The 112,171-nt window shown below is 72.0% G+C and carries 106 protein-coding genes, 12 tRNA genes, 1 other RNA gene and 3 pseudogenes (2 of these 122 only partly in view); 62 read left to right on the top strand and 60 right to left on the bottom strand.

Annotation, left to right across the window (positions count from 1 at the left end; genetic code table 11):
- From OHA99_RS19790 to OHA99_RS19765, 6 genes are all read right to left on the bottom strand, one after another.
- A protein-coding gene (locus OHA99_RS19790; protein ID WP_405696990.1) for a hypothetical protein crosses the window boundary here: on the bottom strand, window positions 1–444 show its 5' portion. Its footprint begins 429 nt before the window's first position; 444 of the gene's 873 nt are visible here — the first part of the coding sequence; the start codon lies at window positions 442–444; its stop codon lies off the left edge, out of view.
- A gap of 243 nt (window positions 445–687) precedes the next feature.
- Window positions 688–760: transfer RNA gene (locus tag OHA99_RS19785), tRNA-Lys, on the bottom strand.
- Window positions 761–880: 120 nt separating this feature from the next.
- Window positions 881–2,416, bottom strand: coding sequence for an amino acid permease (locus OHA99_RS19780; protein ID WP_087790392.1), 1,536 nt, complete (start codon window positions 2,414–2,416; stop codon window positions 881–883).
- A gap of 138 nt (window positions 2,417–2,554) precedes the next feature.
- The gene (locus OHA99_RS19775) at window positions 2,555–4,780 is read right to left on the bottom strand and encodes a DEAD/DEAH box helicase (protein WP_405696986.1); all 2,226 of its coding nucleotides are present in this window, start codon (window positions 4,778–4,780) and stop codon (window positions 2,555–2,557) included.
- Window positions 4,781–5,033: 253 nt separating this feature from the next.
- Window positions 5,034–5,600 carry a hypothetical protein gene (locus OHA99_RS19770; RefSeq protein WP_381499414.1) on the bottom strand — a complete coding sequence of 189 codons (567 nt, stop codon included), beginning with the start codon at window positions 5,598–5,600 and terminating at the stop codon, window positions 5,034–5,036.
- A 139-nt stretch (window positions 5,601–5,739) separates the two neighbouring features.
- Window positions 5,740–6,090, bottom strand: a complete 351-nt coding sequence (locus OHA99_RS19765; RefSeq protein WP_030404836.1) for a metallopeptidase family protein — start codon at window positions 6,088–6,090, stop codon at window positions 5,740–5,742.
- Between the two features lie 71 nt (window positions 6,091–6,161).
- Here OHA99_RS19765 and OHA99_RS19760 point away from each other — a divergent pair, with 71 nt between their 5' ends.
- The 7 genes from OHA99_RS19760 (at window position 6,162) to OHA99_RS19730 (ending at window position 13,142) form a co-directional block, all read left to right on the top strand.
- Window positions 6,162–7,835: a metallophosphoesterase gene (locus OHA99_RS19760; RefSeq protein ID WP_405696984.1), complete on the top strand. Its 1,674-nt coding sequence runs from the start codon at window positions 6,162–6,164 to the stop codon at window positions 7,833–7,835.
- A gap of 80 nt (window positions 7,836–7,915) precedes the next feature.
- Window positions 7,916–7,988, top strand: a tRNA-Glu gene (locus OHA99_RS19755).
- Between the two features lie 34 nt (window positions 7,989–8,022).
- A tRNA-Asp gene (locus OHA99_RS19750) sits at window positions 8,023–8,097 on the top strand.
- Between the two features lie 24 nt (window positions 8,098–8,121).
- A tRNA-Phe gene (locus tag OHA99_RS19745) sits at window positions 8,122–8,195 on the top strand.
- A gap of 127 nt (window positions 8,196–8,322) precedes the next feature.
- Window positions 8,323–12,330, top strand: coding sequence for an ATP-dependent RNA helicase HrpA (gene hrpA / locus OHA99_RS19740; protein WP_153179076.1), 4,008 nt, complete (start codon window positions 8,323–8,325; stop codon window positions 12,328–12,330).
- A gap of 93 nt (window positions 12,331–12,423) precedes the next feature.
- Window positions 12,424–12,498, top strand: a tRNA-Asp gene (locus OHA99_RS19735).
- 449 nt (window positions 12,499–12,947) lie between these two features.
- Window positions 12,948–13,142, top strand: coding sequence for a DUF6274 family protein (locus OHA99_RS19730; protein ID WP_042826498.1), 195 nt, complete (start codon window positions 12,948–12,950; stop codon window positions 13,140–13,142).
- A 494-nt stretch (window positions 13,143–13,636) separates the two neighbouring features.
- Here the strand turns inward: OHA99_RS19730 and bldC are convergent, their stop codons facing one another.
- Together bldC and OHA99_RS19720 are read right to left on the bottom strand one after the other, a co-directional pair.
- Window positions 13,637–13,843 carry a developmental transcriptional regulator BldC gene (bldC, locus tag OHA99_RS19725; RefSeq protein WP_003949541.1) on the bottom strand — a complete coding sequence of 69 codons (207 nt, stop codon included), beginning with the start codon at window positions 13,841–13,843 and terminating at the stop codon, window positions 13,637–13,639.
- Window positions 13,844–14,410: 567 nt separating this feature from the next.
- Window positions 14,411–15,262 carry a hypothetical protein gene (locus OHA99_RS19720; protein ID WP_164384136.1) on the bottom strand — a complete coding sequence of 284 codons (852 nt, stop codon included), beginning with the start codon at window positions 15,260–15,262 and terminating at the stop codon, window positions 14,411–14,413.
- Window positions 15,263–15,491: 229 nt separating this feature from the next.
- Between OHA99_RS19720 and OHA99_RS19715 the strand changes: the two genes are divergently transcribed.
- Window positions 15,492–16,586 carry a Glu/Leu/Phe/Val dehydrogenase gene (locus OHA99_RS19715; RefSeq protein WP_165685507.1) on the top strand — a complete coding sequence of 365 codons (1,095 nt, stop codon included), beginning with the start codon at window positions 15,492–15,494 and terminating at the stop codon, window positions 16,584–16,586.
- Between the two features lie 332 nt (window positions 16,587–16,918).
- Window positions 16,919–17,173: a DUF3073 domain-containing protein gene (locus OHA99_RS19710; protein ID WP_153179072.1), complete on the top strand. Its 255-nt coding sequence runs from the start codon at window positions 16,919–16,921 to the stop codon at window positions 17,171–17,173.
- A gap of 87 nt (window positions 17,174–17,260) precedes the next feature.
- Here the strand turns inward: OHA99_RS19710 and purM are convergent, their stop codons facing one another.
- The 7 genes from purM to OHA99_RS19675 all read right to left on the bottom strand — a co-directional run bounded on the left by purM (window position 17,261) and on the right by OHA99_RS19675 (window position 24,423).
- Entirely contained in the window at window positions 17,261–18,328 is a 1,068-nt protein-coding gene (gene purM / locus OHA99_RS19705; RefSeq protein ID WP_366472942.1) for a phosphoribosylformylglycinamidine cyclo-ligase, read from the bottom strand.
- 78 nt (window positions 18,329–18,406) lie between these two features.
- The gene (gene purF / locus OHA99_RS19700) at window positions 18,407–19,933 is read right to left on the bottom strand and encodes an amidophosphoribosyltransferase (protein WP_153179070.1); all 1,527 of its coding nucleotides are present in this window, start codon (window positions 19,931–19,933) and stop codon (window positions 18,407–18,409) included.
- Window positions 19,934–19,995: 62 nt separating this feature from the next.
- Window positions 19,996–20,847, bottom strand: coding sequence for an META domain-containing protein (locus OHA99_RS19695; RefSeq protein WP_405696980.1), 852 nt, complete (start codon window positions 20,845–20,847; stop codon window positions 19,996–19,998).
- Between the two features lie 77 nt (window positions 20,848–20,924).
- Window positions 20,925–21,722 carry a sterol carrier family protein gene (locus tag OHA99_RS19690; RefSeq protein WP_405696977.1) on the bottom strand — a complete coding sequence of 266 codons (798 nt, stop codon included), beginning with the start codon at window positions 21,720–21,722 and terminating at the stop codon, window positions 20,925–20,927.
- Window positions 21,723–21,748: 26 nt separating this feature from the next.
- On the bottom strand, window positions 21,749–22,984 hold the full coding sequence (locus tag OHA99_RS19685) for a hypothetical protein (protein ID WP_366472941.1): 1,236 nt from the start codon (window positions 22,982–22,984) through the stop codon (window positions 21,749–21,751).
- A 63-nt stretch (window positions 22,985–23,047) separates the two neighbouring features.
- Window positions 23,048–23,896 carry a M23 family metallopeptidase gene (locus OHA99_RS19680; protein WP_405696975.1) on the bottom strand — a complete coding sequence of 283 codons (849 nt, stop codon included), beginning with the start codon at window positions 23,894–23,896 and terminating at the stop codon, window positions 23,048–23,050.
- A gap of 41 nt (window positions 23,897–23,937) precedes the next feature.
- Window positions 23,938–24,423 (bottom strand): helix-turn-helix transcriptional regulator, encoded by a 486-nt coding sequence (locus OHA99_RS19675; RefSeq protein WP_153179065.1) that lies wholly within the window; start codon window positions 24,421–24,423, stop codon window positions 23,938–23,940.
- A 137-nt stretch (window positions 24,424–24,560) separates the two neighbouring features.
- On the opposite strand from OHA99_RS19675, the gene OHA99_RS19670 reads away from it, so the two are divergent.
- Window positions 24,561–25,136: a Uma2 family endonuclease gene (locus OHA99_RS19670; RefSeq protein WP_405696973.1), complete on the top strand. Its 576-nt coding sequence runs from the start codon at window positions 24,561–24,563 to the stop codon at window positions 25,134–25,136.
- Between the two features lie 63 nt (window positions 25,137–25,199).
- Here the strand turns inward: OHA99_RS19670 and purL are convergent, their stop codons facing one another.
- The 3 genes from purL to purS are packed head-to-tail and all read right to left on the bottom strand — an operon-like array spanning window position 25,200 to window position 28,404.
- Window positions 25,200–27,458 (bottom strand): phosphoribosylformylglycinamidine synthase subunit PurL, encoded by a 2,259-nt coding sequence (purL, locus tag OHA99_RS19665; RefSeq protein WP_405696971.1) that lies wholly within the window; start codon window positions 27,456–27,458, stop codon window positions 25,200–25,202.
- Entirely contained in the window at window positions 27,455–28,135 is a 681-nt protein-coding gene (gene purQ, locus OHA99_RS19660; RefSeq protein WP_007451317.1) for a phosphoribosylformylglycinamidine synthase subunit PurQ, read from the bottom strand. The genes purL and purQ overlap by 4 nt, the downstream gene beginning before the upstream one ends.
- Window positions 28,132–28,404, bottom strand: a complete 273-nt coding sequence (purS, locus tag OHA99_RS19655) for a phosphoribosylformylglycinamidine synthase subunit PurS (RefSeq protein ID WP_003974895.1) — start codon at window positions 28,402–28,404, stop codon at window positions 28,132–28,134. The genes purQ and purS overlap by 4 nt, the downstream gene beginning before the upstream one ends.
- Window positions 28,405–28,754: 350 nt before the next feature.
- Between purS and OHA99_RS19650 the strand changes: the two genes are divergently transcribed.
- From OHA99_RS19650 to OHA99_RS19615, 8 genes are all read left to right on the top strand, one after another.
- Window positions 28,755–29,072 (top strand): Lsr2 family protein, encoded by a 318-nt coding sequence (locus tag OHA99_RS19650; RefSeq protein WP_164384126.1) that lies wholly within the window; start codon window positions 28,755–28,757, stop codon window positions 29,070–29,072.
- Between the two features lie 152 nt (window positions 29,073–29,224).
- A tRNA-Gly gene (locus OHA99_RS19645) sits at window positions 29,225–29,296 on the top strand.
- An 80-nt stretch (window positions 29,297–29,376) separates the two neighbouring features.
- A tRNA-Gly gene (locus tag OHA99_RS19640) sits at window positions 29,377–29,449 on the top strand.
- 140 nt (window positions 29,450–29,589) lie between these two features.
- Window positions 29,590–30,561 carry an ABC transporter ATP-binding protein gene (locus OHA99_RS19635; protein ID WP_153179060.1) on the top strand — a complete coding sequence of 324 codons (972 nt, stop codon included), beginning with the start codon at window positions 29,590–29,592 and terminating at the stop codon, window positions 30,559–30,561.
- Window positions 30,558–31,373, top strand: a complete 816-nt coding sequence (locus OHA99_RS19630) for an ABC transporter permease (protein WP_164384124.1) — start codon at window positions 30,558–30,560, stop codon at window positions 31,371–31,373. Before OHA99_RS19635 ends, OHA99_RS19630 begins: the two co-directional genes overlap by 4 nt.
- Window positions 31,374–31,420: 47 nt before the next feature.
- A complete protein-coding gene (locus OHA99_RS19625; RefSeq protein WP_405698980.1) occupies window positions 31,421–32,686 on the top strand; it encodes a sensor histidine kinase in 1,266 nt (421 codons plus the stop codon).
- Entirely contained in the window at window positions 32,683–33,297 is a 615-nt protein-coding gene (locus tag OHA99_RS19620; RefSeq protein ID WP_153179058.1) for a response regulator transcription factor, read from the top strand. The genes OHA99_RS19625 and OHA99_RS19620 overlap by 4 nt, the downstream gene beginning before the upstream one ends.
- Window positions 33,298–33,358: 61 nt before the next feature.
- Window positions 33,359–33,434 (top strand) — tRNA-Gly (locus OHA99_RS19615).
- A gap of 54 nt (window positions 33,435–33,488) precedes the next feature.
- Here the strand turns inward: OHA99_RS19615 and OHA99_RS19610 are convergent.
- The 6 genes from OHA99_RS19610 to ffs form a co-directional block, all read right to left on the bottom strand.
- A complete protein-coding gene (locus OHA99_RS19610; RefSeq protein ID WP_153179057.1) occupies window positions 33,489–34,388 on the bottom strand; it encodes a phosphoribosylaminoimidazolesuccinocarboxamide synthase in 900 nt (299 codons plus the stop codon).
- Window positions 34,389–34,506: 118 nt separating this feature from the next.
- The gene (locus OHA99_RS19605) at window positions 34,507–35,976 is read right to left on the bottom strand and encodes a N,N-dimethylformamidase beta subunit family domain-containing protein (RefSeq protein WP_153179056.1); all 1,470 of its coding nucleotides are present in this window, start codon (window positions 35,974–35,976) and stop codon (window positions 34,507–34,509) included.
- Window positions 35,977–36,218: 242 nt separating this feature from the next.
- On the bottom strand, window positions 36,219–38,249 hold the full coding sequence (locus tag OHA99_RS19600; protein ID WP_366472936.1) for a hypothetical protein: 2,031 nt from the start codon (window positions 38,247–38,249) through the stop codon (window positions 36,219–36,221).
- 336 nt (window positions 38,250–38,585) lie between these two features.
- Window positions 38,586–39,836: a phosphoribosylamine--glycine ligase gene (gene purD, locus OHA99_RS19595; protein ID WP_153179054.1), complete on the bottom strand. Its 1,251-nt coding sequence runs from the start codon at window positions 39,834–39,836 to the stop codon at window positions 38,586–38,588.
- 188 nt (window positions 39,837–40,024) lie between these two features.
- A complete protein-coding gene (locus tag OHA99_RS19590) occupies window positions 40,025–42,433 on the bottom strand; it encodes a DNA polymerase III subunit gamma and tau (protein WP_153179053.1) in 2,409 nt (802 codons plus the stop codon).
- Between the two features lie 46 nt (window positions 42,434–42,479).
- An RNA gene (gene ffs / locus OHA99_RS19585) (signal recognition particle sRNA small type) lies at window positions 42,480–42,574 on the bottom strand.
- Window positions 42,575–42,648: 74 nt separating this feature from the next.
- Here ffs and OHA99_RS19580 point away from each other — a divergent pair.
- The 3 genes and pseudogenes from OHA99_RS19580 to OHA99_RS19570 all read left to right on the top strand — a co-directional run.
- Window positions 42,649–42,736: transfer RNA gene (locus OHA99_RS19580), tRNA-Ser, on the top strand.
- A 140-nt stretch (window positions 42,737–42,876) separates the two neighbouring features.
- A pseudogene (mobC, locus tag OHA99_RS19575) lies at window positions 42,877–43,008 on the top strand (plasmid mobilization relaxosome protein MobC); the annotation flags it as partial.
- Window positions 42,989–44,128: pseudogene (locus tag OHA99_RS19570) on the top strand (mobilization protein); the annotation flags it as partial. The pseudogenes mobC and OHA99_RS19570, both read left to right, overlap by 20 nt.
- Window positions 44,129–44,156: 28 nt before the next feature.
- Here the strand turns inward: OHA99_RS19570 and OHA99_RS19565 are convergent.
- Genes OHA99_RS19565 through OHA99_RS19555 form a run of 3 tightly spaced genes read right to left on the bottom strand, consistent with a single transcriptional unit; the run spans window position 44,157 to window position 46,676 of the window.
- Complete coding sequence (locus OHA99_RS19565; protein ID WP_405696963.1) at window positions 44,157–44,927, bottom strand: WbqC family protein; 771 nt, start codon at window positions 44,925–44,927, stop codon at window positions 44,157–44,159.
- Window positions 44,893–45,561, bottom strand: coding sequence for a YdcF family protein (locus tag OHA99_RS19560; RefSeq protein ID WP_355287974.1), 669 nt, complete (start codon window positions 45,559–45,561; stop codon window positions 44,893–44,895). Before OHA99_RS19560 ends, OHA99_RS19565 begins: the two co-directional genes overlap by 35 nt.
- A 14-nt stretch (window positions 45,562–45,575) precedes the next feature.
- Complete coding sequence (locus OHA99_RS19555) at window positions 45,576–46,676, bottom strand: helix-turn-helix domain-containing protein (RefSeq protein ID WP_405698978.1); 1,101 nt, start codon at window positions 46,674–46,676, stop codon at window positions 45,576–45,578.
- Window positions 46,677–46,829: 153 nt separating this feature from the next.
- Here OHA99_RS19555 and OHA99_RS19550 point away from each other — a divergent pair, with 153 nt between their 5' ends.
- The 6 genes from OHA99_RS19550 to OHA99_RS19525 all read left to right on the top strand — a co-directional run bounded on the left by OHA99_RS19550 (window position 46,830) and on the right by OHA99_RS19525 (window position 50,510).
- Window positions 46,830–47,258 (top strand): hypothetical protein, encoded by a 429-nt coding sequence (locus OHA99_RS19550; RefSeq protein WP_405696961.1) that lies wholly within the window; start codon window positions 46,830–46,832, stop codon window positions 47,256–47,258.
- Between the two features lie 8 nt (window positions 47,259–47,266).
- Complete coding sequence (locus OHA99_RS19545; protein ID WP_355287976.1) at window positions 47,267–47,668, top strand: ATP-binding protein; 402 nt, start codon at window positions 47,267–47,269, stop codon at window positions 47,666–47,668.
- Window positions 47,665–48,135: a hypothetical protein gene (locus OHA99_RS19540; protein WP_405696959.1), complete on the top strand. Its 471-nt coding sequence runs from the start codon at window positions 47,665–47,667 to the stop codon at window positions 48,133–48,135. The genes OHA99_RS19545 and OHA99_RS19540 overlap by 4 nt, the downstream gene beginning before the upstream one ends.
- A gap of 49 nt (window positions 48,136–48,184) precedes the next feature.
- Entirely contained in the window at window positions 48,185–49,306 is a 1,122-nt protein-coding gene (locus tag OHA99_RS19535) for an adenosylhomocysteinase (RefSeq protein ID WP_405696956.1), read from the top strand.
- 5 nt (window positions 49,307–49,311) lie between these two features.
- Window positions 49,312–49,854: an NUDIX hydrolase gene (locus OHA99_RS19530; RefSeq protein ID WP_405696954.1), complete on the top strand. Its 543-nt coding sequence runs from the start codon at window positions 49,312–49,314 to the stop codon at window positions 49,852–49,854.
- A gap of 215 nt (window positions 49,855–50,069) precedes the next feature.
- A complete protein-coding gene (locus tag OHA99_RS19525; protein WP_355287982.1) occupies window positions 50,070–50,510 on the top strand; it encodes a hypothetical protein in 441 nt (146 codons plus the stop codon).
- A gap of 355 nt (window positions 50,511–50,865) precedes the next feature.
- Here OHA99_RS19525 and OHA99_RS19520 read toward each other — a convergent pair whose 3' ends face one another.
- From OHA99_RS19520 to OHA99_RS19490, 7 genes are all read right to left on the bottom strand, one after another.
- Window positions 50,866–51,306, bottom strand: a complete 441-nt coding sequence (locus tag OHA99_RS19520) for a site-specific integrase (protein ID WP_366506527.1) — start codon at window positions 51,304–51,306, stop codon at window positions 50,866–50,868.
- Window positions 51,307–51,368: 62 nt separating this feature from the next.
- Window positions 51,369–51,731 carry a hypothetical protein gene (locus OHA99_RS19515; RefSeq protein WP_405696952.1) on the bottom strand — a complete coding sequence of 121 codons (363 nt, stop codon included), beginning with the start codon at window positions 51,729–51,731 and terminating at the stop codon, window positions 51,369–51,371.
- 221 nt (window positions 51,732–51,952) lie between these two features.
- Window positions 51,953–52,765, bottom strand: coding sequence for a hypothetical protein (locus OHA99_RS19510; RefSeq protein ID WP_405696950.1), 813 nt, complete (start codon window positions 52,763–52,765; stop codon window positions 51,953–51,955).
- 487 nt (window positions 52,766–53,252) lie between these two features.
- Window positions 53,253–53,480 carry a DnaB-like helicase C-terminal domain-containing protein gene (locus tag OHA99_RS19505; protein ID WP_405696948.1) on the bottom strand — a complete coding sequence of 76 codons (228 nt, stop codon included), beginning with the start codon at window positions 53,478–53,480 and terminating at the stop codon, window positions 53,253–53,255.
- Between the two features lie 129 nt (window positions 53,481–53,609).
- A complete protein-coding gene (locus OHA99_RS19500) occupies window positions 53,610–53,990 on the bottom strand; it encodes a DnaB-like helicase N-terminal domain-containing protein (protein ID WP_405698977.1) in 381 nt (126 codons plus the stop codon).
- A gap of 844 nt (window positions 53,991–54,834) precedes the next feature.
- Window positions 54,835–55,380 (bottom strand): Pycsar system effector family protein, encoded by a 546-nt coding sequence (locus OHA99_RS19495; protein WP_405696946.1) that lies wholly within the window; start codon window positions 55,378–55,380, stop codon window positions 54,835–54,837.
- Between the two features lie 110 nt (window positions 55,381–55,490).
- Entirely contained in the window at window positions 55,491–56,423 is a 933-nt protein-coding gene (locus tag OHA99_RS19490) for a hypothetical protein (RefSeq protein ID WP_355287990.1), read from the bottom strand.
- A gap of 776 nt (window positions 56,424–57,199) precedes the next feature.
- On the opposite strand from OHA99_RS19490, the gene OHA99_RS19485 reads away from it, so the two are divergent.
- The 6 genes from OHA99_RS19485 to OHA99_RS19460 all read left to right on the top strand — a co-directional run bounded on the left by OHA99_RS19485 (window position 57,200) and on the right by OHA99_RS19460 (window position 61,501).
- Entirely contained in the window at window positions 57,200–57,475 is a 276-nt protein-coding gene (locus OHA99_RS19485) for a plasmid pRiA4b ORF-3 family protein (protein WP_405696944.1), read from the top strand.
- Window positions 57,476–57,579: 104 nt separating this feature from the next.
- Entirely contained in the window at window positions 57,580–57,861 is a 282-nt protein-coding gene (locus OHA99_RS19480) for a CopG family transcriptional regulator (protein ID WP_405696942.1), read from the top strand.
- The gene (locus OHA99_RS19475; protein WP_405696940.1) at window positions 57,858–58,283 is read left to right on the top strand and encodes a PIN domain-containing protein; all 426 of its coding nucleotides are present in this window, start codon (window positions 57,858–57,860) and stop codon (window positions 58,281–58,283) included. The genes OHA99_RS19480 and OHA99_RS19475 overlap by 4 nt, the downstream gene beginning before the upstream one ends.
- Window positions 58,284–58,956: 673 nt before the next feature.
- Complete coding sequence (locus tag OHA99_RS19470; protein WP_405696938.1) at window positions 58,957–59,325, top strand: hypothetical protein; 369 nt, start codon at window positions 58,957–58,959, stop codon at window positions 59,323–59,325.
- A 122-nt stretch (window positions 59,326–59,447) separates the two neighbouring features.
- Window positions 59,448–60,281, top strand: a complete 834-nt coding sequence (locus OHA99_RS19465; protein ID WP_194280298.1) for an MIP/aquaporin family protein — start codon at window positions 59,448–59,450, stop codon at window positions 60,279–60,281.
- A gap of 86 nt (window positions 60,282–60,367) precedes the next feature.
- Window positions 60,368–61,501, top strand: a complete 1,134-nt coding sequence (locus tag OHA99_RS19460) for a glutathione-independent formaldehyde dehydrogenase (protein ID WP_054103098.1) — start codon at window positions 60,368–60,370, stop codon at window positions 61,499–61,501.
- On the opposite strand, the gene OHA99_RS19455 is transcribed toward OHA99_RS19460, so the two are convergent.
- The 6 genes from OHA99_RS19455 to OHA99_RS19430 form a co-directional block, all read right to left on the bottom strand.
- A complete protein-coding gene (locus OHA99_RS19455; RefSeq protein WP_405696936.1) occupies window positions 61,492–62,304 on the bottom strand; it encodes a hypothetical protein in 813 nt (270 codons plus the stop codon). The genes OHA99_RS19460 and OHA99_RS19455 overlap by 10 nt on opposite strands.
- 129 nt (window positions 62,305–62,433) lie before the next feature.
- The gene (locus OHA99_RS19450) at window positions 62,434–64,257 is read right to left on the bottom strand and encodes a copper resistance protein CopC (protein ID WP_405696934.1); all 1,824 of its coding nucleotides are present in this window, start codon (window positions 64,255–64,257) and stop codon (window positions 62,434–62,436) included.
- 207 nt (window positions 64,258–64,464) lie between these two features.
- Window positions 64,465–65,253: an SDR family NAD(P)-dependent oxidoreductase gene (locus OHA99_RS19445; protein ID WP_282879598.1), complete on the bottom strand. Its 789-nt coding sequence runs from the start codon at window positions 65,251–65,253 to the stop codon at window positions 64,465–64,467.
- A complete protein-coding gene (locus OHA99_RS19440; protein ID WP_405696931.1) occupies window positions 65,250–65,741 on the bottom strand; it encodes a cupin domain-containing protein in 492 nt (163 codons plus the stop codon). Before OHA99_RS19440 ends, OHA99_RS19445 begins: the two co-directional genes overlap by 4 nt.
- A complete protein-coding gene (locus OHA99_RS19435; protein ID WP_282879597.1) occupies window positions 65,738–66,346 on the bottom strand; it encodes a GNAT family N-acetyltransferase in 609 nt (202 codons plus the stop codon). The genes OHA99_RS19440 and OHA99_RS19435 overlap by 4 nt, the downstream gene beginning before the upstream one ends.
- Window positions 66,339–68,462: a penicillin acylase family protein gene (locus tag OHA99_RS19430; RefSeq protein WP_405696928.1), complete on the bottom strand. Its 2,124-nt coding sequence runs from the start codon at window positions 68,460–68,462 to the stop codon at window positions 66,339–66,341. The genes OHA99_RS19435 and OHA99_RS19430 overlap by 8 nt, the downstream gene beginning before the upstream one ends.
- 93 nt (window positions 68,463–68,555) lie before the next feature.
- Between OHA99_RS19430 and OHA99_RS19425 the strand changes: the two genes are divergently transcribed.
- The 7 genes from OHA99_RS19425 to OHA99_RS19395 all read left to right on the top strand — a co-directional run bounded on the left by OHA99_RS19425 (window position 68,556) and on the right by OHA99_RS19395 (window position 72,719).
- Window positions 68,556–69,281 (top strand): siderophore-interacting protein, encoded by a 726-nt coding sequence (locus OHA99_RS19425; RefSeq protein ID WP_405696926.1) that lies wholly within the window; start codon window positions 68,556–68,558, stop codon window positions 69,279–69,281.
- Between the two features lie 25 nt (window positions 69,282–69,306).
- Window positions 69,307–69,900 carry an HhH-GPD-type base excision DNA repair protein gene (locus OHA99_RS19420; protein WP_153179017.1) on the top strand — a complete coding sequence of 198 codons (594 nt, stop codon included), beginning with the start codon at window positions 69,307–69,309 and terminating at the stop codon, window positions 69,898–69,900.
- A 206-nt stretch (window positions 69,901–70,106) separates the two neighbouring features.
- Window positions 70,107–70,799 (top strand): HdeD family acid-resistance protein, encoded by a 693-nt coding sequence (locus OHA99_RS19415; protein ID WP_153179016.1) that lies wholly within the window; start codon window positions 70,107–70,109, stop codon window positions 70,797–70,799.
- Between the two features lie 99 nt (window positions 70,800–70,898).
- Entirely contained in the window at window positions 70,899–71,258 is a 360-nt protein-coding gene (locus OHA99_RS19410; RefSeq protein WP_405696924.1) for a hypothetical protein, read from the top strand.
- Window positions 71,259–71,335: 77 nt separating this feature from the next.
- Window positions 71,336–71,470 (top strand): hypothetical protein, encoded by a 135-nt coding sequence (locus OHA99_RS19405; protein WP_265592409.1) that lies wholly within the window; start codon window positions 71,336–71,338, stop codon window positions 71,468–71,470.
- Between the two features lie 190 nt (window positions 71,471–71,660).
- Complete coding sequence (locus OHA99_RS19400) at window positions 71,661–71,957, top strand: type II toxin-antitoxin system VapB family antitoxin (RefSeq protein WP_003955420.1); 297 nt, start codon at window positions 71,661–71,663, stop codon at window positions 71,955–71,957.
- A 147-nt stretch (window positions 71,958–72,104) separates the two neighbouring features.
- Window positions 72,105–72,719 (top strand): LytR C-terminal domain-containing protein, encoded by a 615-nt coding sequence (locus OHA99_RS19395; RefSeq protein ID WP_405698976.1) that lies wholly within the window; start codon window positions 72,105–72,107, stop codon window positions 72,717–72,719.
- Window positions 72,720–72,735: 16 nt separating this feature from the next.
- Here the strand turns inward: OHA99_RS19395 and upp are convergent, their stop codons facing one another.
- On the bottom strand, window positions 72,736–73,371 hold the full coding sequence (gene upp / locus OHA99_RS19390; protein ID WP_007451175.1) for a uracil phosphoribosyltransferase: 636 nt from the start codon (window positions 73,369–73,371) through the stop codon (window positions 72,736–72,738).
- A 139-nt stretch (window positions 73,372–73,510) separates the two neighbouring features.
- On the opposite strand from upp, the gene OHA99_RS19385 reads away from it, so the two are divergent.
- The 4 genes from OHA99_RS19385 (at window position 73,511) to OHA99_RS19370 (ending at window position 75,380) form a co-directional block, all read left to right on the top strand.
- Window positions 73,511–73,783, top strand: coding sequence for a hypothetical protein (locus OHA99_RS19385; protein ID WP_381506708.1), 273 nt, complete (start codon window positions 73,511–73,513; stop codon window positions 73,781–73,783).
- Between the two features lie 352 nt (window positions 73,784–74,135).
- Window positions 74,136–74,681 carry a hypothetical protein gene (locus OHA99_RS19380; RefSeq protein WP_366472926.1) on the top strand — a complete coding sequence of 182 codons (546 nt, stop codon included), beginning with the start codon at window positions 74,136–74,138 and terminating at the stop codon, window positions 74,679–74,681.
- A 71-nt stretch (window positions 74,682–74,752) separates the two neighbouring features.
- Window positions 74,753–75,184: a tRNA adenosine(34) deaminase TadA gene (tadA, locus tag OHA99_RS19375; RefSeq protein ID WP_153179013.1), complete on the top strand. Its 432-nt coding sequence runs from the start codon at window positions 74,753–74,755 to the stop codon at window positions 75,182–75,184.
- A gap of 111 nt (window positions 75,185–75,295) precedes the next feature.
- Window positions 75,296–75,380 (top strand) — tRNA-Ser (locus tag OHA99_RS19370).
- A gap of 41 nt (window positions 75,381–75,421) precedes the next feature.
- Here OHA99_RS19370 and OHA99_RS19365 read toward each other — a convergent pair.
- Window positions 75,422–75,886, bottom strand: coding sequence for a hypothetical protein (locus tag OHA99_RS19365; RefSeq protein ID WP_153179012.1), 465 nt, complete (start codon window positions 75,884–75,886; stop codon window positions 75,422–75,424).
- 339 nt (window positions 75,887–76,225) lie between these two features.
- Between OHA99_RS19365 and OHA99_RS19360 the strand changes: the two genes are divergently transcribed.
- The 6 genes from OHA99_RS19360 (at window position 76,226) to OHA99_RS19335 (ending at window position 80,914) form a co-directional block, all read left to right on the top strand.
- The gene (locus tag OHA99_RS19360) at window positions 76,226–77,023 is read left to right on the top strand and encodes a peptidoglycan-binding protein (RefSeq protein ID WP_194280007.1); all 798 of its coding nucleotides are present in this window, start codon (window positions 76,226–76,228) and stop codon (window positions 77,021–77,023) included.
- Complete coding sequence (locus OHA99_RS19355) at window positions 77,020–77,919, top strand: XRE family transcriptional regulator (RefSeq protein WP_153179010.1); 900 nt, start codon at window positions 77,020–77,022, stop codon at window positions 77,917–77,919. Before OHA99_RS19360 ends, OHA99_RS19355 begins: the two co-directional genes overlap by 4 nt.
- A gap of 168 nt (window positions 77,920–78,087) precedes the next feature.
- On the top strand, window positions 78,088–78,309 hold the full coding sequence (locus tag OHA99_RS19350) for a hypothetical protein (protein ID WP_003974925.1): 222 nt from the start codon (window positions 78,088–78,090) through the stop codon (window positions 78,307–78,309).
- A complete protein-coding gene (locus OHA99_RS19345; protein WP_007451196.1) occupies window positions 78,309–78,602 on the top strand; it encodes a Dabb family protein in 294 nt (97 codons plus the stop codon). Before OHA99_RS19350 ends, OHA99_RS19345 begins: the two co-directional genes overlap by 1 nt.
- A gap of 193 nt (window positions 78,603–78,795) precedes the next feature.
- The gene (locus OHA99_RS19340) at window positions 78,796–79,647 is read left to right on the top strand and encodes an RNA polymerase sigma factor SigF (RefSeq protein WP_153179009.1); all 852 of its coding nucleotides are present in this window, start codon (window positions 78,796–78,798) and stop codon (window positions 79,645–79,647) included.
- A 292-nt stretch (window positions 79,648–79,939) separates the two neighbouring features.
- The gene (locus OHA99_RS19335) at window positions 79,940–80,914 is read left to right on the top strand and encodes an RNA polymerase sigma factor SigF (RefSeq protein WP_153179008.1); all 975 of its coding nucleotides are present in this window, start codon (window positions 79,940–79,942) and stop codon (window positions 80,912–80,914) included.
- A 180-nt stretch (window positions 80,915–81,094) separates the two neighbouring features.
- Here OHA99_RS19335 and OHA99_RS19330 read toward each other — a convergent pair whose 3' ends face one another.
- Window positions 81,095–81,295 (bottom strand): hypothetical protein, encoded by a 201-nt coding sequence (locus tag OHA99_RS19330; RefSeq protein WP_054102922.1) that lies wholly within the window; start codon window positions 81,293–81,295, stop codon window positions 81,095–81,097.
- Between the two features lie 205 nt (window positions 81,296–81,500).
- On the opposite strand from OHA99_RS19330, the gene OHA99_RS19325 reads away from it, so the two are divergent.
- The 3 genes from OHA99_RS19325 to OHA99_RS19315 all read left to right on the top strand — a co-directional run bounded on the left by OHA99_RS19325 (window position 81,501) and on the right by OHA99_RS19315 (window position 85,536).
- Window positions 81,501–82,004 (top strand): MarR family winged helix-turn-helix transcriptional regulator, encoded by a 504-nt coding sequence (locus OHA99_RS19325; RefSeq protein ID WP_153179006.1) that lies wholly within the window; start codon window positions 81,501–81,503, stop codon window positions 82,002–82,004.
- Window positions 82,005–82,013: 9 nt separating this feature from the next.
- On the top strand, window positions 82,014–84,605 hold the full coding sequence (locus tag OHA99_RS19320; RefSeq protein WP_153179005.1) for an MFS transporter: 2,592 nt from the start codon (window positions 82,014–82,016) through the stop codon (window positions 84,603–84,605).
- 109 nt (window positions 84,606–84,714) lie between these two features.
- A complete protein-coding gene (locus OHA99_RS19315) occupies window positions 84,715–85,536 on the top strand; it encodes a YceI family protein (RefSeq protein WP_153179004.1) in 822 nt (273 codons plus the stop codon).
- On the opposite strand, the gene OHA99_RS19310 is transcribed toward OHA99_RS19315, so the two are convergent.
- Window positions 85,519–86,280 (bottom strand): GAF and ANTAR domain-containing protein, encoded by a 762-nt coding sequence (locus tag OHA99_RS19310; RefSeq protein WP_153179003.1) that lies wholly within the window; start codon window positions 86,278–86,280, stop codon window positions 85,519–85,521. The two genes, OHA99_RS19315 and OHA99_RS19310, sit on opposite strands and share 18 nt — an antisense overlap.
- An 18-nt stretch (window positions 86,281–86,298) precedes the next feature.
- The gene (locus OHA99_RS19305; protein WP_194280006.1) at window positions 86,299–87,066 is read right to left on the bottom strand and encodes an ANTAR domain-containing protein; all 768 of its coding nucleotides are present in this window, start codon (window positions 87,064–87,066) and stop codon (window positions 86,299–86,301) included.
- A 219-nt stretch (window positions 87,067–87,285) separates the two neighbouring features.
- Between OHA99_RS19305 and OHA99_RS19300 the strand changes: the two genes are divergently transcribed.
- Together OHA99_RS19300 and OHA99_RS19295 are read left to right on the top strand one after the other, a co-directional pair.
- Window positions 87,286–87,672 (top strand): STAS domain-containing protein, encoded by a 387-nt coding sequence (locus OHA99_RS19300; protein ID WP_405696917.1) that lies wholly within the window; start codon window positions 87,286–87,288, stop codon window positions 87,670–87,672.
- Window positions 87,673–87,681: 9 nt separating this feature from the next.
- Window positions 87,682–88,152 (top strand): PPOX class F420-dependent oxidoreductase, encoded by a 471-nt coding sequence (locus tag OHA99_RS19295; protein ID WP_007451368.1) that lies wholly within the window; start codon window positions 87,682–87,684, stop codon window positions 88,150–88,152.
- A 61-nt stretch (window positions 88,153–88,213) separates the two neighbouring features.
- Here the strand turns inward: OHA99_RS19295 and OHA99_RS19290 are convergent, their stop codons facing one another.
- The 7 genes and pseudogenes from OHA99_RS19290 to OHA99_RS19260 form a co-directional block, all read right to left on the bottom strand.
- The gene (locus OHA99_RS19290) at window positions 88,214–88,972 is read right to left on the bottom strand and encodes a TetR/AcrR family transcriptional regulator (RefSeq protein ID WP_153178999.1); all 759 of its coding nucleotides are present in this window, start codon (window positions 88,970–88,972) and stop codon (window positions 88,214–88,216) included.
- Between the two features lie 145 nt (window positions 88,973–89,117).
- Window positions 89,118–89,486 (bottom strand): annotated as a pseudogene (locus OHA99_RS19285) (MFS transporter); the annotation flags it as partial.
- A 117-nt stretch (window positions 89,487–89,603) separates the two neighbouring features.
- Complete coding sequence (locus OHA99_RS19280) at window positions 89,604–91,811, bottom strand: ArnT family glycosyltransferase (protein ID WP_405696914.1); 2,208 nt, start codon at window positions 91,809–91,811, stop codon at window positions 89,604–89,606.
- A complete protein-coding gene (locus OHA99_RS19275) occupies window positions 91,808–93,157 on the bottom strand; it encodes a glycosyltransferase (RefSeq protein WP_405696912.1) in 1,350 nt (449 codons plus the stop codon). Before OHA99_RS19275 ends, OHA99_RS19280 begins: the two co-directional genes overlap by 4 nt.
- Before the next feature lie 14 nt (window positions 93,158–93,171).
- Window positions 93,172–94,737, bottom strand: a complete 1,566-nt coding sequence (locus tag OHA99_RS19270) for an ATP-binding protein (RefSeq protein ID WP_405696910.1) — start codon at window positions 94,735–94,737, stop codon at window positions 93,172–93,174.
- Complete coding sequence (locus OHA99_RS19265) at window positions 94,734–95,471, bottom strand: response regulator transcription factor (RefSeq protein WP_153178995.1); 738 nt, start codon at window positions 95,469–95,471, stop codon at window positions 94,734–94,736. Before OHA99_RS19265 ends, OHA99_RS19270 begins: the two co-directional genes overlap by 4 nt.
- Before the next feature lie 108 nt (window positions 95,472–95,579).
- On the bottom strand, window positions 95,580–96,263 hold the full coding sequence (locus OHA99_RS19260) for a GntR family transcriptional regulator (RefSeq protein ID WP_153178994.1): 684 nt from the start codon (window positions 96,261–96,263) through the stop codon (window positions 95,580–95,582).
- Window positions 96,264–96,397: 134 nt separating this feature from the next.
- Between OHA99_RS19260 and OHA99_RS19255 the strand changes: the two genes are divergently transcribed.
- Together OHA99_RS19255 and OHA99_RS19250 are read left to right on the top strand one after the other, a co-directional pair.
- Window positions 96,398–96,955, top strand: a complete 558-nt coding sequence (locus tag OHA99_RS19255) for a YbhB/YbcL family Raf kinase inhibitor-like protein (protein ID WP_153178993.1) — start codon at window positions 96,398–96,400, stop codon at window positions 96,953–96,955.
- 8 nt (window positions 96,956–96,963) lie between these two features.
- Window positions 96,964–97,662, top strand: coding sequence for a metal-dependent transcriptional regulator (locus OHA99_RS19250; RefSeq protein ID WP_366472916.1), 699 nt, complete (start codon window positions 96,964–96,966; stop codon window positions 97,660–97,662).
- A 66-nt stretch (window positions 97,663–97,728) separates the two neighbouring features.
- Here the strand turns inward: OHA99_RS19250 and OHA99_RS19245 are convergent, their stop codons facing one another.
- Window positions 97,729–98,628: an amidohydrolase family protein gene (locus OHA99_RS19245; RefSeq protein WP_153178991.1), complete on the bottom strand. Its 900-nt coding sequence runs from the start codon at window positions 98,626–98,628 to the stop codon at window positions 97,729–97,731.
- Between the two features lie 82 nt (window positions 98,629–98,710).
- Window positions 98,711–99,601: a DUF2797 domain-containing protein gene (locus tag OHA99_RS19240; protein WP_366472915.1), complete on the bottom strand. Its 891-nt coding sequence runs from the start codon at window positions 99,599–99,601 to the stop codon at window positions 98,711–98,713.
- Between the two features lie 103 nt (window positions 99,602–99,704).
- On the opposite strand from OHA99_RS19240, the gene OHA99_RS19235 reads away from it, so the two are divergent.
- Window positions 99,705–100,064, top strand: coding sequence for a helix-turn-helix domain-containing protein (locus OHA99_RS19235; protein ID WP_153178989.1), 360 nt, complete (start codon window positions 99,705–99,707; stop codon window positions 100,062–100,064).
- 34 nt (window positions 100,065–100,098) lie between these two features.
- Here the strand turns inward: OHA99_RS19235 and OHA99_RS19230 are convergent, their stop codons facing one another.
- Window positions 100,099–101,586, bottom strand: a complete 1,488-nt coding sequence (locus OHA99_RS19230; protein WP_153178988.1) for a penicillin-binding protein 2 — start codon at window positions 101,584–101,586, stop codon at window positions 100,099–100,101.
- Window positions 101,587–101,813: 227 nt separating this feature from the next.
- Here OHA99_RS19230 and OHA99_RS19225 point away from each other — a divergent pair, with 227 nt between their 5' ends.
- Complete coding sequence (locus OHA99_RS19225) at window positions 101,814–102,236, top strand: DUF6010 family protein (RefSeq protein WP_405696904.1); 423 nt, start codon at window positions 101,814–101,816, stop codon at window positions 102,234–102,236.
- Between the two features lie 75 nt (window positions 102,237–102,311).
- On the opposite strand, the gene OHA99_RS19220 is transcribed toward OHA99_RS19225, so the two are convergent.
- Both OHA99_RS19220 and OHA99_RS19215 read right to left on the bottom strand, forming a co-directional pair.
- Window positions 102,312–102,384: transfer RNA gene (locus OHA99_RS19220), tRNA-Arg, on the bottom strand.
- 192 nt (window positions 102,385–102,576) lie between these two features.
- Window positions 102,577–102,667, bottom strand: a tRNA-Ser gene (locus OHA99_RS19215).
- Window positions 102,668–102,878: 211 nt separating this feature from the next.
- Between OHA99_RS19215 and OHA99_RS19210 the strand changes: the two genes are divergently transcribed.
- The gene (locus OHA99_RS19210; protein WP_345962940.1) at window positions 102,879–103,340 is read left to right on the top strand and encodes an SSI family serine proteinase inhibitor; all 462 of its coding nucleotides are present in this window, start codon (window positions 102,879–102,881) and stop codon (window positions 103,338–103,340) included.
- A gap of 186 nt (window positions 103,341–103,526) precedes the next feature.
- The gene (locus OHA99_RS19205; protein WP_405696900.1) at window positions 103,527–107,885 is read left to right on the top strand and encodes a PAS domain-containing protein; all 4,359 of its coding nucleotides are present in this window, start codon (window positions 103,527–103,529) and stop codon (window positions 107,883–107,885) included.
- A 16-nt stretch (window positions 107,886–107,901) separates the two neighbouring features.
- On the opposite strand, the gene OHA99_RS19200 is transcribed toward OHA99_RS19205, so the two are convergent.
- Entirely contained in the window at window positions 107,902–108,480 is a 579-nt protein-coding gene (locus OHA99_RS19200) for a TetR family transcriptional regulator (RefSeq protein WP_153178984.1), read from the bottom strand.
- Between the two features lie 135 nt (window positions 108,481–108,615).
- Between OHA99_RS19200 and OHA99_RS19195 the strand changes: the two genes are divergently transcribed.
- Entirely contained in the window at window positions 108,616–109,854 is a 1,239-nt protein-coding gene (locus OHA99_RS19195; protein ID WP_153178983.1) for an MFS transporter, read from the top strand.
- Between the two features lie 75 nt (window positions 109,855–109,929).
- Here OHA99_RS19195 and OHA99_RS19190 read toward each other — a convergent pair whose 3' ends face one another.
- The gene (locus tag OHA99_RS19190; RefSeq protein WP_153178982.1) at window positions 109,930–111,606 is read right to left on the bottom strand and encodes a long-chain fatty acid--CoA ligase; all 1,677 of its coding nucleotides are present in this window, start codon (window positions 111,604–111,606) and stop codon (window positions 109,930–109,932) included.
- A 125-nt stretch (window positions 111,607–111,731) separates the two neighbouring features.
- Window positions 111,732–112,171 carry the 3' portion of a SigE family RNA polymerase sigma factor gene (locus OHA99_RS19185; RefSeq protein WP_164384073.1) on the bottom strand. 187 nt of this gene lie beyond the right edge of the window, so only the last 440 of its 627 coding nucleotides appear in the window; the start codon falls outside the window, past its right edge; it ends in the stop codon at window positions 111,732–111,734.

Genomic DNA, 112,171 nt, shown 5'->3' with positions numbered 1-112,171 from the left:
CCGCTCGCCTATCTCTTCGTCCGCGCCGCCCATGCTCCGGTGGTCCGGGGCCGTGGTCGCCTGCGCCCGGTCGCCGGACTGCCGGTCCATCGTGGCGAGGGAGAGGCCGCCACCGACGAGCGCCACGGCACTCGCGATCACCGCCCGGCGCTTGTTCTTCTTCCAGCGGGTCAACTGGCGCCGGCGCGCTGCCCGCCCCTGCTGCCGCGCGGGCGGCAGATCCCCGACCTCGGCTGCCGGGGCGTACGGGGCCGTGTCCGAGCCGGTGCTCGAGTCCGCATCGTCCGCCGCGAAGTCCGTCCTCACCAGGGCCGGGCCCGAGGGCGGGGCCGTGCCACGGTCGCCGACGGTGACGCGCGGGGCGATGTCCGGGGCGTAGGCGCCGCACCCGGGGCACACCAGGGCACCGTTGAGATGCCGACGGCACGAGGAGCAGTAATCCATCTGCTGGCTTCCGGTCTTCCTGGTTCGGCTGTGCCGCCGGCCCGCCCGGGCCGCGGCCTGATCACATGCACACAGGGGATCGAACGGCCAGTCAGGCTAACGGGGCCTTCGCAAGACGGTGCGCAGCCCGTGTGACGTTCCTGCGTGGATTCCGGGAGACCGGCGTGCACACCACCGCGGACGGCGGCAGGGGCCACTGACAGGACCCCAGCTCAGTCGTGCTCAGAACTGGGGTCCAACGGGTAGGCCCTGTGGGACTCGAACCCACAACCAATGGATTAAAAGTCCACTGCTCTGCCAATTGAGCTAAGGGCCCAGGCGGTGTGTCGCGCGGTGCTGCGTGATGTTGCCACACCGAGCATAGCCCGCCGCGGCCGGGACGCCGATCGGGTATCGGGGTCACGGCCGCGTCGGAGGGCGGCGGGAACAGGCCGGACTACGGGTCCACCGGCTCCGGCGCGTTCGCCCGGGAGGCCGCGCGGGCGCGGGTGCGTTCGTGGTCGGGGTTGAGGAACCAGTGCCGGGCCGAGGCGAGCCACCAGGTGGCCGCGAAACCCAGGACGACCAGGACGGCGATCGGCGCGTAGTTGAAGGTCTCCCAGGTGACCGGGGAGACCTGGGGCAGCATGAACAGGACCGTGATGACGCCGACCCACGTCACCGCGATCACGCCGATCACCTGCGACCAGCGGCCCAGATGCCACGGCCCGCGTTCGAAGGCGGCGCCCTTGCGGACGCGGAGGAGGGTCGGGATGACGTACGCGATGTAGAGGCCGATGACCGCGATGGACGTCACGGCGGCGTACGCGGTGACGTTGATGAGGTACGGGAGGCCGAGGACCAGTGCGGCCAGTGCCGCCAGCCAGACCGCCGCCACCGGCGTGCGCGTGCGCGGGTTCACCGAGTGCCAGATGTGGGAGTACGGGAGGGCGCCGTCCCGGGAGAAGGCGTAGATCATGCGGCTGTTGGCCGTCACCGACGCCATGCCGCAGAAGAGCTGGGCCCCGATGACGACGAGGAGCAGCAGCTTGCCCGCCGTCGCGCCGAGGGCGTCGAGGAGGATCTGCGCGGGCGGCGCGCCGGTGGGGGACGTCAGGGCGCCCTCGTAGGACTGGATGGCGAAGGTGAAGCCGAGCAGGAGGACGAAGCCGGCGATCCAGGAGGTCCAGATGGAGCGGACGATGCCCTTCGGACCGGCCGTGGACGCGTCGTGGGTCTCCTCCGTCATGTGGGCGGAGGCGTCGTAGCCGGTGAAGGTGTACTGGGCCATCAGGAGGCCGATGAGGACGACGTACACCCCGCTGCCCCAGCCCGTGTTGTTCACGAACTCGCCGAAGACGAAGGACGCCGACTGGTGCCGGTCCGGCGCGAAGGTCAGCGCGCCGACGATGACCGCGACGCCGAGAACGTGCCACCACACGCTCACGCTGTTCAGCAGGCCGACGATGCGGACGCCGAAGGTGTTCAGCAGGCCGTGCAGGATCAGGATCGCGGCGAAGAGCAGGATCGTGCGGCCCGGGGTCACCTCGAAGTCGAACTGGAGGTTCAGGTACGCGCCCAGGAAGGACGCGGCGCCGAAGTCGATGCCGGCGGTGACCGCGACCTGGCCCAGCACGTTGAACCAGCCGGTGAACCACGCCCAGGCCGCCGCCGTGCGCGGGGGCGCCAGGCGGTGCGCCCAGAAGTACAGGCCCGCCGAGGTCGGGTACGCCGAGCAGATCTCGGCCATCGCCAGGCCGACGAAGAGCGTCATCAGGCCGACGGCGACCCAGCCCCAGGTGATGACTGCGGGGCCGCCCGTGTTCATGCCGAAGAGGTAGAGGGTCAGGCAGCCCGACAGGACCGAGATGATCGTGAAGGAGACCGCGTAGTTGGAGAACGCCGACATGCGGCGGGCCAGAACCTGGGTGTAGCCGAGCTGGGCCAGCCGTTCCTCGTCCGACAGTCCACTCGCCTTGGCGTCATCTGTCATGCCCCCAGCAATTCCCTTGCGCCGAGCGTGACATGCGTCACTCCGTGGACTTCGTGGCCGGAACCGGACCGCAACGCGAAACGCCGTGGCCTCCACCCGGTGGGGCGGAGGCCACGGCGCTTATCGGTTGTTCAGGCGTCAGCCGTTGCGCTTCCAGCGCGGCTTGTCGTCACGGCGGCCGAAGGACGAACCACGGTGGTCACCGCGGTGGTCGTCGCGGCGGCCGGACGGACGGTCGTGGCCGCCGGAGCGGAAGCCGGGACGGTCGCCCTGGCGGTCGCGGTTGAACGGGCGGTCGCTGCCACGGTGTCCGCCGCGGTCGTCACGGCGGTCGAACGAGCGGCCACCACGGTCGCCCCGGTCGTCACGGCGGTCGAAGGAACGGCCACCACGGTCGCCCCGGTCGTCACGACGCTCGAAGGAACGCCCACCGCGGTCGTCACGGCGGTCGTCACGGCGGAAGCCACCACGGTCACCCCGGTCGTCACGACGCTCGAAGGAACGCCCACCGCGGTCGTCACGGCGGTCGTCACGGCGGAAGCCACCACGGTCACCCCGGTCGTCACGACGGTCGAACGAGCGGCCACCGCGGTCACCGCGGTCGTCACGACGCTCGAAGGAACGCCCACCGCGGTCGTCACGGCGGTCGTCGCGGCGGAAGCCACCACGGTCACCCCGGTCGTCACGACGCTCGAAGGAACGCCCACCGCGGTCACCCCGGTCGCCCCGGTCGTACGAGCGCTCGCCCCGGTCGCCCCGGTCGGCGAAGCGGTCGCGGCCGTGGCCGCCGGTGCGCTCCGCGCGCTCCGTCTTCTCGACGTCCCGGGCACCGGACTGCTGGGGCAGCGAGACCTCGGCCTCGGTCGTGGCGGCGGCCACCTCGGCCAGGACCGTCTCCGGGTCCTCGCCACGCTCCCGCGCGGACCTGGCGACCAGGCGGTCGGCCTCCTCGCGCAGCTCGGTGGCGCGGCGCTGGGCCCGCTCCAGCTCCTTGGTGAGCTGGCCGACCTCGCGCTCGGCCTGCTGCGCCGCGTTGCCCGCCGACTCGGCCTGGACCTCGGTCATCGACCGGGCGCCGGTGATCTCGGCGACCTCGGGGTCGAAGGCGGCGCCGCCCTGGATGATGTGGCGCGTGGCGTCGACGCCCGCGTCCTCCATCAGCCGGAAGATCTGGCGGCGCTGGTGCGGCAGGGAGAGGGAGACGACGGTGCCGGTGCGGCCCGCGCGCGCCGTACGGCCGGCGCGGTGCAGGTAGTCCTTGTGGTCGCCGGCCGGGTCCACGTTCAGGACCAGGTCGATGCCGTCGACGTGGATGCCGCGGGCGGCGACGTCGGTGGCGACCAGGACGTTGACGTAGCCGTCCTTGAAGTCGGCCAGCGTGCGGGTGCGCGCGCCCTGGGTCATGCCGCCGTGCAGCGCGTCGGCCTTGGCACCGGCGTCGCGCAGCTGCTCGGCGACCCGGTCGGCGCCCAGCTGGGTGCGGACGAAGATGATGGTGCGGCCCTTGCGGGAGGCGATGGCCGCGGTGACCGGCGCCTTGTCCTTGGGCTTCACGACCAGGATGTGGTGCGACATGGTCGTCACCGCGCCCTGGGCGGCGTCCACCTCGTGGAGGGCCGGGTCCTTCAGGTACCGGTCGACGAGGGTCTTGATCTCGTTCTCCATGGTGGCGGAGAACAGCATCCGCTGGCCGCCGGCCGGGACCTGGTCGAGCAGCTCGGTGACCTCGGGCAGGAAGCCCAGGTCGGACATCTGGTCGGCCTCGTCGAGGACCGCGATCTGCACGTTCTCCAGGGAGCAGGCGCCGCGGTTGATGATGTCGCGCAGGCGGCCCGGGGTGGCGACCAGGATGTCGACGCCGCGCTCGAGGGCGTAGATCTGGTTGCCCATCGAGGTGCCGCCGCAGACGACCTTCATCTTCAGGCCCATGACGTCGCCGTACGGCTGGAGCGCGTCGGCGACCTGCATGGCCAGCTCGCGGGTCGGGGTGAGGATGACGGCGCGGGGCTTGTGCTTCTCGGTGCGGCCGCCGGCCAGCGTGGCCAGGGTCGGCAGACCGAAGGAGAGGGTCTTGCCGGAGCCGGTGCGGCCACGGCCGAGGATGTCCTTGCCGGCCAGGGCGTCCGGGATGGTCGCGGCCTGGATCGGGAAGGGGGTGGTCACGCCGTTCTGCGCGAGCTTGCGGACGACGCCCTCGGGCAGACCGAGGTCGGCGAACGTGGGCTCGGGAGCCGCCTCGGGAGCCTCGACGGCCTCCGGGGACTCGGTGACCGCGGAGGCGGCCACGGCCTCGACGGCCTCCGGCGCCTCGGCGCCCTCGGCGTTTCCGGGCACGACGACGTGGTCAGTACTGGTCATGGACATGCGAATGCGAAACCTTCCGGAGTCTCTCGTCGGCACGCGCCCGTCAACTCCGTGAATCGCGATTCGCAATACGACCGCCTCGATGCGGTCCACCACGGCAAGGGGAGAGTACGCGCCACACGGCGCGCTCTGCGGTGGCGCCGGGCAAATGGGATCAAACGATCTACCACCATACGCACCCTCCACCCCCGAAGGCAAACCGGCAGCACATGCCCAGCTCAGCGGCCTGTCACCGCCCGGCCAGCCGCCCGTCCTACACCGGCGCGCCCGCCGCCGGCGCCGGTTCCCGTTGCTCGAGTTGGGTCCCCGGCGGCTCGTGCGCCGACGAGGACGGCTCGGCCACCGTCGGTTCCGGCGTCGGGGAGGCGGGCGGCTCCTCCGGAGGCGTCGGCTCCGGCTCGGCCGGCCGGGTGGGCTCCGCCGGGGGCGTCCGGGTCGGCCCAGGGTCGTGGTCCCCGCCGTTCGGCGGCTGCTCCCCGGTCGGGCGTGCGGCCGGGGGCAGCGAGGCGGACGTGTCCTTCCCCTCGCCCTCCTCGCCGCCCTTCCCCTCGCCCTTGTCGTCGCCCTCGTCCGCGTCCTTCCCCTTGCCCTTGGCCTTCTCGCCCTTGCCGTGCTTCCCGTCGGCGGCCGCGTCGTACCCGGCGTTCCCGCCGGAGACCGCGGGGCCGCCCTCCGGCACCTCGCCGCCCCGCTCCCCGGCGGAGTGCGACGGCCCGACGCTCCCGCCGGGCTCGTCGTCGCCGACGCTCATGCAGCCGGCGGCGGCGGCGACGGCCAGGGCCGTGGCGGCCAGACGGACGGGTACGAACAAGGGGCGCACGGGCGGCCACCTCCGGGGGTCAAGGAGTCGCCGTGCCCAACTCCCGTCACCCACAAGAGGACACGCGTCCGGCGAGGCGTACTTGACCCGAGCGCGTCACCCGTACCCGAGGACGGGCCCCCCGCGTCAGCCGCCCGCGTCACCCGTACCCGAGGGAGTGCAGTCGCGCGTCGTCGATCCCGAAGTGGTGGGCGATCTCGTGAACGACCGTCACCTCCGTCTCCGCGACGACGTCTTCACGGGTCTCGCAGTACCGCAGGGTGGGACCCCGGTAGATCGTGATCCGGTCCGGCAGCACGCCCGCGTACCACTCCCCGCGTTCCGTCAGCGGCGTCCCCTCGTACAGCCCGAGCAGCTCCGGATCGTCCGCCGGCGGTTCGTCCTCGACGAACACCGCGACGTTGTCCATCAGCCGCGTCAACTCCGGCGGGATCCGGTCCAGGGCCTCGGCGACCAGTTCCTCGAACTCCTCGCGCGTCATCTCCAGCACAGGCCCATTGTCGGGTACGACCGTGGGATACGACCCGCATATCCGCGACGGGCCACGGGCATACGGGACCAATGGTCCGCGTCCCCGTCGCAGCCCTGCACGCCCTGGCCGAGGTGATGAACCCCATCCGCACCCTCCCGCGCGCCCTCACCCGCCGCTACCGCGACCACCGCGATCGCCGCGACCACCGCGGCCGCCGCATGTCCGCGACCCCGGAACTGGCCGCCCGCCCCCGCCCCTGGGCCCGCGCCGCCGGCCTCGTCGCCGTCGTCCTGCTCGGCGCCTGGCTGGGACTGCTGGTCGTCGGCAACGTCCGGGTCCCGGTCGGGCCCATGGACACGACGATGACCCTGCGCCCGTCGCTCGCCGGCGGCACGAAGATCAACGTCTCACCCCTGGGCGCCCTCCAGCTCGACAGCCACGTCGCCCCCGTCCGCCTCGACGTCAACGTCGACCAGCTCGACCCCGCCCGAGCCCAGGCCCTCGTCGACCACCCCGAACGCCTCTCCGGCCTCCAGGACGAGGTCGCCCAGGACGTCGAGCACGGCACCCTCGACCTCGCCGTCCGCTCCTGCGTCGCCGTCGTCACCGGCGCCACCGCCCTCGGCCTGGCGGTCTACCGACGCCCCCGGCGCGCGCTCGCCGCGGGCGGACTGGCACTCACCCTCCTGGTCGCCTCCGGCGGCACCGCGTACGCGACCTGGAACCCGGACTCGGTCCTGGAGCCGAAGTTCTCCGGCCTGCTCTCCTCCGCACCCTCCCTGGTCGGCAACGCGCGCAGCATCGTCACCGAGTTCGACGTCTACCAGAAGGAACTGGCCCGCCTCGTCACCAACGTGACCAAGCTCTACGACGTCACCTCGACGCTCCCCGCCTACCAGCCCGACCCGACCACGATCCGCGTCCTGCACGTGTCGGACATCCACCTGAACCCGGCGAGCTGGAAGATCATCGGCTCGCTGGTGGAGCAGTACAAGGTGAACGTGATCGTCGACTCCGGCGACACGATGGATCACGGCACCGCCGCGGAGAACGGCTTCCTGGACCCGATCGAGGACCTCGGCGCGCCCTACGTCTGGGTCCGCGGCAACCACGACTCGCGCGGCACCCAGGAGTACCTGAAGCACCTGAAGAACGTGCACGTCCTGGACGACGGCCACGCCCGGACCGTCGCGGGCCTGCGCTTCGCCGGGATGGGCGACCCGCAGTACACCCCCGACCGCTCCAAGGCGGACGGCGCCGAGGCCTCCCAGGAACTGGCCGGCGCCCGGCTCGCCTCCGCCCTGCGCGACCAGAGCGCGGCAGGCACCCCCGTGGACGTCGCCGTCGCCCACGAGCCGTCGGCCGCCCGCGAGGTCGACGGGGACGTGCCGCTGGTGCTCGCCGGGCACCTCCACCACGAGGGCATGGAGGTCATGAAGTACGGCACCCGGCTGCGCATCGAGGGCTCCACCGGCGGCAGCGGCCTGCGCGCGGTCGAGGGCAAGTACCCCGACCCGATCCAGGCGTCGATCCTCTACTTCGACCGGGACTCCCGGCGCCTCCAGGCGTGGGACGAGATCAAGCTCGGCGGTCTGGGCCTGACGACGGCCGAGGTCAGCCGTCACCTGCCGAAGGAGAATCAGCCGGGCGCGACCCCGTCGTCCTCCCCCACCGGCCCGTCCCCCTCCACCTCTGGCCCCTCCCCCTCTGCCGACGGCCCCTCTCCCGCCACCCCGGGCCGCCCCGCCCCCAGCACTCCGTAAACCGTTTTGGCGATACCTCCCGCCATCCCATATGCTTCTCACGTCCCCGACGCGCTGAGAAGCGCCCAGGCGGGCCGATAGCCCTCATCGTCTAGCGGCCTAGGACGCCGCCCTTTCAAGGCGGTAGCACGGGTTCGAATCCCGTTGGGGGCACGCGGTACATGTGCGACACTGTCGTACGAAGCTTGGTCCTGTGGAGCAGTTTGGAGTGCTCGCCACCCTGTCAAGGTGGAGGCCGCGGGTTCAAATCCCGTCAGGACCGCTGAGGTTTCACGTGAAACCTCTCGGCTGGGTAGCTCAGTTGGTACGAGCGATCGCCTGAAAAGCGATAGGTCGCCGGTTCGACCCCGGCCCCAGCCACAGCAAAGGCCCCGATCCTCGGATCGGGGCCTTGTTGTAGTTACCTGCGTTACCTGCGTTGCCTGTGCGGGCGCCGCGGCAAAAGCGTTCGCCAGGTTTTTCCCGAGGATGAGATCCTGGAACCCGTATGTCTACGCATCCTGCCCCCGCCCTCGGCACCCTCGCCCCCCGGCTGACCGAGCTGTCGCTGCGCGACGCGCACCGGCTCGGCCGCAGGCTGGAGGGTGCGCGGAAGATCCGTAAGCCGGAGGCCCGCGCCGCCGTTCTCGCCGAGATCGAGACGGAGGTGGCCAAGGCCGAGCAGCGCATCGGTGAACGCCGGGCGCGGGTGCCGGCCGTCAGCTACCCCGAGCAGCTCCCGGTCAGCCAGAAGAAGGACGAGATCGCGGCGGCCATCCGTGATCACCAGGTCGTGATCGTCGCGGGTGAGACGGGGTCCGGGAAGACCACGCAGATCCCGAAGATCTGCGTCGAGCTGGGCCGTGGCGTCCGCGGCATGATCGGGCACACCCAGCCCCGCCGGATCGCCGCGCGCACCGTCGCCGAGCGGGTCGCGGACGAGCTGGACACCCCGCTCGGGGAAACGGTCGGCTGGAAGGTGCGGTTCACCGACCAGGTGAACCCGGAGTCCACCTTCATCAAGCTGATGACGGACGGCATCCTGCTCGCCGAGATCCAGACCGACCGCGAGCTGCGCGCCTACGACACGATCATCATCGACGAGGCGCACGAGCGGTCCCTCAACATCGACTTCCTGCTGGGCTACCTCGCCCAGCTGCTGCCCAAGCGGCCGGACCTGAAGGTCGTCATCACCTCGGCGACCATCGACCCCGAGCGCTTCTCGCGCCACTTCGGCGATGCGCCGATCGTCGAGGTCAGCGGGCGGACGTATCCGGTGGAGGTGCGCTACCGCCCACTCCTCGAGGAGGACGGCGACGACGCCGACCGGGACCAGATCACGGCGATCACCGACGCCGTCGAGGAGCTGATGGGCGAGGGCAAGGGCGACATCCTCGTCTTCCTCTCCGGTGAGCGGGAGATCCGGGACACGGCGGACGCGCTGGAGAAGAAGAAGTACACCCGCGCCGGAGGCGCTAATTGGCACAGCACGGAGGTGCTGCCGCTGTACGCGCGGCTGTCGCACGCCGAGCAGCACCGCGTCTTCCAGCAGCACACCGGGCGCCGGATCGTGCTGGCGACCAACGTCGCCGAGACCTCCCTCACCGTGCCGGGCATCAAGTACGTCATCGACCCCGGCTTCGCCCGCATCTCCCGCTACAGCCACCGCACCAAGGTCCAGCGGCTGCCCATCGAGGCGATCTCGCAGGCCAGCGCCAACCAGCGCAAGGGCCGCTGCGGCCGTACGTCGGACGGCATCTGCATCCGGCTGTACTCCGAGGACGACTTCACCGCGCGCCCGGAGTTCACGGACGCGGAGATCCTCCGGACCAACCTCGCCTCCGTCATCCTCCAGATGACCGCGGCCGGGCTCGGGGACATCGAGAAGTTCCCGTTCATCGACCCGCCGGACCACCGCAACATCCGCGACGGCGTGCAGCTGCTCCAGGAGCTGGGCGCGCTCGACCCGGCGCAGAAGGACGTGCGCAAGCGGCTGACCGACACCGGCCGCAAGCTCGCCCAGCTGCCCGTCGACCCGCGGCTGGCCCGGATGGTGCTGGAGGCGGACAAGAACGGCTGTGTCCGCGAGGTCATGGTCATAGCCGCCGCGCTGTCCATCCAGGACCCGCGCGAGCGCCCGGCGGAGAAGCAGGCGCAGGCGGACCAGCAGCACGCCCGGTTCAAGGACGAGACCAGCGACTTCCTCGCATTCCTGAACCTCTGGCGCTATGTGCGCGAGCAGCAGAAGGAGCGCGGCTCGTCGTCCTTCCGCCGGATGTGCAAGCAGGAGTACCTGAACTTCCTGCGCATCCGCGAGTGGCAGGACATCTACACGCAGTTGCGCACGGTCGCCAAGCAGATGGGCATCCACCTCAACGACGCCGACGACGCCGCGCCCGACGACCGGGTGCACGTGTCGCTGCTGGCCGGGCTGCTCTCCCACGTCGGCATGAAGGACGTCAAGGAGGCCGGAGGGGAAGGCGGGAGGAGCACGGCGAAGAACGAGTACGTGGGCGCGCGCAACGCCAAGTTCGCGATCTTCCCCGGCTCGGCGCTGTTCAAGAAGCCGCCGCGGTTCGTGATGTCGGCGGAACTGGTGGAGACCTCCCGGCTCTGGGCCCGCGTCAACGCGAAGATCGAGCCGGAGTGGGTGGAGCCGCTCGCCGGCCACCTCCTCAAGCGCACCTACAGCGAGCCGCACTGGGAGAAGGACCAGGCGGCGGTGATGGCGTACGAGAAGGTCACGCTGTACGGCGTACCGATCGTGGCGCAGCGCAAGGTGAACTACGGGCGGATCGATCCGGAGATCAGCCGCGAGCTGTTCATCCGCAACGCCCTGGTGGAGGGCGACTGGCGCACCCACCACAAGTTCTTCGCCGACAACCGCCGGCTGCTGACCGAGGTCGAGGAGCTGGAGCACCGGGCCAGGCGCCGGGACATCCTGGTCGACGACGAGACGCTGTACGACTTCTACGACCAGCGGGTGCCCGAACACGTCGTCTCCGGTGCGCACTTCGACTCGTGGTGGAAGCACAAGCGGCACGAGCAGCCCGACTTCCTCGACTTCGAGCGCGAGATGCTCATCAACGAGCGGGCTGGGGCGGTCACCAAGGACGACTACCCGGACTCCTGGCGGCAGGGGCCGCTGAAGTTCCGGGTGACGTACCAGTTCGAGCCGGGCGCGGACGCCGACGGCGTGACCGTGCACGTGCCGCTCCAGGTGCTCAACCAGGTGACGGACGAGGGCTTCGACTGGCAGATCCCGGGCCTGCGCGAGCAGGTCGTCACGGAGCTGATCCGCTCCCTGCCCAAGCCGGTCCGCCGCAACTACGTGCCCGCGCCGAACTACGCCCAGGCCTTCCTCGACCGTGCCGTGCCCCTTCAGGAGCCGCTGACGGTGACCATGGCGCGGGAGCTGAAGCGCATGGTGGGGGTGCCCTTCGACGCCGAGGACTTCGACTGGGCGAAGGTCCCCGACCATCTGAAGATCACGTTCCGGATCGTCGACGAGCGGCGCCGCAAGCTGGCCGAGGACAAGGACCTGGAGGCGCTGAAGCTCCGGCTGCGCCCGAAGGCGCGCAAGGCGCTGTCGCAGGCCGCGGCCGCCACCGCGGAGCGCAGCGGCGGCGAGTCCCTGGAGCGCTCCGGGCTGACGGACTGGACGATCGGCACGCTGACCCGGGTCTTCGAGACCCGCCGGGCCGGCCAGCCGGTGAAGGCGTACCCGGCGCTGGTGGACGACGGGCCGAAGGCGAACACCGTCTCCGTCCGGCTCTTCGACACCGAGGCCGAGCAGGCGCAGGCGATGTGGAAGGGCACGCGCCGGCTGATCCTGCGCAACATCCCGGTCAACCCGGCGAAGTTCGCGTCCGAAAAGCTGACCAACCAGCAGAAGCTGGGCCTGTCCGCGAACCCGCACGGTTCGATCCAGGCGCTGTTCGACGACTGCGCCATGGCGGCGGCGGACAAGCTGATCGCGGACTTCGGCGGCCCGGCGTGGGACGAGGAGTCGTACCGCAAGCTCTACGACAAGGTCCGCGCGGAGATCGTCGACACGACCGTCCGCACGGTGGGCCAGGTGCAGCAGGTGCTGGCGGCCTGGCAGGCGTGCGAGCGCCGCCTGAAGGCGGTACGCAGCCCGGCGCTGCTGGCCAACCTCCAGGACGTGCGGGGGCAGCTGGACGCGCTGGTGAAGCCGGGCTTCGTCACGGCGGCGGGGATCCGGCGGCTGCCGGACCTGATGCGCTACCTGGTCGCGGCGGACCGGCGGCTTCAGCAGATGCCGACCGGGGTCCAGCGCGACACCTCCCGCATGGAGAAGGTCCATGAGATGCGGGACGAGTACGCGTGGCTGCTCGAGCAGATGCCGCAGGGCCGGCCGGTGCCGCAGCAGGTCCTCGACGTCCGCTGGATGATCGAGGAGCTGCGGGTCAGCTACTTCGCGCACGCACTGGGCACGGCGTACCCCGTCTCCGACAAGCGGATCGTGAAGGCCATCGACGCCCTCGCGCCGTGACGGAGCCCGCACGAAGGGTGAGTTCGACCCCGGGCTCACCCTCCTGTACAGTCTCTTCTCGCAGCGCAACGCAGAAAAGGCGCCGCGAAACCTGGTCCTGTGGAGCAGTTTGGAGTGCTCGCCACCCTGTCAAGGTGGAGGCCGCGGGTTCAAATCCCGTCAGGACCGCAGTAGAGCCCCGCACCGAGCAATCGGCGCGGGGCTTCTTCGTGCAGCCCCGCTCCCATCCCTCCGCGACGCACTCGCCACCCTGTCAAGGTGGAGACCGCGCCCGCGGCGCAGCCGCAATCAGACGCAGCAAATCCCGTCAGGACCGCAGTAGAGCCCCGCACCGAGCAATCGGCGCGGGGCTTCTTCGTGTGCGCCCGCAGGAGTCCTCGGCGCGGGGCTTCCTCGTGCGGCCCCGCAGGAGTCACCCGTGCACGGCGTCTTCGTGCGGCCCCGCAGGAGCCCTCGGTGCGGGGCTTCTTCGTTGCTTTGCGGTTGCCTGGTGCCAACCGGAACCGCCGAACCCCCTCAGCGGCTCTCAGAGCCCCTCTCGCGGCCTTGACGGCGTCACATTCGCTCGGTACTCCAAAGACAGGGCACATCCCCCGTGCAGCCCCTGGAGGTGGCGTATGACGGCAGCGGTCAGGCACGAGACGCGGGCCCTGCTCCGCGCGCATCTGTCGGCCGCGTCGTCCTACGGTCACGTGACACGCCACTGCCCGATCTGCCACCGGCTGTTGCGGCTGGCGCTGGACTCGCCGGCGCCACAGTCTCCTACGGGCCGTCAAGAGGGCGTCGACGACGGGAGCGCGCCCACGGCCTGAAGCGCACGGGCCCCAACACCCTTGCGTCGCAGACCTCCTGGCGGCCGGGCCTCCAATAGCGCACGGATGCCGCACCCAACAACCGCCGCGCCGTGTGACGGGTGTCACCGTATGAGTTTTTGAAACAGTGGCACTTACGACTCCCCTACAACTGGTCAATTTAATATGTGCAATTGCACCACCTCCGCAGTGCTCGCACAGCCGATCCGACACCCCTCCCCAGACTCCGACAAGCCCGCTCACAGAACCGGCCCCCGCCCCGCCGTCCAACACAGGACCGGACACGGACGCGGACGTGGGCGTGGGCGTGGGCACGGACATGGACGTGGGCGTCGGTGTGGACGTGGGCACAAAAAAATCGCGCTGGACCCGGCGGAGTCCAGCGCGATCAACGACGCACCTCTGTTGGGGCAGGGACGGCGTCGCTTGGAGCTGTGGTTCCAGGCGCCTCGACAGGTTGGGGGACCTGCCGTTCTGCCCGGTTATTCAGTTGTTCAGGCCTCGCTGCGCTGCTGCGGAATGCCCGCGAGCAGGGCGCGGACCTCGGCTTCGCGGTAGCGGCGATGCCCGCCGAGCGTGCGGATCGACGTGAGCTTGCCGGCCTTCGCCCAGCGCGTGACCGTCTTCGGGTCGACGCGGAACATGGTGGCGACCTCAGCCGGGGTCAGCAGCGGCTCGGCATCAGGGGTGCGAGCGGTCATGAGCGGCCTCCTCGGGAGAACCGAACCTTCTCGGTTCATTCCTCTAAATTCTGCACCTTGACCCGCGTTGCCCGAAATGGCGGACGCGAGTCGAGTCGGTTATAGGACGAACGGCTTGTCCTCGGCACTACAACTACACCATCTGTCCAGCCGCGTCGGCCAAACCGATGGAATTGCCCTCCCAGGTGTTCATCAGCGACGGAAGCCGATGGACCATGCCATAGCGGACAGTCACGCCTCTGTGACGATCAGTCACAGGACGTTCAGGGGTCACCAGACCTGACATCAGACCCCCCAAAGCGTGCAATGCTGAGATTCCGCCCACAGTGCATCACAGCAGGACGGAAGGAGCCCTCCCCGGGCTCCTTGTCCTATTTTGGCATGAGGAGGGGGAAGCGGCGCAAGAGTGATGTACGTGCGGTCCGTCACGCTTGACGCATACGCCCGGATCGGGACCTACGTCCTTTGTCGGCAAGGGATCAGTCCACATCGAACGGGTGTCGGAGCGGAAGACGAAACCCCACATCGGGCGGTACGTCAAACGTCAGTTCGCGGAGGCCCGACCCGTCAGTTCGCCGACCGCCGGTCCCGGACCGCCCGCCAGCGCGCCACCAGCCGCCCGTACGCGGCCCCCGCCGCGTCCCCGTCCCCGTGCCGCAGCGCCTCGATCCCCTCGGCCACGTCCGCCGCGGAGTGGTCCGCCGCCAACTCGCCCGCCGGCAGGGCGTGCACCAGCCCGCCGTAGTCCAGCTCGACCAGGGAACGCGGGTGGAACTCCTCCAGCCAGCGCCCCACGTCCACCAGTCCGTCGATGAGCGGTCCCTCGTCCACTGCCTCCCGCAGGGCCCGCAGCCCCCGGGCCACCCGCCGGCGGGCCTGCACCATCGGCGTGCGGTAGCGCAGCACCGGTGCGGCGGCACCCTCCGCGCCGCCGCCCTCGTCGTACTCCCGCTCCGCGTCGGAGACCAGCACGAACCAGTTGATCGGCACCTGCCAGGTTGCCGTGCGGATCCAGGGCCGGGCGTCCGGGTTGCGCTCCAGCCAGCGCTCGTAGTCCTGCGCGCTCTGCCGGCGTACGACCGGGGGGATCAGGGCGTCCAGGACCGGCTCCGGGAAGTCCTCGGCCAGCTCGCCCAGCGCCTGCCAGCCGCGCAGCCGGGTCCGCCAGGGGCAGACGCAGACCACGCCGTCCACCTCGGTCACGAAGGCGTCGGCGCTCTCGTGCACCGGCACCGCCACGGGCGGGGTGGGCAGCAGGTCGGCCAGGGAGCGGCGCAGCTCGTCCTGGTAGGAGGGCCGGTCGGGGCGGCGGGCGTAGCGGGTCCAGTGGGCGCGTTCCTCATCGGGGAAGGCCGCCAGCGGCTCGTACACGCGCAGATACGCCGCGTACGGCACGATCACCGAGGACACCTTGGGCACGCCTGCTCCCTCCCCCGCGCACCGACGCGAAAACCTGCGGAAAGCCGTGGAAACGGATCACAAACGCGCGAGAATCTCTGCAAATCGTCGCACGCCCGTACTCCGTGCGGAGGTGATCCTGAGCACTGTGCGGCGGGCCGGCACCGCCAGGCTCTAATCTCGTGCCACAGTCCCCGCCACCTTCACGGGGCCTGCCACCGATCGCCGCACCTACACAGGAGTCACCACCGTGACCGACGTAAACGGCGCACCTGCTGATGTACTGCACACCCTGTTCCACTCGGACCAGGGGGGTCATGAGCAAGTCGTGCTCTGCCAGGACCGTGCCAGCGGTCTCAAGGCCGTCATCGCCCTCCACTCCACCGACCTGGGCCCCGCGCTCGGCGGTACCCGCTTCTACCCGTACGCGAACGAGGCGGAGGCCGTCGCCGACGCGCTGAACCTCGCCCGCGGGATGTCGTACAAGAACGCCATGGCCGGTCTCGACCACGGCGGCGGCAAGGCCGTGATCATCGGCGACCCGGAGCAGATCAAGAGCGAGGAACTGCTCCTCGCCTACGGCCGGTTCGTCGCCTCGCTCGGCGGCCGTTACGTCACCGCGTGCGACGTCGGCACCTACGTCGCCGACATGGACGTCGTGGCCCGCGAGTGCCGCTGGACCACCGGGCGCTCCCCCGAGAACGGCGGCGCGGGCGACTCCTCCGTGCTCACCTCCTACGGCGTCTACCAGGGCATGCGGGCCGCCGCCCAGCACCTGTGGGGCGACCCGACGCTGCGCGACCGCACCGTCGGCATCGCGGGCGTCGGCAAGGTCGGCCACCACCTGGTCGAGCACCTGCTCGCCGAGGGCGCGCACGTGGTCGTCACCGACGTGCGCAAGGACGTCGTGCGGGCCCTCACCGAGCGGCACCCGTCGGTGGTCGCCGTCGCCGACACCGACGCGCTGATCCGGGTGGAGAACCTGGACATCTACGCGCCCTGCGCGCTCGGCGGCGCGCTGAACGACGAGACCGTGCCGGTGCTGACCGCCAAGGTGGTGTGCGGCGCGGCCAACAACCAGCTCGCCCACCCGGGTGTCGAGAAGGACCTCGCCGACCGCGGGATCCTCTACGCCCCGGACTACGTGGTGAACGCCGGCGGTGTCATCCAGGTCGCCGACGAGCTGCACGGGTTCGACTTCGACCGGTGCAAGGCGAAGGCCTCGAAGATCTACGACACCACGCTGGCCATATTCGCACGTGCGAAGGAGGACGGCATTCCGCCGGCCGCCGCGGCCGACCGGATCGCCGAGCAGCGGATGGCGGAGGCACGCACCCGGCGGTGATCCGGGGGTGAGCCGGCCGTCGTACGGCGGTGGCCCGGCAGGGCCCTCGCAGGTTTGACGGGTACCCGTCGGGGGGCAGTTGGAGAGAACTCTCACTTATCCCGGCGGGTCGACCGCCGAAAGGTGGTTAAAATCGCGGTTGACCAGCGAGGACGGGGCGCCTCGACGGTCCTGGGCAGGGCCACGTGCTGCGGGCGACGTACCGTATGGGCGTGGGCTCAGGTACCGTGGAAGCCCTACGGACCGGTCTCTCTGCGGAGAGCCCGTTCCGGACCATGAACGCGTGTCAAGACTCTGGGGCCGTCGAGCCCCGTCGTTGAGGGGGTCGAGCCATGGGGCGCGGCCGGGCCAAGGCCAAGCAGACGAAGGTCGCCCGCCAGCTGAAGTACAACAGCGGTGGGACTGATCTCTCCCGCCTGGCCGAGGAGCTGGGCGCATCGCCGTCGAATGCACAACCGCCGAATGGCGAGCATTTCGAGGACGATGAGCAGGACGATGACGTGTACGCGAAGTACGCCGACCTCTATGAGGACGACGACGAGGACGAGGACGGCCAGTCCCCGTCCCAACAGCGACGCGGCGCTTGACCTTGCACTGAACACCTTCCCGGTCGGTGACTTCTGTCACCGACCGGGTTCTGTGCTACCCACGTCATCCGCCGCACCCGCGGTGCCTCAGGCGGCGTAGTCGCCGACGAGCTCGGCGCCCGTCGTGTGCTCGCCGCGGTCGGTGATCTCGCCGGCCACCCAGGCGTCCACGCCGCGGTCGGCGAGGGTCGTCAGGGCCACGTCCGCCGACTCCTCGGGCACGATCGCGATCATGCCCACGCCCATGTTGAGGGTCTTCTCCAGCTCCAGGCGCTCGACGTCGCCGGTCCGGCCGACGAGGTCGAAGATCGCGCCCGGGGCCCAGGTGGACCGGTCGACCACGGCGTGCAGACCGTCGGGGATCACCCGGGCCAGGTTGGCCGCGAGCCCGCCGCCGGTGACGTGGCTGAAGGCGTGGACCTCGGCGGTGCGCATGAGGGCCAGGCAGTCCAGGGAGTAGATCTTGGTCGGCTCGAGCAGCTCCTCGCCGAGGGTGCGGCCGAGACCGTCCAGGTGGGCGTCGAGCGCCAGGCCGCCCTCGTTCAGCAGGACGTGGCGGACCAGCGAGTACCCGTTCGAGTGAAGCCCGGAGGACGCCATGGCGATCACCGCGTCACCCGTACGGATGCGATCCGGGCCGAGCAGCCGGTCGGCCTCCACGACGCCCGTACCGGCGCCGGCGACGTCGAAGTCGTCCTCGCCCAGCAGGCCGGGGTGTTCGGCCGTCTCGCCGCCCACCAGGGCGCACCCGGCCAGCACGCAGCCTTCGGCGATGCCCTTGACGATGGCGGCGACCCGCTCGGGGTGGACCTTGCCGACGCAGATGTAGTCGGTCATGAAGAGCGGCTCGGCCCCGCACACCACGATGTCGTCCATGACCATCGCGACCAGGTCGTGGCCGATGCTGTCGTACACGCCGAGCCGGCGGGCGATGTCGACCTTGGTGCCGACGCCGTCGGTGGCGGAGGCGAGCAGCGGGCGCTCGTAGTTCTTGAGGGCGGAGGCGTCGAAGAGGCCGGCGAAGCCGCCGAGGCCGCCGAGGACCTCGGGGCGCCGCGTCTTCTTGACCCATTCCTTCATGAGCTCGACGGCGCGGTCGCCCGCCTCGATGTCGACGCCGGCGGCTGCGTAGCTGGCACCAGTTGTGTCAGGCATGACGATGAGAACCTTCGTGTCGTTCGGCGGGGAGGCCGGGGACCATGGGAAGCCGGCGGAAGCCGGGGATACGGACGGCTACGGGCGACGGATGGCGTCGGCGGCGGCCGTACCGGCGGGCCCGGCGGCCAGCTCGGTCTCCAGGAGCTGCTTGCCGAGCAGCTCGGGGTCGGGGAGCTCCATCGGGTACTCGCCGTCGAAGCAGGCGCGGCACAGGTTCGGCTTGGCGATGGTGGTCGCCTCGATCATGCCGTCGATGGAGATGTACGCCAGGGAGTCGGCTCCCATCGAGGTGCCGATCTCCTCGACGCTCATGCCGTTGGCGATGAGCTCGGCGCGGGTGGCGAAGTCGATGCCGAAGAAGCAGGGCCACTTCACGGGCGGGGACGAGATCCGGATGTGGATCTCGGCGGCGCCGGCCTCGCGGAGCATGCGGACCAGGGCCCGCTGCGTGTTGCCGCGGACGATGGAGTCGTCGACGACGACCAGCCGCTTGCCCTTGATGACTTCCTTCAAGGGGTTCAGCTTGAGGCGGATGCCCAGCTGTCGGATGGTCTGCGAGGGCTGGATGAAGGTCCGGCCGACGTAGGCGTTCTTCACCAGACCGTTGCCGAAGGGGATGCCGGAGGCCTCGGCGTACCCGATCGCGGCGGGGGTGCCGGATTCCGGGGTCGCTATGACGAGGTCGGCCTCGGCGGGGGCCTCCTTCGCCAGCCTGCGGCCCATCTCGACGCGCGAGAGGTAGACGTTCCGGCCGGCGATGTCGGTGTCCGGGCGGGCCAGGTAGACGTACTCGAAGACACAGCCCTTGGGCTTCGCTTCCGCGAATCGCGACGTTCGCAGGCCGTTCTCGTCGATGGCGACGAACTCGCCCGGCTCGATCTCCCGGACGAAGCTGGCACCGCAGATGTCGAGGGCGGCGGACTCGGACGCGACCACCCAGCCGCGCTCGAGACGGCCGAGGACCAGCGGGCGGATGCCCTGCGGGTCGCGAGCCGCGTAGAGGGTGTGCTCGTCCATGAAGACGAGGGAGAAGGCGCCGCGCACCTGGGGCAGCACCTGGCCGGCCGCCTCCTCGACGGTCAGCGGCTTGCCGTCCTCGTCGACCTGACCCGCGAGCAGGGCCGTGATCAGGTCGGTGTCGTTGGTCGCCGCGACGCGGGTGGAGCGGCCGTCCTGCTTGGGCAGGCCGGCGACCAGCTCGGCGAGCTGGGCGGTGTTGACCAGGTTGCCGTTGTGCCCGAGCGCGAGGGAACCCTGCGCGGTGGCACGGAACGTCGGCTGGGCGTTCTCCCACACGGAGGCACCGGTGGTCGAGTAGCGGGCGTGACCGACCGCGATGTGACCCTGGAGCGAACCGAGCGAGGTCTCGTCGAAGACCTGGGACACCAGGCCCATGTCCTTGAAGACGAGGATCTGGGAGCCGTTGCTGACCGCGATTCCCGCGGATTCCTGGCCCCGATGCTGGAGGGCGTACAGCCCGAAGTACGTGAGCTTTGCGACCTCTTCGCCCGGAGCCCAGACACCGAAGACGCCGCAAGCGTCCTGGGGGCCCTTCTCGCCGGGAAGCAGATCGTGATTGAGTCGACCGTCACCACGTGGCACGCCTCCGAGTGTAGGCGAGGTCGACCACTGGTCCGAATTGGGTACGAGGGCTCACGCATGGATCACTGTGCGGCGGCGGCCCGGACCGTGACGCCGTCTTCGCTGGTCAGCGTGAGGGTTTGCTGATCGATCCGATAGGTGACCTTGCTGTCGAAAAGGCCAAGGAGCCGCTTCTCGGCGTCCATGAGTGAGCCTTCGCACATCATTCGGGTGGTGGACGGGGCGCCGAGGGTGATACGTCCGTCGCTGACGGTGGCCGCCGCGTTGACGCGATTGCAGGGGAGCCGTCCGGAGACGGTCTCGGCGTCCTGGTCGAAGGTGAGGACGGCGCGGCCCTTCTCGCCCTTCTGCCCCGGGGTGTCCACGACCCACTCCGTCCCGTGCAGGGACACGTCCTCGGACCTGCTGAGCCGCACGGTGTCGCCGTCGGCGGTGGTGAGGGTGAGGCGTTCCCCCTCGCCCTTCGTGGTGAGCGGGCCGGTGGTGAGGGCGCGGCCGAGGGACTTCTCGAAGCCGGCGGGGGTCTTGGCGCAGGCCTTCTCGGTGAACATGGCGTCGCTGAGCCGGACACGCCGGCCGTCTCCGTCGCCGTCGCCCTCGTCCTGGACGTCGGCGCGGGCGCTGAAGCTGTTGCAGCCGGTGCTGCCCGCGGCCCGGCCGCCGTCGTCGATGCGTACGTGTGCCGTGTCCGGCGCCCGGTGGGTGGTGCCGTCGACGGTGACGCTGTCGATGCTCCACCGGACGCCGGTGACGCGCTGTCCGCCCGCGCCCACACGGTCGCTGCCGGCGTCGTCGGCCTGCTCACTGCCGCAGGCCGCGGCGAGCGGAACAAGCGCGGCGACGGCCGCCACGGTCAAGGTCATGCTGCGCTGCTGCTTCTTCCTGGACTCGTACTTCCTCTTCTGCCTGTACATGCCGATTCGACGGGGACGGGGAAGATCCGGTTCCGTCCGCTCTCCGCTCGGCTCGGTTCCTCGGCTCGGCTTCTCCCTCAGCGCAGCAGCGGCAGCAGGGCGTCGAGGTCGGCCCGCTCCCCGCTCGCGCTCACCTTCGCCCCGTCCAGGGCGTCCTTCCAGGCCAGTCGTCCGGTGGCCAGCCGGACCCAGGTCAGCGGGTCGGTCTCGACGACGTTGGGCGGGGTGCCGCGCGTGTGCCTGGGCCCCTCCACGCACTGCACGACGGCGTACGGCGGAATCCGCACCTCCGTCGAACCGCCGGGCGCCTTCACGGCGAGCGCGTCCGCCAGCAGCCGGGTCGCGGCGGCCAGCGCCTGCCGGTCGTACGGCACGTCGAGGCCGGGGACGGCGGCGTTCAGGTCGTCGGTGTGCACGACCAACTCGACGGTGCGGGTGACGACGTAGTCGGCCAGCGGCAGGGCGCCCGCGCTGGTGGCCAGCAGCCTGCTCCCGGGGTGGGTGTCGAGCCGCTCGGTGAAGCGCCGCTCGACCTCGGCGAGGTGGGCGTCGAGGTCGGGGTGCTCGGCGGCGAGCCGGCGGGCCGTCCCGGCGATGGCGTCCGCGTCGGCGGCGATGGCGAACGGCCAGTCGAGCAGCCGCCCGTCCTGCCGCGCGGGTTCGGGCTCGCCCAGCAGCCGGTCCACCGCGGTGAACGCCGTCCCGACGTGCGCGACCAGCTCCCGCACGGTCCAGTCCCCGAGCCGCGTGGGCAGCGCCAGCTGCTCGGGCGTGAGGGCGCGGACGGCCGCCCGTACGGTGCCGAACTGGGCGAGGACGGCGGTGCGGGTGCGGACGGGGTCGTAGGCGCGGGGGCGCTTTCTGGCGGGCGGCATGGCGGTGAGCCTAGCCAGTGCGTTCCCTAGGGGGTGCCCCAGTCGGCGCGGAACGTGGAGTGGCCGGGGAGGACGACGTCCGTGCAGTGGCGGCGGATGGTGACGTCGTCGACGTAGGCGCGGAAGAGGTCCTCCATCCGGGAGGCCACCAGCCTGGCGTAGCTGGGGCGGCCGACGGTCATGGTGTGGACCTGGGGGCGGCCGTCGCAGACGGAGGAGGCCCACCAGACCGGGTCCGTGGCGCTGCGGCCCGCCTTCCCGGGGACCGCCGGTTCCGAGATCTCGCCGTCGTCGGTGCTGGTGAGGCCGATGTTCTCGGCGACCGGGCCGGCGTAGGTGTGGAGGGAGACGAACCACTCGCCCGGTGTGTCCGGGCTGTTGAGCCAGTCGTGCGAGTCGGCCTCCTCCGCATACACCCTGTCGGCGCGGCCGAAGTCCAGCACGAGGCCGCAGCTCTCGTGCCACGCCAAGCCGTCCGTACGGCTCTCGACGACCTCGTCCGGGTACGGCGACCGGTCGGCGAGGCCCGTCTTCCCGTACCAGGCGCAGGTTCCCTCCGCCCGCTCCGCCGGGACGGGCCCCGCGGTCAGGGCGGGCACCTCGTCGGGGGCGTCCGGCAGGCGCTCGGCGCAGCCGAGCCGGTCGGCGAGGTTGTTGGCGGTTTCCACGGCCGTCTCGGCGAGGACGGCGCGGTCGTGGCCGCTCACCTGGCCGCCACGCCGTGGCATGAGCTCGGCCCGCGCCCACAGGGCCCGCACGGATTCGTCCTCCGCCGTTCCTTCCTCGCACGGCAGCTGCACGGTGACCGAGGAGTCGGTGACGCGGCCGGCGATGTCGCCGCCCAGGGGCTGCGGTGGGTAGGTGGTCCGGCTGCGGATGCCGAGCGGGCCCTTCATCGGTGCGTCCGCGATCAGGGGTTGGCCGTCCGGCAGGACGCCCATCTGGCCGGTGAAGAACCAGCGGATGCCGGTGCTGGTACCGGCCCGTTCACCCGCCTCCGTGCTGTAGAGCTCGCAGTCGTGCGGGATCCCGGTGTCCGGGTCGAAGCTGTCCTCGTCGAGGACGCGGTGTGTGATGGTGCCGCCCGCTTCGGAGAGGTCCAGCACCCGGCCCGCCGGGACGAGTCCCCCGCAGGCCGCGTCGATCTGCCGGTGGTTGTTCCACACCATCCAGATCTCCCGGCCGCTCCAGCCGATGGCCACCACTGCGGCCAGGCACAGCACGACGTTGACCGTCTTGCGCACCCCGTCCGGTATCCGCACCGCTCCCCCGTTCCCCCGGCGGCTCCCGTGGGCGCCGCGATCACGGACGAAGCTAACAGGTGCCTAGTCGGGAGAGCCGGGGGAGGCAGGCGCCGCTGCCACCACGTCGAACACCTCACCGTTGCGCGGGACGCCGATGCCGTGCCAGGTGAAGGGGACGCCCCGCGCGGTGTCCGGGTCGGGCCCGTCCATCAGCTGGAAGTGGACGTGCGGCTCGGTGGAGTTGCCGGTGTTGCCGCACCGGGCGAGGACCTGGCCGGCGCGGACGCGGTCGCCCTCGCGGACGGTGAAGGAACCGCGCTGGATGTGGGCGTACAGGGCGTGGGTGCCGTCGCCGAGGTCGAGGATCAGGTGGTTGCCGACGATGCGGCGGACGCCGGTCATCTCCCGCACCGAGCCCTCGACGACCATCAGGTACAGCAACGCGGGCAGCGACGTGCGGCTCAGGTGGTCTCGCTGGCCGTCGTCGGCCCGTACGACCGTGCCGTCGGCCACCGCGAGGAGCGGGGCGCCGAACGCCGGGAAGTCGCGTGGGCGCCGGGCGACCGGCCACAGGGCGCGGAAGCCGGGGCGGGCGCCGGGCTCCGGTTCGGCGACGAGGTCGATGGCGAAGGTCTGCCCGTAGGCGTGGAGGCCGTGGCTCGGGGTGCGGTCGGCCGGGCTGTTCAGCGCGGACCAGCGGCCGGTGACGGGCGGGGCGACCTCGACGGGCTCGCGGGACCTGCCGGGCGCGTCGGGGGCGCCGCCGTTCCACCGGTTGACCACGGTGATCAGGACGTAGGCGAGGACCAGCGGCAGGAAGACGCACCACCACGGAATCCCCGGGTCGAAGAGGACGCCGAGGGCCACCAGGGCCAGGAAGGCGAGTTGCAGCAGCCGGAAGGTGATCATGGCGAGCTTGCGTGCGGACATCGTTCGTTCCCCCTTGCCGGTGTGGGACCTGACGGTCCCTTTCAGTTCCGCGCGGTCGACAGCGCCACCAACAGCGGGACGACCCGCCCCGGGGGCACCTCGTGGCGGCCCCGGCCGGTGGTGTGCAGCCAGCCGGCGCCGGTGAGCTGGCGCAGGTGGTGGTAGATCTGCCCGGTCGTGCCCATCCCGTCCAGCTCGGCCAGCTCGGCCGCGGTGCGCCGACCGCCGATGACCTCCCGCAGCAGCCGCAGCCGCACGGGGTGCCCGAGCGCGGCGAACACCTCGGCGGACTCGGCCCAGTCGGCGTCCAGCAGTCCTTCGGTGAGCGCGCCGTGCTGCCAGGCGTAGTGCTCCCCGGTCGGCAGGCGTACCGAGCCGGTGAAGAGGACACCTCCGGCCTCCGCCCCCAGCTCGGTGAGTTGTTCCTTCAGGCCTTCCAAGGCCCAGAAGTCGCCCTCCCCTGGACCGCCGGGGGCGGGCCGGTCGGCGGCCTCCAGGGCGGCGAGGCGCCGCTCGAGGTCGGCCACGCGTTGTTCCAGTTGCTCCACCTCTTCAAATTACGTAAGTACGTAAATTCACGCAACCCTGGAGGTCGAGTCATCCGTACATGTCCACGTTCGAGCAAGTCGCTCGCGCGGCGCCGGTAGCCGAGCACCATGGCGGAATGGCCGAACACAAGCCTCAGATGTCGGTGGAAGACTTCGAAACGCTCGCCTCCGGAGCCCCCGAGACGGTCACCCTCGAGTTCATCCACGGACGCTTCGGGGTCAAAAAGGCGAGGCACGGGGATCACGGCACCGTCATGTCCTGGTTGACCAAACGCTGTATGCGGGCTCGTCCCGATCTGGATCTGTGCGGTAGCCAGGGCCTCCGGGTCGACGCGGGCGGGCACAGCAGGGCGCGCCCCGACGCCGTACTCACACCGGAGGCCCACTTCGCTGGACACGGGGCATGGGCCGACCCGGACGGCGCTCTCATGGTCGTCGAGGTCACCTCCTACGACCCGGACACCGACCGACGGAAACGGCACGAGAAGCCGGCCGCGTACGGGCAGGCGGGGATCCCGCTGTACCTGCTGATCGACCGGGACAGCTGCACAGTCACGGTGCACAGCGGACCGGACCGGCAGGTCGGCGGCTACCGGGACGCCCGCGTCACGAAGTTCGGCGAGACGTTGGTGCTCCCCGACCCCGTCGGCATCGAACTCGACACGGAGATCCTCAAGAACTACGTGCGTTGAAACGACGAGGTCCCGCCCGGAGCCAACCGGACGGGACCTCAGACGTTCAGGGAGCTGCGACCACTACGCCAGCAGCCCCGGGATCGTCTCCTCGTGGGCCTCGCGCAGGTCGGTCAGGGGGAGGGTGAACTCGCCCTGGACCTCGACCGCGTCGCCGTCGACCACGCCGATGCGGGTGACCGGCAGGCCGCGGGCGCCGCACATGTCGTTGAAGCGGACCTCCTCCGAGCGCGGGACGGCGACGACCGCACGGCCCGCCGACTCCGAGAAGAGGAAGGTGAAGGCGTCGAGCCCGTCCGGTACGACCAGACGCGCGCCCTTGCCGCCCAGCAGCGCCGACTCGACGACCGCCTGGACCAGACCGCCGTCGGACAGGTCGTGCGCGGAGTCGATCATGCCGTCGCGGGAGGCGGAGATCAGGATCTCGCCCAGCAGGCGCTCGCGCTCCAGGTCGACCTTCGGGGGCAGGCCGCCGAGGTGGTCGTGGATCACCTGGGACCAGGCCGAGCCGCCGAACTCCTCACGGGTGTCGCCCAGCAGGTACAGCAGCTGGCCGTCCTCCTGGAAGGCGACCGGCGTGCGGCGGGCCACGTCGTCGATGACGCCGAGGACCGCGACCACCGGGGTGGGGTGGATGGCGGCCTCGCCGGTCTGGTTGTAGAGCGAGACGTTGCCGCCGGTCACCGGGGTGCCGAGCTGCTGGCAGCCGTCGGCCAGGCCGCGCACGGCCTCCGCGAACTGCCACATGACCGCCGGGTCCTCCGGCGAGCCGAAGTTCAGGCAGTCGGAGACGGCGAGCGGCTTCGCGCCCGTCGTCGCCACGTTGCGGTAGGCCTCCGCCAGCGCCAGCTGCGCGCCCGTGTACGGGTCGAGCTTGGCGTAGCGGCCGTTGCCGTCGGTGGCGATGGCGACGCCGAGGCCGGACTCCTCGTCCACGCGGATCATGCCCGAGTCCTCGGGCTGCGCCAGGACGGTGTTGCCCTGCACGAAGTGGTCGTACTGCTGGGTGATCCACTGCTTGGACGCCTGGTTGGGCGAGCCGACCAGCTTGAGGACCTGGGCCTTCAGGTCGTCGGACGTTCCCGGCCGGGGCAGCTTGTTCGCGTCGTCGGCCTGGAGGGCGTCCTGCCAGTCGGGGCGGGCGTAGGGACGCTCGTAGACCGGGCCGTCGTGGGCGACGGTGCGCGGATCGACGTCGACGATCTTGCCGCCGTGCCAGAAGATCTCGAGGCGGTCGCCGTCGGTGACCTCACCGATCACCGTGGCGATGACGTCCCACTTCTCGCAGATCTCCAGGAAGCGGTCGACCTTCTCCGGCTCCACGACCGCGCACATGCGCTCCTGCGACTCGCTCATGAGGATTTCCTCGGGCGAGAGGGTCGAGTCGCGCAGCGGAACGTCGTCCAGGGTGACGCGCATGCCGCCCGAGCCGTTCGACGCCAGTTCGCTGGTCGCGCAGGACAGGCCCGCCGCTCCCAGGTCCTGGATGCCGACGACCAGCTTCTCGGCGAACGCCTCCAGGGTGCACTCGATGAGGAGCTTCTCCTGGAAGGGGTCGCCGACCTGGACGGCGGGGCGCTTGGAGGGCTTGGCGTCGTCGAAGGTCTCGCTCGCCAGGATCGACGCGCCGCCGATGCCGTCGCCGCCGGTGCGGGCGCCGTACAGGATGACCTTGTTGCCCGCGCCGGACGCCTTCGCGAGGTGGATGTCCTCGTGCCGCATGACGCCGATGGCACCGGCGTTGACCAGCGGGTTGCCCTGGTAGCAGGCGTCGAAGACGACCTCGCCGCCGATGTTGGGCAGGCCCAGGCAGTTGCCGTAGCCGCCGATGCCGGCGACGACGCCCGGGAGGACGCGCTTGGTGTCGGGGTGGTCGGCGGCGCCGAAGCGCAGGGGGTCCACGACGGCGACCGGCCGCGCGCCCATCGCGATGATGTCGCGGACGATGCCGCCGACGCCCGTGGCCGCGCCCTGGTAGGGCTCCACGTAGGAGGGGTGGTTGTGCGACTCGACCTTGAAGGTGACCGCGTAGCCCTGGCCGACGTCGACGACACCGGCGTTCTCGCCGATGCCGACGAGCATCGCGTCGGACTCCGGGGCCTTCTCGCCGAACTGGCGCAGGTGCACCTTGCTGCTCTTGTACGAGCAGTGCTCGGACCACATGACGGAGTACATGGCCAGCTCCGCCCCGGTGGGGCGGCGGCCGAGGATCTCCACGACCCTCTCGTACTCGTCCTTCTTCAGGCCCAGCTCGGCCCAGGGCAGCTCGACGTCGGGGGTCGCGGTCGCGTGCTCGACCGTGTCCAGAGGCGTCCGGCTCATGCGTTGACCAGCTTCTTGAGGATCGAGGTGAAGAACGGCAGGCCGTCGGTACGGCCCGTACCGATCAGCGACTCGACGGCGTGCTCGGGGTGCGGCATGAGGCCGACGACGTTCCCGGCGGCGTTGGTGATGCCGGCGATGTCGTTGAGCGAGCCGTTGGGGTTCACGTCCAGGTAGCGGAAGGCGACGCGGCCCTCCGCCTCCAGCTCGTCCAGCGTGCGCCGGTCGGCGACGTAGCGGCCGTCCATGTTCTTCAGCGGGATGTGGATCTCCTGGCCGGCGGTGTAGTCGCTGGTCCAGGCGGTGCCCGCGTTCTCCACCCGCAGCTTCTGGTCGCGGCAGATGAAGTGCAGGTGGTCGTTGCCCAGCATGCCGCCGGGCAGCAGGTGCGCCTCGGTGAGGATCTGGAAGCCGTTGCAGATGCCCAGCACCGGCAGGCCGGCCTTCGCCTGCTCGATGACGGTGTCCATCACCGGCGAGAAGCGCGCGATGGCGCCGGCGCGCAGATAATCGCCGTACGAGAATCCGCCGCACAGCACCACGGCGTCGACCTGCTTGAGGTCCTTGTCCTTGTGCCAGAGAGCGACGGGCTCGGCGCCGGCGACGCGGATCGCGCGCTGCGTGTCCCGGTCGTCGAGGCTGCCGGGGAAAGTGACGACGCCAATACGAGCGGTCACTTCGCGGCCCCCGCGACCACGTCTTCGGACTCGACCTTGACGGTGAAGTCCTCGATCACGGTGTTGGCGAGGAAGGATTCCGCAAGATCATGGATGCGGGCGAGGGCGGCGTCGTCGACCGGCCCGTCCACTTCCAGTTCGAATCGCTTTCCCTGACGGACGTCCGAGATCCCTTCGAAACCCAGTCGCGGCAGTGCGCGCTGCACCGCCTGGCCCTGGGGGTCGAGGATCTCCGGCTTGAGCATGACGTCGACTACGACGCGTGCCACTGGCACTCCCGGTGTGTGGTGCTGAGCAGGTTCCTTCAGACTACCCGTACAAAATTTCTACGCGCGTAGCCTTGGAGGAAACTACGTGAGCCCAGTCACGATTCGGCATCGGGAGGGGGCGGTCACGAAAAGCTTCGGGAAAGATCCCGGATCGGGCGCGGACACCTATTGCGCGAGGGACACGCGGGCAGATTTAGTCGGTCTTCCCATTGCAATGCCGGGCACTGTACAAATGAAATGTCATTAGCCGATACTTTGCCCAATTACAGGCGAACAGTCGGCATCATCGCGGCGTCTTGGCACGTTCGGGCACGTCATCGCGGAGATGCCGCACGAAGGGACCGATATTCGTGGCGCAGCGTGTCGTGGTCACTCTCTTTGACGACATCGACGGCTCGGAAGCGGCGGAGACGATCGCCTTCGGAGTCGACGGCCGGACGTACGAGATCGACCTGAACGAAGCCAATGCCCGGAAACTGCGCAAGGCGCTCGAGCCGTACGTCTCGGCCGGCCGCAAGCGCTCCCGGTCCGGCAAGACCTACCGGCAGACGGAGGTCGCCCCCGACCCGGCGGCGGTCCGCGCCTGGGCCCAGGCGAACAAGATGGACGTGCCCGCGCGGGGACGGATCCCGAAGAAGGTGTACGAGGCGTTCGCCGAGGCGCGGTGAGCCGTGTGTCCCGTGAGCCGGCGTCCGGCGGGAGCGGCCGACGGCCGCTCAGCCGCCCCTCGCGGCAACCGACTTGCGCGGCACCCCGGGTGATCAGCTAAAGTCTGGAGCACGCCGAGGGGCGAGGCCGAAAGGCCCAGCTCACGGAACATGCGGGTGTAGTTCAGTAGTAGAACATCCCCCTTCCAGGGGGAAGGCGCAGTGTGCAATTCCTGTCACCCGCTCTGCATCGTCGTACCGGCCACTCGATTGGATCAGGTAGGCTGGTGCTCGCACCGATCGGTGAAGGCCGGTCGGGGGCAATGCGGACGTAGCTCAGTTGGTAGAGCGCAACCTTGCCAAGGTTGAGGTCGCGAGTTCGAGCCTCGTCGTCCGCTCGGGAATCAGACCCCGGTCCTCCTGGACCGGGGTCTTTTCGTGTGCCCGGAGCCGGTGCCGGCCCGCCCCTGACATTTGTCATGCCGGGTGATGACGGGCCGCACTGTCGTCGGGGCCCGCGCGCCGGAATGCTCGAAGCATGCAAACCAACGGACACGAACACGTGATTGAGGTCACCGGCCTCCGGCGTGTGTACGGGGGCGGGTTCGAGGCCGTGCGCGGGATCGACTTCTCCGTGCGCCGCGGTGAGGTCTTCGCGCTGCTCGGCACCAACGGCGCCGGCAAGACGTCGACGGTCGAGCTGCTCGAAGGGCTCGCCGCCCCGGCCGGCGGACGCGTCCGCGTCCTCGGACACGACCCGTACACCGAGCGGGCCGCCGTACGCCCCCGCACCGGAGTCATGCTCCAGGAGGGCGGCTTCCCCTCCGAGCTGACCGTCGCCGAAACGGCGCGGATGTGGGCGGGATGCGTGAGCGGCGCCCGGCCGCCCGCCGAAGTGCTGGCGCTGGTCGGGCTCGGGGCCAAGACGGGCACCCGCGTCAAGCAGCTGTCCGGGGGCCAGCGGCGCCGCCTGGACCTGGCGCTCGCGCTGCTCGGCGACCCCGAGGTGCTCTTCCTCGACGAGCCCAGCACCGGACTGGACGCCGAAGGCCGCCGGGACACCTGGGAGTTGGTCGGCGCCCTGCGCGACCGGGGCACGACCGTGCTGCTGACCACGCACTACCTGGAGGAGGCCGAGCACCTCGCCGACCGGCTCGCGATCATGCACGAGGGCCGGATCGCCGCCACCGGCACCCCCGCCGAGGTGACCGCCGCACAGCCGTCCCGCATCTCCTTCGAACTGCCCGACGGCTACTTCGTGGGCGACCTGCCGCCGCTGGCCGGACTGGGCGTGGACGACCACGAGACCGACGGCCGGATCGTGAAGCTGCGCACCCGGGAGCTCCAACGGGCGGCCACCGGCCTGCTGGTGTGGGCCGGACAGGCCGGGGTGGAACTGCGCCGCCTCGACGTGCGCTCGGCGTCCCTGGAGGAGGCCTTCCTGAGCATCGCCAAGGAAGTGTCCGCGCAGGCGGCCGGCACCACGACCGAGAAGGAGTACGCGGCATGAGCGCCACGGACACACCGGCCCGCGCCAAGCGCGCCGCCGGGACCGCGACCACCACGCCGACGAGCCGCATGGCCGCGCTCGCCCGCGCCGAGATGACCCTGCTGGGGCGGAACAAGGGCACCGTCTTCGCCTCGCTGTTCGTCCCGTTCGTGCTGCCGTTCAGCGTGCGGGCGGGGGCCGAGGAGATGGACCTCGCCGGCGCCGGACTGACCGTCGGCACCCTCGTGCTGCCCGCCGCGATCGGCTTCTCCCTGCTGTTCGCCGTCTACTCGGCCCTCGTCGGCGTCTTCGTCGTCCGGCGCGAGGAACTGGTCCTCAAGCGGCTGCGCACCGGCGAGCTGCGGGACGTGGAGATCCTCGGCGGCTCCGCCCTGCCGGCCGTCCTCAGCGGGCTCGTGCAGTCCCTGCTGCTCGCGGTGGGCTGCGCCGTCCTGCTCGACCTGTCCGCGCCGTCGGCGCCCCACCTGGCCGTCGTCGGCCTGCTGCTGGGCCTGGTGCTGTGCGCCGCGCTCGCGGCGGTCACCGCGAGCTTCACCAGGACCGGGGAGAGCGCGCAGGTCACGCCGCTGCCGATCATGTTCGTCTCGATGGCCGGCTCCGGCCTGTTCTTCCCGCTGGACCTGCTCCCCGACCGGCTGGCCTCCGTGTGCGAGCTGCTGCCGCTGACGCCCGTGATCACCCTGGTGCGCGGCGGCTGGACCGGCGACCTGTCGGCGGCCGAGGCGCTGGGCGCGGTGGCGACGGCGGTGGCCTGGACCGTGCTCGCGGTGTTTGCTGTACGGCGATGGTTCCGCTGGGAGCCACGGCACTGACGTACGTGACGCAAGAGGCGTACGAGGCGAGCGGGAGTGGCGGACGGATGCGCAGGCCGGGTGGATGGTGGCGGGTCAAGAGCACGCCGCAGAAGGTGGAGACGTACACGCGGTGGTCGTTCCACTTCTTCGGGGTCATCGAGGTCCTCGCGCTGGGAGTGACCGCCTACGGCCGGACCGGCGCCGGACTCGCCACCGCGCTGTTCCTGCTGGTCACCGCGCACGCAGCCGTCTCCATGCTGGTCTCGTCCCGGGCGCTGGACTGGACGCTCGGCCGGCGCCCGCAGCCGGTGCGGCTGATGTGGACGCTCGTCGTCGTCAGCGCCGTGGTCTCGGCCACCGCGGTCGTGATCGCGGAGCGCGGCCCGGCCGGCGAGGTGGAGACGGCGGCGGGCTCGGTCTACGGCGGCGTCCTGTGCTTCGCCGCCGGTGTGATCACGCTCGGGGTGAGCGGCAGGCGGCGGATGGTCGCCGTCGTCGGCGGCTTCGCGGTGGGCGCGGGGATCCTGACGTTCCCCCTGGAGATGTCCCTGCTCGCGTCGGTCGTGCTGGCCGGCCTGGTGATGGTGACCGGCGGGTTCCTCGCCATCACCTCGATCTTCTCCCTCTGGCTGCTCAACGCGTTCTACGCGCTCGACGAGGCCAGGGAGACCCGGGCCAGGCTCGCGGTCGCCGAGGAACGGCTGCGGTTCGGCCGGGACCTGCACGACGTGATGGGCCGGAACCTCGCGGTGATCGCGCTCAAGAGCGAACTGGCCGTCCAGCTCTCCCGGCGCGGCAGGCCCGAGGCGGTGGAGCAGATGATCGAGGTGCAGCGCATCGCCCAGGAGTCGCAGCGCGAGGTCCGGGACGTCGTGCGCGGCTACCGGGAGGCCGCCCTGGAGGTCGAACTGGCCGGCGCCCGGGGTGTGCTCTCGGCGGCGGGCATCGTCTCGGAGATCGACGGCGAGACGGCCGGACTGCCCTCCGAGGTGCAGTCGGCGCTCGGCTGGGTGGTGCGGGAGGCGACCACGAACGTGCTGCGGCACGGGGACGCGAAGAAGGTCGCGGTGACGGTGCGGATGTCGGAAGGGCGTGTAGTGCTGACGGTGGAGAACGACGGCGTGGCGGAGAGGACGGGGGACGGCCCCCCGACGGGTCCGGGCGGCCCGGGCGGCCCGGGCGGCTCCGGGCTCTCGGGGCTGCGCGAGCGGCTCTCCGCGGTGGACGGGACCCTGGAGGCGGGGCCCGTCGGCAGGGGTGTCTTCCGGCTGACGGCCGAGGTGCCGCTGCCGGCCGCCGCTGCCGGGACCGCGCTGGAGGCCGCGTCGTGACGACGACCGTCCGCGTTCTGCTCGCCGACGACGAGCACCTCATCCGCGGGGCCCTGGCGGCCCTGCTGTCCCTGGAGGACGACCTGGTCGTCGTCGCCGAGGCGGCCACCGGCCCGGAAGCGCTGGCGATGGCGCGGGCGCACGCCCCGGACGTCGCCGTGCTGGACCTCCAGATGCCCGGCGCCGACGGTGTGAAGGTCGCCACATCGCTGCGGTCCGAGCTGCCCGGCTGCAAGGTGCTGATCGTGACCAGTCACGGGCGGCCCGGACATCTGAAGCGGGCGCTGGCGGCAGGGGTGCGCGGATTCGTCCCCAAGACGGTCAGCGCCCAGCGGCTCGCCGAACTGATCCGGACGGTGCACGCGGGAAACCGTTACGTCGACCCCGAGTTGGCCGCCGACGCGATCTCCGCCGGGGACTCCCCGCTGACCGTGCGCGAGGCCGAGGTTCTGGAGCACGCCGCCGACGGGGCCCCGGTCGCGGAGATCGCCGAGCGCGCCGCGCTCGCCGAGGGAACCGTGCGGAACTACCTGTCGTCGGCCGCGAGCAAGCTCGGGGCGGAGAACCGGCACGCGGCGGTGCGTCTCGCGAGGGAGCGCGGTTGGGTATAGTGGCTCTCGCGCCACGGCGAAGCCCGTGATTCCGGTCTAGGACTTCCACCCACGGCGCAGTGCGAACGTAGCTCAGTTGGTAGAGCGCAACCTTGCCAAGGTTGAGGTCGCGAGTTCGAACCTCGTCGTTCGCTCCAGATGAGAAGCCCCCGGTTTTCGGCCGGGGGCTTCTTCGTGTGCGGCCTCCGCCGCTACGACCAGCTCTGGCCGGTCAGCAGCTCGTAGGCCTCCACGTACTTGGCGCGGGTGGCGTCCACGACCTGCTGCGGCAGCGGCGGCGGGGGCTGCTCGCTCCCCCGGTCCCAGCCGGACTCGGCCGAGGTCAGCCAGTCCCGCACGAACTGCTTGTCGTACGACGGCTGCGCGCGGCCCGGCTGCCACCGGTCGGCCGGCCAGAAGCGGGAGGAGTCCGGGGTGAGGACCTCGTCGGCGAGGACCAGGTCGTCCCCGTCGAAGCCGAACTCGAACTTGGTGTCCGCGAGGACGATGCCGCGCTCGCGGGCGATGTCCCGGGCGCGGGAGTAGACGGCGAGGGTGGCCTGACGCAGGGCGGCCGCGGTGTCCGCGCCGACCTGGCGGGCGACCTCCTCGTAGGAGACGTTCTCGTCGTGCTCGCCGACCTCGGCCTTGGTGGCCGGGGTGAAGATCGGGGCGGGCAGCTCCGAGCCGTCGACCAGGCCCTCGGGGAGGGCGAGGCCGCAGACGGTGCGGGTCTGGTCGTACTCCACCAGGCCCGAGCCGGTGAGGTAGCCGCGGGCCACGCACTCCACGGGGACCATCCGCAGCGACTTGCACACCAGGGCGCGGCCCTCCCAGTCGGCGGGGGCACCGGGGGGCAGCTCGGTGCTCAGGACGTGGTTGGGGGCCAGGTCGGCGAGCTGCTCGAACCACCACAGGGAGAGCTGGGTGAGGACCCGGCCCTTGTCGGGGATCTCGGTCGGCAGCACCCAGTCGTAGGCGGAGATGCGGTCACTGGCGACCATCACGAGGTCGCCCGCCTCGTTCCGGTACAGCTCGCGCACCTTGCCGGTGTGCAGATGCACCAGGCCCGGAACCTGGATCGGCTCGGGCTTTTCAACGAATCCGGACACGGTTCCTCCCCGTGGTTCTGAACAATACGTCGATTGTCCCGTACGTCGCGGGGAGGGCGAGCGGCGGGGCGGTGGGGGTGCGCGGGGCGGTGGGGGTGCGCGGGACGGCCTGCGGGGCTCAGTCCCGTTTGCAGATGCGGTCCAGGAGGTTCGCGGTGGCGCGCTGGACGCGCGGGTCGACGTGGCCGGGGCGGTCCAGGGCCGGGGACCAGGCGAAGGTGCCGGACGCGAAGACCCAGGCGCCCGACGGGGCCCGGTAGAGCGAGGTCTCCTGGTGACGCCGGACGCCGTCCACGTCGGCGTACGGGGAGTGGGCGAGCAGGACCCGCTCGTCGTGCTCGGGGAGCGCGGTGCGCGGGAAGTAGCGGTCGGCCTCGCCCGCCACCAGGTCCTCGATCTCGTCGCCCTCGTGCGCCCCGGTGGCCTCCCAGAGCCAGTGACCGGCGTTGCGGACGATCATCGGGTGGGGTTCGGGGACGCGGCCGGCGTACTGGATGCCGAGCAGTTGCTGCTCGGGGCGGTCGATCTCCCGCCACAGCGCGGGCCGACCCGGACCCTTGCGTTTGCGGCAGGTCAGCAGGCGGTCGGGGGCACCGGAGGGGGAGGGAGCCAGCTCCACCTGCCAGTACATGGTGTTGGCGGAGAGGAAGACCAGGGACGTGCCCTGCTCCCGGGCGAGTTCGGTGGTGCGGCGCATGGCGCCGGACCAGTACTCGTCGTGGCCCGGGAAGACCAGGCCCCGGTAGCGGGCCGGGTCGACGCGGCCGGAGTGCAGATCGCGGGCGTCGGCGTAGGCGACGTCGTAGCCGTAGCGCTCGGCGAAGCGGATGAAGTCGTAGGCGTGGCCCACGTGGAGGGGGAGACCGGCCCCGGCGAACGGACGGTCGAAGGAGACGGTCGTCGCCGCGTCCGCCTCGCCGAGGAGCCGGCCCTCCTCGTCCCAGGCGTGGTAGAGGCTGGCGCCGGTGCGGCCGTCCTCCGGGTAGAGGTTGTACGCCTGCCAGGTGACGTCCGGCAGGAGGAGGAGCAGGTCGGCCGGGTGGTTGTCGCGGACCGTGAAGGGGACGTGGGAGCGGTAGCCGTCGGCGGTGGTGAGGACGGCCACGTACGCGCCGATGTTCCAGTACGAGGGGATCTGCAACCGCCAGGACAGCCACCAGTGGTGGCAGGAGACCGTGCGGTCGGCGGTGAGCGGCGGGGGCTGGACGATGCCGGACAGGCGGGGGCTGGTGGTGATCTTGGCGGCGCCGTCACCGCCGTAGTGGCCGATCCGGTAGACGTCGACGCTGAACTCCTGCGGCGGGTCGACGGTGATGTGGAAGTCGATGGCCTCACCGGGGGCGGCTGCTCCCGTCGCGGTGAAGCCCTTGATCTGGCGGCGGACGTCGTCGGCGGCGCGGGGGCCGCCACCGGTGCCGGAGCCGGTGCCGGTGCGTTCCTGGTCCGCGTACCAGGCGACCACCTGGCCGGTGTCGCCGAAGTACGTCTCACCACCGCGCAGCCAGGGGACGGGTCCCTGTCCGAAAGGGTCCGTCACGGCGTGCGCGAGTGCTCCCGACTCCCAGCGGCGGATCTGCTCGGGCCCCATGGGACAGCCCCCTCCCTCGTGCCCCCGCGGTCGTGCGTATGACGAACGCCTTTGCCATGTGCGCGATCGGTCCCAGCACATCACATTTCGCACGCGGGCTGTCACTGTTCGTCGCGAAGTGGCCGAAAGTGGAATGGAAGAGTCCGATTCCTCCGAGCCTGCGGCTTGCGGTCAGTGGTCTGTGGCCTGCGGTCTGCGGTCTGCGGTCTGCGGTCTGCGGGGCCAGGGGGACGGTGCGGGCGTCAGACCAGACGCACCGGCTTCTCCGGGCGTATCCCGAGGTCGGTCATCCAGGCGCGCAGCGGGCCCGGGTCGCCCGTCTCGACGAGGCTGAGCACGCTGGGCGCCAGATCCGCGGTGCGGGCGCCGTCGACCAGGAGCGACGGCCCGTCGAGCCAGTCGAGGCCGGGGGCCGCACCGGCGGTGTCCATCGCCGCGCAGCACACCATCGCGGTGATGTGCGCGGTGAGGATCTCGCGCCCGGTGCGCGGGGGCTGCAACGGCAGGAGGGGAAGCGCACGGCCGTCCCAGAGCGCGGCGTCCGGACCGGCTCCGGCTCCCGGGCCCGGGGGCGGGGACGGGACCCCGGCTCCGCCGGGCCGGGCCTGCGCCTCCTCCCGGGCCAGCTGCGCGCTGAGCCCGGCGGCGAGAGCGGCACCCCTGGCCGTGGTCCCGGCCAGGTCGTCCTCGTCGTCGTCCTCGTCGTCGGGGGCGTCGTGGTCGCCGTACCGGGGAGGCGGGGCGTCGTGGTCGCCGTACCCGGGAGGCGGGGCATCGAGGTCGTCGCCGTACCCGGGAGGCGGGGCGTCGAGGTCGTCGCCGTACCCCGCCTGCGTGCCGGCGTCGGGGGCCGGGGTCCCTGGACCGGCGGCGGTGCCGCTCGCGGTCTCCGTCGCGGCGTCGGCCTCGGGATGCGGTGCCCCCGGGCCGCCGTATCCGGCGTGCGGATCGGTGGGAGAGGGGGCGGGGGGCTCGGTGTCCGGGATCGTGAGGTGGTCCAGGACGCGGGCCAGGGTCGGGCCGTCCGTGCCCGGTGCGGTGCCCCCGGCGGCGCGGCGGACGCCCAGGGTGTCGAGCACCCGGTGCAGGCGGGCCGCGTCCGTGCGCCAGGTCCGGTCGACGACTTCCTCGGGATACTCGCCCCACCCGACCGGCGACCAGTCGGGACCGGTCTCGGCGGGCCCTCCGTGGAAAAGGCGCGCGGCGAGGAGCGAGACCGCCTCGTCCATCGTGCCGGGCTCCTCCAGCAGGTCGCAGGCGGGACGCTCGCCCAGGCGGGAGGCGAAGCCCTCGGCCAGACGGTCGCGCCGGGACAGCTCCGTGAGGGCGGCGACGACACCCACGTCCAGCCGGGAGGGCCAGCGGCCCATTCGCCAGGCGGGCAGCGCCACCCTGGTCAGCAGCCGGTCCCAGCCCGCATAGGCGAGCCCCACCTGCTCCTGCGCGACGATCCGCAGACCGTAGTCCACAGCCTGTGCACGCTCGGCGGCCGCGGCCGCGACCCCGCGCTCCATCCCGGTCGCGTGCTCCCGGCAACCGCGCAGCAGCAGCCGGGACACCCAGCCGAGGCCCGCGCACGCCACGCGGGACAGCGGGTCGCGCCGGCCCGCCGAGGCCACCGCCACGGCGGCGTCCAGACCCCGTATGAAGCGCCGGGCCGCGGCTATGTCGGGGTGCGCCGACGGCCCCGTACCGGCGACGACCGGGGCGAGGACGGCGCGCAGCTCGCCCACCCGCATCCACCACAGGAACGGTGAGCCGATGACCAGGACGGGCGCCGCGGCGGCACTCCGGCGGCGGGCGGGCTCGCCCAGGCCGGACAGGTCGTCGTCGTGCCGGTCCACGGGTGGCGGGCCGTGGCGGGGATGGGCGCGGTCCTCCAGCCAGCTGTCGCAGTCCGGGGTGAGCGCTATCGCCGAGGGGGCGGGGACGTCGAGCCGGTCGGCCAGGTCACGCACCATGCGGTAGAGGTCGGGCGCCGACTCCTCGGCGACCGTGACCGTGGGGGTCACGGCGGGCCTGGAGCGGGCCACGACCAGGGCGACTCCGGCGGCCGCCAGCAGGACGCACAGCGCGAGGACGGACACGACCCGGCGCAGGACGTCCCAGCCACCGCCCACGAGATGCCCGGTGGATCCGCCGACGAGGAGGATCACGGCCGCGGCGGCGGGCAGCAGGGCCACGGCCACCGCGCGGCTGCGGACCCGCAGCACCGCCAGCGCCCGGGTCCGCGCGGCCAGCGCGCCCATCTCCACACCACCGATACCGGTCACGGCCGGACCTCACCCCCTCATCGCTGTCCTGTCTGCCCTGTCTGTACTGGACCGTCCTGCTGCACTACCGCTCTTCCCGCTCTTCCGGCTTTGCTCACTCCACCCACTGTGGCACCCGGCACTGACATCGCAATGCCGGTGGGCCAAGTGCCGGAACGCTTGCGCGGCACCATAGTTGGGGCCCTCGCGCCCGTCAGCCGTATGGCCCATCGGTCACTCGATGGAATGGCTTTGGGGAAAGGTGGAGACGGACGGCAAAGGTCAGGCCCCGGTTCCTGGGAGGGAGCCGGGGCCTGTCGGGCCAGGTGTGGAACGGATGTTCCGGTCGGTCGGGAGCTACGCGCCCGCCGCCTTCGCCGCGATGTCGGTGCGGTGCTGCGAGCCGTCGAGGCCGATGCGGGCGACGGCGCGGTAGGCACGGTCGCGGGCCTCCGTGAGGTCGGTACCGGTGGCGGTGACGGACAGGACGCGGCCACCGGCGCTGACGACGGTGTCGCCCTCGGCGCGGGTGCCGGCGTGCAGGACGTAGGCGTGCGGGGCGTCCTGGGCGGCCACCGTGTCGAGGCCGGTGATCGGGTCGCCGGTGCGCGGGGTGCCGGGGTAGTTGTGCGAGGCGACGACCACGGTGACGGCCGCCTCGTCGCTCCAGCGCAGGGGCTCGAGGTCGGCGAGGTTGCCGGTGGCGGCGGCCATCAGCAGACCGGCGAGCGGGGTCTTCAGCCGGGCCAGCACGACCTGGGTCTCGGGGTCGCCGAAACGGGCGTTGAACTCGATCACGCGCACGCCGCGCGAGGTGATCGCGAGCCCGGCGTAGAGGAGCCCGGAGAACGGGGTGCCGCGCCGGCGCATCTCGTCGACGGTCGGCTGGAGGACGCTCTGCACGACCTCGTCGACCAGCTTCGGGTCGGCCCAGGGCAGCGGCGAGTAGGCGCCCATGCCGCCGGTGTTCGGGCCCTCGTCGCCGTCGAGGGCGCGCTTGAAGTCCTGGGCGGGCTGGAGGGGGCGTACGTTCTCGCCGTCGGTGACGGCGAACAGGGAGACCTCGGGTCCGTCCAGGAACTCCTCGACGACGACGCGGTCGCAGGCGTTGGCGTGGGCGCGGGCCGCCTCGACGTCGTCGGTGACGACGACGCCCTTGCCCGCGGCCAGCCCGTCGTCCTTGACGACGTAGGGGGCGCCGAAGGCGGCGAGGGCCGCGTCGACCTCGTCGGGGTTCGTGCACACGTAGGAGCGGGCCGTGGGCACGCCGGCGCCGGCCATCACGTCCTTGGCGAAGGCCTTGGAGCCCTCCAGCCGGGCCGCCTCCCCCGAGGGGCCGAAGACCGGGATGCCCGCCTCGCGCACGGCGTCGGCGACCCCGGCGACCAGCGGCGCCTCGGGCCCTACGACGACCAGCCCGGCGTCGAGCCGGGTGGCGAGGGCGGTGACGGCCGCGCCGTCGAGGGCGTCGACCTGGTGCAGTTCGGCGACCTCGGCGATACCGGCGTTGCCGGGTGCGCAGTGCAGCGCGGTGACGTCGGGGTCGAGGGACAGGGAACGGCACAGGGCGTGTTCGCGGGCGCCGCCGCCGATGACAAGGACCTTCACGGGGTGAAGCCTAATGGGCCCGGGCCGGTGCGGTTTGTGCGGGCTTCCGAAGGAACGGGGCGGGGGCGCTTGTGGCTTCCTCCAGGAACGCCGCCGTCCCGCTCGTACCCCTGACCCGGCCGGTCCTGCCCGGCCGGCCGGTCCTGCCCGCCCGGGCCGCCCTGTCCGCCCTGCCCGTCCTGTCGGTCCTACTCGTTGGCGATCTCCTCGACCACGGTGGCGCCCAGCTCACGCACCAGCAGCTCCTTGCCGGACAGCGCGGACTCGTCGAGGTCCGGGTCGTCGTCCTCGGGGATGTCGTCCTCGGGTGAGACCGGGGGCGGCTCGGGCGCCGGGGGCCGAGACGCGGGTGCGGGAGCGGACGCCGGGTCCGGAGCCGGGGCCGCGGGGGGCGCGGCGGGCGTGGCCGCGGGCGCCGACGGCCGCTGCGCGGGCGCACTCCCGCCGAAGCCACCCCCACCGGAGCCGCCTGCGCCACCGGCACCGAAGCCGCCGCCACCGCCGTATCCGCCGGACGAACCCGAGGGACCGGACGGGCCGGACGGACCGGCGGGCGGCGGCGCCGAGCCGCCGGAGGGGTCGACGACCGCGTCGATCTTCCACTGCACGTTGAACTGCTCGGCGAGGGCCTGCCGCAGCACGTCCTCACTGCCGCTGCTGACGAAGTTGTCCCGGGCGCCCGCGTTGACGAAGCCGAGCTGGAGGGAGGTGCCGTCGAAGCCGGTGACCTGGGCGTTCTGGCTGAGCAGGATCCAGGTGAACCGACGGCGGTTCTTGACCGCTTCCAGGATGTTGGGCCAGAGCGAACGGGGGTCGACCCCCGGAGCACCCGACGGCGCGGCGACGGGCGCGGGGGCAGGGGCGGCCGCCGCGGGAGCCGGGGCCCGGGTCGCGGCGGGAGCGGAGCCGGGACCGGGAGCGGCCGCCGTCCGGGACTGTCCGCCGCCCGCCGGAGCCGCCGTGGGCCACCCGCCGGGGCGGCGCCCACCACCCGCGGGAGCCGCGGTCGGCCAGGCACCGGGCGCCGAAGCGGGAGCGGAGGCGGGATCTTCGGCGGGCGCGGGTGCGGGTGCGGGCGCGGGAGGAGCCGCAGGGCCGTCGGCGGCGGAAGAGGGTGCGGCCTGCGGACGCCCGCCCCCACCGGGGGGACCACCCGCGTCGAAGGAGGACCCGGCACCCGCACCCGCACCGGAATCCGAGTCGGCGGACGGACCACTCCCCGGACCGCTCCCCGGACCACCCCCTGGCGCACCGACGGGCGCACCGGTCGGCGCAGCGGCCCCCTGCCCCCGTACCGCCGCACGGGCCGCGGCGGGACCACCGCCCGGCGGAACCGGAACCGGAGCCGCGGCCGGAGCCGCGCCCCCCGCGCCGCCGGCGTGCGCCTCGGGCCCGGGCACGTACCCCATGGCGGGCGCGCCCGCACCGGCCGAGAACTGCACTCCGCGCTCGATCCGGTCCAGGCGGGCCATCACCGAACGCTCGTCGCCGTACGCGGCGGGCAGCATCACGCGCGCGCAGATCAGCTCCAGCTGGAGGCGCGGCGAGTGGGCGCCGCGCATCTCGGTGAGCCCCTCGTTGACGATGTCGGCCGCGCGGCTCAGCTCGGCGGCGCCGAAGGACTGCGCCTGGGCCTGCATCCGCTCGACGACGTCGGCGGGGGCGTCGATGAGCCCCTTCTCCGCGGCGTCGGGCACGGCGGCGAGGATCACCAGGTCCCGCAGGCGCTCCAGCAGGTCGGTGACGAAGCGCCGCGGGTCGTTGCCCCCCTCGATCACCCGGTCGACGACCCCGAAGGCGGCGGAGCCGTCCCCGGAGACGAACGCCTCGACGACGGAGTCGAGCAGCGAGCCGTCCGTGTAGCCGAGCAGGGCGGTGGTCATGTCGTACGTCACACCGTCGGCACCGGCGCCCGCGAGCAGCTGGTCCATGACGGACATGGAGTCACGCACGGACCCCGCGCCGGCCCGCACCACGAGCGGGAGCACGCCCTCGTCGACCGCGATGCCCTCCCGGCCGCACACCTCGGCGAGGTAGTCGCGCAGGGTGCCGGGCGGCACGAGCCGGAACGGGTAGTGGTGGGTCCGCGACCGGATGGTCCCGATGACCTTCTCGGGCTCGGTGGTGGCGAAGATGAACTTCAGGTGCTCCGGGGGCTCCTCGACGACCTTCAGCAGGGCGTTGAAGCCCTGCGGGGAGACCATGTGGGCCTCGTCGATGATGTAGATCTTGTACCGGCTGGAGGCGGGCCCGAAGAAGGCCTTCTCGCGCAGGTCACGGGCGTCGTCCACACCACCGTGGGAGGCCGCGTCGATCTCGATGACGTCGATCGAACCCGGGCCGTTCCTGGCCAGGTCGCGGCACGACTGGCACTCGCCGCACGGCGTGGGCGTCGGACCCTGCTCGCAGTTCAGGCAGCGCGCCAGGATCCGGGCGCTGGTCGTCTTGCCGCAGCCGCGCGGACCGCTGAACAGGTACGCGTGATTGACCCGGTTGTTCCGCAGCGCCTGCTGCAACGGGTCGGTGACATGCCCCTGCCCGATGACCTCGGCGAAGGACTCCGGGCGGTAACGGCGGTAGAGCGCGAGAGACGACACGCATACGAGGTTATAGGCGCCCACCGACAACCGGACCGCCCGCAAATGAGACGCCCCCCACGCACCCGCCAGAGCCGACCTACCCTTGCTGCCTTCCGGCCCTGGGGGAGTTCAGTCAGATAGCGCCGCGTGAGGGGCTGGGCCACACGTTACCCGATGTCGGGCCCCCAGAACGAGTTCGCAAGCACTCCTCCGAGTCATGTAATGTTCTCCGCGGAGGATTCGCCTAGTGGCCTAGGGCGCACGCTTGGAAAGCGTGTTGGGGGCAACCCCTCACGAGTTCGAATCTCGTATCCTCCGCCATTGCTCTCACCGGGCAATACGTCGAAGGCCCCCGCAGCTTGCTGCGGGGGCCTTCGACGTTGGTGGTCTCAGTTTTGGTCTCAGTTGGCCTCGCGGACGATGGCCTGAGCCGAACGTCTGATCCCCTTTGCCCCCTTGCGGCAGAATGGCCGCAGTCCGAAGACCGCCGCCGCACCCATATGTTCCGCGCCCAGGTGCTGCGCGAGCTCAACCGCATCGGCGTCAACGTCAACCAGATCGCCCGCGCGCTCGACCAGCCGCCAGTGGCTCCAGGACCGCATCCGCGCCGCCATCCCCCACGCCACCAGCGCCGAGGAACTCCTCGCCTACCTCGAAGCCGACGACATCCTGATCAAGCCCCGCCGAGGCCCCTCCGGAGACCTCCTCGGCTACGCCGTCGGCCGTCCCGGCGACCTGAACAAGGACGGCGAGCAGATCTACCACCCCGGCGGGAAGATCGCCCCCGACCTCACCCTGCCCAAACTCAAGGCCCGCCTCGAAACCAGCGCACCGGAGGAACACCCCACAGCCCGCCGCAACCGACCCAGCACCCCCTGGCATCAGGCCACCGAAGCCCTCGACACCCTCCACACACAGATCACCCACACAAGCACCGGCAGCGGAGACGCGCGGACACAGGCGCACATCACCGCCCTGGGTGAACTCATCGAAGCCACCGCCCAGAAGGCCCCCGCCGACCTCCGTAACCAACTGCACGCGGCCAGCAAGACATTCGCCCGTGCCCAGCGCTCGCAAATCCGGGCCGAAGACCGCGCCGCCCACACTCTGCGGACCGCGGCCCGCGACATCGCTAACACCGCCACCAGCCCCGACGGCAGCGCATTCGCTGCTCTTGTTGCCGCCATGCTCTGGGCCGCCATCCTCGCCGGACGCTGGCACCAAGCCAAGGGCCACGCCCACCAGGCCGACGCCGCCCGGCAAGCCGTCCAGCATCTCCAGTCCGCAGCGGACGACGCGCTCGCGCCGCTGCTCACCGCACTTGAATCCCGCCGCCCCACGGAGGAGACCCGTCGCACCCTGGCCAGTGACGTACGCGCCGCCGTTCCCGAACACGCGGAGCGGATCCTGGCCGACCCCGGCTGGCCCGTCCTCGCCACCGTCCTCGCCGACGCCGAGGCCAGCGGCCACAAACCCCACCAGCTCCTCAAGGAAGCCGCCGCCCGCCGGGAGCTCGGCACTGCTCACAGGCCCGCCCGCGTCCTGATCACCCGCATCCAGCACACCAGCCGCAACCCCGCCCCCAACCGCCGCGCCGAAGCAGCCCGCCTGCGAAGCACCACCGCATCAGCCTTCGGCACTCCTTCCCCCGCCGCCCAGCTGCCGACCACCACCGCAGCTCCCACGAGTCGGCTGAGCCGCCCACGCCGCTGATCCGGACAAGGCGAGCGAGCGGGGGCAGTCAAGCAGCGGCCACCAGAAGGCCGTGGTCCAAAGCAAGCGTCTGCATGCAGGTGGCCACATCCTGCGGGCCGAGTGCCGCCAACGCCGACAGCGCACTGAGCCTTCGGCTGGAGGACCAGATGTTGGTCGTCGGCGGCTGGAACAGCACAACGGCGATGCCCTTGGCGGCGAACGGTGCCGGGTCGAGGTACGTCATGCCGCCGGCCCCGCACACATACGCGCGGGCACCGGTAACGGCGCAGAGATCGGCGAGCCTCTGAGAGCGTCCCGGCCGGGAGGGCAGATCGCTGCTGGTGAGGATCTGGCCCTGCCAGCCGAGCAGGTCGAGCAGGACGCGGGTGGAGGCTGCGGCAACGGCAGCGGTCCTCCCAGTGTCGAAGGCGTCCAACACCGGTTCCAGGAACCGGGCGAGGGCTGGCCAGTAAGGGCTCGCTCCGTAGTGCTGCCGCAGCATCCCCGCGGTCTTCCGGCGGGCCCGGTCGGGATCGTCGATCAACGCGTCCCGGATGAGAGTCGGCCGTCCGTGGGGGAGGCGTGTGGGGACGGTCAGCCACTGCCGACGATCCGGTTCGTCGAGGGCACCGAGGCGGGCTCGGTGCTGGTGGTCGCGGCGGGTGAACTGGACGTCGTCCAGGACGATCCAGTAGTCCGCCGCGAACAGCTTGGCCAGTGTGGCCAGTCTCGGGAACAGGTTGGGCTGGTGAATTGCGCACAGCCCGCCCGCCTCGGGCAGGTCAGGAAGCGATGAGACGGCTGGTGAAGCCGTCACGGATGAGGGATTCGTACGCAACATGCACGTCCTCCGGGACCTCCTGCTCGATGGCGAATCCGAGCTTCGGATACTCGATAACCCGCTGGAGATCGCCGACGAGCATGTCCAGGACGAGCTTCTCGTCGCCGATGGACTTCACGTAGTCGTCGAACTCCAGCGGCTCCGACGCGCAGAGGATCTCGACGCCGGGCCACAGCTTGCGGGCGGTCGCGAACGACCGCCGTTCCATGTAGGGCTTGGAGACCAGCATCACCGTCGTCGGGGTGATGCCGGCGGAGGCGAGGACCTCTCGGGAGAGAGTCACGTTCTGCCCGGTGTTGCCCGCCTCCGGTTCCAGCAGGATCGCCTCGGCGGGGACGCCGAGGTCGATGGCATGCTCGCGGAAATGGACGGCCTCGCCGCGCGGGAAGACCTTGGCGGTGGTGGGGCTGTTGGCGCCGGTGAAGACCAGGGTCGAGAACAGCCCAGCGCGGTAGAGCTCGACGGAGTGGGTCGCGACACCGAGATCGTGGCTGCCCAGCCCGATCGCCACGTCGACGGGCCGCAGCTGGTGGTGCATCTGGTGGTAGTCCCAGATCAGCACGGCCTGGTGCCGCTGGTCCTCGGTGATGGCCTGCTGGTTGTCGCTCACGCGTCTCTCCCTGGTCACCGTCGCCGGGGGCCGGTCGGCCCCTCGTTCATGGCTCTGATGCCCTCGATACTGCGCAGTTGGTGCACGAGTCCGTACTGCGCGGCCGTGCGGGTGGCCTGATCGAGGACGAGGATTCCATCATCCCGGGTCGCCGCGTCGGAGAGCAGGATGTGGCCATGAGCGGTGTCCAGCCGTACACGTTGCATCGGGGAGTCGGCGGCCCCGCTGCTGCGGGCGATGTCGATGAAGTGCAGGGCCTGAGTGAGGTCGCCGGCGCCACGGCGGGCGAGGGCAAGTTTCTGGTGGGCCACCGACCAGTCGTCAGGTTCGGTGAGGTCCTCGAAGTCGCGGGTCGCGGCCTGCATGACGCGGGTCGCGTAGTCGTGCCGGCCGTTCTTGCTCAGCGCCGTGCCCACCCACAGACGGGCCCTGGCGCGGTCCCGGCGGGAAAGCCGGTCGTCGACGGCGAGGGTTTCGTAGTGGCGGGCGGCAGCCTCCAGCTTGCCGGACATTTCCGTGACCACCGCGAGGGAGAGGTCGAGCTGGGCGACACGACGCGGGATGTCGAGCTGGGCGAAAACCGCGCGAGCCCCGCCGTAGGAGTGCTGGGCGGAGAGTGGGCCGAGCACAGAGCCTTGGTCGCGTTTGAGGTCGCCGAGCAGCGCGGTCGAGCGGGCGAAAAGGTACAGGCCCTTCTCATCCAGTTCTCGGGCGTTGAACCGCGTCAGCCACCGGCTGAGCAGGCTGTCGGCGAAGGTGAAGTTCTGACGGGAGAGCGCGACCACGACGCGATCCAGGTCCTCGGCCCACGATTCGTACTCCCAAGCTCGCGGGCCGGCGGCGGTAACGCGCCGTCCGGCGCCTTGCACGGTGCTGGCCATCTCGGACAGGAGCGTCTCGAAGCGCAGGTGGGCAGGGGCGTCGGCGCGTCCGAGGGCGGTGTCGAGGATGGCCTGGGTGTCGGGTCTGGGCTCGGTTTCGGCGCGCTTACTCTCCCACTTCGAGACCGTCGCGACGGCTACGCCGAGGTGCTCGGCAAAGGCCCGCACGCTCAGACGTAGAGCGAGACGCAGAGCCCTGGCTTCCAGGCCGGTCCAGTGGTGCACGGTTGCCACGCCTTGCTCCCTTCCACTGTCATCGAAGCAGATGCCCGGGGGCGGCGGGACGGAAGTGGAACGGAAGTAGAACGACGGGTGATTGGCCAGGAGTTCAGGGGCCGCCATGCTCAGGAGCGTCACCACCTGCCGACTCCTTGGACGGTCCCCAGCATGGAACCTCTCACGGAACATCGCCTGGTCAGCGGGCCTGTCGTCTACGGATTCCTGCGGCTGGTGCGGGTCTCCGAAGCCCGGCAAGAGGCGCTGGCCGCCTCGCTCGCCGAGTACTGCCGTAGGCACGAGCTGGAGCTGTCCGGCGTCTTCACGGATCGCGAGGCGAGTGCCGACCCCCGCTCGTCGGCCTTCATCGGTCTGCTCGACGTGTTGGCACTGCCGGACGTCTACGGCGTACTCGCCCCGACCGCTTCCCACCTTGGCCCGAGGGCGATAGCCGCTGAGCGCCGTCGGCAGATCGAGGCGGCCGGCTCCCGGCTGCTGCTCGTCCGGCGGCCCCGCCCTGCGCGCCCGCCAGGCACCTCCCGGGGTGCAGCTTCCCGCCACGGCTGCGGGCCCGCCCACCTCCTGGACGCCGAGTCATGAGGACGACCATGATCGAAACGGACCAATGCTTCTTCAAGGCCACCCCAAAATCCATCCAACAGGCGCGGGAATTCGCCACCGCCACCCTGGCCGGGTGGGGCCGTGGTGAACGGATCGAAGATGTCCGTCTCTGCGTCTCCGAGCTGGCGACTAACGCGCTCGTCCACGGCACCGTCTCCGACCACGGATTCCTGGTTCGCCTCGACGCCGAGGACGACGTCGTACGCCTGGAGGTGCACGACAGCCGCTGCGAACGCCCCAAGACGGGTGAGGCCACCGACACCGACCTGTCCGGACGCGGCCTGATCCTGGTGGACGCGCTCGCCGACGACTGGGGAGTGCAGGACCGTACGCCCCTAGGGAAGATCGTCTGGTCCTCCTTCAAGGGCGCGGGAGGGAAGCAGGCGTGACCGCCGCCGTCACTCCGACCGGACCTGAGCCCCGACTACTCCTCTCACTCGCCGCGTGGAGCTGGCCGGGCATCAGTCCGGACAACCGCGAGATCGCCCACATCCTGATCACGCACACTCCTGCTCCGGCTCTCTCCGACCCCGCTGACGCACCCGAATCCCGCATGCGGCGTCTCGCGGACAGCCTCGGCGGACTGGGCCGGGCAGAGGATGTGGTTCCGGATGCCGGCCGCTGCCTGCACATCATCGGCGACCACGTGTTCCTCCACATTCCCGGCACCTCCCGCAGGCTGCGGCTGCCAAGCCGCCCTGTCTGGACAGCACTGGTCACCCGCACCGGCACAGCCGTTCTCCTGCTCGGCTTGGACTCGTTGTCGCAGTCCGTCGACGCATCCCAGCTCGACACCTACCTGGATACCGCAAGCCAGTCCGACCGGCTGCTGTACGGGATGGCCCGCACCCGTTGACCCGCTGACCCCTGGGACTTCCTGCACGCCCCGATGAGAGGAAACTGAGATGGAAACCTTCGAACGCGCCAAGCTGGACGCCTACTTCGCCCGGATCGCCGCTCAGTTCGCCTCCGACGAGCAGACCTCGTCGCTCCTGATCACTCACCTGTTGGCCGAGCGCCCCGCATTCGTCCGTGCCGTCGCCTCGATGACCCGGCTCGCGGCGGTACTGCCCAAGCCGAAGTCCGTCCACCCGGCCGCCCAGCGTGAGACCGAGCGGACCGTCGCCGTCGACTCACTCACCCGCGAACTGTTCACCGACCCGGACACCGCACTGGACTATCTCGAATCCCGGGCTGCCGGGGAAACCGTCGCCCTCCTCGATGTCGGCGGCTACTTCTCCCCCACCCTCGCCGACCTCCACAGCCGCTTCACCGGCCGTCTGATCGGCGTCGTCGAGGACACCGAGAACGGCCACCGCCGCTATGACGCCCTCGACAAGCTGCCCTGCCCTGTGGTCTCGGTGGCCCGCTCCCCGCTCAAGGATCCCGAGGACTTCCTCGTCGGCCAGTCCGTGGTGTTCTCCACCGAGGCCGTCATGCGCGGCCGCGGCGACATCCTCCACGGCCGCCCCGCCCTGGTGATCGGCTTCGGCAAGCTCGGCTCCTCCATCGCCAGGCTCCTGCACGCCAAGGGCGTCCAGGTCACCGTCTTCGACATCGACCCCGTCCGACGTACTCAGGCCCTGTCCCAGGGCTTCACCGTCGCCCGCGACCGCGAGACCGCTCTCACGGGTGCCGGCTTGGTGCTCTGCGCCACCGGCGCGGTCTCCCTGCGCGGCGAGGATTTCTCCCACCTGCGCAACGGCGCCTACGTCGCCACCGTCACCTCCAGCGAGGACGAACTCGACCTCGCCGGTCTGCCGGACGTCTACACCCGCACGGTCGTCGGCGACCACGTCACCCGCTACCAGACCACCGGCCACTACTTCTATCTGGCGAACGGCGGCAACGCCGTCAACTTCATCCACGGCGCAAGCGTTGGACCGTTCATCTTCCTGGTCCAGGCCGAGATCCTCGCCGCGATCAGGATGCTCACCCGCGGGGACCTCACCCCTGGCATCCACGAGGTCTCCGCACCTGACCGCGAGGCCATCGCGGCGACCTGGCTCTCCTACTTCAACAGGTGATCAATATGCCCATCACGGCCCAGCACATCCGCACCACCATCAACGCCTACCTCGACCAGCACCCCGAGGACAAGCGCGAGATCGCCGTCGTCCAGGGCCTCCTCAACGACAGCGACGACCTCACCAATCGCAAGACCCTGCCCGGCCACGTCACCGCCGGCGCGATCCTCGTCGGCCGCGACGGCCGCGTCCTGCACATCCTCCACAACGCCACCGGCAAGTGGCTGCTGCCCGGCGGCCACATCGAGCCCTCCGACGACACGCTCCTGCAGGCCGCCGGCCGTGAACTGGCCGAGGAGACCGGCATCCCGCCACACGTCGTCACCCCGCAGAGCGAGATCCCGCTGCACATCGACATCCACCCCATCGACGCCAACCCCGCCAAGGACGAGCCCGCCCACCAGCACTTCGACTTCCGGTTCCTGTTCCGTACCACCGCCGACATCGGCGAACTGCAGACCGATGAGGTCACGGATGCCGCGTGGCGCACGGTGGAGAGTCTCGCCGACGAGCAGCTGAGGCAACGGGTCGTCCAGGCGCTTCTCTGACCATCCAGGAACCAGCGACTCCCAGCGCACGGCCAGGATGCCGCCGGGGCAGCGGCTTCGGAATCCGTTCGGAAGGCTGTCGCCGCTCAGCCCCGCTGCCTGCGACGAGCGCCCCTGAGCCGCCTTCGCCAGCACGAAATCTCTCAACTCCCTCCAATCTCGGCGAGATTGCCCTATTCTTGCGACAGCTGACTTTCTCATCGAGAGGAAATCTTGTGGCAGACAACGAAGTGCCGCGCGTTCTGCGGCTAACGTTCGAGTTCACGGTGCCGAAGGGGCTCCGCGTGAACATCCGCAACACCCGTCGGATGGCTGCCGTGAAGGCACTCGTCGCGGCGGTGGAAGCCTTGGGTGCGCGCGAGTTTCCGTGGGCGCAGACAATGACCGTCCGGCACGAGTGGATGTACGCCTGGCACGACGAGACGGAGGAACGGGAACTGCCCCCGTCCGCGCAGAACGGCGGGCTCGCCGCTCTTGGTCAAGATGATCTCGGGTTCGACGAGGAGAGCGGGCCGTGGACCCTTGCCCAGTTGCAGCGCCTCGGGGCGAAGGAACTGCGGGCTGTCGCCTTGGACGTGGGCTTTGGCCGGACAGAGGTTGAGGACGACCCGGAGGTTCACGCGCTGATCGCCGTCTACGCGGACGACGAAAAATAGTCATTTGCCGCGACCGGGTCGGCGCCTATGCCGAGGAAGCCAGAACCGGAACCCCGCAGGCGACGAAGGTCGCTGAAACCTGGCACTTGTGGCGGAACATCGCCGAGGTCCTGGTTAAAACGGTCGGCTCCCACCACGGATGTATCCGGGAGTCGTAAGCCGAGCCCCCTGTTATGGCGGAGACGATCGTCCAAGCCCCGGTCGCGACGGAGCAACGCGAGCCGATGCCCGCGCCGCTCGTTCCGCCCGACGGCACGCTTGACGTGCTGGGCCAGCCGCGGCGCCTGGTGGGGTGTGACCGAGATACGCGCCAAAAGGGCAACGGGATGATCTTGAAGCCCTGATGCGCTCGGACTCACCTGCGACGCCGGGCGGCGGGGCCGCGTTCGGCGACGCGCCGGGCGACCGAGTCGACGCCGGGGCGGGCGTAGCGCTCCAGGGAGCGGACGGAGGCGTAGCGGGAGCGGGCCAGCAGCATCGGGGTGGAGGTGCCGTCCTCGGCATCGTGGGTCAGGGCACCGTGCCGGAGCCGGTGAAGGGTCCAGCCGTCCGTGTCCTCGATGTCCTCGGGTGAGGCGAGCGGGTTGGCCAGCAGCAGGGTGTTCTCATCGAAGATCTCCTCGGCCCGGCGGTAGAAGAGCCGGGCCCGGCCGGTTTCCGGGCACACGTCGAGCGTCGGCGTTCCGGCCGGAGCCTTGCAGTTGGTGAGGAACAGCGGGCCGCGGGTCCGGCGGCCGATGAGGCGGGGCAGGAGCTGGGCGGCCCCGTACGCCGACCAGCTGACCGCCGACTTCATCGCAGCTACTCCTCCTCCCCTCGAGGATGCCGAGAAGTAGGGAGCTTCCGCCTCACCAGCGTTCATCGCCTGCGGTTCAGCGACACCACCGTGGTGACGATCAGCCCGGCCAGCGTGGCGATGCTCAGGGCCACCGTCAACGGCTCCTTGAGTACCGGGTACGCGTGGACGAGGAACGCGCCGAACGCGCAGGCCATAAGCGCGACCACCACCCCGATCACGGTCACCGGCACCACCCACCCCGCCCGATCGGGAATGGACGGAGGCTCGGGCACCGGTGCAGGAACATCATCGGGCTGGGTCATGTTCGAAGTGGTGGCCATGTTTTCCCCCTGGGGCGGATGACGGGCGGAGCAGGTGGTGCTCCACACCTTGGGTTCGGGCTGGGTGCGCAGACAGCGTGGACCGACGAAATCGGCGGCCACGGTGTGGAGCGGGCCGGAGCAGACCGCACTCCGACCGTTTGTGTCCCGGGGTGAAGTCCGGGGTTCGGGCAGCACAGTGCGACGCGGCGGGGTTAGCCGCGCAAGCGGCCGTCACACCGCGCTGGAAGAGCTGGACTCATCACTCAACAAAGGAGTCGTTTACCGGCCGGGCTCACCCCGTCTCAGCGGCAGGACGCGGGCGGTACCGCTGAAGCTCTGTGTCAAGCGGTGGCGGATGCGGTGGATTTCTTCACCGGTGCCTTGCGCGACTTAGTGATGGGGGCGCGCTGGTACTTGTGGGCGATGGTGAAGCCGGCGGGCGCGAGCGGCGCCTTCTTCTTGAAGGGCTTCTTCTGGACGAGCCCGAGTTCGACGAGCTGCTTCAGGCCGCGCTCATGGGTGTCGGCGGACCAGCCGTACCACTCGTCGGCCTTGTCCCCGGGGAAGGACGCCCAGTCCTTCTCGTTCTCGCGGGCGACGACCAGGAACAGGGCCAGGCCGGGCAGACTCAGCTTCTCGTCACGGCCCTGCGTCCAGAACGTCGTCGGGATCTGCAGGAAGCGGTCCTCTTCAGTGTCTCCCTTGGGCCGGTCGTAGGGCTTCCCTGTGCCGTCCTCGCGCAGCAGCGTCACCTTGATCTTGGTGCCGCTGCGGCTGCACTCGATGAGGGTGCGGTCCGCCAGCCGGCGCAGGGCACGCCAGGCGCCCGTACGCGCCGACTGACTGGTCGCGGTCTCGTGGATGTCCATCAGCCGCGCCCACACCGCGCTGTCGTGCTCGGTCGTCCAGCCATTGTCCCCGTTGCTGCACGCGGCCACGATCATCAGGTAGGCCCGAAGACCCCGCAGGTCCCTGCCGGTGACGAAGTCCCTCAGGGGCCCGTGCCGGCTATCGCCCCCTTTGTTCGCCTGCACGAAGGTCTTGCGCAGCGGCACGTTGGCCCGGATCGAGCGCTTCAGAATGGCCGCCCGGGTGTCCCGTCCGGTCGCCTCATTTTTCTGCACGTCCTGCATGGCTAGGGTTGTCGTCTTCATGGCTCAGACGGTAGCTGCGCCAGCATCCAACACCCAAACGATTCATCCGCGTTGAAGCAGACGGACTGTCTCATGATCATGGATGTGCCAGCGGGGGTATGAAAGTGCCAAATGTGAGATCCACTGGAAGGACCGAGTGAGAGGTCAAGCTGAGAGGACATCTGAGATGACTAAACCTCTCGGGAGTCGGGACACCTCAGCTTCGGACTCTGCACGCCCGGACGCCGTCCTCCAGCGCGACAGCGAACCCTGCCGACCAACTCACCCTCCTGGACTGCGCGTCCGTCCTAAAGCCTGGCCTGCACGACCCCTCGCCACCCTGTGCGGCGATCTCACAGCCGAACTCGGCCGCCGCCAACCCGGGAGCCCGGGGATGGCTGACACACACCCAGAAGGGCACACAGGGGCGCTAGATCACGTCTGGGACATGTCGGTGAACTGGCTGCAGTGCCCGAGGAACGCGACGGTGATCGTGGCGGTGGGCCCGTTACGGTGGTTGGCAACGATCAGGTCCGCTTCCCCGGAACGCGGTGATTCCGATGTCAAGGGCCAGGGTCGACTTGCCCATGGCGGGACGGGCACCGATGACGATGAGCCCGCCGGTCAGCGAATCGAGGTCCTCCAGGCCGGTCGGCACGCCGGTAAGCGCCACGCCGCCGCCGTTGCGCATCCGGGTCTCCAGGCTGCCCCAGAACACCGGGACGTCGATGCCCACGGGTGCGTAGCCGGAGGTCTGCTCCGAGCCCTTGAGCGCGTCCAGGAGCTCCGCCTCGGCGGCTGAGCGGATTTCGTAGGCCGCCCTCCCCCGACACACCGAGCTGTGCGATCCGGCCGCCCGCCGTCGTCAGGCTCCGCAGCACGGCCTGCTCGTGACGATGTCGGCGTAGTACGTGGCGTTCGCCGCCGTGAGCACCGCCTGCACCAGAGTGTGCAGGTACGGCGCCCCGCCGGCCTTCGTGAGCTCGCCGCGCTCGGCAAGCTCGGCCGCGACTGTGATCGGGTCGGCGGGCTCGCCGTTGACGTACAGGGCCAGGATCGCCGTGTGGATCGTCTCGCGAGTAGGCCGGTGGTAGTCCCGCGGCTGCATCGGGCAGTCCAGGATGTCCGCGATCGCGTCCTTGCCCAGGAGCATCGCTCCGAGCACGGACATCTCCGCCTCCAGGGCCTGCGGCAGAACTCCTCCACTACTGCCCTGCTGGCGCGGGAAGTCGTCCAGTTCGGGCATCGCGGTCACTGGGCACCTCCAGCGGCTCGAGCGGCCTGTAGCCGGGCGAGCAGCCCCATGCCGTCAAGCGGCTCGAGCTCAGAACGCCCCCGGTTCAGCCGGTTCATCTCCACCCGCCGGCACGGCGAGCAGTCCCCTTCCCGGAATGCCGGATGCCGCACACACATCCCCTCGGGAACAGCCGGACGGCCTGCCCCACGCCTGCCATGATCGGGGGCCGGGTGGAATCGATCTGCTTCGTCAACAAAGTCCACGTGGGCTCGGCCGCCATCACCGCCGCTCCTGCTATCAGCCGCGCCACGTCCACGCCGCTCTTCAATAGCTCCTCGGCCTCCTTCGTGAACGTAGCCGTCCGGGAAGAGGACGCCACCAGACCATGCCGAGCACGCCCAGCCGCCCACTCCCCAGCGATCCGCTCCGCTGGAGGCTGCTCCTGGTGCCCACGAGGCTCAGGCGCCCCACCCCCGGCGCAGCCGCCTCCTGCACCCATCTCGACGCCGCAACCCGTCGCGTCCACGACTTCGCCGAGATGCTCCACCACCTTCGGGGAGACCACCTTCCCGACTGGATGGACCGCGTCCTGGCCGACGGCCCCCAGCACTGCGCTCCCTGGTCAACGGCCTACGACGCGACTTCGACGCCATCACCGCCGGGCTTTCTGCAACATGGAGCTCGGCCAGGGCGAAGGCCACGTCACCCGCGTCAAGCTCCTCAAACGCATGAGCTACGGCCGAGCCAACCTCGACTCCCACGCCAACGCGTACTCCGCAGCCCATGAGCCTGCGGCATCAGAAGATCCCCGACAGAGCCGAATTGCGTGACCGTCGACAGACATCCTCTCCCATTAGTGAGTGGCAATGATCAATGCAATCAGGGCCAAGCAGACGAGACCTACACGCAGAGCCCGGATCGCACGGTTAGCCCACAGATATTTCCTATTCGCGACGAGGGAGTTTGCGTGCACCTGAAGAGCGATGTGATCAGTAATTTCTTGGTCGTTGCCCGTGAGTGCAGCCAGCACCTGCGCGTACGTCGGCGCATCGTGCTCGTATAGACGCTTGACGTCGCCGTAGAACAGCAGATTCGTGGGGCTTCGCTCAGCCTCAGACTGCGCTGGCTCAGTCTCGTCTTCGCTAGGAGGCACACGCCGCCCCGCCCACATGCCGCGCAACTTCGAGCGCAGCGCACCACTCAAAGGAGGTTTCAGCTGGGGTGCAAGAGCTGCCATGGCAAACAGTCCGGCAAGAAAGATCGCAAGGCAACCGACAACCGCAACGAGGTCAAGGATGAATCCGGGGCTGCTCTGGTCTTTGAGCAAGTTGTAGGCGACCCCGCCGGCGACTCCAGCAGCGGCCAGGGTTGCAACGCTCTTAGTCTCGGCGTGCTTCACCCAGTCGTTGACCAGGCTTAGCGCCTTCCATGCGTGCTCCGGCTGGAGGGTACTCGGGGTAGGGGTGCTCTGCCCGTCCTCCCCACCATCTGGGGACGCTTGCTGCGGCATCACGAGGAAAACCCGGCACGTCGCGCCCGGAGCGCTTCGCGTTCCTGTTGCGCCTTCGACCAGATGGCCTCGCGCATGCGCGCTGAAGTGGCCGCCTTCTTCAAGTGACTGACGTCGTCACGCCTCTTCTCGCCGCGTAGGACGGCTGCGCAGTACTCCTCCCCATGGACCGCGCACCAAGATGAGTGCAATACACGCCCCTGAGCCTCTGGATCTCCGTCAGGGAGCCGATCGATGGTGTGGTCTACCCATAGCGTGCCGGACGGTCCCTCGCCGCAAGGGCAGGTGTAGGCCAGGTAATCGTTCTTCTCGATTCGATCCCACACGCTGCCGGTAACGGCCATAAGGTGTCGATCGACTGACTGTGCCGCTTTGGCTGCGTAGTTAACAGCCTTGCCCGCCCAAACTGGCTCCTGCTGGTTGACGTTGCGCGGCGTACCTACCCGCTTTACGAGGAGACGGCTGGATGCGACACCGACCTTGTATCCTGTGCTAGGCAATTCGGGGTCATTCGGCCACCGGGCTTCAAGCCGCTTCACCAAGTCAATGCTGAACCGTTCGACTGTGATTCCGGCGGTCAGCGCGCGCTCGTACCGACGGTCCCCCCAGAAGAGTGCAAAGGCGCCGTCACCCTGAATCGCCAGGAAGTCAGCCTCGAACTCATCGAAGATCCTGACGACTCCACCTGTGCTGGCCTCGTAAATGCTGGCGGTGCTCGCAGCCCATTTTCCGGTGCCCAACTTGGTGGAGCCCTTCAAGTCCGCGACGACGGCAACCGCGTCCGTGACCTTGTGCCATTTCCGCGCGGTGATCGGCAGTGCCGACACGTCGAGGCCGTGCCCCTTGTCCACCACTTCCGGGGTGGACGCGAACTCGTCCTTCGCCTTCTGGTCGAGCTCCTCGATTAGGTCCTCGAGTTTTACGTCAGTCACGGACATCCCCTCCCGCTCGGTCCCCCGGCTTCCACGGTACGGGAGGGGTGTGACAAAGCCTGGCGAGCGCAAACCAGCCCGTTCCAACCAGCCGTGGACTGCGAGGCCATGGCCCACGCCCCTCCTGCCGCCCGCGTGGACGTGGGAGGCAACTGGCAGCCCGGTCGAACAGCGTTCTGGTCTCAGTTGTGGTCTCGTTCACCTCCGTCCAGGGGCACCCGGAAGCCCTTCCGCCTCCCGCTCCGTCGCAGGCCAGAACGTACACGACCTCCCCCGAACCCCCGGACGAACATTTGGAAAGCGTGTTGGGGGCAACCCCTCACGAGTTCGAATCTCGTATCCTCCGCCATTGCTCTCACCGGGCAATACGTCGAAGGGCCCCGCAGGTTGCTGCGGGGCCCTTTGACGTGCCCTGGTCTCAGTTTTAGTCTCGTTTACTTACGACCTTCGCGACATTTCACCCGGGCGTCGTGACGTGGCTCCCTCTCGGCGGTCATTCCGGTCGGTCTGCACCCCGGGACCTGGCCGAGGGTCGCTCCCGCTCCGCTCCTGGATTGCAACGTAGTCGTAGTTGCCCGTGCCGCAGGTGGGTTCGAGGGTCTGGACCACCGTGCGCGGGCTGTCGTAGGGGCCGGAGGGGCAGAAGGGCCTACCGTCCCGGCCGAAGCCGACGGCGGGCCGGCCACCGGGCGGGGAGCCCAGGTGTGCTGCGGCGTCGGCGAAGCCGCCCGCGGGCTCGAAGCCGAGACCGCGGGCGTGGGCGGCCCCGCGCATACATGTACGACTTCAGGGACTCCTGGGAGCACCTCATCACCGTGGAGCAGTTCCAGACCGCCGAAGCCGGGGGTCACTACCCGCGCTGCGCGGACGGCGCCGGGGCGTGCCCGCCCGAGGACTGTGGCGGCACCCCCGGCTACAGCGCCCTCAAAGTAACCCTCGCCAACCCGGCGCACGAGGAACACCACGCCATGCTGGAGTGGCTCGGACTCCGGTCCGCCACGGAATTCCCCCTGACCGTTTCGCGCCCGACGAGGCCAACGCGCGACTTCTGAGCCTCACGGCACCTTGAAGGGCGTGAAGGACGAGCCGTCCAGTCACGTCCCCTTTCGCGGCACACGTTGGTAAGGGGACGAATACCAGGAGTATGGTCTGCTGTATGGCGACAACCAAGAAGGTAACGGTGACGATCCCCGAGGATCTCCTGGACGAGATCCGCGCGGAGGCGGCAGAGCGGGGCCTGTCCGCATACGTCACCGAGGCCCTGCGCTTCAAGCGCGACCGGGACCGGCTGCGCGAACTGTCCGACTGGCTACAGGAGGAACACGGCCCCCTCAGCGAGGATGAGCGCACGACCGCGCTCGAGGAACTGGAGGAACTCGATGCCGAGCACGAGCGCCGCCGCGCCGCCGCAAGCCTCAGTGCCGGAGAGGCCGCGTGAAGAAGCGGGCCACCGAGCAGAGGCAGCGCCCCTTGCGCGTCTTCGTACTCGACTGCGAAGCCCTGTCCCTGGCCGTGCGCGGCGACCGGCAGATGATCGCCTGGCTCGACCTCGCGGCACGAGGTGAGGCCGAGGTGGTGACTTCCCCGATGACGCTGGTCGAGGCGTACGACGGCAGAACCACGGAGCAGCGCTGGGACTGGGTGCTCTCCCGGCTCAGGGTCGCCGACATCGGAAAGGACGAGGCACGCCAGGCTCGCCGCCTGTTGGCTGACGCCAAGCTGCACGGCCACAAGTACGCGATCGACGCGGTGCTCGCCGTCGTCGCGCGCCAGCAGAAGGGGCAGGTCACCGTCTTTACCTCGGACGTGGACGACCTGGAGAAGCTGGTTCCGGAGTCGATCGTCGTCAAGAAGGTGTGACCCGGCCCCCCGGTCTCAGTTCCGGTCTCATTCGCCCCCGTCCAGCGCCGTTCAACAACCGTCCGACGCTGGGCTCCGTCCCAGGTGAGGACGCCCCTGTCCCCCGTCGAACACCAAGACGAACATTTGGAAAGCGTGTTGGGGGCAACCCCTCACGAGTTCGAATCTCGTATCCTCCGCCAGTGCCTCACCGGGCACGATGTCGAAGGGCCCCACCGTTCGCGGTGGGGCCCTTCGACGTGTCTCAGCGACAGACTCACGGACTGGTCATTGACCCCCCTGCCCGTGGACGCCAGGTGCCGGGCGCCGGGTGCCGGGCGCCGTCGTGGGCTTTCACGACGTTTGTGGGCACATGTGCCCTTGAGGAAGACATGAGGTGGGATCGCGCTCACCCGCACCACCGGCGCCCAGGGCCTGCGCGACCGGCTCGCGGCGCTGCCCTCGTCGCCCACCGCTCAGCAGACGGCCAAGCCGCCTACGATCCTCTGGCGCTTCATGAAGGGCACGCACGCAGGTTCGAAGGTGCGGGAAGCCGTTAAGGCGTTCATCGGCATCAGCGCCCGTCCTCATGCTGCTTGCCCGTCTGGGCACCGAGCGGCGGCACTGGCGCCACCGCAGGAAGGGCGGAGTGGCACCCCGGAAGCGTGACGACATCAGGCTCGGACCCGGTCCGGTGTACTCCGTCGCCGCGCTGGCCCTGGTCGCGGCAGCCGTGTTCAGCGGTATCGACTTCGGCGTTCTCGGTGTGCTGGTTCCGGGCTACGCCGCCCATTCCGTCATGCTGCTCGGCACACACGGCGACCACAAGCCGCTCAAGGGGCGGCACGAGACGCTGGCCTACGTGCTGGCCGCGCTCGGTGGGGCCGCCGCGGTCGCGGTCGTCCGACCACCCGCACCACCCGCACCACCGGTGCTGGGCGCACGCATGCCGGGTGTGCCCAGCACCGTCTTCGTCCGGGTCGTTTCATTCCTTCTTCCCGGGCCCGGCATTGCTCCGTCGAGGGGAATTCTCGCGCGCCAATCGGTGCATTCTCCCGGTTGAGCGGCCGGGCGGCGTTTTGTGCGGGTATGGAGCGGATTGGTCTGTTCCGTTCCAGTGAAGGAGGGCCGGTGGCCGAACGGGTGGTTCATCGACGCGGTTATCGAAAGGGTCTCGGCGGGGAGATGTGCGCCGAGTTCCTGGGGACGTTCGTCCTGATTCTGTTCGGCGTCGGTTCGGTGGCCGTCGCGGTCGCCGGGCTGCCGGGGTCCGGTCGGCAGACCGCGGACTTCGGCCCCGCCAACTGGCTCATCATCTCGTGGGGCTGGGGTCTCGCCGTCGTGTTCGGCGTCTACGTGGCCGGCGGCATCAGCGGGGCGCACCTCAATCCCGCGGTGACCCTCGGGTTCGCGGTGCGGCGGGACTTCCCGTGGCGGAAGGTCCTGCCCTACTGGCTCGCGCAGGTGGTGGGCGCCTTCGTCGCCGCCGCCCTCGTGTACGCCTGCTACCGGTGGGCGATCGACGCGGCCATCGCCAAGGCGGGCGAGACCCGGGAGACGTCGCTGACGACGTACTCGATCTTCGCCACGTTCCCCGCCGAGTACTTCGGCGACTCCTGGTGGGGTCCACTGCTCGACCAGATCGTGGGGACGGGCATCCTGCTGTTGCTGATCTGCGCGCTGATCGACACCCGCAACACGGCGCCGAAGGCCAATCTCCACCCGTACCTCATCGGACTCGTCGTCGTCGCGATCGGCCTCACCTTCGGCACCAACGCCGGGTACGCGATCAATCCGGCCCGCGACTTCGGCCCCCGCCTGTTCACCTTCTTCGAGGGCTGGGGCGACATCGCCCTGCCCGGCACCTTCCAGTGGTTCAGCGGCTACTGGTGGATCCCCATCGTCGGCCCGCTCATCGGCGGGGTCGTCGGGGTCCTGGTGTACGACCTGCTCATCAGCCCGGTGATCAAGGCCAGGCTGAGCGAGCGCGAGGAAGGGCCGGCCACCGAGGAGCCCTGATGCGACCGATTTGCCCCTTCTCGTCCATCGGAGAACCATGAGTAGTGGGTCACGGGGGAATCGACGGGCGTACGGAGGTCGCGATCATGAAGGCTGTCGTCTACAAGGGACCGTTCTCTGTCGCGGTCGAAGAGGTGGACAGGCCGGACATCCAGCACCCGAACGACGTGGTCGTGCGCGTCACCTCGACCGCCATCTGCGGGTCCGACCTGCACATGTACGAGGGGCGCACCGCCGCGGAGCCGGGCATCGTCTTCGGTCACGAGAACATGGGGATCGTCGACCGGGTCGGTGAGGGCGTCACCGGGCTGAAGGAGGGCGACCGCGTGGTCATGCCCTTCAACGTCGCGTGCGGTTTCTGCACCAACTGCGCCGCCGGGTACACGGGTTACTGCACGACCGTCAATCCCGGCTTCGCGGGCGGCGCGTACGGCTATGTGTCCATGGGCCCCTGGCAGGGCGGCCAGGCCGAGTACCTGCGCGTCCCGTACGCCGACTTCAACTGCCTGAAGCTGCCCGAGGGCGACGCGCACGAGACCGACTTCATCCTGCTCGCCGACATCTTCCCGACCGGCTACCACGGTTGCGAACTCGCCGACGTCCGTCCCGGCGAGAGCGTCGCCGTGTACGGGGCCGGTCCGGTCGGGCTCATGGCCGCCTACTCGGCGCTGCTGCGCGGCGCGAAGAAGGTGTTCGTCGTCGACCGCGTCCCGGAGCGGCTGCGCAAGGCCGAGGAGATCGGCGCGGTCCCGGTCGACTTCTCCGCGGGCGACCCGGTCGAGCAGATCAAGGAGCAGACCGGGGGCGCCGGCACCGACAAGGGCGTGGACGCCGTCGGATACCAGGCGACGGCGGGCGGGACGGACAAGGAGGAACCGGCGACCGTCCTGAACTCGCTGGTCAACACGGTCCGGCCGACCGGAGCCCTGGGCGTTCCCGGGCTCTACGTCCCGGCCGACCCGGGCGGTCCGGACGAGCAGGCCAAGCAGGGCATGCTCCTCGTCGCGATCGGCAGGCTCTTCGAGAAGGGGCTGCGGGTGGGGACGGGGCAGTGCAACGTCAAGCGGTACAACCGCCAGCTGCGCGACATGATCGTCGAGGGCCGGGCCCGGCCCAGCTTCGTCGTCTCCCACGAGCTGCCGCTGGACCAGGCGCCGTCCGGCTACGACAAGTTCGACAAGCGGATCGAGGGCTACACGAAGGTGGTCCTTCACCCCTGACGGCGCGGGTGCCGGCGCAGGCGCAGGCGGAACCACAGCGCCGCGCACCCCGCCAGGGGCACGGCGGCCAGGGGCACCGTCCACCACGGGACACGGGTCCACACCGCCGCGAAGCCCACCGCGAAACACACGCCGAACAGGCTGAAGAGCACCCACCTGCCGTACGGCTCCCAGGTCAGGGACCCGTGGTCCAGGGGCCTGGCCAGGCGTACGGCGCCGAACACGAGGCATTGGACCGCGACGAGGCCGGCGAGCACGCCGACGGCGGCGTTCATCTGGAGCTCGTCGCGGGGCGCCTCCAGGGTGTCCTGCCGTACGCCGTCCCCGGCGAGCACCATGATCTCACCGCGCCAGGCGGTGGCCGTGACCCGGTCGCCGGGCCCGAGCCGTTCCAGGAGCGGTCCCGAGCCGTTGAAGTGCACGGTCCCCCGCCAGGAGTCCCGGTACGTCAGGGTGGCGTCGTGGACGGACTCCTTGCCGGCGGTCCGGTCCACCGTCTTCTCCACGGTGAGGCGCCAGGTGCTCAGGCAGTCCGTGTCCCCCATGGTCAACGCGCTCGACGGGCACGGCTCGGCCGCGCGGTAGTCCTGGTAGCGCTCGCCGTCGGAGGGGAGCCACCAGGTGAACACGAGGCAGCAGGCCACCGCCGAGGCCAGGGACAGCAGGATCAGCAGGACGCCCGTGCGCCGTGCCCGGCCCGGCGGCCCGTCCCCGTCCGCACGCCGTGCCGTGGCCCGGGCCCGTGCTGCCGTCGCCGCCCGCGGCGCCGTCGTCTCCTGTGGTGTCTTCGCCCTCGGTCTCATCGCCCGCCCCCTCTCCCGGCAGCTTCCGTCAGCCGGGAACCGGAACACAACGAGGCGGGGCGGCAGTCGGACAGGGGCTGCCGCTTCCGTACCCCGGCAAGCCCGGCCGGGGTACGCCGGCCGAGACGTCTACCGTTCCACCCGTATCCGCCGGTTCTCGCTCACCTGGTCGATCTCCGACACCCGGACCGTCACCTTCATCGTCCAGGTGCCCGGAAGGGGCAGGGTGACGGTGTTGGCGCTCCAGTACCCGCCCCGGTCGAGCAGGTCCGCCTCGATGGGGCCGACCTGCTTGTCGGGGAGGGTGAAGGAGAGGCGCAGTTCGGGTACGGCGGCCAGGCTGCCGTCGGGGCCGAAGACGACGGCCTGCACCGCGTTGTCACCGGTGCGGCCCGGGTCCAGGGTGATCTGGACCGTGCCACTGCCCGAGGCGCCGATCTCGAACGGGATCGTGGTGACGGACGCGGGCAGCACCCCGCCCGCCGGTACGGCCGCCCGCGCCGCCTCCTCCGCGGAGCGGCCGGGCGGGGTGGCGGTGAGCACGGTGGTGACCCCCAGGACGACGGCGGCCACGACGGCCTCGACGAGGACGGACCGGTACAGGCCGCGCCGGAGGGCGGATCCGGTCCCGGTGCCGGCGCCGGTGCCGGTACCCGCCCGCGACGGGTGCGTCGCACGCGGTGCCTCCGGACGCGGTGCCTCCGGCGGTGGGCCCCCCGCCGGCTGCGGCACCCGCTCGGGGACACGGCCGGGCTCGCGTACCGCGGCCGGCTCCGTCACCAGTGCCGCGGTCCACCGCCGGGACACCGCCGCCGCGGCCAGCAGGACGGCCACCAGGATCACCTTCGCGAGCAGCAGCCTGCCGTACGCCGTCCCGGTGAGCGCCTGCCAGGAGCCGAGGCCGCGCCAGGACTGGTAGACGCCGGTGACGACCAGGACGGTCACGGCGGTGAGGGCGGTCCGGGAGAAGCGGGAGACCGTGGCCGCGTCCGGGGCGGGACGCGCGGAGCGCAGGGTGGTGAGCAGGGCCGCGAGACCGCCCAGCCAGACCGCGGTGGCCAGCAGGTGCAGCACCGAGGACGTCATCGCGACCGGCACCTGTGTGCCCGCCGAGGCGTGCTCGGCGGCGGCCCAGGTCAGGGCGAGGCCGACGGCCAGGACGACGCCCACCGCGCCGGTGAGCGCGGTGCGGCGCCCCCCACGCCGGTCCGCCCGCGCCGTGCGGGCCGCGTGGAGGAGGTACAGCGCGACCGGCACCAGCAGCCCCAGCCTGACCAGGAGCAGGACGCCGGGGCGGGTCGTGAGGGTGTCGCCCAGCGCGGCCGGGTCCAGGGCCGCCGACGGGCCCGTACCCGCCTCGTACGGGGCGCGCAGCACCAGCAGGGCGACGGTGGCCGCCAGCAGGGTCCACCAGGCCGCCACCAGGGTGCGGCGCAGCGGCGCCGGGTCCGGCGGGCGGCACAGGGCGACGAAGGCGGCGGTGCCGACGAGCAGGGCCACGGCGAGGTAGGAGAGGTAGCGGGCGGTCTTGTGGAGGCCCGCGGTCAGCGGATCCTCGGTGGGGCCGGTGTCCACGGGCGCGGCCGTCCGAGAGGGCCTTCCGACCGAGAAGGTGAAGGCGCCGGAGACAGGGTGGCTGTCGGCGGACACCACCCGCCAGGCCACGGTGTACGTCCCCTCCCCCAGCTCGCCCGGCAGCGCGACCCGGGCCGTGTCGGCACGCCCGCCCGCGCGTCCGGCCTCCCCCGTGTGCACCCGGTGGCCGCCCGGGTCCAGGACGCGGAAGGAGTCGTCGCGCAGGCCGACGGACTCGCTGAAGGTCAGGGTGACGTGGGCGGGGGCCCGGCGGAGGACGGTTCCGTCCCCGGGATCGGTGGAGGTGAGGGCGGCGTGGGCGGACGCCGGTCCCGCGCCGCCGAGGAGGAGCAGGACCAGCACGGGGCCCAGCAGCACCAGCCGCCGAAGTCCCCGAGACCTCCGAAGTCCCCGAGGCCCCCCAAGTCCCCCAAGTCCCCCTAGTCCCCCAGGGGCACGTCCCCGGTCTCCAGCGCACGCACCGCCGCCACACCTCACGTCGCATCTCCGTCGTCGGGGCCCACTGCCTCGCCGATACGTACGGACGCGGAGGCCGCCCCGCTCACCGGTGCGCCCGGCGGCTCGTCACCAGGAAGGGCGTGCCGTCACCCCGCCGTCCACCACGAGGTCGTGGCCGCTCACCCAGGACGCCAGCCGGGAGGCGAGGAACACGCACGCGTCGCCCACGTCCTCCGGGCGCCCGAGCCGGCCCGTCGGCGCGGCCCGCCGCCACCGCCGTACGCCCTCCGGCCAGGCCTCGGCCAGCCCCTCGCGGTCGACGAGGCCGGGTGACACGGAGTTGACCCTGATCCCCCAGGGGCCGTACTCCAGGGCCGCCGAACGGGCGTGCATCACGACCGCCGCCTTGGAGGCGCTGTAGTGCGCGTGGGCGGGAGCGGGGGCGCCCGCCTCGATGGAGGCGATGTGCGTGACCGTGCCGCCGTCCTCCTGGTCCCGCATGATCAGGGCCGCGGCCTGCGTGCAGGCGAAGACGCCGGTGAGATTGGTGTCCACCACCTCCCGCCACTCGGCCGCCGTCATGCCGGGCAGTTCCCGCAGCGGCTGCAAGCCCGCGTTGTTGACCAGCGCGTCGAGCCGTCCGCCGCCCCAGTCGGCGGCCTCCTCGGCCAGGCGCCGGCAGGCGTCCTCGTCGGTGAGGTCGGCGCGCAGGACGGTGGCGCGTCCGCCCCGGTCCCGGACGCGTGCCGCCACGTCCCGCGCCGCCGCCACCGACGTACGGCAGTGCACCGCCACCGCCGCGCCCTCCTCGGCGAAGCGCAGCGCGATCCCCCGGCCGATGCCGCCGCCCGCGCCGGTGACCAGGGCGACCCGACCGGCGAGGAGCTGTGCGGAGGGCGTCGTGGGCGGCGTCATGGGCGGCACAGTGCCACGATCCGCCCGGCCTCGGCCGGGTAGCGCGCCGTGAGACGGGCGGCGTCGCCGTGCTGGTAGTCCCCGTAGGTGAAGCCGGGCGCCATCGTGCAGCCGAACAGCGACCACGCGCCGCCGTCGGCCACCCGGCCGCCCATCCACGTACCGGCGGGGACCGTGAACTGCACGTGCTGCCCGCCCAGGACGTCCGGTCCCAGCACGACCGTGCGCGCGCCGCCGTCGGGGGCGAGGAGCAGCAGCTCCAGCGGATCGCCCAGGTAGAAGTGCCAGACCTCGTCGGTGGGCAGGCGGTGCAGGGCGGAGAAGTCACCCGGACGGGCGGTGAGCAGGGCGACGACGGCGGACCCGGCCGGTCGTCCGTCCGGGCGCTCCGGTCCCGCCCAGGTGCGTCTGAACAGGCCGCCCTCGCGGGGGATGGGCTCCAGTGCGTAGTGCGCGATCAGGTCCTCGGCGGTCGGCGCGTCAGTCACCCGGCGAACGCTACCTCCCGGCGGAGGAAGGCCAGTTGCGCCTTCTTCTCGGGCAGGTACACGTCCGGCAGGTCGACCTCGGGCAGGACGACCGCGGGACCGGCGGTGAAGCCCTGCTTGAGGAAGCGGGCGACCGCCTTCTCGTTGGCCACGTCCGGGTCGACCACGATCCGCGTCCGGTCCAGACCCAGTAGGACGTACGCCATGAGGACGGCCGACAGGGCGGCGGTCCAGCCGGGGCGCGCGCCGTCGCTTCCGGCGGGCGCGAGGAGCAGGTGGACGCCGATGTCGCCCGGCTCGGCGTCGTAGCACTCACCGACCCGGTCGGCGGCGGGGTCGTAGGTCTGGAGCAGGGCGGCCGGCTCGCCGTCCTTGACGACCAGGAAGGCGTGATGGGTGCCGAGGGTGTCCATGTGCGCGTAGACGGCGGTGACCTGGTCGGCCGTCAGGCCGTTCATCCCCCAGAAGGCGGCCCGTTCCCCGCTCACCCAGCCGTGGATCACCGGGGCGTCCGCGCCGGGGTCCAGGGGGAGGACACGGACGGTGCCGAAGCCGTCCAGGTGCTGTGCGTGGACGGGGGTGCGGGAGGCGTACGGGTCAGTCATCGGATTCCTTCGTGAGCCGGGTGAAGTCGGTGATCACCGGGGCGAGTCCGCCGTCGAGCCACAGGGGCTGCTGGTCGCGGTGGTGGGGCGAGCCGGGTACGCCCGAGGCTCCGTGGGGCACCACCCAGCCGCTGTTGTCGCGGTCGGCCAGGTCCCAGACGTACCGGGCGGCCGGGCCGCGTGCGGCGCGGTCGGTGAGGCCGGGCACGGCGGAGGTGCACAGCACGCAGTCGTGGTCGCCGGAGAGGCCGGGCTCGTCCGGTCCGGCGGCGGTGTCCGGCAGCGCCCGCCAGGGGGCCAGGCGGTGGGTGTCGCCCCAGGTGCCGGCCGGCGGCGCCGCGGCGACCTCCTCCAGCGCGGCGCGGACGGTCCCGGCGCGGTCGATGCCGTACAGGTCCTCCGCCCGCAGCAGGTGTTCCAGGGCGTGGCCGACGCGCGGCACGAGCGCGAGCCACGGCAGGAGCACCTCGGGGTACGCGGGCGGCGCGGACGCCGGGGCGAGCGCCGGGTGCGCCGCCAGTCGCCGTACGACCGCCGTGCGCAGGGCCGCGTAGGCCGCCGCGTCGGTGCTGTCGGCGTCCATGCGGCGGTCCCAGGCGAGGAGGCGGGCGCGGAGGGCGGCGGCCCCGGGGGTGAGGGCGACGGGGGCCGGCGGGGCGGTCAGGGCGGCGAGGTGGTCCAGGAGGGGGCCGGCCGACGCCAGGTGGGTGTCCGTGTGGATCGCGGGGAGGTCCGCCGCCGACCAGCGCTCCCGGCCCGCGAGCAGGGCGGCGATGCGGTCGGCCCGGTGCGGCGGGGCGAACTCGACGCCGAGGGGGGTGGAGAGGCCGCGCTGGTTGGCCATCACGGCGACGCCGTCGGTGAGCCCGGCGCGGGGCGGGGTGTGCCAGCCGGTCCACTCGTGGCCGGGTTCCCAGGCCGGTACGGGGCGCAGGCGGTTCGCCTCCGGCCGCACCGGTACCCGGCCCGCGACCCGGTGCAGCAGGCCGCCCTCCGTGTCGGCGGCCTGCACCACGTTGACCGGCTCGGTCCACGCGTCCAGGGCGCGGTCCACGTCGGCGACCGTGCGGGCCCGCAGCAGCGGCAGCAGGGCGCCGAAGCCCAGGTCGGCGGTGACGCGGGGCGGGTGGCGCAGGCTGAGGGCGGCCGGGGTGCCGTCGTCCAGGCCCTCGGGACCGCCGGCGATCACCGGGCCCCGGTCGGTCTCGACGACCTCGACCTCCACGACCTCCACGGACTCCCGCCGGCCCGGCTCTCCGGCGACCTCGACCGTCTCCGTGTGGCGGGCGGCGCGGTGCCAGGTGCCGTCCGGGCCGAGCGCCTCGACGCCGGCGCCGGTGCGGCGCAGGCGCTCGCGGTACAGGTCCTGGTAGTCGGCCATGGCGTTGGTGATGGCCCAGGCGACCGTGCCGGTGTGGCCGAAGTGGGCGATGCCGGGGACGCCGGGGACGGCGAGGCCGACGACGTCGAACTCCGGGCAGGACAGGTGGATCTGCTGGTAGACGCCGGGGTCCTCGATGTAGCGGTGCGGGTCGCCCGCGATGAGCGCGTGCCCGGTGGTGGTCCGCTCGCCACTCACCAGCCAGCCGTTGCTGCCCGCGGTGCCGGGGCCGTCGGCGGCGAACAGGGCGACGGCCTCCGGGCCGAGGTGCGCGGTGATGTGCTCGCGCCAGAGCTTGGCGGGGAGGCCCGCGAAGAGGAGGTGCGTGGCGAGCCACACGCCGAGCGGGGTCCAGGGCTCCCAGCGGCCGGGGACCAGACCGGAGCGGGCGAACTCGGGGGCGGGGCCGTCCTCCGGGGTTTCGGCCAGCCCCTCGTTCACGCCGTCGACGTACGCCCGCACCCAGGCGGCCGTCTCCGGGTCCTTCGCCTCCAGGGCGGTGAAGCAGCGGCGTGCGGTGTCCGCGAGCCGGGCGCGGCGGGCGAGGCGGTCCCAGGACAGGGCCCCGGGTCCGAGGAAGGACGCGGAGGTGCCCTGGGCGCGGTGCCGCTCGACCTCCAGCTGCCAGGCGCGGTCACGGGCGGTCACCCGGCCCTGGGCCCGGGCGAGTCCGGCCGCGGTGTCCGCGCGCAGGTGCGGAATTCCCCAGGCGTCGCGGTAGGTCTCGGCGCTCACCCCAGTGCCTCTACTTTCCCTCGGACCTTTAGGTTAGGCTCACCTAAGTTTATGGACGTCGTGGCCGAATAGTACGTGAAGGGTGAAGGAACCATGGGGCAGGGGCGGGGTTGGGAGGGCGCGGTCCTCAAGCTGATGCGCGCGAAGGACTTCGAGTTCACCGTGACGGACGCCGAGGACGTGACCCCGCACTACCGGCGGCTGCGCCTGAGCGACGGCGGCATGCTGGCGGCGACCGGTGTCCACCCGACGATGTGGGTGCGGCTGTGGTTCGACAACGCGGGCCGGCCGCACCAGCGCGGGTACACGCTGGTCGACCCGGATCCGGCGGCCGGCACCTTCGCCATGGAGTTCGCCCTGCACGAGGGGTGCGCGAGCGACTGGGCGCGGGCGGCGCAGCCGGGTGACACGATCGAGGCGACGGTCCAGGGCACCGGCTTCGAGGTGCCGCGGCCCCTCCCCTCGCGTGTCTTCGCGGTCGCGGACCCGGCCTCCCTGCCCGCCCTCAACTCCCTCCTCGACGCGCTGGGTCCGGTGCCGGCGACCGTCTGGTTCGAGGGCGGCACGGACGACGGCCTGCCCTTCCGCACCGACCCGGAACGGCACGAGGTCCGCGCGGTCCCGCGCCGTGACGCGGGTGCGGGTCTGGTGGCGCGGGTGAAGGAGGAGCTGCCGGAACTGCTGGGCGCGGCCCCGGAGCCGTACGTCTGGATCGCCTGCGACACGGCGACCACGCGGGCGCTGGCCGCGTACGCGCGCAAGGAGCTGGGCGTGCCCAAGCAGCGGGTGAACGCGCTGGGGTACTGGCGCGCGACCTGAGCCCGTACGCGCGATCATCGGGACCATGGACGTCACACTTCACCTCGCCCAGGACCCCGAGGCCGACGAACTCCTCGGGCGCAGTCCGCTCGCCGCGCTGGTCGGCATGCTGCTGGACCAGCAGGTGCCGATGGAGTGGGCGTTCAAGGGCCCGTCGACCATCGCCCGGCGCATGGGGGCGGAGGACCTGGACGCGCACGACATCGCCGCGTACGACCCCGAGGCGTTCGCCGCGCTGCTCTCCGACAAGCCCGCCGTGCACCGCTACCCCGGTTCGATGGCGGGGCGGGTGCAGCAGCTGTGCCGGTACCTCGTCGAGACCTACGACGGTGACGCCGAGGGCGTCTGGCGCGGCGTGTCCACCGGCGGGGAGCTGCTGAGGCGGCTCCAGGAACTGCCGGGTTTCGGCAAGCAGAAGGCCCAGATCTTCCTCGCGCTGCTCGGCAAGCAGCTCGGCGTCCGCCCCGAGGGCTGGCGCGAGGCCGCGGGCGCGTACGGGGAGCCCGACTCCTTCCGCTCCGTCGCGGACATCAGGGGCCCGGAGTCCCTGACCAAGGTCCGCGCCCACAAACAGGAAATGAAGGCAGCGGCAAAGGCGGCGAAGGCCTCCGGCAAGTAACCCGCCCCCCGCCCCCGCGCCTGCGGGCAGTCGTGCCGCCGGGGCGGCACGGGTGGGCGCTGGGGGTACCTCCCAGGCCGTTCAGGCACTGGGGGAGGCACCCCGCAACGCCGGGCCACGCTCCCTGCCCGCACGCGCGCCGGTGGTCGTCAGCCCCCTGGCCCTCCCCGGTGGCGAAAACGCCCCCCGCGTCCCCAGCATGGGTCATGACCGAACCACCGACCGGCGCCCCCGGCGGGGCCCCGTACGACGACCGCGGCGTACACACCCGGCACGGGTCCGGAACCCACGCGTCCCCCGGCGCCGCACGGCAGGAGCCCGAGCCCGAACCGCCGTTCGAGGGCCCCCTGCACCTGCTCTCCCGCGCCGCCTGGCAGACCGTGCTGTTCACCGGCATCGCCTCGGTCGTCCTGGGCGTACTGGTCCTGGTCTGGCCCGGCGCCTCGCTGCTCGCGGCCGGCGTGCTCTTCGGCCTCTACCTCGTCATCAGCGGCATCCTGCAACTGGCCGCCGCCTTCGGCACCCACCGCAGGACGTCGCTGCGGGTGCTGGCCTTCATCAGCGGCGCCGTGTCGATCCTGCTGGGCCTGTTCTGCTTCCGCGGCCCGCTTCAGTCGGTGCTGCTGCTCGCGCTGTGGATCGGCATCGGCTGGCTGTTCCGCGGGGTCACGCAGATCGTGGCCGCCGTGCACGACCCGGCGATGCCCGCGCGCGGCTGGCACGTCTTCCTCGGCGCCGTCACCGTCGTGGCCGGCATCGTCCTGATCGACTCGCCGGTCGAGTCGGCCACCGTTCTCATGCTGGTCGGCGGCTGGTGGCTGGTCGTCGTCGGCGTCGTCGAGATCGTCACGTCGGTGCGGCTGCGCGGCCGGTCCGGACGGGTCCCGCACAGCGTGTGAGGCCCCGTGAACGACGCCCGCCCGCCCGCGCCTACGCCGAGCGAGCGGTTCTCGCCCCGGTGCGACGACCCGCGTACACCGGACGGGAACACCGGTGAGGTGAGACCCGCCCCGCACGCCGCCGCCCCCGTCCGTTCCGGACGCCCCGGCGCCCTGCTGCGGGTCCTGGTCCTGCTGCTCGTCCTCGTCGTGCCCTGCACCCACCTGACGGCCCGGGCGGCGCCGGTCACGCCGGTGGCCGGTGCGGCCGGGGGAGCGGGCGGCACCGCGGGGGAGCACGACCACCTCGACACCGCCCTGCGCGGCCCCGGCCGCAGCGGCCGGCGTGCGGCCGCGGCCCACCCCGCGCCGCCGTCCTTCACCCGGGGCCGCCGCCGGGTGCCCCAGCGACTCGACGCCCGTACCGGGCGGGCCGCCGGCCTCCCCCGCGGTCCGCGTTCCGTGGTCCTGCGCTGCTGACCGTGCCGGGCCGGCCCGACCGCCGGCCCTCCGCGAACACGGACCCGCACGCGAAGCACCAGGAACGAGGAACCGCCATGCCCCACGACCCCTACGCCGTCCTGCGCGCCCTCCTGCGCGCCGAGGCGGCCCGCCGCACCCCCAGGCCCGGCACCGCGCCGCAGGCACCCGGCGAACAGCCGCTCCCCGCGCGGGACCGGAGGCGCGGCTGACACACCGCACCCGGGGAGGGGCGGGGTGGCGCAGACGGGTCGTGTCCGTCCGCGCCACCCCGGAGCGGGAACCGACCGGCGTCGATCTCGCGGGGCCTCCGGTGATTGGTCCCGTTTACGGCGTCTTTTCCGGCGCCGCACTCCGGCGCCATGGCTGCGCCCGCGACGCCCGGGCCGGTAGGCTTTCCGTGTGATCTTCAAGCGCATCGGAAACGGCCGGCCGTACCCCGACCACGGCCGGGAAAGCACCCGGCAGTGGGCGGACGTCGCTCCGCGCCCGGTCCGCCTCGATCAGCTCGTGACGACCAAGGGCCAGCTCGACCTGGAAACGCTCCTGGCCGAGGACTCCACCTTCTACGGCGACCTCTTCGCACACGTCGTGAAGTGGCAGGGCGACCTCTACCTGGAGGACGGACTGCACCGGGCGGTGCGGGCCGCGCTGCAACAGCGCCAGGTGCTGCACGCCCGCGTTCTCGAACTCGGCTGAGCGGGCCCCGGCCGCCTGCCGGTGAGGCCCGCTTGACCCTTTCGGGTTGCCTTTCCACCCGACTGCGGAACGTCGACTGATCATCTAATAGGCATCGCCGCTCCGGCGCACTACGCTGCGCCCATGAGCATGCTGACTCCTCCCGGCATGGGTGGCCAGTACAAGATCACGGGGGGCAAGTACCCGCGGATGCGCCCGGCCCGGCGACGCGGCCGTGTCGTGGTCGCCGCCGTCGCCTCCGTCACCGTCCTCGGGGTGCTCGGCTGGGGCACGCTTCAGCTCATCGACGTCTTCACCGGCGGCGACAAGGCCTCGGCGGCCGGTGCCGCCGGCTGTGCCACCACCGCGAGGGCGAGCGCCTCGCCGGCCGCCGTGGTGCTGCCGAAGCCCGGTCGGGTCACCGTCAACGTGCTCAACGCGACCACCCGCAGCGGCCTCGCGCAGAAGACCGCCGACGAGCTGAAGAAACGCGGCTTCCGCGTGGGCGACGTGAGCAACGCGCCCAAGGAGTACGACAAGAAGGTCGCCGGCGCGGGCGTCCTGCTCGGCCCGGCCGCCTCCGCGAAGACGTCGCTCACCGTGCTCGGGACCCAGCTCCCCGGCGCCGAGCACCGCACCGACGCGGCCCGCAAGGGCGCCGCCGTCGACCTGATCATCGGCAACGGCTTCAAGGGCCTGGCGAAGCCCGCGGACGCCGACGCGGCGCTGGCCGAGCTGACCGCGCCGCGGCTGACGCCCGCCGCGGAGAAGAAGAGCTGCTGAGCGGCGCGCCGGGGTACTACTCGGCCGCCCCGTACATGCGGTCGCCCGCGTCGCCGAGGCCCGGCACGATGTAGCCCTGCTCGTTCAGCCGCTCGTCGACCGAGGCCGTCACGACCGTCACCGGGGTGCCGGCCAGCTCGCGCTCCATGAGCTCCACGCCCTCGGGGGCGGCGAGCAGGACCACCGCCGTCACGTCGTCGGCGCCGCGCTTGATCAGCTCCCGGATGGACGCGACCAGGGTGCCGCCGGTGGCCAGCATGGGGTCCAGGACGTACACCTGGCGGCCGGACAGGTCGTCCGGCATGCGGGTGGCGTAGGTGGACGCCTCGAGCGTCTCCTCGTTGCGCACCATGCCGAGGAAGCCCACCTCGGCGGTCGGCAGCAGCCGGACCATGCCGTCGAGCATGCCGAGACCGGCCCGCAGGATCGGCACCACCAGCGGGCGCGGGTGGGAGAGCTTGACGCCGGTGGTCTGCGTGACCGGTGTCTGGATGTCGACCTGTTCGGTGCGCACGTCGCGCGTGGCCTCGTAGGCGAGGAGGGTGACCAGCTCGTCGGCGAGGCGGCGGAAGGTCGCGGAGTCGGTGCGCTGGTCGCGCAGCGTGGTGAGCTTGTGGGCGACCAGGGGGTGGTCGACGACGTGGAGACGCATGCCCACCACAGTAACCGGGCCCCGTGGGCGCGGCGTCCCCGCGGCGGGGGCAAGCCCCGCGACGTGCCTCCACTCGTTCGCGGGCGTCAAACCGCCCGACCGGGGGAAGGTGGGAGGGACGACACTGGGTGGTGAGACTGTGCGCGACCGGGACTTCCACGACACGCCGTCCCCCGGCACGGGCCGGGGAACCGGACACGGGGCGAAGCCGGGCGCGGTGCCGGAGCGGCGGCCGGACGGCGTCGTGCCGCGGGATCCCGAGGCGGAGCGCGAGGCCGAACGGCGGCGGCGCCGGGCCCAGTTCCTGCGCGACCTGGCGGAGGCCCGCCAGTTGCGGGACCGCGTGCAGCCCCGCCGCGCCAAGACCGCCCGGCTGCGGCACGCGATGCGCATGCGCACCTTCCGCTGGTAGCCCTGCCCCGGAGCCGGGAGCCCGCGCGGGCGGACGGAGAACTTTCTGCGCCGGCCGGGGAAGATCGTGCGCCGCGCCGGGGTTGGTGGTGACGGACGTACCCGGGGACCGCGAGAATCCGCGTACGATCCGCACGTGGCGGCGACGCGAACGCTGCTGGGCGGCGGCCCGGGTACGAACCATCCGGAACGCCGGTCAAAACAGCCGGACACAGGGCGCCGAAGACGTCCCCTGAGTGCCTTGTTTCTGCCACGATTCCGAGTGGGTGGGGCTCGGAGCACCGCTCCCCCGCCCGTAGCCTCCGCCGGAGGGATCCCCAACCGGCACCCCTAGGACCAGTGGGAGAGTCACGGTGTACTTCGCCGCACTGCTCGCGCGCACCGAAGACGGGTGGGAAGCGAGCGACACGGAGCTCGACGATGTGGAAACCCTGTCGGATCTCGCCGACCTGGCCCGGGAGGCCTCTCCCGACGAGGACACGGTGCTCGTGCTCATCGAGCAGGAGGACGCGTGGTTCGGAGTCGTCCGGGTGGACGGCGAGGAGGACCCCCGTATCTACGTCTCGGACGCGGCCGCGGCCGCCCGCAGCAGCTACGGCGAGATCCTCCTCACCGACGAACTGCTCGGCCGGGACCCCGGTGACGACGGCGACGACCTCGACGCCCTCGACCTCGACGGGACGGAGGACGGCGAGTCCGACGACGCCGAGGACGGCGGCGACGGCTCCGACGCGTCCGCCGGCTCGGGCGAGGCCGTGCCGCACGGACCGGTCGGCGACGCCGAGGTCCTCGACGACCTCGGCGTGAGCGAGAAGGAGCTGCGCTCGATGTCCGGGGACGCGGTCGGGGAGATCGCCGAGGCCCTGGGCGCCCTCGATGTCCTGGAGACCGTCCGCTGACCGCGCCGGCCGAGGAGAACCCCGAGGACGCGCCGCCGCCCGACCCGGTGCGCGACCGGTGGCGGGACGCGATGCGGCTCGCCCTGGCCGAGGCAGGGCGGGCCGCGGACGGCGGGGACGTGCCCGTCGGCGCCGTCGTGCTGGCGCCGGACGGCCGCACCGTGCTGTCCACGGGGCACAACGAACGCGAGGCCACCGGGGATCCGACGGCCCACGCCGAGGTTCTCGCCGTACGGCGGGCCGCCGGGGAACTCGGCGAGTGGCGGCTGGCCGGCTGCACGCTCGTCGTCACCCTGGAGCCGTGCACGATGTGCGCGGGCGCGCTCGTGCAGTCCCGCGTGGACCGCGTGGTCTACGGCGCCCGCGACGACAAGGCGGGCGCGGCCGGGTCCCTGTGGGACCTGGTGCGCGACCGGCGGCTCAACCACCGTCCCGAGGTGATCGAGGGCGTGCTCGCGGACGACTGCGCCCGGCTGCTCACGGACTTCTTCCGCGACCGCTGACCCGCCCCGCGCGGAGACCCGGACGGCTGCCCGGACGGCTGCCCGGACGGCTGTTCGTCGGCCGCAATACCGATTTCGGAGCATGCCGCCCCGTGCTGTAAAGTCTCCCTCGGTAGCGTGTCCGAGCGGCCGAAGGAGCTCGCCTCGAAAGCGAGTGTGGCGCAAGTCACCGAGGGTTCAAATCCCTCCGCTACCGCTTGGGAAGGGCCCCGTCGAAGGACGGGGCCCTTCGTGCGGTCAGGGACGCCAGCCGTCCTTGACCCGGCCCTGCCTGACCTGGAAGGTGCCGCTGCACTTCCCGTCGTCGGGGTCGCCCCAGATCTTGATGGTGTCGACGTCGTTCGCCCAGGTGCCGCCGTTCGGGTGCTGGTAGTTGCCGAGATTCACGGCGGTGTTCCGCGGGATGCAGAGGTACGCGTCCGGAGAGGCTCCGGTGTCGAGCAGCCAGACGGAGTCGTCGTTGCGGGTGTTGACGACCGCGTCCGCCCGGTTCTGTCCGCCGCTCGGGATGTTCTGGTAGTAGGTGTCCTGGAAGTAGCCGAACACGTTGCGGGCGGAGTAGGCGCCGTCGTACAGACACACGCGGGGGTACGAGCAGTCGTACATGCTGCTGGCGGAGGCGGACGGGGCCGTCAGCAGGCCCGAGGTCGCGGCCAGTCCGGCGGTGAGCAGGGTCGCCGCCAGCTTTCTCTTCAGCGTCATGGGAACACTCCTGTGAGGTGGCATGAGCGGAGCCGGCCGCGGCGGCCGGCTCCGCACCGAGACTGCGGGACCGGCGGGACGGGCGGCCACAGCTGAGGCGGAAGTGACCTCGTCCCGGGACGTCCCACGCGCTGACCTGCATAGATGTCACCCGCCGAGTCCGTGCGGCGGGACCGTGACGAGAGAGACGGCCGGTTCCTCGCCGGTGCGGAGCCCGCCGGTGCGCGGTCGCCTCAGGGCGGTCGCATGCTCTGGGCCACTCCTTGACGGCTGATGCAGAATGAGGCCGATCGATGCACGGGGGCCGGGCCGGCGGTCCGGAACGCGGTGGGGGGAAGCGTGTCGCGCTGGAAGGAACTGCCCGCGGGATTACCCGCACCGGTCCACCAACTGATCGTGCGACTGCGCGGGCTGAAGGACCGCAGCGAACTCGGGACGCGGCAACTGTCGGCGAGGACCGGGTACAGCGCGAAGTCGTGGCAGAGATATCTGAACGGCAGGGCCCTGCCGCCGCGGGAGGCCGTCGAGGCGATGTGCCGCGTCGGCGGTGACGACCCGACCCGGCTGCTGGCCCTGCACGAGATCGCGGCGCAACACTGGGCGGAGGGGCGGCCGGACGCCACCGAGCCGCCCGGGAGCCCGGCCGCCGCACAGGAGCCCGCTCGGCAGGAGCGGCAGCCGCACGGGCGGCTGCTGCGCACCGCGGTCGTCGCGGGGGCCGTCGTCACGGTGCTGTCCGTCTCGGTGGCGCTCCTGCTCGCCGTGCGGCTCACCGACGCCCGTGCCCAGCTCGCCCGCGAGCGCGGCGACACCGTGACGACCGTCCCGGCCACCGTGACGGAGTCCCTGGTGCCGGTCATCTACACCTGTCGGCTGGAGAGGGCCGACGGCCGCTGGTACGCGGGGCTGAGCCGGACGACGGACGTCCTCCTGTCCAACACCCAGGTGGGACTCGAAGTGGCCGAGGCACAGTGCCTGCTGCGCCGGGCGGGCACCGCGCCGGGGGACGTCGACGGCGTCTTCGGCCCGAAGACGCGGCGAGCGGTCGAGCGCATGCAGAAGCGGAACGGGCTGATCGTGAACGGCGTCATCGACCCGCCCACCTGGCAGGCCCTGCGGGAGGCGGATCCGAAGTGACCCCGGAACACACCCGGCTGGTCGCGGCACTGCGGGAACTGCGGGCCGGTGCGGGGCTGAGCCTGGCAGCACTGGCGGAGCGGACGGCGTACAGCAAGTCCTCGTGGGAGCGCTACCTCAACGGGAAGAGCCTGCCGCCACGCCACGCCGTACGGGAACTGTGCCGGCTCGCGGACGAACCGGAGGGGCGGCCCCTGGCGTTGTGGGAGCTCGCCGAGTCGCGCTGGGGCGGGCGCGCGACGACCGCCTCCGCACCCGTGTCCGCCCCTCACTCTCCGGCGGACGAGCCGCCGCCTCCGCGTCCGGAGGCGCCACCGCCCGCGGGGACCGGGCGGCACCTCCGCAGGAGCAGGCTTCTGCTGCTGCTGGCATCGGCGTACACCGTGGTCGTCGGCGGGGTCGCGGCCCTGCTGTTCCTCCTGCTGCCGGACTCGCAGGCACCGGAGGACGAACCGCTGCCGGCCTCCGTCCCCTTCTCCCTCGCTCCCCTGTGCCACGGGGCCGCCTGCGAGGGCCGGGACCCGATGCGCCTGATCTGTGGCATCGGCCCCGACACCCTCGCGGCGTACCGCACGGCCACCGGCGCCCACGTCGAGCTGCGGCACAGCGAGAAGTGCGGCGCGAGCTGGGCCCGGACCTGGAGGACCGAGATCGGCGACCGGCTGGACGTCACGGCAGGCGGCCCGACCCACAGCCTGCGCATCGGGAACGCGGACGAGGCGGCGACCTTCATGTACACCGAGATGACCGAGGTCACCCCCGGCAGCACCGTGCGGGCCTGCTTCCGGCCGGCGTCGGCCGACGGCGAACGGGAGTGCTTCGAGGCCCGTGTGGGCCGGGCCGCCGCCGCGAGCAGGGCCCCCTCGCCTTCCCCGACGCCGGACTCTCACGGGTGACGTCCGGCCTCGCGGATGTCGGCACCGGAGTCGGGGTTTCGTGGGAGGTGGACGGGGCGTCGGTGGTGCCGCGGAGGCCGGGCTCCGGGTCCCGGGGAGCGCGCGCGTCGCTGACCTTCCGCGGGCCGGGGAACGGACCCGTCGCTAGACGGGGCCCTTCGTGCGATCATGAGCGACCGAAAGGCGTGGGTCGAAGGGACAGGGGAGGCCGCGGTGGCGGTGAACTCGAAGAAGATCGCCGTCTATGTGGTCGTGGTCTTCGTGCTGTACGTGATCATCACTGATCCGGCCAAGGCAGCCGACTACGTGCAGATAGGTTTCCAGGGCATATCCGACGCGGCGGGCGCCGTGGGCGACTTCATGACCTGGGCCGCCAACGGAGGAGAGTGATGATCCGCCATCTCGTGCTGTTCAGGCTGAACGACGGCGTCGAGCGCGACGACCCGCGCGTCGTGGAGGGCGTCGAGGCCTTCCGGGCGCTCGGCGGCCAGATCGAGGACCTCCGCTTCTGGGAGTGCGCCTGGAACATCAGCGACCGGCCCATCGCCTACGACTTCGCCATCAACTCGGCCGTGGACGACGCCGACGCCCTCAAGCGCTACCTCGAACACCCGGCGCACCAGGCGGGCGTCGCGCTGTGGCGCGAGTTCGCCACCTGGGTGATCGCCGACTACGAGTTCTAGTACGACCACGGGCCCGCAGGGCGCTCCGCCCCGTGCCCCCGGCCCCGCACCAGCCCGGTGCGGGGCCTTTCCGCGTTCACTCAACACGACGTTATGCGGTGCTTGCACACAGTGGACATGTCTTGTGATGCTATGACCGCTTTTGACGGATGAATTGACGGAAGAGTTGACAGATCACGAGGTGGAGTTGACCGTGCCGGCCAGTACTGCGCCTCAAGCACCGCCCGCGCCGCCCGCCCAGGCCCAGGCCCAGGCCCAGGAGGCACCCGCGCCGCAGCGCAGCCGGGGTGCCGACACCCGGGCCCTGACCCAGGTGCTCTTCGGCGAGCTGAAGGACCTGACCCCGGGCACGCCGGAGCACGACCGGGTGCGCGCGGCGCTCATCGAGGCCAACCTCCCGCTGGTGCGCTACGCCGCCGCGCGCTTCCGCTCCCGCAACGAGCCGATGGAGGACGTCGTCCAGGTCGGCACCATCGGGCTCATCAACGCCATCGACCGCTTCGACCCGGAACGGGGCGTGCAGTTCCCGACGTTCGCGATGCCGACCGTCGTCGGCGAGATCAAGCGGTACTTCCGCGACAACGTCCGCACGGTGCACGTGCCGCGCCGGCTGCACGAGCTGTGGGTGCAGGTCAACAGCGCCACCGAGGACCTGACCACCGCCTTCGGCCGGTCCCCGACCACCGCCGAGATCGCCGAGCGGCTGCGGATCACCGAGGAGGAGGTGCTGTCCTGCATCGAGGCGGGACGGTCGTACCACGCCACCTCGCTGGAGGCCGCCCAGGAGGGCGACGGGCTGCCCGGGCTGCTCGACCGGCTCGGCTACGAGGACCCGGCCCTCGACGGGGTCGAGCACCGCGACCTGGTGCGCCACCTGCTCGTCCAGCTCCCCGAGCGGGAGCAGCGCATCCTGCTGCTGCGCTACTACAGCAACCTGACCCAGTCCCAGATCAGCGCGGAACTCGGCGTCTCCCAGATGCACGTCTCGCGGCTACTGGCGCGTAGTTTCCAGCGGTTGAGGTCCGCGAACCGGATCGACGCGTAAGCTCGGCGGGGACTCCGGGCGGAGTCGAAAGCGCGAGCGAGACGTCACCGGGGAGAGCGAATCGCTCACCAGGGCCGTTGCGGACGGAATCGGGCTGAAAGCCCATCAGACCCCCTGTTTCCAGGGGGTATTCGCATCTCGGATGTCGACATGTCACTACAGCGCGTTGCCGACATGTGACATTCTGCCGGAGACGCGTTTGCCGGGGCTTCGGCTCCGGTATTCAGGTGAAGGCTGCGTTCCCGGCGTGGGAGCGTGTGCCGCGACCGTCCCGCGACCCAAAGGGGGTGGCATGTCCGCAGAACAGGGCAGCTCGAAGGTGCTCGCGCTCGCGGAGAGCGAGTCCGCGCCCGACTCGATCGAGGCGCTCGGCGCCGTCGAGCCCGTCGGCCCCGTCGGCTCCATCGACTCCGTCGGCACCGTCGACGGCGCTCAGGCCGGCGACGCCGTGCCGGACCTCGACGCCGTGCCGGCCCAGACGCTCCCGGCCACAGAGGCCACGGGGGCCATCGACACCCGCACCCTGTCCCGCTCCCTGTTCCTGCGGCTCGCCGCCCTCGACGCGGACAGCCCCGAGCGTGCCTACGTCCGGGACACCCTGATCGAGCTCAACCTCCCGCTGGTGCGCTACGCCGCCGCGCGCTTCCGCTCCCGCAACGAGCCGATGGAGGACATCGTCCAGGTCGGCACCATCGGCCTGATCAAGGCGATCGACCGCTTCGACTGCGAACGGGGCGTCGAGTTCCCGACGTTCGCCATGCCGACCGTCGTCGGCGAGATCAAGCGGTTCTTCCGCGACACCTCGTGGTCGGTGCGCGTCCCACGCCGCCTCCAGGAGCTGCGCCTGGCGCTGACCAAGGCCAGCGACGAGCTCTCCCAGAAGCTGGACCGCTCCCCGACCGTCGGCGAGCTGGCCGCCGTGCTCGGCGTGTCCGAGGAGGACGTCGTCGACGGCCTCGCGGTGGGCAACGCCTACACCGCCTCCTCGCTGGACTCCCCGGCCCCGGAGGACGACGGCGGCGAGGGCTCGCTGGCGGACCGTCTGGGCTACGAGGACACCGCGCTGGAGGGCGTGGAGTACCGCGAGTCCCTCAAGCCGCTGCTGGCCAAGCTGCCGCCCCGGGAGCGGCGGATCATCATGCTGCGGTTCTTCGCCAACATGACCCAGTCGCAGATCGGCGAGGAGGTCGGCATCTCGCAGATGCACGTCTCCCGGCTGCTCACCCGGACCCTGTCCCAGCTGCGCGAGGGCCTCATCTCCGACTGAGTCCGCGCCGCGGGAGAGCCCGTACGACAGCACGGCGACCGCCGTGGCACCTCGGGGGTGCCGCGGCGGTCGCCTTCGTATGCGCCGGTACCGGCCGGAGGGCCCGGGTGCCGGTTCTGCCCGGTGCCGGTTGTAGCCGGTGCCGGTTGTAGCCGGTGCCGGTTGTAGCCGGTGCCGGTTCTAGCCGAGCGCCAGCCAGGCCACGGCCGCGACGACGATCACGGCGGCCAGGACGCCGACGATCAGGCCGACGCGGGGTCCGGAGGAGGCGGCGGGGGCCGCCGCCTGCCGGCTCTGCGGGGCGTCGTCGACGAACGCGCGGAACATCTGGGTGCTGCCTGCGGGGTCGTTGGTGCCCTGGGGGCCCTGGGTGTTAGCCATGGGCCGAGACACTAGCGAATCTGCGGGTGCGGCCCAAGTGCGGGGCCGCCGAGTGCCCTTGACCCCGCCCACCCCCTATCACCTGCGCGTTTACTTTCGCAATACTTGCCTTTGCCAACTTTTTATTCCGCACCGGCCCTTTTTGTTTGCCTGTAGCAACTAACGGATCTTATGGTTGCCCTAAGCAACGAATCGGGAGGTGCGTATGGCCGGGAAGGCGCAGTACGAGGAGCTGATCCGTCAGTTCAGCGCCTTCGGCGCCGTGAAGCGGGAGATGGGACGGATGCTGCCGTCCGACTGTCCCGGGGGATCCGTCGCCGTACTGACCCTGCTCGGCCGGCACGGGGACATGCGCATGAGCAAGCTCGCGGAGCTGCTCGCCGTGGACATGTCCGTGACCAGCCGCCACGTCGCCCACGTCGCCGAGCGGGGCTGGATCGACCGCTCCCCCGACCCCGCGGACAAGCGCTCGCGCATCCTGCGCCTGACGCCCGCGGGGCAGGAGCAGCTCGACGAGATCGCCGAGCGGACCACCCAGCTGCTCTCCCACCGCCTCAGCGACTGGACCGACGACGAGGTCGGCCAGCTCTCCCGGCTCATGGCCCGCCTCAGGGCCAGCTTCGACGACTGCCGGGCCCCCGCGGCCCGGCCTCCCGCACTGTCCGGGGACGAACAGTCCACCCGTACACCCGCGATCACCATTCAGTAAAGGAAGTTCATGGCAACGACCACACCAGCCGGTGTGCGGGCTCATGCCAAGCACGGGGGAGGCTCCTCCGGAGACGCTCCGATGACGCACCGGCAGATCATGGAGGCACTGTCCGGGCTGCTGCTCGGCATGTTCTGCGCGATCCTGTCCTCGACCATCGTCACCAACGCGCTGCCCGAGATCATCGGGGACCTCGGCGGCGGCCAGAGCGCCTACACCTGGGTCGTCACGGCCTCGCTGCTCACGATGACCGCCTCGACCCCGCTGTGGGGCAAGCTCGCGGACCAGTTCAGCAAGAAGGCCCTGGTCCAGATAGCCCTGGTCGTCTTCGTCATCGGCTCCGTGGTGGCCGGTCTGGCGCAGAACCCCGCGATGCTGATCACCGCTCGGGCCATCCAGGGCCTGGGCGCCGGCGGTCTGTCCGCCCTGGCCCAGATCATCATGGCCGCGATGATCGCCCCGCGTGAGCGCGGACGCTACTCCGGTTACCTGGGCGCCACCTTCGCCGTCGCCACCGTCGGCGGCCCGCTGCTCGGCGGCGTCATCACCGACACCAGCTGGCTCGGCTGGCGCTGGTGCCTCTACGTCGGCGTGCCCTTCGCGATCCTCGCGCTGATCGTGCTCCAGAAGACGCTGCACCTGCCCGTGGTCAAGCGGAAGGTCAAGGTCGACTGGGCCGGCGCCTTCTTCGTCACCGCGGCCGTCTGCCTGCTGCTCGTCTGGGTCACCTTCGCCGACGACAAGTACTCGTGGATGTCCTGGCAGACCGGCGTCATGGTCGGCGGCGCGATCGTGCTGACGCTGATCTTCCTGCTCGTCGAGAGCAGGGCGAGCGAGCCGATCATCCCCCTGCGGCTGTTCAGGAACCGCACCATCACCCTGGCCTCGCTGGCCTCGCTGTTCGTCGGTATCGCGATGTTCGCGGGCACCGTCTACTTCAGCCAGTACTTCCAGCTGGCCCGGGACAAGTCCCCGACCATGTCGGGCGTCATGACCATCCCGATGATCGGCGGCCTGTTCGTCTCGTCCACGGTCTCCGGCATCGTCATCACCAAGACCGGCAAGTGGAAGCGCTGGCTGCTGGCCGGCGGCGTGCTGCTGACGGCGGGCCTGGGCCTGCTCAGCACCATGCGCTACGACACCCCGTACTGGCACATCGGCATCTTCATGGCGCTGATGGGTCTCGGCGTCGGCATGATGATGCAGAACCTGGTGCTCTGCACGCAGAACCAGGTGGACCCGGGCGACCTGGGCTCCGCGTCCTCCACGGTCACCTTCTTCCGGTCCCTCGGCGGCGCGGTGGGCGTCTCGGTCCTCGGCTCCATCATGTCGTCCCGGATCAGCCACTACGCCGCGGACACCATCGGGCAGCTCAGCCCGCAGGAGCAGGCGGCGGCCGCCAAGACCGCCGGCAGCGGCGCCATCCCCGACATGGACCTGCTGCCCCCCGGCATCCGCGAGTGGCTGGAGAGCGCCTACGGGCACGGCATCGCCGACATCTTCCTGTACGTCGCGCCGATCGCCCTGCTCGGCTTCCTGGTGACGCTGTTCATCAAGGAGGTGCCGCTGCGCACCAAGGGCGCCCTCGCCCAGGCGGCGGAGTCCTCGGCCGAGGCCGCCCCGCCGGTGGCGGGCACCCCCGCGGAGGCCGTCCGCGTCGCCGACGAGCCGGTTCCGGCCGGTGCGATGGCGGCCGTTTCGGCCACGCCGTCCGGCGACCCGGCCGCCTCGGCCGTCTCGGACACCGCGGCCTCCCCGGTCTCCGCACCGGCGGCCACGCAGCGGCTCGCCGCCGTCGCCACGACGACCGGCGCCGGCGAACCGCAGGCGCCCGTCTCCGGCGGCATCGCGGTCCGCGGCTTCGTCCGCGGCGCCGAGTCCGCCCCGGTCCCGCAGGCCGCGGTCACGCTGATCTCGCTGGCCGGCCGCCAGCTCGGCCGGTCCGTCGCCCAGGCCGACGGCTCCTACGGCATCGACGCGCCGAGCGCCGGGTCGTACGTGCTGATCGCCTCCGCCGACGGCTTCCAGCCGCAGGCCTCCACCATCGTCGTCAACGACGAGCCGGTCGCCTACGACATCCTGCTCAGCGGCACCAGCGGGCTCACCGGCCTGGTGAAGGCCGTGGAGAGCGGGCTGCCGGTCAAGGACGCCATGGTGATCGTGACCGACGTGCGCGGCGACCTGCTGGCCAGCGCCACCACCGGCGAGGCGGGCGAGTTCGCCTTCACCGAGCTGGTGCCGGGCACGGTGACCGTCGCGGTCAACGCCGCCGGCTACCGGCCCCGCGCCCTGCCCCTGGAGGTGGGCGGCACCGGCGTCACCCGCGTCGAGGTCGACCTCCAGGCCGGGGCCCAGGTCCAGGGCGTGGTACGGGCGCCGAACGGTCCGCTGGCCGACGCCCGGGTCACCCTGGTCGACGCGGCGGGCAACGTGATCGGCACGGCCACCACCGGGGCGGACGGGGCGTACGCCTTCACCGACCTGGACGCCGGTGAGTACACCGTCATCGCGACCGGCTACCCGCCGGTGGCCACCGCCCTGACGGTCGCCGGACCCGGTGCCGACGGCCACGACATCGAGCTCGCCCACCCCGGCGAGTAGCGGAACCCCGGCCCGTGGTGGCGTGCGCGCTCTGAGCGGAGGTGCGCCCGCCCACCACGGGCCGGCTTCTTTACGACCACTTTCTGAGCCTTTGCAGGGAGAAAACGGGATGGGACTGACCGCGAGGATCCGAACGCGGGACGGATGGGCCGTGTCGCACGCGGTCGTCACGGTGACCGACATGACCGGCGTCCAGGTACTGCGCGCCGAGGCGGACACCGAGGGCGCCGTGCGGGACACCACCCCGTTGACGCCGGGGGCGTACACCGTGATCGTCACCGCGGTCGGCTACGCGCCGGCCGCCTCCAGCGCGATCGTCACCGCGAGCGGCCGGGCCGAGGTCGGCACCGTGACGCTGGCCCGCCAGGGCGGCACCGAGCTGCCGCCGCCGGGGCCGTGGACGGTCGACCCGGCGCACTCCAGTGTGGCCGCCGTGGCCCAGCACCTCGGCATCTCCAGCGTGCGCGGCCGGTTCACCGACTTCGCCGCCACCGTCGAGATCGCGCCGGACGACGTCACCAAGTCCCGGGTGGAGGCGGTGATCAAGGCGGCCTCCATCGACACGGGCAACGGCATGCGCGACACCCACCTGCGCTCGCCGGACTTCCTGGACGTCGAGCGGTTCCCGGAGATCACCTACCGCTCCACCGGTGTCTCGGAGGCGGGCCCGGACCGCTGGACCGTCCACGGCGAGCTGGGTCTGCACGGGGTCGTCCGCGAGGTCGACCTCGACCTGGCCTACCTCGGCACCGGCGCCGACCCCTGGGGCGGCACCCGGGCGGCCTTCCGCGCGACGACGGAGCTGCACCGCGAGGACTTCGCCATGAACTACAACCAGGTCGTCCAGGCCGGCATCGCCGCCATCGGCACCACCCTCAGGGTCGAGCTGGACGTCCAGGCGGTCCAGGGGGAGTCACTTCCGGCCGTGTGAGGCACCGCCGGACGCCCGGGCCACCACCTGGGCGCACAGGTCCCGGAGCTTGACGTTCCGGTCCTGTGAGACGCGGCGCAGCCGCTCCATGGCCCGGTGGGCGTCGATGCGCTCCCGGGCCATCAGCATGCCGACCGCCTGGTCTATGACGCTGCGGGAGAGCAGGGCGGTGCGCACGTCGGCCGCGGAGGCCCGCTCCCGCTCGACGCGCAGGGCCTCGTTCACCGCGTCCGCGGCCCGCTCCGCGAAGGCGCGGGCCGCGTCCAGCCCACGGGCCAGCGAGTCGGGCTCGAGGCCGTAGAGGTTGAGCGCGGCGCCCGTCTCGCCCTCGACGGCCAGCGGCAGCGCCAGCACGCAGCGCACGCCGGTGGCCAGCGCGTACTCGGTGTACGGGGGCCAGCGGTCCTCGGCGGCCAGGTCCGCGGAGTACTGCGCGTCGCCCGACTCGGCGGCGTCCACGCAGGGCCCCGAGCCGTTCTCGTACTGGCGCAGGTCCAGGCCGCGGGGCAGACCGGTACTGCCCGCCAGCGTCATCAGCCGGTCGGCACGGCGCACCGTGACCGAGCAGGCGTCGGCGCCCGGCACCTGCTGGACCGCCCGGTCGGTCAGGTCGCGCAGCAGGGTGTCCAGGCCCTGGGCGCGCGCGATGGCGTGATCAAGGGTCTTCGCGGCCGCGTCCGTGTCCGGGGCCGTGTCCGCGGCTGTGTCGACGGCCGTGGCCGTGTCGGGGGTCCGAGGGGTCATGACCGTACGGATGTCCCGTCAGCGCTCGGTCACGCCTCGGCCGCCCGGGGCGGAATGGGCGTCGACGATGCGGCGGGCCAGGTCGCGCAGTTTCACGTTCTCCCGCTGGGAGGCCTTCACCAGCGACTCGAAGGCCCCGGCCGCGTCGATGTCCAGACGCTCCATCAGGATGCCGGTGGCCTGGCCGATCAGGTCCCGGGTCCGCATCGCCTCGGTGAGCTGCTCGCGCACGGTCGCCGAGTCCAGGGCGAGGGAGACGTGCGCGGTGAACAGCCGCCCGATGCGGGCCGCGTCCTCGTCGAAGGCCTGCGGCTTGCGGGCGTACGCCGTCAGCACGGTCAGCCGGCGCCGGTCGGCGCGCAGCCGCAGGGACAGCGCCGAGCGCAGGCCGATCCCGGACAGGGCGTTGCCGCCGCCGTCGGCCTCGCTGTCGTCCGTGTGCACCACGGGCGTCGTCCACAGGCGCTCCCAGTCCGGGTGCGGGGTGTGGCCGCCCTGAACGCCCTGGCCGCCCTGCCGGGGCTCGGCGGCGAACCGTACGGTCTCGTCGGTCCAGGCGAGGGTGCGCAGCCGGCCGCCCCGCTGGATCTCCGCGATGCCCGCGTGCTCGGCGTCGGGCAGCAGGCGTACGGCCAGGTGGACGGCGGTGTTCAGGGTGTCGCCGGGGGTGTTCGTCCCGTGCAGGTCCCGGGCCGCAGCCGTCAGGGCGTCGGCCAGCTCGAAGCCCACCGGAAAACGCGGCAAATCAGTAAATTCGGACGCAGCCACCACGAACCTCTTCGGCATGCGCGGCCTCACGGCCGTGCGCAGGAGAGCTCCGCAGCACATTCCCGACTGCGAGCACAGGACGAACAGCACTTTAGCTGCTTGGTTGCGTGCCGGTGACGCTCGGCCGACGGACCGGGCCGGCGGGCGGCCGGGAACCTTTCGCGCCGCGGCCCGGCGTGGTGGAATGGGACCGGGTCAGGAAGCGGCCCGGCCGGAAGCCCGACGGACGTCTGTCAGGTGAGTGCTGTGACCTTCCATCCTCAGTCCCGTGAGCCGTACGAGCCCTGTGAGCCACCGGGCTGTGCCGTGCTCGCGATGCCCAGCGAGATCGACTTCTGCAACGCCTCGGGACTGCTGCCCCTGATCATGACCGCCGTGGAGCAGCGCTCCGGCGAACTGCGCCTGCTCGTCCTGGACCTGTCCGGCACCCGTTTCATGGACTCCCAGGGCGTCCGCCTGATCGCCGCCGTACGCTGCCGCCTGCCCGACAGCACCCTGCTGCGCGTGGTGGCCGCCCCGGGCGTGGCGAGCCGCGTCCTGGAACTCTCCGGCCTGCGCCGCGACGTGCCGGTGCACGACAACCTCGCGGAGGCACTGCACGCGGAGAGCGGGACGGCGGCCTAGGCTGGCGGCATGGCACCGAGTATCGCGACGAACACCCGCGTCTCCCTGGACGAGTTGCTGGACTTCGTACGTCCCCGGCACCGGGCGATCCTGCTGACCCGGCGGGCCGACGGCAGCCCCCAGGGGTCGCCGCTGACCTGCGGGGTCGACGACTCCGGCCGGATCGTCGTCTCGACGTACCCCGAACGGGCCAAGACCCGCAACGCGCGCCGCGACGCCCGGGTCAGCCTCATCGTGCTCAGCGACGAGTGGAACGGCCCGTGGGTCCAGATCGACGGCACCGCCGAGGTCGTCGACTCCCCGGAGTCCGTGGAGCCGCTCGTGGAGTACTTCCGCAACATCTCCGGCGAGCACCCGGACTGGGACGAGTACCGGCAGGCCATGGTCAAGCAGGGCAAGTCCATCATCCGGGTGACCCCGCAGAAGTGGGGACCGGTGGCGACGGGCGGCTTCCCGGCCCGGCTGGCGGCGGACGACTGAGGACGGCCCCGGCCGGGGGCGCGGCCGGGAGTCGCCGGGCCCGTGTGCGGCCGGCTCCGGGTCAGCCCCGTTCCACCATCGCGTCGATGCCCGCGACGAGCAGGTCGAGGGCGAACTCGAAGTCCCGGTCCAGCATCTCCGCGACGGTGTCGCCGCCGCGGGCCGCCATGATGTCCCGGGCGTCCTCGATGACGCCCCCGGTGTCCGGCATCTCGGTCACCGCGCTCATGGAGTCCTGGAAGTACTCCTCCGGGCTCAGCCCGGTGTCCGCCACCCGCGCCAGGAAGCGGCCCTCGATGGTGCCGTAGCCGTAGACGAACTGGAAGACGGCGGCGATGGCGCCGGTCAGGCGGTACGCGGGCAGTCCGCTGCGGCGCACGACGTTCTGCACCGACCGGGAGAAGGCCAGCGAGTGCGGCCCGATGTTGAGGTAGGTGCCGACCAGCGGGGACGACCAGGGGTGGCGCCCCAGCAGCGCCCGGTTCTCCCGGGCCAGGGCGCGCAGTTCCTCTCGCCAGTCGAGACCGGCGTCCGGGTCGGGGTGGCGCAGCTCGCCGAAGACGGCGTCCAGGGCGAGTTCGAGCAGCTCGTCCTTGGTGTCGACGTACCAGTAGACGGACATCGCGGTGACGTTCAGCTCGGCGGCCAGGCGGCGCATGGAGAACCCCGCCAGTCCCTCGGCGTCCAGCAGCCGGACGGTGACCCGGATGATCCGGTCCCGGTCGAGCCCGGAGGGCTGTGCCGCGCGCCGCCCGCTGCGCCGCCCCTCCCCGTTCAGCCACACACTGGCCCGCGGCCCCTGCCGCCCTGCCTTCGCCATGCGCACCTACCTCGCTCAAACCCTCACGGGTCATGCTAGGCGCCCGTTCAGGGGCGCGGGGCGTGACTGCATGCGGCTCCGCCGCGCGGGCGCGAACAGCCACAACGGCGCCCGCAGCCGCACGTCTTCGCCACCGCCCGAGCTCTCAGGCGCTGACTCGCTCCGCCCTCCGCAGCAACACCGCCACCGCCCCCACCAACTGGCTGCTCTCCACTCCGGAGGAGAACGCGTCGAGGATCCTCCCCCGCTCCCCCTCCTCCCGTGCCGAGGCCTGCGCCGCCGGGAGCGACGCCGCCGCGACGGGCGTCAGCGCCGCGAACCGAGAGGTCAGCACCGCGCCCAGCACGGCCACGCCCAGTCCGTTGCCGAACTCCGCCAGCGTGCCGCTGATCCCGGCGCCGACCCCCGCCTTGCCCGGCGGGATCGCGCTCATCAGCGCGTGGGCCATCGCCGGGTTGCCGAGCGCGCACCCCACGCCGATCAGCAGCAGCCCCAGCAGGGTGCCCGCGTATCCCTGCCTGCCCGGCACGGTGTTGTCCAGGACCACCGTCAGCTGGGCGACGTCGTCATGTTGTACAGCGCATAGGAGACTCCTATGCGCTGTACAACGGTTTCGCGTCCGGGGCGACGGTCAGGCCGTCGGCGACGTCAGGTCGTAGAAGGTGGCCGAGCCGACCGTCACCTCCTTGAAATGGGCCTCGACCCACGAGGTGATCCGGGACGCGGTAGCGGAGTCGCCGCCCATGCCACCTCCCGCGCCGCCACCGATGAAGTAGTGGATCCGGCCGTCCGCCACGTACTCCTTGAACTGGGCCAGGGTCGGCGACGGGTCGGTGCCGTTGAAGCCGCCGATCGCCATCACCGGGTCGCCGGTGCCGAGCTGGTAGCTCGCGGCGTTCTGGGAGCCGACCGACGCGGCGACCCAGGTGTAGGCGTCGGCGTCGGTCTCCAGCAGCTTCTTCGCCTCGTCGCCGACCTCGGCGCCGTTGAGCAGGCCGCCCATGCCGCCGCCGCCCGCGCCCATGCGGCCGCCTTCGCCGGACGGGCCGCCGGCCGGACCGCCGTTCTGGGCGTTCTGGCCGTTCTGGGCATTGGGCGTCTGGCCGTTCCGGCCGGTGCCTCCGGCGCCCGGTGCGGTGCCGCCACCGGGGAAACCGCCAGGGCCGCCCTGCCCCTGGTTCTGCCCCTGACCCTGACCGGGCGCGTTCCCGCCGCCCGGGAAGCCGCCGCCCCCGGGGCCGCCGCCGGGACCGCCGCCCCGCATGCTCGCGCCGGACGGGCCGGCCGTGACGATGGAGCCGCTGTGCCCCTCCCGCAGGGTGCTCAGGGTGTACGCGGTGGGCGCGGCCAGCGACGCCACGAGGCCGAGGCCCGCCGCCGCGAGGGCGGTCCGCCGGCCCAGCCGGCCCGCGAAGACCAGCCCGAGCGCGGCGACCAGGCCGCCGGCCAGGACCGGCACCTTCAGCCAGGGCAGGTAGTCGGGCGTGCGGTCGAGCAGGACGTAGCCCCAGGCCGCACTCGCCGTGACGGCGGCGGCGAGGGCGAGCGACGCCCAGATCCGCTCGCGCCGCTCCCACAGCGTCGCCGCGCCCATGCCGACGACCGCCGCCAGGTACGGGGCGAGGGCCACCGTGTAGTACTGGTGGAAGATGCCGGCCATGTAGCTGAAGACGGCCGCGGTCATCAGCAGCGAGCCGCCCCAGACCAGGAAGGACGCGCGCACCGTGTCCGTGCGGCCGGCGCGGCGCGTGGCGACCAGGCCCGCGACGAGCAGGATCAGGGCTGCCGGGAGCAGCCAGGAGATCTGGCCGCCGATCTCGGAGTTGAACATCCGGTCCCAGCCCGTCTCGCCCCACTGCCCGCCGCTCCCGCCGCCGGGACCGCCCCCGCCGCCGACGCTGCCGGTCTCCTCGCCGTTGAGGCGGCCGAGGCCGTTGTAGCCGAAGGTCAGCTCCAGGAAGCTGTTGTGCTGCGAGCCGCCGATGTACGGGCGGGACGAGGCCGGCCACAGCTCCACGACCGCGACCCACCAGCCGCCGGAGACGACGATCGCGGCGGTCGCCAGCGCGAGCTGCCCGAGGCGTTTTCTGAGCCGGACCGGGGCGCAGACGCCGTAGACGAGGGCGAGGGCGGGCAGGATCAGGAAGGCCTGGAGGGTCTTCGCCAGGAACGCGAAGCCGATCGCGGCGCCCGCCCACACCAGCCACTTGGTCCGGCCGTCCTCCAGCGCCCGTACGACGAGGTAGCAGGCGACGGACATCAGCAGGGCGAGGAGCGCGTCCGGGTTGTTGAACCGGAACATCAGCGCGGCGACGGGCGTGAGCGCGAGGACGGCGCCCGCGATCAGCCCGGCCGCGGGGCCGAACCGGCGGCGCACGGCGGCGTACACGACGGCGACGGTGGCCACGCCCATCAGCACCTCGGGGACGAGGACCGACCAGGAGGAGAGGCCGAAGATCCGCACCGCCAGCGCCATCGGCCACAGGGCGGCCGGGGGCTTGTCGACGGTGATGGCGTTGCCCGCGTCCAGCGAGCCGAAGAAGAACGCCTTCCAGGACTGGCTGCCCGCCTGCACGGCCGCCGAGTAGAAGGAGTTGGCGTAGCCGGAGGCGCTCAGGTTGTAGAGGTAGAGGACGGCGGTGGCCAGCAGGAGGCCGAGGAAGGCGGGGCGCACCCGGCGCGGGTCCTCGGGGCGGCCGCGCCACAGTCGGCCGAACCCGGGCCGCCGGCTCCGGCGGTGGGCGGACGGCGCCCCGGACGGCGGCCCTCCGTCCTCGTCGGCGGGCGGGTGTGTGCGGTCGGTGTGCAGGTGCACGAGCGGGTCGTGGTGCGTCGTCATCGGGCGTCCCTCGGGTCGGTGTCGGCGGGGCGTACGGACACGGGGGCCGTGACGGCCGCAGGAGCCGCGGGGGCCGTAGGGGCCGTACGGGCCACGGGGGCCGTAGGGGCCGTGTCCGGGAAGACCCAGGCGCGGAAGAGCAGGAAGCGCAGCACGGTGGCGGCGAGGTTGGCGGCGATCAGCACCGCCAGCTCGGTGGAGTGGTCCGGGTCGGCCGTCGCCGCGCTCAGGGCGGCGAGCGAACCGCTGGTCAGCGCGAGGCCGATGCCGAAGACCACCAGGCCCTGCGCCTGGTGCCGCACGGCGCCGCCCCGGCCCCGTACCCCGAAGGTGAGCCTCCGGTTGGCGGCGGTGTTGGCGACCGCCGAGACCAGCAGGGCGAGCGCGTTGGCGAGCTGGGAGCCGGCGAAGTGGCGGAAGCCGCTGTAGAGGAGGAGGTAGAACAGGGTGGACAGGGCACCGACGACGCAGAAGCCGACGAGCTGCCGGGCCAGCCCTTGCGGCACGCCGGTCAGGTCGCGGTCGCGCGGGTCGTCGCCGAAGGGGCGGACCAGCCGGTCCAGCGGCAGCGAACCGGTGGCGAGGGCCCTGCCGACCCGCCACACGCCCTTGAGGTCGTCGGTCGCCGTCCGCACGAGGTGCACGGTCGAGTCCGGGTCGTCGACCCAGTCGACCGGTACCTCGTGGATCCGGCACCCGGCGCGCTCGGCGAGCACCAGCATCTCGGTGTCGAAGAACCAGCCGGTGTCCTCCACCAGGGGCAGCAGCACCCGGGCCACGTCCCGGCGGATCGCCTTGAAACCGCACTGGGCGTCGGAGAAGCGGGCCTGGAGGGAGCCGCGCAGGATGAGGTTGTAGCCGCGGGAGATGAACTCCCGCTTGGCGCCGCGCACCACCCGCGAGCTGCGGGCGAGCCGGGAGCCGATCGCGAGGTCCGAATGGCCCGAGATCAGCGGCGCCACCAGCGGCAGCAGCGCGTTCAGGTCGGTGGAGAGATCGACGTCCATGTAGGCCAGGACCGGGGCGTCCGAGGCCGACCAGACGGCCCCGAGGGCCCGGCCGCGCCCCTTCTGCTCCAGCCGGACGGACCTGACCGCCGCGAGGCCGGCCGCCAGCCGGGCCGCGACCCGCGGGGTGCCGTCCGTGGAGGCGTTGTCGGCGACCGTGATGCGGAAGGCGTAGGGGAACGTACGGGAGAGGTGCTCGTGCAGTCTCACGACGCACGGTTCGAGGTCCTTCTCCTCGTTGTAGACGGGGATCACCACGTCCAGGACAGGCGTCCCGGCTGCCGCGGCCGGGAGGTGCTCCCGCGCCGGCAGGGAGCCGGGAGAAGAGTCGGTTCGCATGGGACCGACACTTCTCAACTCCCCTGTCGTACCCGTGTGCTGGGACTGTGCCGTGCCTGTGAGTGCACCGGCGCGTCCGGCCGGTCGTGAACCGCGGGCAGGTACGCGGTGAAGACCGTCCGCCCCGGAGCGCTGTCGACGGTCACGCCGCCGCCGTGCGCGGTCGTCACGGCCTGCACGATGGCGAGCCCCAGGCCCGTCGAACCGGTCGCACGGGAGCGCGCGGAGTCGCCGCGGGCGAACCGTTCGAAGACGTGCGGCAGCAACCCGGCCGGGATGCCGGGCCCGTCGTCCTCGACGTCCACGCACAGCCACTCCCCACCGCGCCGCACGCGTGCGGTGACGGTCGTGCCCGGCGGGGTGTGGTTGCGGGCGTTGCCGAGCAGGTTGACCAGCACCTGCTGGAGCCGGGCGGGGTCCGCCGCCACCGGGGCCGGCTCGTCGGGCAGGTCGAGCCGCCAGGTGTGGTCGAGGCCGGCCGCGCGGGCGTCGCTGACACTGTCGACGACGAGCGGTACGAGGTCGGTCCGGCCGAACTCCAGCGGCCGCCCGGCGTCCAGGCGGGCGAGCAGCAGCAGGTCCTCGACCAGCAAAGTCATGCGGCCGGCCTCGGACTCGATGCGGCCCAGCGCGTGCCGGGTGTCGGGGCCGACCCGTTCGCCTCCCCGGCGGGTGAGTTCGGCGTAGCCCCGGATGGAGGCGAGGGGGGTGCGCAGTTCGTGGCTGGCGTCGGCGACGAACTGCCGGACCCGCGTCTCGCTCCGCTGACGGGCGTGCAGTGCCCCGTGGACGTGGTCCAGCATGCGGTTGAGCGCGGAGCCGACCCGGCCGACCTCGGTGTGCGGGTCGCACTCGGAGTCCGGGACCCGTTCGTCGAGGTTCACCTCGCCCGCGTGCAGGGGCAGTTCGGAGACCCGCCCCGCGGTGGCGGCGACCCGGCGCAGGGGGCGGGTGGCGACGCCGACGATGACGGTCCCGGCGAGGGAGGCGGCGGCCAGACCGGCGGCGGTGACGCTGGCCTCCACGAGGACCAGGGTGCCGATGGTGTCGTCGACGTCGGAGGTGGGCAGGGCGGCGTAGTAGCCGTCGTGGTACTCGACGCGGTAGTCACCGAGGCCGGGGATCTCGACGGTGTGCGGTTCGCCGTCCCGGGGGACGGAGGCGAGCGCGGTGCGCTGGGCCTCGTCGAGGGAGACCGGCGTCGTCCTGCTGGGGTACGTGCTCTCGTCGTCCTTCTGGCCGTACTTGGCCTCGACGACGTCGCCGCCCTGTGTCTCGGCGACGATCGTGTCGCGCGGCTGGGGCCCGCCGTGCGTGACGAACCCGTCGAGGTCCGTCCGCTGCGGGCCCACGCCGCCGGGCCCCGGCTCGCCGGGCCCCGGCTCGCCGGGCGGCCCGAACCCGGACACCCGCCGCGCGACCTCGCCCACCTGCCGGTCCAGCTGCTCGTACAGGTGGGAGCGCAGCGCCAGTGTCGTCACCGTGCCGATCACCGCGCACACCACCGCGATCAGCGCCACGGAGGCGACGACGAGCCGCGTCCGCAGAGTCCGCGGCCGCGGTCGTCGCCACCGGGTCATGCCGCGGGCTTGATCAGGTACCCGGCGCCGCGCCGGGTGTGGATCATCGGCTCGCGCCCGGCGTCGATCTTCCGCCGCAGGTAGGAGATGTACAGCTCCACGACGTTGGCCTGCCCGCCGAAGTCGTACGACCACACGCGGTCCAGGATCTGCGCCTTGCTCAGCACCCGCCGCGGATTGCGCATCAGGAAGCGCAGCAGCTCGAACTCGGTGGCGGTGAGGTGGATGCCGTCGCCGCCCCGCGTGACCTCGTGACTGTCCTCGTCGAGGGTCAGGTCGCCGACGACGAGGACGGAGTCGGAACGCCGGTCGGCGGCGCCGGAACGCCGGATCAGTCCGCGCAGCCGGGCGACGACCTCCTCCAGGCTGAACGGCTTGGTGACGTAGTCGTCCCCGCCGGCCGTCAGCCCGGCGATCCGGTCCTCGACCGCGTCCTTGGCGGTCAGGAACAGCACCGGCACGTCCGGCAGGTCGCGGCGCAGCCGCCCCAGCACGCTCAGGCCGTCCATGTCGGGCAGCATCATGTCCAGTACGACGGCGTCGGGCCGGAAGTCGCGCGCGCTCTGCACGGCGCCGTGGCCGTCGCCCGCGCTGCGGATCTGCCAGCCCTCGTAGCGCAGGGCCATGGACAGCAGTTCGGTGATGGACTGCTCGTCGTCCACTACAAGCACCCGGACGGGGCTCCCGTCCGGCCTGAGCAGTTCGGTGTGCCCCTGGGGCGAGGTCGTGGTCATGGCGGACAGCCTGTCGGGGCGCTCTGAGAGGGTCCTTTCCCCAACCTGTGATTTCTCTGAGAAACCCGCGGGGCCGCCTACGGGGTGCCGTCCCGCGAGTGCCGCCCCTCAGGCGTCTCCGGTCAGCCCCTCCGCCGTGAGGGTGAGGTGCCGGACCAGTACCTCGGCCGCGGTGTCGGCGTCGCGGGCCAGCGCCGCCTCCTCCAGCCTGCGGTGCTCCTCGACGCCGTCCCGGCCGGGATTGCGGTGCGTCGACCATCGGCGGGCCAGTTCGCTCGCCGTCCACAGCCGGTCGAAGGTCTCCAGCAGCACGGGGTTGCCGCAGCCCTCCATCAGGGCGCGGTGGAAGAGCCGGTGCGCCTCGGACCACGCCTCGCTGTAGTACTCGCCCTCCTCGGGCACGTACACGGGCGTGCGGGACAGCCGGTGGTGGGCGGCGCGCACCCGGGCCTCCCAGTCGACGTCGCCGCGCTCGACGGACATGCGCAGCAGCACCGGTTCGACGGTGCGGCGGGCCTCGGCGATCTCCTGCCAGCGGCGGTCCGAGTGGGCGGGGACGGCGAAGCCGCGGTTGGGCAGCCGTTCGGCGAGCCCGTCGCCGACCACCCGTACGAGGGCCTCGCGCACCACGGCCAGGCTCACGCCCCGCTCCTTGGCCAGGTCCTGCGGCTTGAGGGGGGCGCCGGGGGCGTGCTCGCCGCGCATGATCGCGTCCCGCAGCTGGGCGTAGACCTGCTCGGAGAGCATCCGCTTACCCGGCGGCGGGGACGGGGTGGGGCCGGTCTGAGTCATGGAGGCAGCATAGACGATCCCTTGAATAATCGATTATCGGTGTTATGGTCGATTGCAGCGGCCGGCACGAACGGCCGCCCACGCCATCGGCACGGCCCGCCCCCAGGACCGTCCCGCTCGAAAGGAACGACGCGATGAGCGCCAACGACCCGTTCGCCCGCCTCCCCGAGGTGCCCTCCTTCACCCTCACCAGCACCACCGTCACCGACGGCGCCGCCTGGGCACCCGAGCAGTGCTCGTCCGGCGTCCCCGGCGGCAAGGACCTCTCCCCCCAGCTGGCGTGGAGCGGCGCGCCGGAGGGGACCCGGAGCTACGCCGTGACCGTCTACGACCCCGACGCCCCCACCGGGTCCGGGTTCTGGCACTGGGCGGTCGCCGACATCCCCGCCGCCGTCACGGAGCTGCCCGAGGGCGCCGGCGACGACACCGGAGCAGGTCTGCCCGAGGGCGCCTTCCAGCTCCCCAACGACGCCCGCGCCGCCCGCTACATCGGCGCCGCCCCGCCGGCCGGGCACGGCCCGCACCGCTACTTCGTGGTGGTGCACGCCCTGGACGTCGAGTCCGTCGGCGTCCCGGCCGACGCCACCCCGGCCGTCCTCGGCTTCACCATGGCCGGGCACGTCCTCGGCCGCGCGGTCCTGACCGCCACCGCCGAGACCCCCGCCGACACCCATGCCGACACCCCCGCCTGACGCACCGCGTGTCCAGACTCATCGACACCACGGAGATGTACCTCCGCACCGTCCTGGAGCTCGAGGAGGAGGGCGTGGTCCCACTGCGCGCCCGCCTCGCCGAGCACCTGGACCAGAGCGGCCCCACCGTGAGCCAGACCGTCGCCCGCATGGAACGCGACGGACTGCTGCGCCTCGCCGCCGACCGGCACCTGGAACTGACCGACGCGGGCAGGCGGCTCGCCACGCGCGTGATGCGCAAGCACCGGCTCGCGGAATGCCTGCTCGTCGACGTGATCGGCCTGGAGTGGGAGCAGGTCCACGCGGAGGCGTGCCGCTGGGAGCACGTGATGAGCGAGGCCGTCGAACGCCGCCTGCTGCGCCTGCTGCGGCACCCGACCGAGTCCCCCTACGGCAACCCGATCCCGGGCCTGGAGGAGCTGGGCGAAAGGCGCGCCGCGGTCCCGCGCCCGGCCGCCGCCGGGAGCACGGTCCGCCTCGTGGACCTGGCCCCCGGGCCGGACGGCGCGAGCGCGGTCGTGCGGCGCATCGGGGAACCGGTCCAGGCCGACCGGGCCCTGCTGTCCGACCTGCGGCGGGCCGGGGTACGGCCCGGCGCGGTCGTGAGCGTCACACCATGGCCGGGCGGCGTGACGGTCGGCAGCGACGGGCGGACCGTCCGGCTCCCCGCCCGGACCGCCGCGCACGTCTTCGTCGCCCCGCGCTGAACCCGGCGGCCGGGCACCGGTGGGCACCGGCCCTCCCCCCTGCCGGTGCCCCGCCGGTCCCGCACCTCAGCTCCCGGCACCTCCCGGCAGCCCGAACAGCCGGACGGCGTTGTCGTGGCACACCCCGCGCAGCCACGCGTCCCCCAGCTCCAGGCGCTCCAGTGCGTGCAGCTGGTGCAGATAGGGATACGGGATGTTGGGGAAGTCGGTGCCGAGCAGGACGCGGTCGCCGAGGTCCGCCAGCCGGGGCAGCGCCCGGCGCGGGAAGGGCGCGAGCCGCTCACTGAAGTCGGTGAACGCCATGGTCGTGTCCAGCCGCACCTCCCCGTACCGCTCGGCGAGGTCCAGGAAGTCCTCGTACTCGGGCATGCCCATGTGCGCGACGACCAGCCGCAGCCGGGGGTGGCGGGCCAGGACGCGGGCGATCGGCTCGGGCCCGGTGTGCTTGCCGGGCGCCGGTCCCGAACCGCAGTGCACGACGACCGGGACCCCCGCCTCGGCGAGCACGCCCCACGCCGGGTCGAGCAACTCGTCGGCCGGGTCGTACGCGCCCACCTGCACGTGCGCCTTGAAGACCCGCGCCCCCTCCTCGACGGCCCGGCGGACGTACGTCTCGACGCCCGGCTCGGGGAACAGGGTGGAGGTGTGCAGGCAGTCGGGGGTGCGGCGGGCGAAGTCCACCGCCCAGTCGTTCAGCCACCGGGCCATGCCCGCCTTGTGCGGGTAGAGCATGGCGGTGAAGGCCCGCACCCCGAACGCGCGCAGCAACTCCGCGCGTTCGTCCTCCTCGTGCCGGTAGGTGATCGGCCACTCGACGCCGCCGGTCAGCGGTCCGAGCGCGTCGAAGTAGGCCCAGACCTTGCGCAGCACCCGCTCGGGCATGAAGTGCGTGTGCACGTCAACCAGCCCCGGCAGTCCGAGCCCCTCCCAGAACCGGCGGACCTGCCCGGCCTCGTGATCATTCATGCGGCCACGATCGCCCTCCGCGCTCCCCCGGACAAGGGGCGGCGGGAAAGGAGGACGGAGTGGAAGGGGATGGAGAGGGAGGTCAGAACAGCCCGTCCTGCACTCCGGCGGCCCGTTTGAGCTCCCGCAGGGGCACGGTGCACGGCGCACCCTCGGCGGACACCAGCTCCCATCCCGTCATCAGCCGGGTGTCGAGCACGACGACCCCGCGCTCCGTCGCCAGATGCAGATCCGGCCCGGCGGCCGCCACCAGCCCGCCCCCGATCGCGCCGCCCGCCACCAGCTCGGCCACGTCCGCCACGGCCGCCGGCCCGCGCTCCGCCCCCTCGAGCCCGAAGACACCCGCGTGGTCGACCGCGTCGAACGGCGCCGGCGTCAGCGACTGCGGCCAGCCGCCGAGCGCCACCGCCCGCGCGTGCAGCCCGGCGATCTCGGCCGCCCGCTCCGCCGCCGACCCGGGCAACGCGTCCCGCACCGCGCGCTTGTGGGCGTACGGGACGCGGTCGGGCACGCCCAGTGCGGCCCGCAGCAGCTCCTCGGTCCGGCGCGCGGCCATCAGCGGCCCGCAGCCCAGCCAGCTGAAGCACACGGCCCCCTGCTCGAGGAGCCGGGCGGCTCCCCGCTCGTACGCGGTGATCCCCACCTTGACCAGGCCCGGCCCGAACCACGCCAGATAGACGCGGTACGGCCGCGGGTCGTCCGCCATGGTGTCGGCGGCCACGGAGTGCGCCCGGTCGAGGCGCGCGCACTCCTCGCACCGCGCCCCCGTACTCCGCCCCGGCACACCGGCCCGCACGGGACACGCGTGGCCCCGTGCTCCCACACAGATCCGCACACCCCCCTCGGCCCCCTCGGCGACCCCGAAGGCCACCCGCTTCCCCCGGACCAGCGCACTGCGCCGGCCCCCGACCCACGACAGCACGGGACCGTCCGCCGCCCACCGCAGCCCCGCGCACTTCCACGCCTGTGCCATCCCCACCGACAGTAGACGGGACCACTGACAACGGCCGGTGCCCCGGACCCACGACGACCGGGCGGGCACTCACCCGTGGTGAGCGCCCGCCCGGTCGTACCGTATGGCCATGGCAGAACGTGAAGCGATGTGCCCCGAGCGCCTGGTCATGGAGCACGTCACCAGCCGCTGGGGCACCCTGACCCTGATCGCCCTGCTGGACCGCCCCCACCGCTTCAGCGAACTGCGCCGGGAGATCGGCCGGGTCAGCGAGAAGATGCTGGCCCAGACCCTGCGGACCCTGGAGCGCGACGGCCTGGTGCACCGGGACGCCCGGCCCGTGATCCCGCCCCGCGTGGACTACTCCCTCACCGACCTCGGCCGCGAGGCCGCCGAACAGGTCCGGGACCTCGCGCGCTGGACGGAACGGCGGCTGGCGGCGGTCGAGCGGGCCCGCGAAACCTACGACGCGACGAGGCCCTGACCCGCCGTCACCCGCCGCGCCACCCGCGCCGGCGTCAGCGCTTCAGCACGGCCTCCATGACGCGCTTGGCGATGGGCGCGCCGAGCCCGCCACCGGAGATGTCCTGGCGGGAGATGTCCATGTCGGTCGGGTCGATGAACACGGCCACCGCGACGGAGGACCCGTCGTCGTTCTTGCCGTAGGACACGAACCAGCCGTACGGCACCTTCTCGTTGACGTCGACACCGCGCTGTGCGGTACCGGTCTTGCCGCCGACCGTGATGCCGTCGATCTGGGCGCGCCGGGCGCTGCCCTCCTTGGCGGTGAACTCCATCATCTCCTGGACCTTCTGCGCGGTCTCGGCGGAGACCGCCTCGCTCATCACCGCGGGCTCGGTCTTCTCCAGGGTGTCCAGGTCCGGTCCCTTGACCTCGTCGACGACGTAGGGCTGCATCACCTTGCCGTCGTTGGCGATCCCGGCGGTGACCATGGCCATCTGCATCGGCGTACTGGTCAGGCTGCCCTGACCCATGCCGGTGAGGGCGGTGCCGGGCTTGTCGAGGTTCTCGGGGTAGAGGCTCTTGGTGGCGAGCAGGTCGCCGAAGTCGTCGGAGTAGACGTCCTCGTTGAAGCCGAACTTCTCGGCCGTCTCACGCAGCTTGTCCTGGCCCAGCTTGGTGGCGGCGTCGAGGAAGACGTTGTTGCAGGAGTACTGCATGGCGGTCTTCATCGAGGCCTTGTTGCAGACCGCGTCGCCGGCCTCGCTGCCGATCTTGTTGGTGGACTGCGGCAGCGGGTACGGCGAGACGGCGTCCGTGCGGGCGTCGACGTCGGTGACGACGCCGTGTTCCAGCGCGGCGGCCGCGGTGAGGATCTTGAAGGTGGAGCCCGGCGGGTAGGTCTCCCGCAGCGCGCGGTTGGCCAGCGGCTTGTTCTTCTTCTTGTCCAGCGCGACGAAGCGGTCCGACTCCTTGAAGGTGTTGCCCGCGAACGCCGCCGGGTCGTAGGAGGGCGCCGAGACCATCGCCAGCACCTTGCCCGTCTGCGGGTCGAGGGCGACCACGGCGCCCCGTGCGCCCTTGAGGTCGGTCAGCCCGTCCCACGCCGCCTTCTGCGCCTTCGGGTCGATGGTGGTGACCACCGAACCGGGCCGCCGGCCCTCACCGCTGACCACGTCGGCGAAACGCTGGAAGGCCAGCCGGTCGTCCTTCCCGGTGAGGATGGAGTCGTAGGTCTTCTCCAGCAGCGTCATGCCCTGGGCCTGCGACGCGTAGCCGGTCACCGGCGCGTACATCGGCCCGTCGACGTAGGTGCGCTTGTACTTGAGGTCGGTGCTCTCGGTCTCCTTGGAGCCGGTGATCGCCCGGCCGCCGACGACGATGTCGCCGCGCGGGGTGGCGAACTGCTCGATCTGCACCCGCCGGTTCTTGGTGTCGGAGGCCAGCTCGGGGGCCCGGACGTACTGAAGCCAGTTCGCGCGGATCAGCAGGCCGAGCACCAGCAGCCCGCAGAAGATCGCCACGGCCCTCAGCGGCTTGTTCACCGTCGGCCTCCGTCGGGGCTCGGCCGGTCGGCGGATATGAAGACGGGTCCTCTCAACATGGGCACACCCTAGACACAGTTCAGTGCGGTACTCACGCCGGTCCGCCGTCGTCGCCGTGCCGTCCGGCCCCGGACCGGCGGCACCGGAACGCCCGTCGGCGACAATCCGTCGGAACCTGTCACTCACGCCACTGGGGCACGCCCCGGGCCCTGCATAGCGTGCCCGACATGAACCCCGCCGATCTCCTCCCCTACGTCATGCCGATCGCCATCGGCCTCCTCGTCGTCCTGCTGATGTCCCTCGTCCCCGCACGGCACCGCCGCCCCCTGAACGCCCTCGGGATCGCCGGCGCCGGGGGCGTCTACTTCTCGGGCGGCGGTTTCGGCGCCTGGGAGCTCCCGTTCGGCGCGCTCATGCTGTACGTCGCCTACCGGGGCCTCACGTCCTGGACGTACATCGGCATCGGCTGGCTGCTGCACACCGCCTGGGACGTCGCGCACCACCTGAAGGGCAACCCGATCCTCCCCTTCGCCCACGACTCGTCCCTGGGCTGCGCGATCTGCGACCCGGTCATCGCCCTGTGGTGCCTGAACGGCGGCCGGCCCCTGCGGGAACTCGTCCCGGCCCTCGCCCCCAGGGCAAAGGCATAGACACAGGCACAGACACGACAGACCCAGGCACGGCGAAAGCCCCGCGGAGAGATCCACGGGGCTTTCGACTCACTGTGCACTCGGCAGGATTCGAACCTGCAACCTTCTGATCCGTAGTCAGATGCTCTATCCGTTAAGCTACGAGTGCTTGTGTTTTTCAGTTTTACCGCCGCTCCCGGCCCTTCCGGCCCGCTCGCGGCGACAGGAAGAACATTACATGACTGCCGCCGCCATGTGAAATCCATTGGCCGCACCCCTTGCGACCTGCACAAACGCCCATTCGAGGCCGACCCGGCAACACAGAAGCCCCGGCCGTCGGGCCGGGGCTTCGGTGATCGTGCGGAGGCGGAGGGATTTGAACCCTCGATGGGGTGTAAGCCCCAAACCGCATTAGCAGTGCGGCGCCATAGACCGGACTAGGCGACGCCTCCAGACAACATCACCACTTCGCGTGCGAGCGCGAGTGGCGCGTGCCGATGATGACACAGTTGAGCGCGCTGTCACCAATCGGCCCCTACGGTACTAGGCGGGCAGGCCACAGGGCAAAGCCTTACGGCCCGGCCGCCCGGACGGTGTGCGTCCGCTCGGCCCACCCCACGTCCGGACGCGCAACGTCCCGGCGTCCGGCGCGTTGGTCAGGTCATGTTCCAGCTCTCCCGCACCCCCGCCGCCCGCCTCCTCGGCGCCGCCGCCCTGTCCGCCGCCGCCCTCGCCTCCGTCTGCGCCGCGCACCCGGCCGCGGCCGCCGGCCCCGGCACTCCGGACGGCGACCACCTGACGGTCACCGTCCGCGACGCCGGCCCCGGCATGGACGGCACGTACGAGCTGTCCTGCCACCCCACCGCCGGCGACCACCCCGACCCCGAGGGCGCCTGCGCCGTCGTCGAGGGCGACACCCGGTGGGGCCGGGACACCTTCGCGCCGGTGCCCGAGGGCAGCGTCTGCACCATGCAGTACGGCGGCCCGGCCACCGCGCACGTCACCGGCGTCTGGTCCGGCCGCCCCGTCGACGCGACGTACGACCGCCGCGACGGCTGCGAGATCTCCCGCTGGGACCGCATGGTGCCGCTGCTGCCCGACCTCGGGGGCCCGGCCCGGTCCTAGCGGCGGCGGAGGGCGGCCGACGGGCATCGGTCACACGTTCTACGTCACTTGCTCGTGCGACCTCCGTCTCGTCCCACCCCGCCCGCCGGGCCCCAACCCTTAGACTCCCTCGGGTGACACGCCGCGGGCCGATTGGCAAGATGGACCGGGCGGTCGGCAAGTGCGGTAACAGGAGGGAAGCGTCTCGTGAGCAGCAGGCCATCCCGAGGCGCTGCTCGCCTCGCAGCCATACTGGACGCGCTGCCTGACGCGTTGGTCCTGGTCAACGCGAACGGCACCGTGGTCAACGCGAACACCATCGCGCTGGAGGCGTTCGAGACGCCGGGCACCGCGCTGGTCGGGCGGGGGCTGCTGGATCTGCTGCCGCAGTTCGACTCCCGGCTCATCCCCGGTTCCATGCGGCGGCCGGACCACATCGACCCCAGGGCGCGCACCAAGCCGACCCGGATGGTCGCGCGGCGCACCGACGGCACCGAGTTCCCGGTCGAGGTCACCAGCGCCAACCTGGAGACCGGCCAGCAGGCCTACGACACCTACGGCTACACCGGCGACGAGCTGCTGATGCTCGTCGTCCGCGACCTCTCCGGCACCGTCGACACCGAGGCCGAGCTGGCCCGTTCGCAACGGCAGACCGAGATGATCCTGCGGGCCGCGTCCGAGGGCGTCGTCGGCACCGACACCGACGGGCGGATCGTCCTCGTCAACCCGGCCGCCGCCCAGATCCTGGGCTACCGCGCCGGTGAACTCGGCGGCCGCGAGCTGCACACCCTCGTCCTGCACTCGCGCGCCGACGGCTCGCCCTTCCCGTACGACGAGTCGCCGCTCGCCGACACCCTGCGCTCCGGGCGCAAGCACCGGGTGCGCGGGCAGGTGGTGTTCGCCAAGAGCGGGGACCAGCTGCCGGTCGACCTGACGACCGCGCCCGTGCGCGACGGCGACCAGCTCGTCGGCGCCGTGATGACCTTCACCGACCGGCGCCCCTACGACGCCCTCGTCAAGGAGCACGAGGAGGCCGAGCAGCGGCACGCCGAGGAACTGGAGCGGCTGGCCGAGGAGCACGCCTCCGAGCTGACCGAGCTGCGGCAGCGGCACGTCGCCGAGCTGGAGGAGCTCAAGGAGCAGCACGCGGAGGAGATCGCCGCGGACGCCGACCGCTACGCCGCCCTCGGCGAGCGGGAGAAGGACCGGTACGAGGCGATCGCCGGGCGGCACGAGCAGCTGCTCACCCTCCTCGGCGACTCGCTGCGCGGGCCGCTGGACGAGCTGCGCCGGGAGCTGGCCGCGCTGGCGTCGGACGACGCCGGGCAGTTGTGGCCCGAGGCCAACCAGGTGCTGCACCACCTGTCGGCGGGCTACTCCCGCATCACCACCCTCATCGACAACGTCCTCGGCTACCAGCGCCTCGACATCGGCAACGAGCGGGTCGCCCGTACGAAGGTGATGCTCGACGCCGTCGTCGCCGCGGGTGTCGACGGGGCCGTGGAGCTGATCGGGCCGGGGCGGGTCCAGTTCGCCGTGCACGCGCCGCCGATCGAGGCGGAGGTCGACGCCCGGCTGCTGGCCACCGCGCTCGCCCATCTCGTCGCGGACGTCGCGGGCGTCGACGCGACCGGCAACTCGCCGGTGTCGGCGACGGGCGGGTACCTGGACAACACCGTCGTGGTGGCGGCGGCGCAGCGCGGTGAGGTCGTGCGCATCGAGGTGCGCGGGCCGTACGCCGGCGGGGACCCGGTGCACGAGCCGATCGTGCGCGGGATCGTGCGGGCGCACGGCGGCGTGCTCCAGACCCACGAGGTGCCGGGCATGAGCGGCAGCGCGTACGTGCTGGAGGTGCCGATCGGGGGCGGGGCCGGTGCCGTCGCGGGCACCGAGGCCGCGGCGGTGGCTCCTGTCGTGCCCGACGCCCGGGCCGACGCGGCCGGTGCCGCGGGCGCCGGGAACGCCGTGGCCGTCCGGGAGCCGGCTCCCGGAGGCGGGCGGCGGCGGGCGCGCCGGGCTTCCGTCGACGCGTTCCTGGAGAGCGAGGTCGCGGGGGCGCAGGGCGAGGCGGGGCCCGAGGCGGAGAACACCGCACCGACCGGACGGCGCAGGCGGCGCGCGGCCCAGGAGGCCGAACCCCAGGCCGCCCCGGCTCAGGGACAGGTCCAGGCCCAGGGGCAGACGGCCGGCGCATCGGCTCCGCTTCCCGTGCCCGCGCAGGCGGTGCCCGGTGAGGGAGCGGGAGCCGGTGGTACGGGGCGCCGGCGCGGGCGGCCCGCGGAGGGCCCGGGTGCCGAGGCCGCCGGAGCGCCGCAGGGAGCTCCGGCCGGGGTGTCCGAGGGCGCCGTCGTCATGGCCGGCGAGCACGGCGGCGGGTCCGCGGCGTCCAACACCGGGCTCGGCGGGACCGTACCGCCGCAGGGCGTGCCCGTGCCCAGCGGGCGACGGGGCGGGCAGGACGGCGGTGAGCAGCACGCGCTGCCCCCGGCCCTGCCCGCACAGGCCGGTGAGCCGGACCCGGCGAACACGGCGGACACGGCGGACGCGGACCGGCCGACGGGACGCCGACGGCGTGCCCTCGCCTCCGCGAACGAGCGCGCCGCGGCGCAGGAGGCCGCCCCGCGCCAGGTGTTCGCCCTGCCGCCCGCCGACGCGGACCGTCCGTCCGAGGGGACGGCGGAGACGGAGACGGAGTTGGAGGCGGGGACGCGGTCCCGGACTCGGACGCAGGCGCACGTACCGGGACAGGCGCACGCGCCCGGACAGGCGCAGGGGCAGGTACCGGGACAGGGGCAGGCCGGCCGGGTTCCGGTGCCCGGGCCCGCCGTTCCGGGTGACGCCCTGCCCGACGACGGCCGTCACGACGCCGTACCGCACGGCCAGGACGACGATCACACGCCGCCGCAGCCGCACCCCGCCGAGGCGCCCACGGGACGCCGCCGCCGGGCCGGGGCCGCACGGCCGGCCGAAGGACCGGCGCCGGTCCAGGCGCAGAACTCCCCCGCGCGAGGCGTGCCGGTGCAAGGGGCGCCGACGCCGGTGCACGGAGCTCCCCTGCCCGCCCCCGCCGAGGCACAGGTGCCCCAGCCGGCCGACACCGGCGCCGACATCGCGGGGCCGGACACCGCACCGCCCGCTGCCCCGGCCCGGCCGGCCCCCGCGCCGCAGCCGTGGCCCGCGGCCGGGGACACCCAGGGCGCCGGCCTCCCCGTACCGCCCGGCGCGGCCGCCGGACCCGCGACCCCGGCACCCCCCGCCGCCCCCGCGGCCCCTCAGGGCGTCCCCGCCACCACGCCGAGCCGGGGCACCCCGCTGCCGCCCGAGAACCCGCCCGCCCCGCGCGCGGCGCAGCCGTTGCCCGCCGAGGCGGCCACGCCCGTCGACCCGAACTCGACGCAGGGACGCGCGATCAGCGTGCGCACCCTGGGCCAGGGCGTGCCGTTCAACCGGCAGGCGCTCCAGGTGCAACAGCCGTCGGCCACACCCGCCCCGCACCAGCCGGGCGGTGGCGGCCGGCGCCGCAAGCTGGGCACGCCGCCCGACCCGGCCGCCACCGGGGCGGCGCAGTCGGCCCGGCCGCACCCGTCCGCCGAGCAGCCGTCGGGTGCCCAGCCGAAGAAGCAGTCCCCGCCCCCGTCCCAGCCGCAGCCCCAGGAGCAGCCGTCCCTGGCCGGCGGTCAGGGACGGCCGGCGCCGGTCACCGAGGGCGCCGGACGGTCGTACGCCATAGGGGCGCCGGACCGGGACGCGGCCGAGGGGCCCGAGCCGCTGGACGGCCCCGGCGGGGCCGTCGAGGTGGCCGATCCGCCGCGTCCGCAGCCGATGGACGACGAACTGCCGCCGGAGCCGCTGGACAACCCGCGCCGGCTGCTGGTGTGGCCCGCGCCGGACGTCTCCACGCAGCAGGCGCTCAGCGACCGCGGCTACCGGCCGGTGATCGTGAACTCGCGCGAGGAGGTGGACGCACAGATCGCGGCGTTCCCGGCCGCGCTGTTCGTGGACCCGCTGACCGGGCCGATCACGCGTACGGCGCTCCAGTCGCTGCGGCAGGCGGCGGTGGCGGCCGAGGTGCCGGTGCTGGTCACGGCGGGGCTCGGACAGGCCTCGCGGGACGCGGCCTACGGTGCCGATCCGGCCGTGCTGCTGAAGGCGCTCGCCCCGCGGGACAGCGAGCAGCACCCGCCGCGCGTGCTGCTGATCGAGGAGCACGCGGAGATCGCGCTGGCGCTGACCGCGACGCTGGAGCGGCGCGGGATGCAGGTGGCGCGGGCGGCGAGCGACGCCGACGCGGTGACGCTGGCGGGGCAGTTCCGGCCGAACCTGGTCGTGATGGACCTGATGCGGGTGCAGCGGCGTCAGGAGGGGTCCGCCGGGATCGTCGACTGGCTGCGCGCCAACGGGCAGCTCAACCGGACCCCGCTGGTCGTCTACACCGCCGCCGTCGACCAGGACGACCTGCCGCGCCTCGCCTCCGGCGAGACGGTGCTGTTCCTGGCGGAGCGTTCCACCAGCGGTGAGGTGCAGGCCCGGATCGTCGAGCTGCTCTCGCGGATCGGGACCAACTGACGCCCTTCCCGCCGGGTCACCCCTCGACGACGCGGCGGGCCGCCTTCTTGATCGAGTCGCGCAGGCGGTCGGCGTCGTCGTCCCCGCCGCCGACGAGGATGCGCTTCATCTGGGGCACGACGACCGCCCAGTTGGCCATCGCGACCAGCAGGAACAGAAGGTCGGGCGCCGGGATCGCGGTGGTGACCACGCCACGCTCCTGGGCGTCCCGCACGGCGGCGACCTTGCGGGCGTAGTGGGCCTGGCGTTCGGCCTCGTGGGGCAGCTCGGCGGTGCCGTACTCCATGCCCTCCCAGAAGAGGAGGCGCAGCAGCTCGGGGTGGGCGGCGTGGTAGTCCAGCAGACGGTCGATCCAGCCCTCGACGTCGTCCGGGTCGACGGGGACGGAGATCGCGAGGTCGAGCATCTTCTTCTCGAGGACCGACGCGAACAGCTCGCCCTTGTTGCCGTAGTAGGCGTAGATCAGCTGCTTGTTGGCCTTGGCCTCGGCCGCGATGCGGTCGATGCGCGCGCCGGCGATGCCGTGGCGGGCGAACTCCGCCACCGCCGCCTCGAAGATCCGGGCCTTGGTGGCCTCGGGGTCCCTTGCTGCCATGGGGCCAGGGTAGCCGGGCGGGCGAGCTGACCAACTATTTGGTTGACACGCTTCGGGAATGCGGGCGAGACTCCCCGGGTTAGTTCCAACCAACCAGTTAGTTGTTAGTGCGCGCTCGAAGGAGTCGCCCCGCTCATGCCGTCATCGCCGTCCTCCACCACTCCCGCCCCCACGTCCACACCGGCCGTCGGGAGGGAGCCCTCCGGGAAGGGGCCGTCCGGCGCCGCCGCCCGCCTCTTCCTCCCCCTGATCGCCCTGTGCACCGCCGTGACGGCCGCCAACATCTACCTCGCGGCGCCGCTGCTCCCCCTCATCGCCCACGACATGGGCTCCACCCCGTCGGCGGTCGCCTGGCTCGCCTCGGTCGCACAGCTGGGCTACGCGGCCGGCCTGCTCTTCTTCGCCCCACTCGGGGACAGTGTCAACCGGCGCCGCCTGGTCGCCGTCCTCTCGCTGGTCGCCACGGCGGCCCTGCTCGCCGCCGCCGCGTCGGCCGGGACCGGCGCGCTCGCGGGCGCCGTCCTGGTCGCCTCGGCCGCGACCGTCGTACCGCAGCTGCTCGTCCCGCTGGTCGCCGAGCGCGCCCCGGCCGACCGCCGGGCCCGGCACGTCGCGGCGGTCATCGCGGGCCTGTTCACCGGCGTCGTCGCGGCCCGGGTGCTCGGCGGCCTCGCCGGGCAGGCCTTCGGCTGGCGGGCGGTGTTCGTGGGCGCCGCCGTGCTGACCGCCGTCCTGGGTCTGGCGACCGCGTACATCCTGCCCGTCGAGCGGCGGCAGCGACGCGGACCGCTGTTCGCGGGGCTCGTCGCGATACCGGGCGTGGTGCGCCGCTCGCCCGACCTGTGGCGTGCCTGCGTGCGGCAGGCGGGGATGTACGGCGCCTGGAGCGCCCTGTGGACCTCGCTCGCCCTGCTGCTCACGGAGGACGGGGGGTACGGCATGACCACCGCCGCGGCCGGACTGTTCGGCCTGTTCGGGCTGGCGGCGAGTGTCGTCGCGCCGCTCGCCGGGGGTCTGGTCGACCGGTTCGGCGCCGCCAAGGTCGTACGGTCCGCGTACGTGCTGGCCGCGCTCTCGGTGCCGCTGTTCTGGCTGGGCGGTCAGGCGATGGCGGCGCTGTGTGCGGCGGCCGTGCTGGTGCACGCCGCCCTGGTCGCGTCCCACGTCGCCAACCAGACCCTCGCCCTGACCACCACCTCCGCCCCGGCCACCGCCAACACGGCCTACGTCGTCGCCGGCTTCGCGGGCGGCGCCCTGGCCTCGGCCCTCGCGGGGCCCGCGTTCGGCCACTGGGGCTGGGGCGGCGTGTGCGCGGTGGCGGGGGCGTGGCTGGTGCTGGGGTGGACGGCCACGGCCGTACGCCCGGGGCGGTGAGGGCGGGAGGGATGCCGGGCGGAAGGCCGTGAGGTCGGCCGCCCGGCACCGTCGCCACCGTCGCGCACCTGCCGGTCAGAGCCGGGTGACGTCCAGGCCGCCGTCGGCGTACTGCCTGCGCAGCACCTTCTTGTCGAACTTGCCGACGCTCGTCTTCGGCACCGTCTCGATGACCGTCCAACGTTCCGGCAGCTGCCACTTGGCGATCTTGCCGTCCTCGGCGAGGAAGGTGCGCAGGGCGGCGAAGTCGGTGCTCGCGCCCTCCCTGAGGACGACGGTGGCCAGCGGGCGCTCGCCCCACTTGTCGTCCGGTACGGCGACGACGGCGGCCTCGGCGACGTCCGGGTGGGCCATCAGCGCGTTCTCCAGCTCGACGGAGGAGATCCACTCGCCGCCGGACTTGATGACGTCCTTGGCCCGGTCGGTGAGCGTGAGGAATCCGTCCGGGGAGATCGTGCCGACGTCGCCCGTCTTCAGCCAGCCGTCCTCGCTGAACTTGTCGTCGGGACGCAGCGGCTCGGCGCCGGGGCCGTTGTAGTAGGCACCCGCGATCCAGTTGCCGCGCACCTCCAGCTCACCGGCGGACTCGCCGTCCCAGGGCAGGCGCTCGCCGCCGGGACCGGTGAGCCGGGCCTCGACGCCGGCCGGGAAACGGCCCTGGGTGAGGCGGTAGGCGAACTCCTCCGGCGTCCCGGCCACGTGGGCCGGCGGCCGGGCGATGGTGCCGAGCGGCGAGGTCTCCGTCATGCCCCAGGCGTGGCAGACCCGCATGCCGAGCGCGTCGAACGCCTCCATCAGGGAGGGCGGACAGGCCGAGCCGCCGATGGTGACCTGGGTGAGGGAGGAGACGTCGCGGGGACGGGCCGTCAGCTCGGCGAGCAGGCCCTGCCAGATGGTGGGGACGGCGGCGGCGTGCGTCGGCCGCTCGCCCTCGATCATCGCGGCGAGGGGCGCGGGCTGCAGGAAGCGGTCCGGCATCAGCATGTTGACGCCGGTCATGAAGGTGGCGTGCGGCAGTCCCCAGGCGTTGACGTGGAACTGCGGGACCACGACCAGCGTGGTGTCCTGGTCGGTCAGGCCCATCGACTGGGCCATGTTGACCTGCATGGAGTGCAGGTAGATGGAGCGGTGGCTGTAGACCACGCCCTTCGGGTCGCCGGTGGTGCCGGAGGTGTAGCACATGGCGGCCGCGGCCCGCTCGTCCAGCTCCGGCCAGTCGTAGACGGTCGGCTTCCCGGCGATCAGGTCCTCGTACTCGTGCACCTGGACGGCGGCCCCGTCCAGCAGGGAGCGGTCGCCGGGCCCGGTGACGACCACGTGCTCGACGGTCTTCAGGTGCGGCAGCAGCGGGGCGAGCAGCGGCAGCAGCGAGCCGTTGGCGATGACGACCCGGTCGGCGGCGTGGTTCACGATCCAGGCCAGCTGCTCGGGCGGGAGGCGGAGATTGAGGGTGTGGAGGACCGCGCCCATGGAGGGGATCGCGAAGTAGGCCTCGACGTGCTCGGCGTTGTTCCACATGAGGGTCGCCACGCGTTCGTCGCCGTCGACGGCGAGATCCTCGCGCAGCGCGTGAGCCAGCTGGGCGGCGCGTTCGCCGACCTCGGCGAAGGAGCGGCGATGCGGCTCGTCCTCACCGGTCCAGGTGGTCACCTGCGAGCTGCCGTGGATGGCCGACCCGTGGGCCAGGATCCTCGAAATCAGCAGCGGTACGTCCTGCATCGTGCTCAGCACGGTGTCCTCCCGGGGCGACATTGCCTACGCGGCGGTAAGGGTTGCGCTGATTCTGCGCACATACCGCGCGGTATGTCACTACTCCCGGGTGATCGATCAGCGGGCGCGTTCGAATACGTGATCCGACCGGGGGTTCACATACCGGTTCACGACCGGACAAACCCCAGTTCAGGGTCCTCGCGGAGCTTGCCGAGGGCACGGGAGACCGCCGACTTCACGGTGCCCACGGAGACGCCCAGCACTTCGGCCGTCCGGGCCTCGCTGAGATCCTCGTAGTACCTGAGGACGACCATCGCACGCTGCCGCGCGGGCAGCTTCATGATCGCCCGCCACATCGCGTCGTGCAGGGCCTGCCGCTCCGCCGGGTCGTCGCCGCCGGACACGGGCTCCGGCTCGGGCAGCTCGTCGCAGGCGAACTCGTCGACCTTGCGCTTGCGCCACTGCGAGGTCCGGGTGTTCAGCAGCGCCCGGCGCACATAGCCGTCCAGGGCACGATGGTCCTCGATGCGCTCCCAGGCCACGTACGTCTTGGTGAGCGCGGTCTGCAGCAGGTCCTCCGCGTCGCTCGGATTCGCGGTGAGCGACC

Origin of the sequence: Streptomyces coelicoflavus, from assembly GCF_045041415.1 — a bacterium.
Taxonomy (GTDB): Bacteria; Actinomycetota; Actinomycetes; order Streptomycetales; family Streptomycetaceae; genus Streptomyces; species Streptomyces coelicoflavus.
Note: the sequence above shows the minus strand (reverse complement) of the source record. Positions and strands in the feature narration are given on the sequence as shown.

Coding starts and splice junctions, on each gene's coding strand:
- OHA99_RS19210 (WP_345962940.1), top strand. CDS start 102,879: ATGTTCCAGCTCTCCCGCACCCCCGCCGCCCGCCTCCTCGGCGCCGCC.
- OHA99_RS19280 (WP_405696914.1), bottom strand. CDS start 91,811: ATGACGACGCACCACGACCCGCTCGTGCACCTGCACACCGACCGCACA.
- OHA99_RS19335 (WP_153179008.1), top strand. CDS start 79,940: ATGTCCGCAGAACAGGGCAGCTCGAAGGTGCTCGCGCTCGCGGAGAGC.
- OHA99_RS19235 (WP_153178989.1), top strand. CDS start 99,705: ATGGCCATGGCAGAACGTGAAGCGATGTGCCCCGAGCGCCTGGTCATG.
- OHA99_RS19520 (WP_366506527.1), bottom strand. CDS start 51,306: ATGAAGTCGGCGGTCAGCTGGTCGGCGTACGGGGCCGCCCAGCTCCTG.
- OHA99_RS19680 (WP_405696975.1), bottom strand. CDS start 23,896: ATGTCCGCACGCAAGCTCGCCATGATCACCTTCCGGCTGCTGCAACTC.
- OHA99_RS19445 (WP_282879598.1), bottom strand. CDS start 65,253: ATGACGCCGCCCACGACGCCCTCCGCACAGCTCCTCGCCGGTCGGGTC.
- OHA99_RS19420 (WP_153179017.1), top strand. CDS start 69,307: ATGGACGTCACACTTCACCTCGCCCAGGACCCCGAGGCCGACGAACTC.
- OHA99_RS19510 (WP_405696950.1), bottom strand. CDS start 52,765: ATGAAGACGACAACCCTAGCCATGCAGGACGTGCAGAAAAATGAGGCG.
- tadA (WP_153179013.1), top strand. CDS start 74,753: ATGCGGCTCGCCCTGGCCGAGGCAGGGCGGGCCGCGGACGGCGGGGAC.
- OHA99_RS19245 (WP_153178991.1), bottom strand. CDS start 98,628: ATGAATGATCACGAGGCCGGGCAGGTCCGCCGGTTCTGGGAGGGGCTC.
- OHA99_RS19670 (WP_405696973.1), top strand. CDS start 24,561: ATGGCCGAACACAAGCCTCAGATGTCGGTGGAAGACTTCGAAACGCTC.
- OHA99_RS19435 (WP_282879597.1), bottom strand. CDS start 66,346: ATGACTGACCCGTACGCCTCCCGCACCCCCGTCCACGCACAGCACCTG.
- OHA99_RS19630 (WP_164384124.1), top strand. CDS start 30,558: ATGAGCGCCACGGACACACCGGCCCGCGCCAAGCGCGCCGCCGGGACC.
- OHA99_RS19635 (WP_153179060.1), top strand. CDS start 29,590: ATGCAAACCAACGGACACGAACACGTGATTGAGGTCACCGGCCTCCGG.
- OHA99_RS19195 (WP_153178983.1), top strand. CDS start 108,616: ATGCCGTCATCGCCGTCCTCCACCACTCCCGCCCCCACGTCCACACCG.
- purM (WP_366472942.1), bottom strand. CDS start 18,328: ATGCCTGACACAACTGGTGCCAGCTACGCAGCCGCCGGCGTCGACATC.
- OHA99_RS19710 (WP_153179072.1), top strand. CDS start 16,919: ATGGGGCGCGGCCGGGCCAAGGCCAAGCAGACGAAGGTCGCCCGCCAG.
- purL (WP_405696971.1), bottom strand. CDS start 27,458: ATGAGCCGGACGCCTCTGGACACGGTCGAGCACGCGACCGCGACCCCC.
- OHA99_RS19625 (WP_405698980.1), top strand. CDS start 31,421: ATGCGCAGGCCGGGTGGATGGTGGCGGGTCAAGAGCACGCCGCAGAAG.
- OHA99_RS19405 (WP_265592409.1), top strand. CDS start 71,336: ATGCCCCACGACCCCTACGCCGTCCTGCGCGCCCTCCTGCGCGCCGAG.
- OHA99_RS19550 (WP_405696961.1), top strand. CDS start 46,830: ATGGAACCTCTCACGGAACATCGCCTGGTCAGCGGGCCTGTCGTCTAC.
- OHA99_RS19455 (WP_405696936.1), bottom strand. CDS start 62,304: ATGAGACCGAGGGCGAAGACACCACAGGAGACGACGGCGCCGCGGGCG.
- OHA99_RS19315 (WP_153179004.1), top strand. CDS start 84,715: ATGGGACTGACCGCGAGGATCCGAACGCGGGACGGATGGGCCGTGTCG.
- OHA99_RS19320 (WP_153179005.1), top strand. CDS start 82,014: ATGGCAACGACCACACCAGCCGGTGTGCGGGCTCATGCCAAGCACGGG.
- OHA99_RS19325 (WP_153179006.1), top strand. CDS start 81,501: ATGGCCGGGAAGGCGCAGTACGAGGAGCTGATCCGTCAGTTCAGCGCC.
- OHA99_RS19350 (WP_003974925.1), top strand. CDS start 78,088: ATGAGCGACCGAAAGGCGTGGGTCGAAGGGACAGGGGAGGCCGCGGTG.
- OHA99_RS19310 (WP_153179003.1), bottom strand. CDS start 86,280: ATGACCCCTCGGACCCCCGACACGGCCACGGCCGTCGACACAGCCGCG.
- OHA99_RS19500 (WP_405698977.1), bottom strand. CDS start 53,990: ATGCCCGAACTGGACGACTTCCCGCGCCAGCAGGGCAGTAGTGGAGGA.
- hrpA (WP_153179076.1), top strand. CDS start 8,323: ATGTCTACGCATCCTGCCCCCGCCCTCGGCACCCTCGCCCCCCGGCTG.
- OHA99_RS19270 (WP_405696910.1), bottom strand. CDS start 94,737: ATGACCCGGTGGCGACGACCGCGGCCGCGGACTCTGCGGACGCGGCTC.
- OHA99_RS19305 (WP_194280006.1), bottom strand. CDS start 87,066: ATGCCGAAGAGGTTCGTGGTGGCTGCGTCCGAATTTACTGATTTGCCG.
- OHA99_RS19330 (WP_054102922.1), bottom strand. CDS start 81,295: ATGGCTAACACCCAGGGCCCCCAGGGCACCAACGACCCCGCAGGCAGC.
- OHA99_RS19190 (WP_153178982.1), bottom strand. CDS start 111,606: ATGTCGCCCCGGGAGGACACCGTGCTGAGCACGATGCAGGACGTACCG.
- OHA99_RS19225 (WP_405696904.1), top strand. CDS start 101,814: ATGAACCCCGCCGATCTCCTCCCCTACGTCATGCCGATCGCCATCGGC.
- OHA99_RS19485 (WP_405696944.1), top strand. CDS start 57,200: ATGTACGACTTCAGGGACTCCTGGGAGCACCTCATCACCGTGGAGCAG.
- upp (WP_007451175.1), bottom strand. CDS start 73,371: ATGCGTCTCCACGTCGTCGACCACCCCCTGGTCGCCCACAAGCTCACC.
- OHA99_RS19465 (WP_194280298.1), top strand. CDS start 59,448: ATGTGCGCCGAGTTCCTGGGGACGTTCGTCCTGATTCTGTTCGGCGTC.
- bldC (WP_003949541.1), bottom strand. CDS start 13,843: ATGACCGCTCGCACCCCTGATGCCGAGCCGCTGCTGACCCCGGCTGAG.
- OHA99_RS19415 (WP_153179016.1), top strand. CDS start 70,107: ATGACCGAACCACCGACCGGCGCCCCCGGCGGGGCCCCGTACGACGAC.
- OHA99_RS19240 (WP_366472915.1), bottom strand. CDS start 99,601: ATGGCACAGGCGTGGAAGTGCGCGGGGCTGCGGTGGGCGGCGGACGGT.
- OHA99_RS19260 (WP_153178994.1), bottom strand. CDS start 96,263: ATGACTCAGACCGGCCCCACCCCGTCCCCGCCGCCGGGTAAGCGGATG.
- OHA99_RS19780 (WP_087790392.1), bottom strand. CDS start 2,416: ATGACAGATGACGCCAAGGCGAGTGGACTGTCGGACGAGGAACGGCTG.
- OHA99_RS19535 (WP_405696956.1), top strand. CDS start 48,185: ATGGAAACCTTCGAACGCGCCAAGCTGGACGCCTACTTCGCCCGGATC.
- OHA99_RS19605 (WP_153179056.1), bottom strand. CDS start 35,976: ATGGGGCCCGAGCAGATCCGCCGCTGGGAGTCGGGAGCACTCGCGCAC.
- OHA99_RS19730 (WP_042826498.1), top strand. CDS start 12,948: ATGACGGCAGCGGTCAGGCACGAGACGCGGGCCCTGCTCCGCGCGCAT.
- OHA99_RS19265 (WP_153178995.1), bottom strand. CDS start 95,471: ATGACCACGACCTCGCCCCAGGGGCACACCGAACTGCTCAGGCCGGAC.
- OHA99_RS19545 (WP_355287976.1), top strand. CDS start 47,267: ATGATCGAAACGGACCAATGCTTCTTCAAGGCCACCCCAAAATCCATC.
- OHA99_RS19695 (WP_405696980.1), bottom strand. CDS start 20,847: ATGTACAGGCAGAAGAGGAAGTACGAGTCCAGGAAGAAGCAGCAGCGC.
- OHA99_RS19290 (WP_153178999.1), bottom strand. CDS start 88,972: ATGGCGAAGGCAGGGCGGCAGGGGCCGCGGGCCAGTGTGTGGCTGAAC.
- OHA99_RS19365 (WP_153179012.1), bottom strand. CDS start 75,886: ATGACGCTGAAGAGAAAGCTGGCGGCGACCCTGCTCACCGCCGGACTG.
- OHA99_RS19460 (WP_054103098.1), top strand. CDS start 60,368: ATGAAGGCTGTCGTCTACAAGGGACCGTTCTCTGTCGCGGTCGAAGAG.
- OHA99_RS19275 (WP_405696912.1), bottom strand. CDS start 93,157: ATGCGAACCGACTCTTCTCCCGGCTCCCTGCCGGCGCGGGAGCACCTC.
- OHA99_RS19255 (WP_153178993.1), top strand. CDS start 96,398: ATGAGCGCCAACGACCCGTTCGCCCGCCTCCCCGAGGTGCCCTCCTTC.
- OHA99_RS19295 (WP_007451368.1), top strand. CDS start 87,682: ATGGCACCGAGTATCGCGACGAACACCCGCGTCTCCCTGGACGAGTTG.
- OHA99_RS19345 (WP_007451196.1), top strand. CDS start 78,309: ATGATCCGCCATCTCGTGCTGTTCAGGCTGAACGACGGCGTCGAGCGC.
- OHA99_RS19690 (WP_405696977.1), bottom strand. CDS start 21,722: ATGCCGCCCGCCAGAAAGCGCCCCCGCGCCTACGACCCCGTCCGCACC.
- OHA99_RS19395 (WP_405698976.1), top strand. CDS start 72,105: ATGGGTGGCCAGTACAAGATCACGGGGGGCAAGTACCCGCGGATGCGC.
- OHA99_RS19775 (WP_405696986.1), bottom strand. CDS start 4,780: ATGTCCATGACCAGTACTGACCACGTCGTCGTGCCCGGAAACGCCGAG.
- OHA99_RS19200 (WP_153178984.1), bottom strand. CDS start 108,480: ATGGCAGCAAGGGACCCCGAGGCCACCAAGGCCCGGATCTTCGAGGCG.
- OHA99_RS19760 (WP_405696984.1), top strand. CDS start 6,162: ATGGTCCGCGTCCCCGTCGCAGCCCTGCACGCCCTGGCCGAGGTGATG.
- OHA99_RS19425 (WP_405696926.1), top strand. CDS start 68,556: ATGGGGCAGGGGCGGGGTTGGGAGGGCGCGGTCCTCAAGCTGATGCGC.
- OHA99_RS19530 (WP_405696954.1), top strand. CDS start 49,312: ATGCCCATCACGGCCCAGCACATCCGCACCACCATCAACGCCTACCTC.
- OHA99_RS19480 (WP_405696942.1), top strand. CDS start 57,580: ATGGCGACAACCAAGAAGGTAACGGTGACGATCCCCGAGGATCTCCTG.